General features: G+C 66.4%; 110 protein-coding genes, 3 tRNA genes and 3 rRNA genes (2 of these 116 running past the window's edge). 54 read left to right on the forward strand and 62 right to left on the reverse strand.

The genetic code is table 11. The features are described 5' to 3' along the window. A protein-coding gene (locus VH571_RS09445; protein WP_423264338.1) for an AAA family ATPase crosses the window boundary here: on the reverse strand, positions 1 to 1,056 show its start. The gene continues 2,805 nt to the left of window position 1, outside the view; only the first 1,056 of its 3,861 coding nucleotides appear in the window; its start codon is at positions 1,054 to 1,056; its stop codon lies beyond the left edge, outside the window. A gap of 261 nt (positions 1,057 to 1,317) precedes the next feature. Between VH571_RS09445 and VH571_RS09450 the strand changes: the two genes are divergently transcribed. From VH571_RS09450 to VH571_RS09465, 4 genes are all read left to right on the forward strand, one after another. Next, positions 1,318 to 1,716: a hypothetical protein gene (locus VH571_RS09450; protein WP_423264339.1), complete on the forward strand. Its 399-nt coding sequence runs from the start codon at positions 1,318 to 1,320 to the stop codon at positions 1,714 to 1,716. A 32-nt stretch (positions 1,717 to 1,748) separates the two neighbouring features. Continuing rightward, complete coding sequence (locus VH571_RS09455) at positions 1,749 to 1,946, forward strand: YegP family protein (RefSeq protein WP_423264340.1); 198 nt, start codon at positions 1,749 to 1,751, stop codon at positions 1,944 to 1,946. A 70-nt stretch (positions 1,947 to 2,016) separates the two neighbouring features. Continuing rightward, positions 2,017 to 2,649 carry a DUF4166 domain-containing protein gene (locus tag VH571_RS09460; RefSeq protein WP_423264342.1) on the forward strand — a complete coding sequence of 211 codons (633 nt, stop codon included), beginning with the start codon at positions 2,017 to 2,019 and terminating at the stop codon, positions 2,647 to 2,649. Further along, positions 2,646 to 3,614, forward strand: a complete 969-nt coding sequence (locus VH571_RS09465; RefSeq protein WP_423264343.1) for an epimerase — start codon at positions 2,646 to 2,648, stop codon at positions 3,612 to 3,614. The genes VH571_RS09460 and VH571_RS09465 overlap by 4 nt, the downstream gene beginning before the upstream one ends. 111 nt (positions 3,615 to 3,725) lie before the next feature. Here VH571_RS09465 and glpK read toward each other — a convergent pair whose 3' ends face one another. From glpK to VH571_RS09480, 3 genes are all read right to left on the reverse strand, one after another. Further along, positions 3,726 to 5,240: a glycerol kinase GlpK gene (gene glpK, locus VH571_RS09470; RefSeq protein WP_055963569.1), complete on the reverse strand. Its 1,515-nt coding sequence runs from the start codon at positions 5,238 to 5,240 to the stop codon at positions 3,726 to 3,728. 364 nt (positions 5,241 to 5,604) lie between these two features. Continuing rightward, complete coding sequence (locus VH571_RS09475) at positions 5,605 to 6,021, reverse strand: hypothetical protein (protein ID WP_423264344.1); 417 nt, start codon at positions 6,019 to 6,021, stop codon at positions 5,605 to 5,607. Between the two features lie 52 nt (positions 6,022 to 6,073). Beyond that, a complete protein-coding gene (locus VH571_RS09480; RefSeq protein ID WP_423264345.1) occupies positions 6,074 to 6,655 on the reverse strand; it encodes a polymorphic toxin type 35 domain-containing protein in 582 nt (193 codons plus the stop codon). Between the two features lie 177 nt (positions 6,656 to 6,832). On the opposite strand from VH571_RS09480, the gene VH571_RS09485 reads away from it, so the two are divergent. The 15 genes from VH571_RS09485 to VH571_RS09555 all read left to right on the forward strand — a co-directional run bounded on the left by VH571_RS09485 (position 6,833) and on the right by VH571_RS09555 (position 23,922). Further along, a complete protein-coding gene (locus VH571_RS09485; protein ID WP_423264346.1) occupies positions 6,833 to 7,915 on the forward strand; it encodes a permease in 1,083 nt (360 codons plus the stop codon). Then, complete coding sequence (locus tag VH571_RS09490; RefSeq protein ID WP_423264347.1) at positions 7,908 to 8,723, forward strand: TIGR03943 family putative permease subunit; 816 nt, start codon at positions 7,908 to 7,910, stop codon at positions 8,721 to 8,723. Before VH571_RS09485 ends, VH571_RS09490 begins: the two co-directional genes overlap by 8 nt. Beyond that, a complete protein-coding gene (locus tag VH571_RS09495) occupies positions 8,704 to 9,969 on the forward strand; it encodes a hypothetical protein (RefSeq protein ID WP_423264349.1) in 1,266 nt (421 codons plus the stop codon). Before VH571_RS09490 ends, VH571_RS09495 begins: the two co-directional genes overlap by 20 nt. A 415-nt stretch (positions 9,970 to 10,384) precedes the next feature. Next, positions 10,385 to 11,458: a LacI family DNA-binding transcriptional regulator gene (locus VH571_RS09500; RefSeq protein WP_423264350.1), complete on the forward strand. Its 1,074-nt coding sequence runs from the start codon at positions 10,385 to 10,387 to the stop codon at positions 11,456 to 11,458. Positions 11,459 to 11,507: 49 nt separating this feature from the next. Further along, positions 11,508 to 12,845, forward strand: coding sequence for an ABC transporter substrate-binding protein (locus tag VH571_RS09505; protein WP_423264351.1), 1,338 nt, complete (start codon positions 11,508 to 11,510; stop codon positions 12,843 to 12,845). An 11-nt stretch (positions 12,846 to 12,856) separates the two neighbouring features. Further along, positions 12,857 to 13,798: a carbohydrate ABC transporter permease gene (locus VH571_RS09510; protein WP_084816252.1), complete on the forward strand. Its 942-nt coding sequence runs from the start codon at positions 12,857 to 12,859 to the stop codon at positions 13,796 to 13,798. Then, positions 13,795 to 14,718 carry a carbohydrate ABC transporter permease gene (locus VH571_RS09515; protein WP_194600213.1) on the forward strand — a complete coding sequence of 308 codons (924 nt, stop codon included), beginning with the start codon at positions 13,795 to 13,797 and terminating at the stop codon, positions 14,716 to 14,718. The genes VH571_RS09510 and VH571_RS09515 overlap by 4 nt, the downstream gene beginning before the upstream one ends. Positions 14,719 to 14,781: 63 nt before the next feature. Further along, a complete protein-coding gene (locus tag VH571_RS09520; protein WP_423264352.1) occupies positions 14,782 to 16,896 on the forward strand; it encodes a beta-galactosidase in 2,115 nt (704 codons plus the stop codon). 126 nt (positions 16,897 to 17,022) lie between these two features. Further along, on the forward strand, positions 17,023 to 17,472 hold the full coding sequence (locus VH571_RS09525) for a MarR family winged helix-turn-helix transcriptional regulator (RefSeq protein WP_423264353.1): 450 nt from the start codon (positions 17,023 to 17,025) through the stop codon (positions 17,470 to 17,472). Between the two features lie 5 nt (positions 17,473 to 17,477). After that, complete coding sequence (locus tag VH571_RS09530; protein ID WP_423264354.1) at positions 17,478 to 18,770, forward strand: MFS transporter; 1,293 nt, start codon at positions 17,478 to 17,480, stop codon at positions 18,768 to 18,770. 275 nt (positions 18,771 to 19,045) lie between these two features. Next, a complete protein-coding gene (locus VH571_RS09535; RefSeq protein WP_370544314.1) occupies positions 19,046 to 19,696 on the forward strand; it encodes an ABC transporter permease in 651 nt (216 codons plus the stop codon). Next, positions 19,683 to 20,993 carry an ATP-binding cassette domain-containing protein gene (locus VH571_RS09540; RefSeq protein ID WP_370544313.1) on the forward strand — a complete coding sequence of 437 codons (1,311 nt, stop codon included), beginning with the start codon at positions 19,683 to 19,685 and terminating at the stop codon, positions 20,991 to 20,993. The genes VH571_RS09535 and VH571_RS09540 overlap by 14 nt, the downstream gene beginning before the upstream one ends. Continuing rightward, entirely contained in the window at positions 20,990 to 21,751 is a 762-nt protein-coding gene (locus VH571_RS09545) for an ABC transporter permease (RefSeq protein ID WP_423264356.1), read from the forward strand. The genes VH571_RS09540 and VH571_RS09545 overlap by 4 nt, the downstream gene beginning before the upstream one ends. Continuing rightward, positions 21,748 to 22,866, forward strand: a complete 1,119-nt coding sequence (locus tag VH571_RS09550) for a glycine betaine ABC transporter substrate-binding protein (protein ID WP_423264357.1) — start codon at positions 21,748 to 21,750, stop codon at positions 22,864 to 22,866. The genes VH571_RS09545 and VH571_RS09550 overlap by 4 nt, the downstream gene beginning before the upstream one ends. Before the next feature lie 147 nt (positions 22,867 to 23,013). Continuing rightward, entirely contained in the window at positions 23,014 to 23,922 is a 909-nt protein-coding gene (locus VH571_RS09555; protein WP_423264359.1) for a PhzF family phenazine biosynthesis protein, read from the forward strand. Positions 23,923 to 24,152: 230 nt separating this feature from the next. Here VH571_RS09555 and VH571_RS09560 read toward each other — a convergent pair whose 3' ends face one another. From VH571_RS09560 to VH571_RS09580, 5 genes are read right to left on the reverse strand one after another with little or no spacing between them, the layout of a single operon-like run. Further along, positions 24,153 to 24,695, reverse strand: a complete 543-nt coding sequence (locus VH571_RS09560; protein ID WP_423264361.1) for a T6SS immunity protein Tdi1 domain-containing protein — start codon at positions 24,693 to 24,695, stop codon at positions 24,153 to 24,155. 13 nt (positions 24,696 to 24,708) lie between these two features. After that, positions 24,709 to 25,176 carry a hypothetical protein gene (locus VH571_RS09565; protein WP_423264362.1) on the reverse strand — a complete coding sequence of 156 codons (468 nt, stop codon included), beginning with the start codon at positions 25,174 to 25,176 and terminating at the stop codon, positions 24,709 to 24,711. 1 nt (position 25,177) lies between these two features. Continuing rightward, entirely contained in the window at positions 25,178 to 26,758 is a 1,581-nt protein-coding gene (locus VH571_RS09570; RefSeq protein WP_423264363.1) for a hypothetical protein, read from the reverse strand. 2 nt (positions 26,759 to 26,760) lie between these two features. After that, the gene (locus VH571_RS09575) at positions 26,761 to 27,048 is read right to left on the reverse strand and encodes a WXG100 family type VII secretion target (RefSeq protein ID WP_423264364.1); all 288 of its coding nucleotides are present in this window, start codon (positions 27,046 to 27,048) and stop codon (positions 26,761 to 26,763) included. Further along, positions 27,045 to 27,404: a WXG100 family type VII secretion target gene (locus VH571_RS09580; protein WP_423264365.1), complete on the reverse strand. Its 360-nt coding sequence runs from the start codon at positions 27,402 to 27,404 to the stop codon at positions 27,045 to 27,047. The genes VH571_RS09575 and VH571_RS09580 overlap by 4 nt, the downstream gene beginning before the upstream one ends. A gap of 223 nt (positions 27,405 to 27,627) precedes the next feature. Between VH571_RS09580 and VH571_RS09585 the strand changes: the two genes are divergently transcribed. From VH571_RS09585 to VH571_RS09595, 3 genes are all read left to right on the forward strand, one after another. Continuing rightward, complete coding sequence (locus tag VH571_RS09585; RefSeq protein ID WP_123943196.1) at positions 27,628 to 28,215, forward strand: hypothetical protein; 588 nt, start codon at positions 27,628 to 27,630, stop codon at positions 28,213 to 28,215. Positions 28,216 to 28,571: 356 nt separating this feature from the next. Beyond that, on the forward strand, positions 28,572 to 30,821 hold the full coding sequence (locus tag VH571_RS09590; protein WP_423264366.1) for an NADP-dependent isocitrate dehydrogenase: 2,250 nt from the start codon (positions 28,572 to 28,574) through the stop codon (positions 30,819 to 30,821). A gap of 125 nt (positions 30,822 to 30,946) precedes the next feature. Continuing rightward, positions 30,947 to 32,764, forward strand: a complete 1,818-nt coding sequence (locus VH571_RS09595) for a hypothetical protein (RefSeq protein WP_423264367.1) — start codon at positions 30,947 to 30,949, stop codon at positions 32,762 to 32,764. Between the two features lie 106 nt (positions 32,765 to 32,870). Here the strand turns inward: VH571_RS09595 and VH571_RS09600 are convergent, their stop codons facing one another. The 4 genes from VH571_RS09600 to aroQ form a co-directional block, all read right to left on the reverse strand. Continuing rightward, complete coding sequence (locus tag VH571_RS09600) at positions 32,871 to 33,395, reverse strand: MarR family winged helix-turn-helix transcriptional regulator (protein WP_423264369.1); 525 nt, start codon at positions 33,393 to 33,395, stop codon at positions 32,871 to 32,873. Positions 33,396 to 33,504: 109 nt separating this feature from the next. Further along, positions 33,505 to 33,903, reverse strand: a complete 399-nt coding sequence (locus tag VH571_RS09605) for a hypothetical protein (protein WP_423264370.1) — start codon at positions 33,901 to 33,903, stop codon at positions 33,505 to 33,507. Positions 33,904 to 33,942: 39 nt separating this feature from the next. Next, complete coding sequence (locus VH571_RS09610; RefSeq protein ID WP_423264371.1) at positions 33,943 to 35,220, reverse strand: ice-binding family protein; 1,278 nt, start codon at positions 35,218 to 35,220, stop codon at positions 33,943 to 33,945. A 391-nt stretch (positions 35,221 to 35,611) separates the two neighbouring features. After that, a complete protein-coding gene (gene aroQ, locus VH571_RS09615; protein ID WP_423264372.1) occupies positions 35,612 to 36,109 on the reverse strand; it encodes a gamma subclass chorismate mutase AroQ in 498 nt (165 codons plus the stop codon). A 530-nt stretch (positions 36,110 to 36,639) separates the two neighbouring features. On the opposite strand from aroQ, the gene VH571_RS09620 reads away from it, so the two are divergent. The 3 genes from VH571_RS09620 to VH571_RS09630 all read left to right on the forward strand — a co-directional run bounded on the left by VH571_RS09620 (position 36,640) and on the right by VH571_RS09630 (position 38,427). After that, positions 36,640 to 36,978 carry a biopolymer transporter Tol gene (locus VH571_RS09620; protein WP_423264373.1) on the forward strand — a complete coding sequence of 113 codons (339 nt, stop codon included), beginning with the start codon at positions 36,640 to 36,642 and terminating at the stop codon, positions 36,976 to 36,978. A gap of 179 nt (positions 36,979 to 37,157) precedes the next feature. Further along, a complete protein-coding gene (locus VH571_RS09625; protein ID WP_423264375.1) occupies positions 37,158 to 37,865 on the forward strand; it encodes a glycosyltransferase in 708 nt (235 codons plus the stop codon). A 106-nt stretch (positions 37,866 to 37,971) separates the two neighbouring features. Next, complete coding sequence (locus VH571_RS09630) at positions 37,972 to 38,427, forward strand: SRPBCC family protein (protein WP_055964096.1); 456 nt, start codon at positions 37,972 to 37,974, stop codon at positions 38,425 to 38,427. A gap of 5 nt (positions 38,428 to 38,432) precedes the next feature. Here VH571_RS09630 and VH571_RS09635 read toward each other — a convergent pair whose 3' ends face one another. Genes VH571_RS09635 through VH571_RS09650 form a run of 4 tightly spaced genes read right to left on the reverse strand, consistent with a single transcriptional unit; the run spans position 38,433 to position 41,225 of the window. Then, positions 38,433 to 39,173 (reverse strand): PIG-L deacetylase family protein, encoded by a 741-nt coding sequence (locus VH571_RS09635; RefSeq protein WP_423264377.1) that lies wholly within the window; start codon positions 39,171 to 39,173, stop codon positions 38,433 to 38,435. Beyond that, positions 39,170 to 40,177, reverse strand: a complete 1,008-nt coding sequence (locus VH571_RS09640; RefSeq protein WP_423264378.1) for an acyl-CoA dehydrogenase — start codon at positions 40,175 to 40,177, stop codon at positions 39,170 to 39,172. Before VH571_RS09640 ends, VH571_RS09635 begins: the two co-directional genes overlap by 4 nt. Continuing rightward, positions 40,174 to 40,770, reverse strand: coding sequence for a class I SAM-dependent DNA methyltransferase (locus VH571_RS09645; protein WP_423264379.1), 597 nt, complete (start codon positions 40,768 to 40,770; stop codon positions 40,174 to 40,176). The genes VH571_RS09640 and VH571_RS09645 overlap by 4 nt, the downstream gene beginning before the upstream one ends. After that, complete coding sequence (locus VH571_RS09650) at positions 40,767 to 41,225, reverse strand: hypothetical protein (protein WP_123943222.1); 459 nt, start codon at positions 41,223 to 41,225, stop codon at positions 40,767 to 40,769. The genes VH571_RS09645 and VH571_RS09650 overlap by 4 nt, the downstream gene beginning before the upstream one ends. Positions 41,226 to 41,334: 109 nt before the next feature. Here VH571_RS09650 and VH571_RS09655 point away from each other — a divergent pair, with 109 nt between their 5' ends. Next, a complete protein-coding gene (locus VH571_RS09655; RefSeq protein ID WP_423264380.1) occupies positions 41,335 to 41,937 on the forward strand; it encodes a histidine phosphatase family protein in 603 nt (200 codons plus the stop codon). Here VH571_RS09655 and VH571_RS09660 read toward each other — a convergent pair. After that, a complete protein-coding gene (locus tag VH571_RS09660) occupies positions 41,934 to 42,428 on the reverse strand; it encodes a hypothetical protein (protein WP_423264381.1) in 495 nt (164 codons plus the stop codon). The genes VH571_RS09655 and VH571_RS09660 overlap by 4 nt on opposite strands. 212 nt (positions 42,429 to 42,640) lie before the next feature. On the opposite strand from VH571_RS09660, the gene VH571_RS09665 reads away from it, so the two are divergent. After that, complete coding sequence (locus VH571_RS09665) at positions 42,641 to 43,093, forward strand: Hsp20/alpha crystallin family protein (protein WP_055963672.1); 453 nt, start codon at positions 42,641 to 42,643, stop codon at positions 43,091 to 43,093. Between the two features lie 465 nt (positions 43,094 to 43,558). Here VH571_RS09665 and VH571_RS09670 read toward each other — a convergent pair whose 3' ends face one another. Further along, positions 43,559 to 44,551, reverse strand: coding sequence for a hypothetical protein (locus VH571_RS09670; RefSeq protein WP_423264382.1), 993 nt, complete (start codon positions 44,549 to 44,551; stop codon positions 43,559 to 43,561). Positions 44,552 to 44,916: 365 nt separating this feature from the next. Here VH571_RS09670 and VH571_RS09675 point away from each other — a divergent pair, with 365 nt between their 5' ends. After that, positions 44,917 to 46,395 carry an MFS transporter gene (locus tag VH571_RS09675; protein WP_423264383.1) on the forward strand — a complete coding sequence of 493 codons (1,479 nt, stop codon included), beginning with the start codon at positions 44,917 to 44,919 and terminating at the stop codon, positions 46,393 to 46,395. Further along, complete coding sequence (locus VH571_RS09680) at positions 46,388 to 47,407, forward strand: alpha/beta hydrolase (RefSeq protein WP_423264384.1); 1,020 nt, start codon at positions 46,388 to 46,390, stop codon at positions 47,405 to 47,407. The genes VH571_RS09675 and VH571_RS09680 overlap by 8 nt, the downstream gene beginning before the upstream one ends. 70 nt (positions 47,408 to 47,477) lie before the next feature. Here VH571_RS09680 and VH571_RS09685 read toward each other — a convergent pair whose 3' ends face one another. Both VH571_RS09685 and VH571_RS09690 read right to left on the reverse strand, forming a co-directional pair. After that, positions 47,478 to 48,206 (reverse strand): HAD family hydrolase, encoded by a 729-nt coding sequence (locus VH571_RS09685; RefSeq protein WP_423264385.1) that lies wholly within the window; start codon positions 48,204 to 48,206, stop codon positions 47,478 to 47,480. A 593-nt stretch (positions 48,207 to 48,799) separates the two neighbouring features. Continuing rightward, on the reverse strand, positions 48,800 to 49,600 hold the full coding sequence (locus tag VH571_RS09690) for a nucleotidyltransferase domain-containing protein (RefSeq protein ID WP_423264386.1): 801 nt from the start codon (positions 49,598 to 49,600) through the stop codon (positions 48,800 to 48,802). A 388-nt stretch (positions 49,601 to 49,988) separates the two neighbouring features. Here VH571_RS09690 and VH571_RS09695 point away from each other — a divergent pair, with 388 nt between their 5' ends. Further along, positions 49,989 to 50,570: a hypothetical protein gene (locus VH571_RS09695; protein WP_423264387.1), complete on the forward strand. Its 582-nt coding sequence runs from the start codon at positions 49,989 to 49,991 to the stop codon at positions 50,568 to 50,570. A gap of 191 nt (positions 50,571 to 50,761) precedes the next feature. After that, positions 50,762 to 51,181, forward strand: coding sequence for a hypothetical protein (locus VH571_RS09700; RefSeq protein ID WP_423264388.1), 420 nt, complete (start codon positions 50,762 to 50,764; stop codon positions 51,179 to 51,181). Between the two features lie 1,375 nt (positions 51,182 to 52,556). Here VH571_RS09700 and VH571_RS09705 read toward each other — a convergent pair. Continuing rightward, positions 52,557 to 53,777 (reverse strand): CynX/NimT family MFS transporter, encoded by a 1,221-nt coding sequence (locus VH571_RS09705; protein ID WP_423264389.1) that lies wholly within the window; start codon positions 53,775 to 53,777, stop codon positions 52,557 to 52,559. Positions 53,778 to 53,891: 114 nt separating this feature from the next. Here VH571_RS09705 and VH571_RS09710 point away from each other — a divergent pair, with 114 nt between their 5' ends. The 4 genes from VH571_RS09710 to VH571_RS09725 all read left to right on the forward strand — a co-directional run bounded on the left by VH571_RS09710 (position 53,892) and on the right by VH571_RS09725 (position 56,916). Then, a complete protein-coding gene (locus VH571_RS09710; RefSeq protein ID WP_423264390.1) occupies positions 53,892 to 54,221 on the forward strand; it encodes a hypothetical protein in 330 nt (109 codons plus the stop codon). 494 nt (positions 54,222 to 54,715) lie between these two features. Further along, a complete protein-coding gene (locus tag VH571_RS09715) occupies positions 54,716 to 55,348 on the forward strand; it encodes a DUF2510 domain-containing protein (protein WP_423264392.1) in 633 nt (210 codons plus the stop codon). Between the two features lie 62 nt (positions 55,349 to 55,410). Continuing rightward, a complete protein-coding gene (locus VH571_RS09720; protein WP_423264393.1) occupies positions 55,411 to 55,884 on the forward strand; it encodes a hypothetical protein in 474 nt (157 codons plus the stop codon). 48 nt (positions 55,885 to 55,932) lie between these two features. Beyond that, complete coding sequence (locus tag VH571_RS09725) at positions 55,933 to 56,916, forward strand: prohibitin family protein (RefSeq protein WP_423264394.1); 984 nt, start codon at positions 55,933 to 55,935, stop codon at positions 56,914 to 56,916. Between the two features lie 165 nt (positions 56,917 to 57,081). Here VH571_RS09725 and VH571_RS09730 read toward each other — a convergent pair whose 3' ends face one another. From VH571_RS09730 to modA, 10 genes are all read right to left on the reverse strand, one after another. Next, positions 57,082 to 57,480 carry a hypothetical protein gene (locus VH571_RS09730; RefSeq protein WP_423264395.1) on the reverse strand — a complete coding sequence of 133 codons (399 nt, stop codon included), beginning with the start codon at positions 57,478 to 57,480 and terminating at the stop codon, positions 57,082 to 57,084. Beyond that, positions 57,477 to 57,821, reverse strand: a complete 345-nt coding sequence (locus VH571_RS09735) for a PadR family transcriptional regulator (protein WP_423264396.1) — start codon at positions 57,819 to 57,821, stop codon at positions 57,477 to 57,479. The genes VH571_RS09730 and VH571_RS09735 overlap by 4 nt, the downstream gene beginning before the upstream one ends. 71 nt (positions 57,822 to 57,892) lie before the next feature. Next, complete coding sequence (locus tag VH571_RS09740) at positions 57,893 to 58,267, reverse strand: ATP-dependent DNA ligase (protein WP_423264397.1); 375 nt, start codon at positions 58,265 to 58,267, stop codon at positions 57,893 to 57,895. 317 nt (positions 58,268 to 58,584) lie between these two features. Next, on the reverse strand, positions 58,585 to 59,157 hold the full coding sequence (locus VH571_RS09745; RefSeq protein ID WP_055963729.1) for a TetR/AcrR family transcriptional regulator: 573 nt from the start codon (positions 59,155 to 59,157) through the stop codon (positions 58,585 to 58,587). Beyond that, positions 59,150 to 59,998: an alpha/beta fold hydrolase gene (locus tag VH571_RS09750; RefSeq protein WP_423264398.1), complete on the reverse strand. Its 849-nt coding sequence runs from the start codon at positions 59,996 to 59,998 to the stop codon at positions 59,150 to 59,152. The genes VH571_RS09745 and VH571_RS09750 overlap by 8 nt, the downstream gene beginning before the upstream one ends. Positions 59,999 to 60,103: 105 nt before the next feature. Continuing rightward, a complete protein-coding gene (locus VH571_RS09755; RefSeq protein WP_423264399.1) occupies positions 60,104 to 60,490 on the reverse strand; it encodes a hypothetical protein in 387 nt (128 codons plus the stop codon). A 56-nt stretch (positions 60,491 to 60,546) separates the two neighbouring features. Then, positions 60,547 to 60,744, reverse strand: a complete 198-nt coding sequence (locus VH571_RS09760; protein ID WP_423264400.1) for a type II toxin-antitoxin system HicA family toxin — start codon at positions 60,742 to 60,744, stop codon at positions 60,547 to 60,549. A gap of 246 nt (positions 60,745 to 60,990) precedes the next feature. Then, positions 60,991 to 62,040 carry a sulfate/molybdate ABC transporter ATP-binding protein gene (locus VH571_RS09765; protein WP_423264402.1) on the reverse strand — a complete coding sequence of 350 codons (1,050 nt, stop codon included), beginning with the start codon at positions 62,038 to 62,040 and terminating at the stop codon, positions 60,991 to 60,993. Next, positions 62,037 to 62,855 (reverse strand): ABC transporter permease, encoded by an 819-nt coding sequence (locus VH571_RS09770; protein ID WP_423264403.1) that lies wholly within the window; start codon positions 62,853 to 62,855, stop codon positions 62,037 to 62,039. Before VH571_RS09770 ends, VH571_RS09765 begins: the two co-directional genes overlap by 4 nt. Before the next feature lie 47 nt (positions 62,856 to 62,902). Continuing rightward, entirely contained in the window at positions 62,903 to 63,706 is an 804-nt protein-coding gene (modA, locus tag VH571_RS09775) for a molybdate ABC transporter substrate-binding protein (RefSeq protein ID WP_423264404.1), read from the reverse strand. Between the two features lie 380 nt (positions 63,707 to 64,086). On the opposite strand from modA, the gene VH571_RS09780 reads away from it, so the two are divergent. Further along, positions 64,087 to 65,067: a glycosyl hydrolase family 32 gene (locus VH571_RS09780; protein ID WP_423264405.1), complete on the forward strand. Its 981-nt coding sequence runs from the start codon at positions 64,087 to 64,089 to the stop codon at positions 65,065 to 65,067. Here the strand turns inward: VH571_RS09780 and manD are convergent. From manD to VH571_RS09795, 3 genes are all read right to left on the reverse strand, one after another. Continuing rightward, positions 65,038 to 66,276 carry a D-mannonate dehydratase ManD gene (manD, locus tag VH571_RS09785; RefSeq protein WP_423264406.1) on the reverse strand — a complete coding sequence of 413 codons (1,239 nt, stop codon included), beginning with the start codon at positions 66,274 to 66,276 and terminating at the stop codon, positions 65,038 to 65,040. The two genes, VH571_RS09780 and manD, sit on opposite strands and share 30 nt — an antisense overlap. Before the next feature lie 121 nt (positions 66,277 to 66,397). Continuing rightward, on the reverse strand, positions 66,398 to 66,868 hold the full coding sequence (locus VH571_RS09790) for a DUF4395 domain-containing protein (RefSeq protein WP_123943292.1): 471 nt from the start codon (positions 66,866 to 66,868) through the stop codon (positions 66,398 to 66,400). Beyond that, positions 66,855 to 67,319, reverse strand: coding sequence for a TlpA family protein disulfide reductase (locus VH571_RS09795; protein ID WP_423264407.1), 465 nt, complete (start codon positions 67,317 to 67,319; stop codon positions 66,855 to 66,857). The genes VH571_RS09790 and VH571_RS09795 overlap by 14 nt, the downstream gene beginning before the upstream one ends. An 83-nt stretch (positions 67,320 to 67,402) precedes the next feature. Between VH571_RS09795 and VH571_RS09800 the strand changes: the two genes are divergently transcribed. Both VH571_RS09800 and VH571_RS09805 read left to right on the forward strand, forming a co-directional pair. Further along, on the forward strand, positions 67,403 to 67,819 hold the full coding sequence (locus VH571_RS09800; RefSeq protein WP_423264408.1) for a hypothetical protein: 417 nt from the start codon (positions 67,403 to 67,405) through the stop codon (positions 67,817 to 67,819). Between the two features lie 102 nt (positions 67,820 to 67,921). Then, entirely contained in the window at positions 67,922 to 68,809 is an 888-nt protein-coding gene (locus tag VH571_RS09805; RefSeq protein WP_194600132.1) for an SDR family oxidoreductase, read from the forward strand. A gap of 108 nt (positions 68,810 to 68,917) precedes the next feature. Here VH571_RS09805 and VH571_RS09810 read toward each other — a convergent pair whose 3' ends face one another. Next, the gene (locus VH571_RS09810; RefSeq protein WP_423264409.1) at positions 68,918 to 69,544 is read right to left on the reverse strand and encodes a TetR family transcriptional regulator; all 627 of its coding nucleotides are present in this window, start codon (positions 69,542 to 69,544) and stop codon (positions 68,918 to 68,920) included. A gap of 127 nt (positions 69,545 to 69,671) precedes the next feature. Here VH571_RS09810 and VH571_RS09815 point away from each other — a divergent pair, with 127 nt between their 5' ends. After that, a complete protein-coding gene (locus VH571_RS09815; RefSeq protein ID WP_423264410.1) occupies positions 69,672 to 71,174 on the forward strand; it encodes an MFS transporter in 1,503 nt (500 codons plus the stop codon). A 43-nt stretch (positions 71,175 to 71,217) separates the two neighbouring features. Here the strand turns inward: VH571_RS09815 and VH571_RS09820 are convergent, their stop codons facing one another. After that, entirely contained in the window at positions 71,218 to 71,871 is a 654-nt protein-coding gene (locus VH571_RS09820; protein ID WP_423264411.1) for a TetR/AcrR family transcriptional regulator, read from the reverse strand. Between the two features lie 33 nt (positions 71,872 to 71,904). Between VH571_RS09820 and VH571_RS09825 the strand changes: the two genes are divergently transcribed. After that, positions 71,905 to 72,936: a DMT family transporter gene (locus tag VH571_RS09825; RefSeq protein WP_423264412.1), complete on the forward strand. Its 1,032-nt coding sequence runs from the start codon at positions 71,905 to 71,907 to the stop codon at positions 72,934 to 72,936. Here the strand turns inward: VH571_RS09825 and VH571_RS09830 are convergent. Continuing rightward, on the reverse strand, positions 72,879 to 73,820 hold the full coding sequence (locus VH571_RS09830; RefSeq protein ID WP_423264413.1) for a LysR family transcriptional regulator: 942 nt from the start codon (positions 73,818 to 73,820) through the stop codon (positions 72,879 to 72,881). The two genes, VH571_RS09825 and VH571_RS09830, sit on opposite strands and share 58 nt — an antisense overlap. Positions 73,821 to 73,944: 124 nt before the next feature. Between VH571_RS09830 and VH571_RS09835 the strand changes: the two genes are divergently transcribed. Both VH571_RS09835 and VH571_RS09840 read left to right on the forward strand, forming a co-directional pair. Continuing rightward, positions 73,945 to 74,937, forward strand: coding sequence for a DUF1852 domain-containing protein (locus VH571_RS09835; RefSeq protein ID WP_423264414.1), 993 nt, complete (start codon positions 73,945 to 73,947; stop codon positions 74,935 to 74,937). Positions 74,938 to 74,957: 20 nt separating this feature from the next. After that, positions 74,958 to 75,992, forward strand: coding sequence for a methionine synthase (locus VH571_RS09840; RefSeq protein WP_423264415.1), 1,035 nt, complete (start codon positions 74,958 to 74,960; stop codon positions 75,990 to 75,992). A gap of 65 nt (positions 75,993 to 76,057) precedes the next feature. On the opposite strand, the gene VH571_RS09845 is transcribed toward VH571_RS09840, so the two are convergent. The 6 genes from VH571_RS09845 to VH571_RS09870 all read right to left on the reverse strand — a co-directional run bounded on the left by VH571_RS09845 (position 76,058) and on the right by VH571_RS09870 (position 79,844). Continuing rightward, positions 76,058 to 76,252 (reverse strand): hypothetical protein, encoded by a 195-nt coding sequence (locus VH571_RS09845; RefSeq protein ID WP_423264416.1) that lies wholly within the window; start codon positions 76,250 to 76,252, stop codon positions 76,058 to 76,060. A gap of 39 nt (positions 76,253 to 76,291) precedes the next feature. Then, positions 76,292 to 76,594, reverse strand: coding sequence for a hypothetical protein (locus tag VH571_RS09850; protein ID WP_423264417.1), 303 nt, complete (start codon positions 76,592 to 76,594; stop codon positions 76,292 to 76,294). 67 nt (positions 76,595 to 76,661) lie between these two features. Next, positions 76,662 to 76,733 (reverse strand) — tRNA-Arg (locus tag VH571_RS09855). 169 nt (positions 76,734 to 76,902) lie between these two features. After that, entirely contained in the window at positions 76,903 to 77,400 is a 498-nt protein-coding gene (locus VH571_RS09860) for an HNH endonuclease (RefSeq protein ID WP_055963784.1), read from the reverse strand. Between the two features lie 559 nt (positions 77,401 to 77,959). After that, on the reverse strand, positions 77,960 to 78,910 hold the full coding sequence (locus VH571_RS09865; protein ID WP_423264418.1) for a C40 family peptidase: 951 nt from the start codon (positions 78,908 to 78,910) through the stop codon (positions 77,960 to 77,962). A 241-nt stretch (positions 78,911 to 79,151) separates the two neighbouring features. Then, on the reverse strand, positions 79,152 to 79,844 hold the full coding sequence (locus VH571_RS09870) for a metal-dependent transcriptional regulator (RefSeq protein ID WP_123943337.1): 693 nt from the start codon (positions 79,842 to 79,844) through the stop codon (positions 79,152 to 79,154). A 121-nt stretch (positions 79,845 to 79,965) separates the two neighbouring features. On the opposite strand from VH571_RS09870, the gene serC reads away from it, so the two are divergent. After that, complete coding sequence (gene serC / locus VH571_RS09875) at positions 79,966 to 81,102, forward strand: phosphoserine transaminase (RefSeq protein WP_423264419.1); 1,137 nt, start codon at positions 79,966 to 79,968, stop codon at positions 81,100 to 81,102. A gap of 173 nt (positions 81,103 to 81,275) precedes the next feature. Here the strand turns inward: serC and VH571_RS09880 are convergent, their stop codons facing one another. Both VH571_RS09880 and VH571_RS09885 read right to left on the reverse strand, forming a co-directional pair. Beyond that, the gene (locus tag VH571_RS09880; protein WP_423264420.1) at positions 81,276 to 81,872 is read right to left on the reverse strand and encodes a DUF3027 domain-containing protein; all 597 of its coding nucleotides are present in this window, start codon (positions 81,870 to 81,872) and stop codon (positions 81,276 to 81,278) included. Continuing rightward, entirely contained in the window at positions 81,865 to 82,242 is a 378-nt protein-coding gene (locus VH571_RS09885) for a cold-shock protein (RefSeq protein ID WP_055963793.1), read from the reverse strand. The genes VH571_RS09880 and VH571_RS09885 overlap by 8 nt, the downstream gene beginning before the upstream one ends. Positions 82,243 to 82,318: 76 nt before the next feature. Between VH571_RS09885 and VH571_RS09890 the strand changes: the two genes are divergently transcribed. The 4 genes from VH571_RS09890 to VH571_RS09905 all read left to right on the forward strand — a co-directional run bounded on the left by VH571_RS09890 (position 82,319) and on the right by VH571_RS09905 (position 87,073). Then, positions 82,319 to 82,597, forward strand: coding sequence for a multidrug ABC transporter ATPase (locus VH571_RS09890; protein ID WP_123943342.1), 279 nt, complete (start codon positions 82,319 to 82,321; stop codon positions 82,595 to 82,597). Positions 82,598 to 82,633: 36 nt separating this feature from the next. Beyond that, positions 82,634 to 84,604 (forward strand): helicase-associated domain-containing protein, encoded by a 1,971-nt coding sequence (locus VH571_RS09895; RefSeq protein ID WP_423264421.1) that lies wholly within the window; start codon positions 82,634 to 82,636, stop codon positions 84,602 to 84,604. Between the two features lie 58 nt (positions 84,605 to 84,662). Then, positions 84,663 to 86,297 carry a DNA repair helicase XPB gene (locus VH571_RS09900; RefSeq protein ID WP_055963802.1) on the forward strand — a complete coding sequence of 545 codons (1,635 nt, stop codon included), beginning with the start codon at positions 84,663 to 84,665 and terminating at the stop codon, positions 86,295 to 86,297. 83 nt (positions 86,298 to 86,380) lie between these two features. After that, complete coding sequence (locus tag VH571_RS09905; protein ID WP_055963805.1) at positions 86,381 to 87,073, forward strand: response regulator transcription factor; 693 nt, start codon at positions 86,381 to 86,383, stop codon at positions 87,071 to 87,073. A 64-nt stretch (positions 87,074 to 87,137) separates the two neighbouring features. Here VH571_RS09905 and fdhA read toward each other — a convergent pair whose 3' ends face one another. Beyond that, complete coding sequence (gene fdhA / locus VH571_RS09910; RefSeq protein ID WP_123943348.1) at positions 87,138 to 88,364, reverse strand: formaldehyde dehydrogenase, glutathione-independent; 1,227 nt, start codon at positions 88,362 to 88,364, stop codon at positions 87,138 to 87,140. A 137-nt stretch (positions 88,365 to 88,501) separates the two neighbouring features. On the opposite strand from fdhA, the gene VH571_RS09915 reads away from it, so the two are divergent. Further along, on the forward strand, positions 88,502 to 90,163 hold the full coding sequence (locus VH571_RS09915; RefSeq protein WP_423264422.1) for a sensor histidine kinase: 1,662 nt from the start codon (positions 88,502 to 88,504) through the stop codon (positions 90,161 to 90,163). Positions 90,164 to 90,499: 336 nt separating this feature from the next. On the opposite strand, the gene groL is transcribed toward VH571_RS09915, so the two are convergent. The 5 genes from groL to VH571_RS09940 form a co-directional block, all read right to left on the reverse strand. Continuing rightward, positions 90,500 to 92,119: a chaperonin GroEL gene (groL, locus tag VH571_RS09920; protein WP_055963814.1), complete on the reverse strand. Its 1,620-nt coding sequence runs from the start codon at positions 92,117 to 92,119 to the stop codon at positions 90,500 to 90,502. Between the two features lie 255 nt (positions 92,120 to 92,374). Beyond that, a complete protein-coding gene (locus tag VH571_RS09925; protein WP_055963817.1) occupies positions 92,375 to 92,578 on the reverse strand; it encodes a cold-shock protein in 204 nt (67 codons plus the stop codon). A gap of 223 nt (positions 92,579 to 92,801) precedes the next feature. Further along, positions 92,802 to 93,410 carry a LytR C-terminal domain-containing protein gene (locus VH571_RS09930; RefSeq protein WP_423264423.1) on the reverse strand — a complete coding sequence of 203 codons (609 nt, stop codon included), beginning with the start codon at positions 93,408 to 93,410 and terminating at the stop codon, positions 92,802 to 92,804. Positions 93,411 to 93,439: 29 nt separating this feature from the next. Beyond that, a complete protein-coding gene (locus tag VH571_RS09935) occupies positions 93,440 to 93,709 on the reverse strand; it encodes a DUF3263 domain-containing protein (protein ID WP_055964110.1) in 270 nt (89 codons plus the stop codon). A 61-nt stretch (positions 93,710 to 93,770) separates the two neighbouring features. Continuing rightward, positions 93,771 to 94,754 (reverse strand): DUF2332 family protein, encoded by a 984-nt coding sequence (locus tag VH571_RS09940; RefSeq protein WP_423264424.1) that lies wholly within the window; start codon positions 94,752 to 94,754, stop codon positions 93,771 to 93,773. A gap of 133 nt (positions 94,755 to 94,887) precedes the next feature. Between VH571_RS09940 and msrB the strand changes: the two genes are divergently transcribed. Both msrB and VH571_RS09950 read left to right on the forward strand, forming a co-directional pair. Beyond that, positions 94,888 to 95,295, forward strand: a complete 408-nt coding sequence (gene msrB, locus VH571_RS09945; protein WP_055963824.1) for a peptide-methionine (R)-S-oxide reductase MsrB — start codon at positions 94,888 to 94,890, stop codon at positions 95,293 to 95,295. Further along, positions 95,292 to 95,873 carry a nitroreductase family protein gene (locus tag VH571_RS09950; RefSeq protein WP_423264425.1) on the forward strand — a complete coding sequence of 194 codons (582 nt, stop codon included), beginning with the start codon at positions 95,292 to 95,294 and terminating at the stop codon, positions 95,871 to 95,873. Before msrB ends, VH571_RS09950 begins: the two co-directional genes overlap by 4 nt. A gap of 141 nt (positions 95,874 to 96,014) precedes the next feature. Here the strand turns inward: VH571_RS09950 and VH571_RS09955 are convergent, their stop codons facing one another. Continuing rightward, positions 96,015 to 96,200, reverse strand: coding sequence for a hypothetical protein (locus tag VH571_RS09955; protein ID WP_055963829.1), 186 nt, complete (start codon positions 96,198 to 96,200; stop codon positions 96,015 to 96,017). Positions 96,201 to 96,300: 100 nt separating this feature from the next. After that, positions 96,301 to 96,376, reverse strand: a tRNA-Thr gene (locus VH571_RS09960). A gap of 182 nt (positions 96,377 to 96,558) precedes the next feature. On the opposite strand from VH571_RS09960, the gene VH571_RS09965 reads away from it, so the two are divergent. The 4 genes from VH571_RS09965 to VH571_RS09980 all read left to right on the forward strand — a co-directional run bounded on the left by VH571_RS09965 (position 96,559) and on the right by VH571_RS09980 (position 101,947). Further along, positions 96,559 to 97,164, forward strand: a complete 606-nt coding sequence (locus VH571_RS09965) for a M15 family metallopeptidase (protein WP_123943356.1) — start codon at positions 96,559 to 96,561, stop codon at positions 97,162 to 97,164. Positions 97,165 to 97,287: 123 nt separating this feature from the next. After that, positions 97,288 to 98,310 carry a 3-oxoacyl-ACP synthase III gene (locus tag VH571_RS09970; protein ID WP_233573053.1) on the forward strand — a complete coding sequence of 341 codons (1,023 nt, stop codon included), beginning with the start codon at positions 97,288 to 97,290 and terminating at the stop codon, positions 98,308 to 98,310. 68 nt (positions 98,311 to 98,378) lie between these two features. After that, complete coding sequence (locus tag VH571_RS09975; protein ID WP_423264494.1) at positions 98,379 to 100,967, forward strand: alpha/beta fold hydrolase; 2,589 nt, start codon at positions 98,379 to 98,381, stop codon at positions 100,965 to 100,967. Next, entirely contained in the window at positions 100,964 to 101,947 is a 984-nt protein-coding gene (locus VH571_RS09980) for an NAD-dependent epimerase/dehydratase family protein (RefSeq protein WP_423264427.1), read from the forward strand. The genes VH571_RS09975 and VH571_RS09980 overlap by 4 nt, the downstream gene beginning before the upstream one ends. Positions 101,948 to 102,113: 166 nt before the next feature. Here the strand turns inward: VH571_RS09980 and VH571_RS09985 are convergent. The 8 genes from VH571_RS09985 to VH571_RS10020 all read right to left on the reverse strand — a co-directional run. Continuing rightward, positions 102,114 to 102,185: transfer RNA gene (locus tag VH571_RS09985), tRNA-Gln, on the reverse strand. A gap of 65 nt (positions 102,186 to 102,250) precedes the next feature. Next, positions 102,251 to 103,201, reverse strand: a complete 951-nt coding sequence (locus VH571_RS09990) for an NAD(P)/FAD-dependent oxidoreductase (RefSeq protein ID WP_423264428.1) — start codon at positions 103,199 to 103,201, stop codon at positions 102,251 to 102,253. Next, positions 103,198 to 104,688, reverse strand: a complete 1,491-nt coding sequence (gltX, locus tag VH571_RS09995; protein WP_423264429.1) for a glutamate--tRNA ligase — start codon at positions 104,686 to 104,688, stop codon at positions 103,198 to 103,200. Before gltX ends, VH571_RS09990 begins: the two co-directional genes overlap by 4 nt. Positions 104,689 to 104,788: 100 nt before the next feature. Further along, positions 104,789 to 104,905: ribosomal RNA gene (gene rrf / locus VH571_RS10000) — 5S ribosomal RNA — on the reverse strand. A 212-nt stretch (positions 104,906 to 105,117) separates the two neighbouring features. Beyond that, positions 105,118 to 108,246, reverse strand: a 23S ribosomal RNA gene (locus VH571_RS10005). 532 nt (positions 108,247 to 108,778) lie between these two features. Then, positions 108,779 to 110,304, reverse strand: a 16S ribosomal RNA gene (locus VH571_RS10010). The 16S, 23S and 5S rRNA genes sit together here, the layout of an rRNA operon. A 630-nt stretch (positions 110,305 to 110,934) precedes the next feature. Further along, positions 110,935 to 111,705: a fumarylacetoacetate hydrolase family protein gene (locus tag VH571_RS10015; RefSeq protein ID WP_055965347.1), complete on the reverse strand. Its 771-nt coding sequence runs from the start codon at positions 111,703 to 111,705 to the stop codon at positions 110,935 to 110,937. Positions 111,706 to 111,750: 45 nt separating this feature from the next. Then, on the reverse strand, positions 111,751 to 112,965 hold the final stretch of the coding sequence (locus VH571_RS10020) for a proline dehydrogenase family protein (protein WP_423264432.1). Its footprint extends 2,262 nt past the window's final position; the window shows 1,215 of its 3,477 coding nt (coding positions 2,263-3,477); its start codon lies off the right edge, out of view; it ends in the stop codon at positions 111,751 to 111,753.

The following is a 112,965-nucleotide window of genomic DNA, read 5'->3' on the forward strand; positions in this document are numbered from 1 at the left end:
TCGGCGGGCGCTGACGACGAGCACGCGCTTGTTCTGCGCCACAAGGGTGCCGATGGTGTTGACGATCGTCTGTGTGCCGCCGGTGCCGGGGAGCGTCTTGACGACGACCGAGTTGCCGGCCGTGATCTGCGCGACGACGTTCTCTTGCTCGGTGTCGGCGTCGAGGAGGAGCGTGTCGGTCTCGGGGCTGCGCTCGTCTTGTGGCGTCGGCGAGACGGGGCGGTAGGCGGAGCGGATCTGCTGCTGCGCGCTGGGGTTGCCAGCGAGGGCGTCGAGGACGAGGTGCGAGAGGTCGCCGGCGTCTTCGACCATGGCGTCGGAGACCGCGGCGAAGGTCGAGACGACGAGTCGGGGCTGCACGGTGAAGCCATCGAGGTGAGCGGTCAATCCACGCAGGCGGTCGATGACCGGGTTCGGGGTGAAGGATCCCTCGCGGTCGGCGAGCGCGACGAAGGCCGGTGCGTCGAGCGTGATGCCGAACTGGTCGTGCAGCGCATCGGCCAGCGCCGGGTTGAGGAACGGGGCACCCAGCAGTTTGACCTCGAAGTCGCGCCCGTGGCGGCGGATCGCCAGGGGGCGGAGCAGCAGGGGTGCACGGAAGGTCTCGCCGGCGTATGCCCACTGGGCGATACCGATGGCGAGGTGAACGGCATCGATGCCGCGGACGGTAGCCAGCTCGAGTCCCTTGGCGGCGATCTCGCCCGCGGCGATCCGAGCCGTGCGGAGGGCGAGGTCGTCGCGAATCAGGCTGGAGAGGAGAGTCGTCTTGCCCGTGATGAACTGCGCGAGGCCACCGGGATGGGTCGTGCTCAGCTCGATGCGTGTGCGGGGCGCGTCACGGAAATGCAGAAGGGTGGATTCCCCACCGACCGCATCGAGGCGGGCCCGCCAACCCTCCCACACCGGGTCGGCGACGTTCCCGACCGCGAGGGAGGGATCGCCGAGACTCAGGGTGTGCGGTTGAGTCTGGTTCGACCCCGGGGTCGAGTCGGAGAGGGGCGGCAGACCGGAGTCGATTCCGTCGCCGTCGCCGTCAGTACTGTCGAGACGCCACACATATCGACCTTAAGCGGTGCGACCCGGGAATGTGGGGAGGACGAGCTGTTTTTCGTCAGACGAGACTCCTTCGACGACGGCTTCTGCGAGGCGACGTAATAACTCGTCGATGCTGCGCACACAGAGTCGAGCATCTTTCGCATATTGCAAAAGCCTGTTACCGCAATGAAGATGCCGCTACATATCGATGTATGCCATGATATGCGCATATAGCCGGAGGGCCTCCGGCACATATCTGTCAGCACACGTCGAGAGTCAGTCATGCCATTCGAACAGAAGTACTCCCCCGACACGCGTGAGGCCTCGCTGGCCCGCGTGCTCGAGCGCCGCGAAGCCGAGCCGGGCAACCGCGCCATCATCCGCGAGACGGCCGACGAGTTCCAGGTCGGCGAGCAGTCGCTCCGCGGTTGGATCCGTGCACACGAGAAGGCCAACACCCCCGACGAGCCCGCCTCCGAAGCACCCGAGGTCGTCGAGACCGCCGCACCTCCCGTCGCTGCGGCTCCCGAGGCTCCGGCCGAGCCGCCGGTCCGACGAGGTCGCCCGAGTGCCGCGGCGTCGGCAGACGCGCGAGTGGCCGAGCTCGAGACCGAGGTCGCCAAACTGCGCCGTGACCGTGAAACCCTCAAGAGCGCCCTCGCCGTCCTGCTCTCCGACTAGTCTTCATCCACCGTCATCGACAAGGGGTACTCATGCCTGGCAAGTTCGTCCTCACCAAGACCGAGAGCGGTGCCTACCGCTTCAGCCTCGTCTCCACGAACGGTCAGGTGATCGCCACGAGCGAGAACTACAGCACCAAAGGCGCAGCACAGAACGGCATCGACTCCGTTCGCGATCACGCGACTGACGCGGTCGTCGACGACCAGACCGGGCGCGACCTCCTGCTCTAACCACGACGTCACTCCTCGACATCGAGGGATTCTCGAACATCGCTGCGAGGCCAACCGCTAGCGTCGAGCCATGGCCTCGCCGTACGAGCGCATCCTGGGGGACGAACTCGACAATCTGCACCCGCGTCTGCGGGCGTACTTCGGCGCGATCCCCGAGGGATCGGTCGGCCGGGGACAGGGCACGTTCGACGTGGTGGGCACCCCGCGCCGGTGGCTGTGGCCGGCGCTGCGGATCCTGAGTTTTCAGGGCATCGCCTTTCCGGTCTGGGCCGCCGACGTTCCCTTCGACGTCGAGAACCGCCCCGTGGTCGACGCGGCCGGAAACACAGCTGTCGCCGCCGTACGGACCTTCCACTTCGGCGAACGCCACGGCGGTACGCGCACCATGGTCGATGCCATCACGGCCGAACCCGCGGGCCTCGTCGATCACCTCGGCCCATCACGCCTGCTCGGCGCCGAGCTCTCGGCGACCGTGCGAGACGGGTCGTTGCGCCTGGATTCCCGTGGTCTCACCGTTCGGGTCGGACGTCGCCGAATGGCACTCCCCCGCGCTCTCGCGCCGCGCGTCGCCCTTACCGAGCGCTTCGACGACGACGTCGACCGCCAGCACGTCACGGTGATCCTCTCGCTGCCACTCGTCGGCCGGGTCTACGAATACTCCGGCCACTTCGACTACGCCATCACTCTGGAAGAGGCACCATGATCGACCGCATCGTCATCGCCGGGGCTTCGGGCTTCATCGGCGACCACCTCGCCCGCGTGTTCCGCGCCGAAGGCTCCGAAGTGAAGCTGATCGGGCGCACCGGCCCCGATGCGCGCTGGGGAGAGACGACCAGGATCCGGCAGCTCGTCGATGGAGCCGACCTCGTCATCAATATGGCCGGCAAGAGCGTCAACTGCCGCTACGGCGAGGCGAATCGGCGGGAGATCCTCCGGTCGCGCATCGAGACGACTCGCGAGCTGGGCGAGGCGATCGCCGCGAGCGACAACCCGCCGCCACTGTGGCTGAACTCATCGACGGCGACCATCTACCGCCACGCCGAAGACCACCCGCAGACCGAGTCGACCGGCGAGATCGGCCAGGGCTTCTCGGTGTCGATCGCCACAACTTGGGAGGACGAGTTCTTCGCGCGCGACCTGCCCGGCACCCGCCGTGTCGCGCTCCGCATGGCGATCGTGCTCGGCGACGGCAGTGCGCTCGTGCCCCTGATCAACCTCGCCCGCGCGGGCCTCGGCGGCCCTCAGCTCGACGGGCCGTGGCCGTCGACAGCAGCTCGACGCGAGGCCGGCACGTATCACGCGTTCGGTGCGGCGGGAGGGCGGCAGAAGTTCAGCTGGATCCACATCGACGACGTCGTCGGCAGCATCCGGTTTCTGCGCGAGCACGACGAGATCGACGGCGTCGTCAACCTCGCCTCCCCGAACCCCAGCGACAACCGCACGATGATGCGCGATCTGCGCCATGCGCTCGGCGTCCCGTTCGGCCTGCCCGCGTTCCGGTGGATGCTCGAACTCGGCACGGCGGCGATCCGCACCGAGGTCGAGCTCGTGCTGAAGAGCCGCTGGGTCGTGCCCGAACGGCTGACCGCGGCCGGCTACGAGTTCGAGCACCCGTTCCTCGACGAGACGCTCAAGTCGATCGTGGCGGAGCGGGCTGCGCGCGCCTGACGCGGTGGCTTCGCCGGCGGCGTTACTCGTGCCGTAACGCGTATCGCGGACTCGCAGACCTGCCGCGGCAGGCCTGCGAGTCCGCGATACGTGGTGCGGCGTCAGGGTTAGCTAGAGAACGTCTTCGTCGACCCAGTCGAAGGTCTTCGTAACGGCCTTCTTCCAGAGGCGCATCTGGCGCTCACGCTCGGCGACGTCCATCGACGGCTCCCAGCGCTTCGACTCCTGCCAGTTGGCGCGGAGTTCACCGAGGTTGGCCCAGAAGCCGACGGCGAGACCCGCGGCGTACGCGGCACCGAGCGCGGTGGTCTCGGCGACGACGGGACGCACGACCGGAACGTTCAGCAGGTCGGCCTGGAATTGCATGAGCGCGTCGTTGGCGGTCATGCCACCGTCGACCTTGAGCTCGGTGAGGTCGACACCGGAGTCGGCGTTGACCGCGTCGAGCACCTCGCGGGTCTGGAACGCGGTCGACTCAAGAGCGGCACGAGCGATGTGGCCCTTGTTGACGTAGCGCGTGAGCCCCACGATCGCACCGCGGGCGTCGGAGCGCCAGTACGGCGCGAAAAGACCGGAGAACGCCGGCACGATGTAGACGCCACCGTTGTCGTCGACCGTCGTCGCGAGCGTCTCGACCTCGGGCGCCGACTTGATGATGCCGAGGTTGTCTCGAAGCCACTGGATGAGCGATCCGGTGACCGCGATGGATCCTTCGAGGGCGTAGTGCGGTGCCGCATCTCCGAGCTTGTAGCCGAGCGTGGTGAGCAGGCCATTCTCGGAGTGGACGATCTCTTCGCCCGTGTTGAAGATGAGGAAGTTACCGGTGCCGTAGGTGTTCTTCGACTCGCCCTGGTCGAAGGCGGCCTGACCGAAGGTCGCCGCCTGCTGGTCGCCCAGGATGCCGGCGATCGGCACCTCGCGGAGAAGCGACGAGTCGCTCGCCATTCCGTAGACCTCGGACGACGACTTGATCTCGGGGAGCATGGAGGCCGGAACGCCGAACACGTCGAGGATGTCTTGACGCCACTGGAGCGTCTCGAGGTCCATGAAGAGGGTGCGCGAAGCGTTGGTCACGTCAGTGACGTGGACACCGCCCTTGGTGCCACCGGTGAGGTTCCACAGCACCCAGGTGTCGGTGGTGCCGAACAGCAGGTCGCCGGCCTCGGCTTTCTCGCGGGCCCCGTCGACGTTGTCGAGGATCCACACGATCTTGGTTCCGGCGAAGTAGGTCGCGAGCGGCAGACCGACGATCGGCTTGAAGCGCTCGACGCCGCCGTCCTTGGCGAGGCGGTCGACGATCGACTGGGTGCGCGTGTCTTGCCAGACGATGGCGTTGTAGACGGGCTCGCCGGTGTTCTTGTCCCATACGACAGCGGTCTCGCGCTGGTTCGTGATACCGATCGCCTTGATGTCGTGGCGCGTGATGTTCGCCTTCGACAGCGCCTGGCCGATGACCTCGCGGGTGTTGTTCCAGATCTCTTTCGGGTCGTGCTCGACCCAGCCCGCACGGGGGAAAATTTGCTCGTGCTCGAGCTGACCCGTCGAGACGATCGACCCCGAGTGGTCGAAGATGATGGCCCTCGTCGAGGTGGTGCCCTGGTCGAGTGCGATGACGTATTCGCTCACTGCTAACTCCATTGTTGTGGGTGTGAGCCGCCGACTAGGCGACTGCGCGGGTCGGCGCACCTCTATCCAAGGTGAGCCACCTTTGAAATTAGTGGAGCGTGCACGGTCGCTACCAGCATGTGCACGGATGTGCAGTGCCGAGCTGGTGGGAGCTGCTGGCGCGGAGCCGGAGCGCCGGTGACGTGAACATCCGTGCACCCGAGGCCTCTGCTCGCGCGCCCGAGTTCCGAATTCCGAGTTCCGAGTTCCGAATTCGAAGGAGATTTGTGGGGCCGACCCCGCCGGATCCTGATGTCTTCATTGGCGGGCGGCGGTTTCTCCTTCGAATTCGGAGCAGGGCCGGAGTCGGAAGCAGGGCCGGGGGCTAGTCGGTCGGGTCGCCGCGCATCAGGCGTTCGGCGTCGACCGATGCAAGGGCCGCGATCTCGCGCAGCTGCTCGGCGACGCGCTCGTACCTCTCGACAAGTGGGAGGCCGAAGCCGGCATCGGGGCTCTCCGACAGTTCGCGATAGCCGGCCTGGGTCTCGGCGACCACTCGTAGGGCATCAGCGAGAGATCGGAGCTCCACTGCCACCGCCTTGTCGTAGGCCCGGGGCAGCCAGGCCATGCCGAGGATGTAGTGATCGGCGATGTCTCGAGCCGCGCCGATACGGTCGGTGCGCGGCAGGGCGTCGAGCCACGCAAGAAAGAATCGCTCGGAGGCCTCGGCGTGAGCATCGACGAAGGCCTCGTCGAGCGCCGAGAGGACGCCCCCGATCGGCCTACGAATGGCTATGGCCACGGCTTCCGTCGGGTCCGCCAGGACGGCCTCGCGGAGGGTGTGCTCAATTTCCCTATCGGACCCAACCATTGCTGATCTGGCCTCCACTCTTCGAATAGGTGACCACCACAGTTTTGTTCTTGTAGCGCCAAACTGCTTGCATGGCTCGACCGCTGCTGCCGTACGTCGAATGTTTTCCGTTCGCCATGGCGTTGGACATGATCTCTGCGACTTGGCTCCTGGACCGACCACCGACGGACGACCATTTGTGCCTCGAAACCATAATGTGCGACCACTTACTGCCGGTCGCCTTGAGCAAGTACGACTTTGCCGCCGACTTCAGGGCGGCCTTACCGAACTGTCGAATGATCGCACCTATGCCAATACGCGCGAGTACGCCAAGGAGGACCAACGGCAGGATTCGAGCCGAGGCCTCAGGAACCTCGTCACCCGTTTCAACACGCGCTTGAACGGAGCTCGGCGCGTCCGGTACGGCCATCTTCTCAGGGGCCGCCGGGTCGACCTCAACCTGACTCACGTGAGCAGTTGTCGCCAACGCCGGTGCGGGGTTGATGCTCGAAACACCGACCGCTGCTGCCACGAGTCCGGCGAGTACGACTCGATAGATCGCACTTCTTGCTGTCCTGACGACCATCTGCTCTCCTTTTCGACACATGAAATGTCAAGTTAACATTAACAATGAAGGTAGCCGGAACGTTCTGGCCGCAAACCGAAGGAGATCTGTGGAGGTGACCCCGCCGGATCCTGATGTCTTCGTTGGCGGGCGGCGGTTTCTCCTTCCAATTCGGACAGCGACGGCTACCGTCGACGCGTGACGACCACCCTGCCCGCGGCCCACGAGCACGGCGCGCCCCGCGACCCGGGCGCACCCCGCGACCCGGGCGGACCGCACGCGCACGGGCCGCGCCGCGCATCCCGCCGCCTGCTGGTCGCCGGGCTCATCGTTGTCGCAGCTCTCGCGCTCGTCCGGATTATTACCGCGACCCTGCCGGCCGGGATCCTGCCCGACCATCTGCAAGATTTCGTCACCCTCACGCTGAGCGTCATCGTCGAGTCGATGCCGTTCGTGCTGCTCGGCATCGTGCTGTCGATCGTGGTGCAGGTGTGGCTGCCCGCCGGATTCTTCGCGGCCTGGCTGCCGCGCAACCCCACCGCGAGGCGGGCCGTCATCTCGCTGCTCGGCGTCTTCCTGCCGGTGTGCGAGTGCGGCAACGTGCCTCTCGCACGCGGACTCGTCGTAAAGGGCTTCTCGGTCTCCGACTCGATGACGTTCTTGATCGCCGCGCCCATCGTCAACCCGATCACGATCATCACGACCTATCAGGCGTTCGGGTGGAGCGATGGAATCCTCGTCTCGCGCGTTCTGGGCGGCTTCGTCGTCGCCAACCTGCTCGGCTGGCTCTACGCCAAGCAGCGCGACGAGCGGTCGCTGCTGACGAGGCAGTTCGATGCGGAGTGCAGGATCCCCGAGACCCCGCACGACCACCCGCACTCGCGACCCACGTCGTCTGCTGTGCTCTTCCGCCGCGAGATGTCGACCATGCTCCCCGCTCTCGTCGTCGGGGCCGCGATCGCCGGCGGTGTGCAGACGCTCGTGCCGAGATCGGTGCTTCTGGCTCTGGGGTCGAACCCGCTCTGGTCGATCCTCGCGATGATGGCGCTCGCCTTCGTCATCTCGATCTGCTCGAACGTGGACGCGTTCTTCGTGCTGCCGTTCGCGTCGACGTTCCTGCCCGGATCGATCGTCGCGTTCCTCGTCTTCGGGCCGATCGTCGACATCAAGATGCTGACACTGCTCCGCACCACGTATCGACCGGTCGTGCTGGTGCAGATCTCTCTCGTCGTGGCGCTGGTCGCCGCGGCGCTCGGGCTGGCGGTGAACGCCCTTGCCTAGGCTCTCGCTCGCTGCACTGAGTGCTCGGTGGCGCGGGGTCGCCCTCACGCTGATCATCGGGGTGACGACGCTGTGGCTCGCCGCGGCGGGTCAGCTCGTGCTCTACATCCACCCCAGATACGTCGTGTTCACGGTCGTGCTGACGGTGATCGGGATGGCGCTGGCGCTGCTCGCACTGGCGCTGTCACCCGACGGTGATGACGAGCCGGGCCACGGCGGAGAGGATGCCCAGGCGGCCCAGCACGATGTATCAGCAGCCGCAGCCGCAGGCGCGGAGTCACCCGCCCGCCGCAGCAGCATCCTCGGCACCGCGGGTCTCGTCGTCACGGCGACAGTCGCGGCCAGCCTCGTCGTACTGCCTCCCGCAACACTCACCAGCGCCACCGCCGGCACTCGGGGTCTCGGTTCGGCGGTCGTCACGACCTCGGGCGGCGATGGTCCCGCGACCGGCCCGACCTCGACGTACACGGTGCTCGACTGGGCGACGCGACTGCGCCAGTCGACCGACATCGGCACCTACGAGAACCAGTCGGTGGATGTGACCGGCTTCGTCAGCCCCTCCCCCGACGACCCCGACAACTCGTTCTTCGTCACGCGCTTCGTCGTCACCTGCTGCGCCGTCGATGCCCAGCCGGTCGGCGTGCCCGTCTACGACCCGGGGTGGAGCAAAGACCTGAAGAAGAACCAGTGGGTCAGGATCCGCGGATCGTTTGCCACCAACCCCAGCACCGCGTCGTCGGCCCCGATCACCCTGGCGCCCCGGACCCTCACGAAGATCGCCCAGCCCCGTGACCCGTACCTCTACTGACTTCGGAGCGGCCGGCCCGGATGCCGACGACACCCCCCGCCAGCCGTCGTTCGCCCGGGCGTTCACCGTCGTCGTGATTGTGCTGGCGCTCATCTGCACCGCCCTGGTCGTCGTGACCCAGAGCCGCGGACCCCGCCTCGACGAGACGCGCGTCGACGCCTCCGCGGTCACCCAGCGGACCGACCAGCAGGCCCGGCTGTTTCTCAACGAGTCGGTGTCGACGGTGCGCTCGAGCCAGGTGCGCGTCACGCCGACGACGCCGTTCACCGTCTCGACGGCCGGCACGGTGGTGACCGTCCAGTTCTCCCGGCGACTGCACTCGGCGACGAGGTACTCCGTGGCCGTCGACGGGGTGACGAGCATCTTCGGGTCGCGCGACGCCGACGTCGAGACATCGTTCACGACAGCGAACGCCGAGGTGCTGACCCTCGACCGGTCGGCCACCGCCGGTGGCGTCGATCGGATCGTCGAAGCCTCGGTGAACACGGTCGGGCGCGACGTCGTCTACGAGGCCCGGGGTATTCAGGCCTTCGCCTCGATCGGTACCGACCTCGTCGTCGCAGCCAATGACGGGGGCGCGTCGACCCTGTCGATCGTCGCCCGTGACGGGACCCGCGAAAACCTGCTCCTGCCCGGCCCCGGGCTCGTGCGGAGCCTGTCTCTGGACGCGCCCACCGGGATCCTCGTCTTCGGGTTCACGGCCACGGGAGCCGCGCCCGACCCCGACGAGCGTCTCTACACGATCGACCTCGCCGGCGTGCACCGAGCCGAGCCGCTCAAGGGCGCGGACCGACGGGCTCTCGTGGCTACCGCCTGGGGCATGACACCCGGGGCACCGGTCGTCGTGACGCGCGCCCCCGGCGGCACCATCACGCGCGCCGATCTCGGACTCGAGGGCACGACGACGACTGTCTCGGCTGACTCTCTGACGGTCGGCGAACGATCGCTGATCGAGTCGGCGGGCACGGTTCGCGCAGGATCCGACACGGCTCGCCTCGCGACCTCGGCCCGGTCGATCATCGTCGGTTCGCGCGCGCTTTACACGGCGCCCTCCAGCTCGCGGCTGTCGTCGCTGGGCGTCTCGCCGAATGGCCAGTATCTGACGGTCGTGTCCGCTCCTGTCGGCGCTCGGTCGGATGGCGCGACGATCGCGCCGGCTCCCGTGGGGGCGACGACGCTCGTGCTCGACGCGGAGTCGGGCGCGCTCGTCGCGAGCTTCGCGGGGGCGTCGCTGCACTGGAACTAGCGGGCAAGGAGACGCCTTGCGGAGTGGCGGACGCGCCGCGGCACGTCGGGTGGTCCGCACGGTGTTTGCCGACGGGGGCGGTGGCGGGCCTTAGGTCCTGAATCCAGGTGCACTCGGCGTCGCTCCGTGCCGCGGTCCCGAACTCAGGACCAGCTGACGTGAACTCAGGTGCATCCTCTCGCTCGCGTGGCCGACTCAGGACAGCACGCCACGATTGGCCCCGAATTCAGGATTCGGGGCACCGAGCACCTGAACTCAGGAGCCCCTGGCCAAGGCGGCGTCGCACGAGTCACCGAATTCAGGAGCGCGAGGCGGCCGCCCTTGACTACGTAGACAAATACGTGTTCACTAGCCGCAGTCCCCCAATTGACTACGCAGTCAGCCCATCAGACACACCCACGGCAAAGGAGCCGAGATGCCATCGACGCCCGCCGACGACAGCGCGAATCGCACCGCCCGCCCCGTGTCGATGATGGACGTCGCAGCAGCAGCCGGCGTCTCGCAGAAGACGGTCTCGCGGGTCGTCAACGATGAGCCGCACGTCTCCCCCGTCATCCGCGAGCGCGTCCTCGGCACGATCGCCGAGCTCGGTTTCCGCCCCAACTCCGCCGCCCGCGTGCTCAAGGGTCAGCGGTCTCGGCGCATCGGCGTCATCACGATCGCCACGACCCTGCACGGCCCGGCCTCCACCCTCGCCGCGATCGAGCGCGAGACCCGCACCCGCGGCTTCTCTCTCACCGTGGTCCGCACCGACGAGACCGCGCCCGAAGACCTCCAGCCCGCCGTCGACTCCCTCCTCGACCAGAACGTCGAGGCGATCGTGATCTCGGAGCCGGTCGACCACCACCTGTCGACCCTCAGGATCCCTGCCGACGTCACCGTGCTCACGTTCGGGCAGGGGCCCGACGAGATCCGCCCGGGCTCCCTCGCCATCGCCATGGACGAGTCGGGCGGCGCTCGCGCGGCAACCGACCACCTGCTCGCTCTCGGCCACGAGACGGTCTGGCACATCTCCGGCCCGACCGACTGGATCCCGGCCAACCGCCGGGTCGCCGGCTGGGCCGCCTCGCTCGAAGACGCCGGAGCCGCCCGCCACGAACCGCTCGTCGGCGACTGGAGTCCGCGCAGCGGTTTCGAGGCGATGAGCAAGCTGCTGCAGCGCCCCGACGTCACGGCCGTGTTCGTCGCCAACGACCAGATGGCGATCGGCGCCATGTCGGCCATCCAGGCCAAGGGCCTCCGCGTGCCCGACGACATCAGCATCGTCGGCTTCGACGACAACCCGGTCGCCGAGTTTCTGGCCGTGCCCCTCACGACGATCCATCAGGACTTCGCCGAAGCGGCGCGCCAGGCGATGCACCGTCTCTTCCGCACCCTCGACGGCCACCCGCCGATCGAGAGCGCCCGGCTCTTCGCTCCGCAGCTGGTCACCCGCAGCAGCACGGCGAAGCCGTCCCCCGACCGCCGCCGGGTGCGCCCGGTCGACTGACACACGCGATCTTCCCCCCTTCCCTCGACGACGACGTCAGGAGTCACCGATGACCCCCTCTCCCCCCACCCGCAGAGACCTGTTCCGCTGGGGCGCGGTAGCCGGAGGCACAGTCGCGCTCGGCGCGCTCCTGTCGGCCTGCTCGACCGGACCAGGATCCAGAGCGGTCACCTCGGGCGCCGCCGACCTGTCGTTCTGGACTCACGACGACGGCTACGTGAAGTTCTTCACGGAGGCTCTTCCCACCGCGGACGCCGCCACGAAGTACCGCTACGCACTCGACATCACGAAGATCGCCGCCGCCGACATCCCGACGAAGCTGATCGCGCAGGCGGTCGCGAACACGGGGACCCCCGACGTGGTCGGCCTCGAGATCGGCGCGTTCGCCCGCACCCTCCGCGGCGATATCGCGAAGGAGCTGCTGGTCGACCTCTCCCCCTCGATCGCCGACTACAGAGACGACCTCATCAGCGCACGGCTGACCCCGTTCTCCAAAGACGGCAAGCTGTACGCCCTCGACTCCGACACCCCGCTCTGCGTCTACTACTACCGCCCGGAGCAGTTCGACAAGCTCGGCATCCCCGACGACCTCGCCACCTGGGAGGAGTACGAGGCGGCCTTCGCGAAGCTGAACCCGTCGAAGAACGTGTCGATGCATGCGGTCGCGACGAACGACCCGGGCGGGGCCGTCCAGAGCTACCAGATCATGCTGCTGCAGCGCGGCGGCGATCTCTGGGACGTCGACGGCAACCTGACGATCGAGACGCCCGAGGCCGAAGAGACACTCGCGTTCATCGCGAAGGGCGTCCAGTCCGGAGCCATCGCGACCGTCGCCGACATGTACGGGCCCAGCCTGCAGTCCGGCCTCAAGAGCTCGTCCATCGTGGGCGTGGATATGCCGTCCTGGTACGCCAGCTACGGCATCAAGCCGAACGTGCCCGAGCAGAAGGGCACCTGGAAGGTGCGGAAGCTGCCCGTTTTCGCCGGAGGCGGCCGGACGACCAGCGTCGGAGGCGGAACCGGGTTCGCCGCTATTCGCAACAAGCCTCTCTCTCAGGCGGGTGTCGACCTCGTTCTCTCGACCTACCTGAATGCCGACCAGCAGGTGAAGCGCTACCGCGACCTCGGGTACCTGCCGACGTTGCGGTCCGTCTTCGACGACCCACGCCTGTCGGCTATCAGCGATCCGTACTTCGACGGCCAGCGGCTCTTCGGCGTCTACAAAGACGTGATCGATGACGTCCCGTCGCAGCACCAGAGCGCCGACACGGCGATCCTCCAGACCGTGCTCAGCGGCTACCTCCTGCAGGCCTACAAGGGTCAGCTCACCGCCAAGCAGGCACTCAGCGCTGCGGCCGACGATTTCCGCGGCCAGGCCCGCGCCTAGAAGGGACGACCATGTCGACATCCACTGCGACCGGAGTTCCGGTCGCCGCGAGCCCCGAGTCGAAGACCCGCCGCCGCAAGCTCAACACCAGCGGCGGTCGTGCGCCGTACCTCTTCATCGCGCCGTTCTACGTGCTCTACGGCCTGTTCATGATCGTGCCGGTACTGGCAGCGGTCTACCTCAGCCTCACCGAGTGGGTCGGTCTCGGCTCGCCGAGGTTCATCGGGGTGACGAACTACGTCAACCTCGTGCAGGACACCAGCTTCGGCACCGCGCTCGTCAACTCGCTGATCTACACGCTCATCGCCGTCTTCATCGTGGTGCCGTGCTCGCTCCTCGTCGCCCAGGCTCTCAACGCCAAGGGGCTCAAGGCCCGCGACCTGTTCCGCGTGGCGTTCTTCATTCCGATGGTGCTGTCGCCGATCGTCATCGCGCTCATCTACAGCCTCATCTTCGACACCGACTACGGTCTGCTGAACTCGGCGCTGAAAGCGCTCTTCGGCCTACCGAACACCGACTGGCTCGGCGACCCGACCCTCGCCAAGCTGGCCATCGGCTTCGTGCTCCTCTGGCGCACGGTCGGCTACCTGACGATCTTCTTCCTCGCCGCCCTCCAGGCGGTCTCGCCCGAGCAGTACGAGGCGGCCTCGCTCGACGGTGCCGGGCCGATCCGCAAGTTCTTCTCGGTCACGCTGCCCGAGATCCGCCCGGTGACGAGCTTCGTCGTCGTCACGAGCTTCATCAGCGCGGCGCAGCTGTTCGATGAGCCCTACCTGCTCACCAAGGGCGGGCCCGGCGAGGCGACGCTGTCGGTCGCCATGTTCATCTACCGAGCGGCCTTCGAGAGGCAGCAGTTCGGGTACGCGGCCGCCGCCGGCGTCGTGCTCTTCGTCATCGTGTTCGGGGTCAGTCAGATCCTCAACCGCGCACTCGCCATCGGGAGGACCTCATGAGCGCCAGCAGCACCACCACGAGAGCCGACGCGCGCCGCGTCCGTGCCGAGAACGGCACCGGTTCGCCGCAGCAGCGACCGAAGAAACGCGCCAACGGCGGCTGGCTCGCCCGGCGAGGGCTGCTCTACGTCACCCTCAGCGTGCTTCTGCTCGTCTTCATCTTCCCGCTCGTCTGGGCACTGTCGGGCTCCTTCAAGAACCGCGGCGACATCTTCGCCACCCCGCCGAGCCTGATCCCCGACCCGGCCACGATCGCCAACTACGTGAACCTGCTCACGACGCAGCCGTTCTGGAAGTGGTTCGGCATGAGCGTCGGCACCGCGGCCATCGCCACCGTCATCTCGGTCTTCGTCTGCGCCCTCGCCGGCTACGGCTTCGCGAAGTTCCAGTTCCGAGGCAAGAAGGCCCTCTTCACCATCATGTTCTCGTCACTGTCGGTGCCGTTCGCGGTGATCCTGGTGCCGCTGTTCATCCTGGTGGTGAAGTCAGGGCTCTCAACGCCGTGGTTTGCACTGGTCGTGCCTTGGGTCGCCCCGGCGTTCGGCATCTTCATGATGCAGCAGTTCATCGTCCAGTCGATCCCCGACGAGATCATCGAGGCCGCCCGGATCGACGGCAACTCCGAGTTCGGCACCTTCTGGCGCGTCGTGCTGCCCCTGCTCCGCCCGTCGCTCGGCGCCCTGGCCGTCTGGGGCTTTCTGCAGAGCTACAACTCGTTCCTGTGGCCGCTCGTGCTGCTCTCCGACTCGAACCAGTACACGCTGCCGCTCGGCCTGAACGTGCTGTTCGCCGCCGAGAACCGCTCGTACGACCTCGTTCTGGCCGGCTCCGTGCTGGCCTCGGTGCCCACGATCCTCGTCTTCTTCCTGCTGCGGAAGCAGCTGCTCGACGGGCTCACGGCAGGCGCCGTGAAGGGCTAGAAAACCGGCGACAAGGATCCTGAACCACCGCATCTCGCATCACCGTCACTGAAAGGCACACCCATGCAGCACCTGACCGACCGCGTCCTCTTCGGCGCCGCGTACTACCACGAGTACCACGCCACCCCCCGGCTCGACGACGACATGCGCCTCATGAAGGAGGCCGGGTTCAGCGTGATCCGGGTGGGCGAATCGGTGTGGTCGACCTGGGAGCCGGAGAACGGCGTGTTCGAGCTGGAGTGGCTCGCGCCGATCCTCAACGCCGCGGAGGCGAACGGCATCAAGGTGATCCTCGGCACGCCGACCTATGCGATTCCGATGTGGCTGGCTCGCCAGTTCCCCGAGATCAACGTCGAGCGGAAGGCCGGCCACGCGATGGGCTGGGGCGCCCGGCAAGAGATCGACTACGCGCACCCGGCGTTCCTCTTCCATGCCGAGCGCGTCATCCGCAAGATCGTCGCCCGCTACGCCGAGCACCCCGCGGTGATCGGCTACCAGGTCGACAACGAGCCCGGCAACGAGATCATCGCCAACCGCGAGGTGTTCCAGAAGTTCGCCGACCACCTGCGGCACACCTACGGCACCGTCGAGAAGCTCAACGAGGAGTGGGGCCTCACCTACTGGTCGCACCGACTGTCGACCTGGGCCGACCTCTGGACCCCCGACGGAAACGTGCAGCCGCAGTACGACCTCGCCTGGCGCAAGTTCCAGGCGTCGATCACCACCGACTTCATCGCCTGGCAGTCGGGCATCGTTCGCGACTACTCGCGGGCCGACCAGTTCGTCACCACCTGCAACTCGTACGAGCGCCCCACCCTCGAAGACGACGCCGAGACCGTCGCCCTCGACATCACGGCCGGCAACCCGTACTACGGCATGCAAGACTCCCTCGCCCTCCCGTCTACCGAGAAGACGAGCCAGTACTGGACCTCGTCGGGCACCTGGTCGCTCTTCTCGAGCGGCGACCGCATGTACGGCTCGAAGCAGGCGCCGTTCCTCGTGACCGAGACGAACGCCCAGGCGATCGGCTTCTCCTGGTCGAACAAGCCGGCGTGGGACGGCCAGTGGCGACAGGCCGCGTGGGCACTGGTGTCGCGCGGGGCGACGATGATCGAGTACTGGCACTGGCACACCACGCAGGCCGGGGTCGAGACGTACTGGGGCGGGATCCTGCCGCACTCGCTCCAGCCGGGCCGGGTGTACCGCGAGATCGCCACAATCGGGGCCGACTTCGCTGCCGCCGGAGACCGCGTGACCGAGCTGACGCCGCACGCCGATGTGACGCTGCTGTTCTCGAACGCGTCGAAGTGGGCGCTCAACGAGCACCCGGCGCTCAGCCTGGAGGGCACTGGTCACGGGCCGGAGGCCGACCGCCGCTCGTTCCAGACGGTGTTCGACTCGTTCGCCCGCGGCGTCTTCGAGGCCGGACTGCAGGCGAACACGGTGCACCCGTCGCAGATCTTCTCGCTCGACCCGGCCGCGTTCGCCGCCGACCACCCCGTGCTCGTCGCCGCCGCGTTCACCATCGCCTCCGACGCCGAGCTGCAGTGGCTCGCGTCGTACGCCGAAGCCGGAGGGCACCTCGTCGTCGGTATCCGCACCGGCTACGAAGACCAGGAGCAGCGCGCCCGCCTCGAGCGGAAGCCGGCGTTCCTCGATGAGGCCGCGGGGGTCTGGTACGACGAATTCTCGAACCTCGCCGACCCGGTGGCTCTCACGTCGTCGCGATCCGACGCGCTCGGCTTCGTCCTCCCCGCCGGCGCAACGGGAACACTCTGGGCCGACGGCCTCCACAGCGAAGGATCCGAGGTGCTCGCCTCCTACGACCACCCCCACTTCTCGAAGTTCGCGGCCGTCACGACCAAGGCACACGGCGCCGGACGCGTCACGTACGTCGGCACCGTCCCCGACCTCGCGCTGGCGCGCGCGGTCGTCGACTGGGCGGTCGCGGTCGGCGCCGGAACGCCGACCTGGCGCCCGCAGACCGATTCGCAGACCGTGTCGTCGTCGGTGAACCGCCACGGCGAGACGATCCACGTCGTGCACAACTGGTCGTGGGAGCCCTCGACGTTCGAGCTGCCCGGTGCGGCGGCGGACGTGCTCGCGGGCACGGCGTTCGAGGCGGGTGCCACGATCGAGCTCGGCGCCTGGGATGTGCGGGTGTTCGCGGCCCGGTAGACCTCCCGCCCGTCGCCGAGTGGCGGSAAATGCCTCCCAGCCCCTGGCTGGCGCGGCATTTGCCGCCACTTGGCGGTTGGGGCAGCGCGGGTGGCCATATGCATAAGCCAGTTATATAGTTGAGCTATGTCACCCGCCGAGAACGCGCCGTCCACCACCGACGTGGCGCACGCGCTCGAGGCCGTCGTCACCTGGCTGCGCGATTCGCGCGAGCCCGTCGGAATCTCGAAGAGCTCGCTCAGCACGCTGGCGCGCCTCGACGTCGTCGGCCCGCTGCGCATCACCGACCTCGCCGAGCGCGAGGGCCTGACGCAACCCGGTATGACCACGCTCGTCAACCGACTCGTGCAGACCGGCCTCGCTGAGCGCCGCGCCGATCCGGGCGACGGGCGAGCCGTGCTCGTCGCACTCACGAGCGACGGCCTGGCCCGGTTGACCGAGTACCGCGTCTCGAGAACCGAGCTGATCTCCGCTCGGCTCGAGCAGCTGGGTCCTGAGTCGCGAAGCGCCCTGGCCAAAGCCGTGCCTGCGCTCCATCGGTTCGTCGACGACTCCCACGTCACCGAGGAGAAATAGCAGCTATGTCGCACCACACCAGCACCGGCGCCACCCCTGGCGAGAAGCCACCGAGCCCGTTCACGCAGCCACGCGCCGTCTGGGCCGTCGCCTTCGCCTGCGTCGTCTCGTTCATGGGCATCGGGTTGGTCGACCCGATCCTCAAGTCGCTCGCGGGTCAGCTGAGCGCGACGCCGTCGCAGGTCGAGCTGCTCTTCACGAGCTACCTCGTCGTCACGGCGGTCTGCATGCTCGGCACCGGCTGGATCTCGAGCCGCATCGGCCCGAAGCGCACGCTGATCGCCGGGCTCACCATCATCGTCGTCTTCGCGGCCCTCGCCGGATCGAGCGGATCGATCGGCGAGATCGTGGAGTTCCGCGCCGGCTGGGGTCTCGGCAATGCGCTCTTCATCGCGACCTCGCTCTCGGTGATCGTCGGCTCGGCCTCGGGTGGATTCGCCGGGGCCATCGTGCTCTACGAGAGCGCCCTCGGGGTCGGAATCGCGCTCGGGCCGCTGATCGGCGGACTGCTCGGCAACATCTCGTGGCGTGGCCCGTTCTTCGGCGTCTCGGGCCTCATGTTCATCGCTCTGCTGGCGACCATCTTCCTGCTGCCGAAGCTGCCCACCCCGGCCCGCAAACAGAAGCTGTCCGAGCCGCTGACCGCTCTGAAGCACAAGTCGCTCCGCACGACCAGCATCGTGGGTTTCCTCTACAACTGGGGTTTCTTCACCGTGCTCGGCTACTCGCCTTTCTTGATGGGCATCGACAGCCCCATTCAGCTCGGCCTCGTCTTCTGCGGTTGGGGCGTGCTCGTCGCCCTCTTCGCCGTCTGGGGCGCTCCGTGGCTGCAGCGCCGCTTCGGCACCCCGCGCACCCTCTACGTGAACTTTGTGCTGATGGCGATCGACCTCGCCGTGATCGGCATCTTCCCCTACAGCCACGTCACCGTGATCGTCTGCGTGATCGTCGCCGGCGCCTTCATCGGCATCAACAACACGCTGGTCACGACGGCCGTGATGAGCATCGCTCCCGTCGAGCGGCCTGTCGCGAGCGCCACCTACGGATTCGTGCGGTTCATCGGTGGGGGCATGGCGCCGTTCGTCGCTGGCCTGCTGGTGACGGCGTTCAACGAGCACGTGCCGTTCCTGCTCGGAGCCGCGACACTCGTCGCCGCAGCGATCGTGCTCAGCACGGCCCACAAAGCGCTCACCGCGGCCGACCGAGGCGAGGTGGCGCAGCCCGAGATCGACGAGCTCGATCGGGTCGAGAATCGTGACGTGTTCCCGGCGGCCGAGGCGATGGGTAACGCCGACTAGGCCCGTCACCCCCTCGCTGGCACCCCCTCACCTCCCTCCTTCCGAATTCGAAGGAGAAACGTCGATCCGGTAACGAAAACATCAGGATCCGGCCCCGCCGTTGCACGCTTTTCCTTCGAATTCGGAAGCGCTCCCCTGCCATAACGCTCTGCGGCAATTCGATCCGAACTCATATATTCGCTAGGCTGACCAGCATTTGCTTGCGACCGATCTATTCGGAACAGGCGAAAAGCGTGACGAATGTGCTGATGACGATGTGAATGGGTAGACGACAGATGTTGTGGAATTTCGTAGTGGAGCGGTGGGACCAAATCTGGTTCGCCTCCTGGCAGCATCTGTCACTGGTGATCCAGTGCCTGGTGCTCGCCGTCATCCTGGCTCTGGTGATCGCGGCGCTCGTCTACCGCAGCCGCACCTGGAGCGCTGTCGCCAACGGCGTCTCGGCGGTGGGTCTGACCATTCCGTCGTTCGCGCTGATCGGCCTCCTGATCGCGCCGCTCGGCTTCGGCGTCGTGCCCTCGGTCGTCGTCGTGACCTTCTTCGCCGCGCTCCCGGTGCTCCGCAACGCGGTGGTCGGCCTGAACGAGGTCGACCCCAGCATCGTCGAGTCGGCGCGCGGCATCGGCATGAGCAAGTTCCGCACCTTCCTCACCGTCGAGCTGCCGCTCGCCTGGCCGATCATTCTCACCGGGGTGCGCATCTCGGCGCAGATGGTGATGGGCGTCGCCGCCGTCACCGCCTACGCGCTCGGCCCGGGTCTCGGCGGCTTCGTCTTCTCGGGGCTCTCCCGGCTCGGTGGCGCCAACTCCCTGCAATCAGTCGTCGTCGGGGTGGTGGGCGTCGTCGTCCTCGCCCTCGTCCTCGACCTCCTTCTCCTCGGCCTCGGCCGCCTGACCATCTCGCGAGGTATCCGTGTCGCACGCTGACTCCAAGAACGCTGACCCCACCACCACCATCGACAAGACCGCCGACTCCGGCCGCAGCATCCTGCTCGACCAGGTCACCAAGCGCTACCCGGGCCAGTCGAAGCCCGCCGTCGACGGCATCACGCTCGAGATACCGGCCGGCCAGATCGTCATGCTCGTCGGCCCCTCGGGCTGCGGCAAGACGACGACGCTCAAGATGATCAACCGCCTGATCGAGCCGACCGAGGGCCGCATCGTCCTCGGCGACGACGACGTGACCGGCATCGACGGCGACGAACTCCGCCGCCAGATCGGTTACGTGATCCAGGCCGGCGGCCTGTTCCCGCACATGACCGTGAGCCAGAACATCGCGGTCGTGCCGAAGATGCTGGGGTGGTCGAAGGAGCGCATCAGCGCCCGCGTCGACGAGCTGCTCGAATTGGTGTCGCTGGATCCTGCGGTCTACCGCGATCGGTTCCCGAAAGAGCTGTCGGGCGGACAGCAGCAGCGCATCGGCGTCGCCCGCGCGCTCGCCGCCGACCCGCCGGTGCTGTTGATGGACGAGCCGTTCGGCGCCGTCGACCCGATCACGCGTCAGCGCCTGCAAGACGAGCTGATCAACATCCAGCACGAGCTCAAGAAGACCATCGTGATCGTCACGCACGACTTCGACGAGGCCGTGAAGCTCGGCGACTGGATCGTCGTCTTCTCGGAGGGCGCGCACATCGTGCAGTACGACACTCCGGAGCGCATTCTGGCCGAGCCCGCCAACGAGTTCGTCGAGAACTTCATCGGCGCCGGTGCCGGCCTCAAGCAGCTCACGCTGAACCGCGTGCGCGACGTCGAACTGGCCGAGGCGATCGTCGCCCACCCGGGCGACACCGCGTCGTCGGTGCTGGGCCGCGTGGAAGAGGCGGGCCACGGCCACGCCGTCATCGTCGACTCGCGCGAACGTCCGATCCGGTGGCCGTCGCGCCGTCAGCTCGGCCGCCTCGACACGATCCCCGCCGACGTCGACCCAGCGCTCCCCGTCGTCAGCCAGGGGTCGACCCTGAACGACGCGCTCGACACCATGCTCGTCTCGAGCGCCGGTGCCGCCCTCGTCACCGGTCAGCGCGACCGCTTCATCGGGGTCATTACGGTCGAGGTCGTCATGGAGGCGATCACGCGCTCGCGCCGTCTCGCCGCCGACGAAGCCTACAAGCCGGTCGGCACGAACACCGGAACGCTCGACGCGATTCCCGCAGTGACGCAGGCCGACGACTCCGAGCCGACCGAGGCTTCAGGATCCGCGTCCACCGTCGAGGCACCCCAGTGACCGACGTCGTAGCGGTCGAGAGGGCCAGCGGTACGACGAGCTGGCGCGGACTGCTGATTCAGCCCGCTGCCATCGCCCTCGTCTTCGTCGGCTTCGTCGTCTGGCTGATGACCGCTGACCTCACGCCGAGCGAGCGCTCGACGCTCAACCCGTCCGACCTCGTCGACTACGCCGGTCAGCACCTCGCGTTGACCTTCGTGTCGGCGCTGATCGTGCTCGTGATCGCGATCCCGCTCGGGATTCTGCTCACCCGTCGCCCGTTCAACCGGGCCAGCGGCATCATCCTCGCCATCAGCAACTTCGGGCAGGCTGCACCGGCCATCGGGCTCGTCGTGCTCCTCGCGTTCTGGCTCGGCTTCAACTTCCGCTCGGCCGTCGTCGCGCTGGTGCTGTACGCGATCCTGCCGGTGCTGCGCAACACCATGATCGGCGTGCAGAGTGTCGATGCCCGCACGGTCGAGGCCGGGCGCGGCATGGGAATGTCGTCGTTCGCCGTCCTGATGAAGGTGGAGCTGCCGCTCGCCGTGCCAGTGATGCTCTCGGGCATCCGCACCGCGCTCGTGCTGCTGGTCGGCTCCGCCGCCCTCGCGACGTTCATCGGCGCGGGTGGGCTCGGCCTGCTGATCACGACCGGCGTCACGCTCTACCTGCCCCGCGTGCTCATCTCGGGCGCCCTGCTCATCGCGCTCCTCGCGCTGCTCATCGACTGGCTCGGCCGTCTCGTCGAGCATTTCGCCACCCCGAAGGGACTCCGATGACCCGCACTCCTTCTGCCTTCGCTCCTGCCCGAATTCGAAGGAAAAACCGCGTCGGCGCAACGGAAACATCGCGATCGCAGGCCATCCAGCCGAGTTCTTCCTTCAAATTCGGACGCAAGCGACGCCGCGCCCTGCGCGCCTCGCTCGTCGGCGGCCTCACCGTCGCCGCGCTCGCCCTCACCGGCTGCGGCCTCCAGCCCGCTACCGCGTTCGTTCCCGCCGTCGCGCCGGGCTCGATCAAGCACATCGACGGCCTGCCCGCCGACGCGAAGCTGACCGTCACCAGCAAGAACTTCACCGAGCAGCTGATCCTCGGCAAGATCGCCGTGCTCGCCGCGAGCGCCGCCGGCTTCGATGTCACCGATATGACCAACGTGCCCGGTTCCGTCGCGGTCCGGCAGCTCATGCTGACCGGCGGCGCCGACGTGACGTACGAGTACACCGGTACGGCCTGGCTGACGTTCCTCGGCAACGCCAAGGGCATCCCCGATAAGGCCAAGCAGTATGCGGCGGTGCGCGACGCCGACGCGAAGAACGGCCTCGACTGGCTTCAGCCGGCCCCGCTGAACAACACCTACGCCATGGCCATCCGCTCGGAGGCCGCGAAGAAGCTCGGCGTCACCAAGGTGTCGGATATCGCAAAGCTCCCTGTCTCCGATCGCACCTTCTGCGTCGAGTCGGAGTTCAACTCGCGGGCCGACGGCTTCAAGCCGATGCTGAAGCACTACGGCCTCGAGCTCGGCGGGTCGGGTAAGAACGGCGTGCCGTCCGGCAACGTCAGCATCCTCGACACGGGCGCGGTCTACACGGCCACCGACCAGGGCAAGTGCAACTTCGGCGAGGTGTACACGACCGACGGCCGCATCAACTCGCTCGGCCTGACTGTGCTCGATGACGACGAGAAGTTCTTCCCCGCCTACAACGTCGCGCCGGTGTTCCGCTCCGCGACGCTCGACGAGTACCCCCAGCTGAAAGAGGTCTTCGACCAGATCTCGCCCAAGATCACCGACGAGCAGCTGCGCAAGCTGAACCTGCGCGTCGATGTCGGCGGCGAAGAGCCGGCCGACGTCGCTTTCGACTGGCTGAAGAGCGAAGGGTTCGTCACCGCCGGCTGATCTGCCGGCATCTACGCCCAGCGTGCACATATGGGGCTCCGACTCGTCGTCGGGGCCCCATTTGCGTCCTCTCGGGAACGAGACGGGAGTCCAGGATCCGGGGATTGGCCCTTTCGACCGAGCCGCGGGGCCCTCTACCGTGACCCTGTGCCTACCCCCGCTGCCTCCCCCACCTCTGCCCGCGATCGGGCGTTCGCTCAGGTCGACGTCTTCGCGTCGGATCCTTATCTCGGTAACCCGGTCGCCGTCGTGCTCGACGCCGACGGAATGACCGACGAGGCCATGGCGTCGTTCGCCCGCTGGACGAACCTCTCCGAGACCACGTTCGTGCTGCCGCCCACCTCGCCCGACGCCGACTACCGCCTGCGGATCTTCACGCCGAGCGAAGAGCTGCCGTTCGCGGGGCACCCGACGCTCGGATCGGCGCACGCGTGGCTGGAGGCGGGCGGGGTGCCTCGGTCCGGTCGTGCTGACGGCTCCGGCTCCGGCTCCGGCTCCGGCCTTGGCGTCGTCGTGCAGGAGTGCGCGGCCGGTCTCGTTACTCTTCGTCGCACCGACGGTCGTCTCGCCTTCGGCGCTCCCCCGACCATCCGCTCGGGCGCGGTCGACGAGGCCGACCTCGCTCGTGTGGCCGCTGCCCTCGGTGTCTCGCGCGCCGACATCGTCAGCCACCAGTGGATCGTCAACGGGCCGGAGTGGATGGGCATCGAGCTCGCCTCCGCCGACGCCGTGCTCGCCGTCGAGCCCGATTTCAGCGGCGTCCTCGATCTCGCGATCGGCGTCTTCGGCGCCTACCCCGAGGGCTCCCGTCACGCCTTCGAGGTGCGCGGCTTCGTGCCGAACGTCGGAGTGGGCGAAGACCCCGTCACGGGCAGCCTCAACGCCGCGCTCGCGCAGTGGCTTCAGCGCGAGGGCCGGGCGCCGTTGTCGTACACGAACGGCCAGGGCACCCGGCTGCAGCGCGACGGCGTCGTGTCGATCGACGTCGATGCGGCGGGAGACGTGTGGGTCGGCGGGGCGACCACGACGATGATCCGCGGGAGCGTTCTGCTGTAGATGCGGTGGGCGCGGATCCTGCGCTCTGTGTCTGTGCTTCTCTGTGTCTGCCTGTGCGCCGCTCTTGATGGCGCCGAGACTCCACAAATGGCCCATCCTGCCGCTGACTATGGGCCATTTGTGGAGTCTCGCCGCAGGAGCGCCACTCGCCCTGGAGGCGAGACTCCACTCGTTGCGGGTGACTGGGCGGCAGACCCGCAACTAGTGGAGTCTCGCCGTAGGAGCGGCGCTCAGCCGGCGTCGAAGGCGAGAGGTCCGGCGAGCTGCGAGATCAGGAGGACGTGCTCGCGCATCTTCAGGCGCTGGAGGTTTTCGACTCGCTCCGGGCCACCGAGCGCAAGCAGCGGCACGTAGCCGAAGCACTCGTCGAATTCCGGCATACCCAACCGCTCGACGGCCGCCGCATACGAGCGCGCATCCAACTCGGTGTCGAGGAACTCCTGGTCGTCGATCACCAGCAACAACATCTCTAGATCGGCCACGAGCACAGTAACCACGCCGCCGCGGAATCGGAGGATGTTCAGGTAGCCGCGCTCCCACACGACCACGTCGGCGAAGGCGGTTGCGAAGACAGCCACCGCGTCGTCGTGACCGGGGTAGGTCTCGGCCAGAATCGGTGCCCACTCGGCCGGGTCGATTACTCGGAGGCATCCGCCCGCACCGGTAGCGAGGCCGACCTCCCTCCACAGGGCCGAGATCTCGTGAGGAACACGAGCCGAGTGCTCCCGGATCGACGTCTCAGGCATCGCGGCGACAGAAGCAAACGGAGGCATTGAGTTCAGCTTTCTAGAGACCGAGGTCAAGCTCGCGCAGCGCGAGCCCCTCGGGAATCTCACCCGTCTCGTAGTAGGCGAGGTAGATGGCGGCGGCCTCCTCGGCGGAGAAGACCTCGTTCGGCTGCACCTCGAGAGTGTGCTGCCCGAAGGGAATGCTGACCCACGGGGCGTTTGTCGCGCTCGACGACGAGGATCCGACGGCGAACTGGCTGGCGACTCCATCAACCGTGCGCCGCAACTCGATAGACATCGCGGTGGCTGATCCCGCCGACTGCAGGTAGTTCTCATCGGCTGCTCGAGTGGCTGATGCGTCACCGAGAGCGGCCCCGGCCGGAAGCTTCCACAGCGCAAGAGAGAACAGGCTCGTCCCGTTCAATCGGCCGAGCATCCCCGCGAGGGTGTTTGAGACGGGGCCTTCCGAGTCGTCGAGGGGGATCTTGGTAAATCCGTTGACGGTCGTGACATGCGTTGCGATCAATTTATGGAACCTCAATTACTTTGACGGACGTTATCGTTATCCGTTTACCGTGCAGGATCGCAGTTGCGGGGTGATCCAGACTCACCGATTCATCAAAAAGTCGTTGGGGATTTGTCGCTGACCTGTACTTCGACATGGCGTTGCCGCTCTTCACTTCAACTCCCGTGTAGCTGAGGTCTGCGTTTTGGACTAGCCCGTCATATCGACGGCCCTGAACGAAGTTCTCACTCTTTGCCAGAACCTGGTCGGAGATCGGCGTCTTTCCATAGATCTCCGCGTACTGCTGCAATCCAAGCGCTTCTTTGTTCTTGCTGAGCGTGTCGGCTCCCGTGTAATGCCCAAAAACGTCTCGGCCATCCCCGCGGTCGATACCACGAAGGGCTTCTTTCTCCTCTGCGGTCAACGTCCTCGAGGCCGCGGCAGAACCTCGACTCGAATCGACCGCGCTCTCCACCACCACCTTCTCGCCGACACGACGCGTGCCGGCGGCGACCGCACCGCCGCCCGGCAGGAGCATGCCCCACAGCAGGTCTTCGCCGATGTTGGCCTCGGAGCCGTAGACGGCACCGTCGACGACGGCTCCCGAAGTGCTGGCGACGACTCCCTGCAGCACGTAGCCGGCGGCCATCGGCGCGATGCGCACGGCGAGCGCCTCGATGGCCACGCTGAGACCGCCGACGCCGGTGACGGTCTCGGCGACGACGCCCGCGGCGGTGATGGTCGACTCGACGGCCTCGGTCAGCCAGACGACGATGCGTCCCACGCTCGTGGCGGTCTCGGCGGTCACCGCGCCGGCGCCGACGGCGTCCGAGATGCCGAGGGTGAGCGGGGTCAGCAATGCGCTGGCCGCGACGGTCCCGGCGATCATGGCGGCGAGCTTGACCAGTTCCGCAGTGGTGTCGTTGCGCGCCTTCTCGATGGCGTCAGCGCGCGCCCGGCAGCCCGTGGCGATAGCCCGGGCCTGGTTGGCGAGGCCGTCGACGACGGTTCGCACCGACTGCATCTTCTGCTCGATCGACGGGATCTCGGGCGAGCTGAAGCCCGACACGTGCGACAGCGGCCCGGTGGTGTCGATGCCGTCGAGCGCACCGGCGTAGGACTCCCAGGCGCTCCCCGCAGACCGGAGCTTGCCGGTGTCGCCGTCGGGCCATGCCATGCCGATGAGGTCGGCGACGTAGTCGAAACCCCAGGGAAAGTCGCGGTTGCCACCGTGGGACGACGGCGGAGAACCGATGCTGATGGTCGAGGGAGTGGCGGGAGCGGCCACGTCGGATCCTGCTCTCCCGTTCGAGGCGTGAGCCTCGGCGAGCGCGTGGTTGTACCCGGTGACGTGCAGCCCGACGGCGAGGGAGTCGATCGCGGTGAGGAGGGATCCGGTGTCGGTCGTCACGCTCCTGGCGGCCTCGTCGTAGCTGGTGGCCCAGGTCTGACCGGCGTCGTCCGATCCGGCCATGCCTCCGCTCCCGGCGAGCGACGAGAGCAGTGCAGAAGACGACGAGCTCAGGATCCGAATGAGGTCACGGGTCGCGACCCCCGCATCCACGTATCCGGTCGGGTCGACGTCGATCAGGTAATCGCCCATGCTCACGACCACCCCGCCCGGTTGTGCGCAGCGACGGCGTCGTAGGCCGTTCCCGCGGCGGCGGCGATCTTCGCGATGTCGGCCATGGCCTCGGCCATGGTCGCGGCTCCGGCAGACCACTCCCGGTGGAGAGCAGCGAACTGCGCTTGCGCGTCTCCTGACCAGTCGCCCGAGACGCGCCCCGCGGTCCCCTCGACGTGATCGCGGAGGGCGTGGCAGTACTCGGTCATGCGGCCGAGTTCGACGACGAGCTCGTTCAGCGAAGCGCCGACGGCTTTGTGGCGGGTCATCGGGCCTGCCCCGGGGCGCCGATGCGACCGCTGGGTGCTGCAGCCGGGGTCGTTGTTACCTCAGCGCTCGCTGAGGCGGAGGCGACGTGGGTCTCAGTGTCGGCGTAGGTCGACGCGGATTCGGCGAGGAGCCGGGAGATACCGGCGAGGGCGTCTTGCACCGTCGCCGCCCCCTGCAGCCACTCCGTCCAGTCGCCCGCGAAGGCGTCCGCCGCACCGCCCGCCCAGTCGGCTCCGATCAGCCCCGAGACAAGTGACTGGCAGGCGGCGACCCGCCCCTCGAACTCGACGAGGTGCTCGGCGACGTCGGCACTCGCAGCCTCGACCGCCTCCGATGACACGCGGAATTCCGCCATGCTCTCCCCCTTCACCCACTTTCGACGCTAAACGAGGTGATGCGCAGGCCGCAAGCCTGCAGGGGGTGCACTTATGCCCCCGAAATCCTCATGCCCCCGAAATCGAGACTCCAGTAGATGCGGGTGCCGAGGGCGCCTACCCACACCTACTGGAGTCTCGCGACATCGCCGCGCTACAGCGGGCGGGCGAAGCGGGGCAGCGCGCGAACGGTAGCGTGGAACCATGACCGAACTCGACGAGGCCATCGAACGATTCGTCCGGCCCCGGCGCGGAATCGAGGCGCTCCCCGTCGAATCGGAGGAGGTCGCCGGGTCGTGGGCCCTCCAGTCTCTGCTGGCCGAGACCGCGATCGCACTCCGCCGACGCGGGATCGAGCCCGTCACGACCGTCATGCTCGGTCGGGCCGCGAACGGTGCGCCGATCTACAAGAGCGTTGCGCCGTGCTGGCCGCTCGAGATCTTTGCACTCACGGCCCGAGGGGTCGCGTTGCCGTATTCGATGCTGACGCAGGATGTTCCGGGGATGGATCCGCCACCGCGCATCGACGCTCCCGTCGTCTGCGTGCGCCCCACTCCGATCGCGGTCGGCCCCGGGCCGGGCGACGTCGAGGTGAATCGGCGCGGGCAGCTGCTGTGGCGGTGGGCCGCGACGGGGTCAGCGGATCCTTCGGCTCTGCCGTGGACGACCGGGTTCCGCGAGCGCTTCGACGCCAACTGGTCGGAGCACCGCTCGGGCCCGCTCGTCGAGCCGGTCGCGTTCGCCGTGGTGGATCACCTGGCGGGCCGGATCGAGCGCGGCGTCATCCACTGAGCCCCGCGCGGGCGGCGCACGCTGTCGACGCACCCCCTGATGGCCAGGTGACCCCCGATTGCCAGGCCGATTGTGGCCAACCGGGGATGCGCCGCGGGATGGACAGTGGCTGAGTGACGGGCCGCCGGATCCTTGGGTTGCCGAATCGGGAGGACGACGACGCTGCCTGCGACGGACGAGGCGAGGGGCCCATCACGTTCGTGAGCGGCAATCGGCCGTAGGCTTCTCTTCTGTGTTCACCGACGAACAGCCCCGGCTCCTCGGCAATCGACGATCAGTCAGTCACGACCCTCCCGCCTTCGCGCGGTCGGCATGCGATGGGGTCCACGTCTCCAGACTGAAAGATCCGCCTCCGCATGCACGAAATCATCTACACGCTGACCGACGAAGCACCCCGCCTCGCCACTGCCGCTCTTCTTCCCATCGTGCAGGCGTACGCGGAGAAGGCCGGCGTGCACGTCGAGACGTGTGACATCTCATTGGCGGCGAGGATCCTGGCGAACTTCCCGGAATACCTTCGCCCGGAGCAGCGTCAGCCCGACGCCCTTGAGGAGCTCCGGGCCCTGATCTCGGACCCGACGACGAACATCATCAAGCTCCCCAACGTGTCTGCGTCACTGCCGCAGCTGCAGGCTGCGATCGCGGAGCTGCAGCAGGCCGGTTACGCCGTGCCCGACTATCCGGCCGCTTCCTCCGACCCGGCGAGCGAGACCATTCGGTCTCGGTACAACGCCCTCAAGGGGTCGGCCGTGAATCCGGTCCTCCGGCAGGGCAACTCCGACCGGCGCGCACCGGCCTCCGTGAAGGCCTACGCCCACAAGCACCCTCACCCGATGGGCCCCTGGAGCCCGGAGTCGAAGACGCACGTCGCCACCATGACGGCCAACGATTTCCGCGACACCGAGAGATCCACCGTCATCTCGGCCGACGGCCCGGTCACGATCGAGTTGGTCGGCGACGACGGCACCCACGCACCACTGCGAGAGCCCCTGATGGTTGGAGCTCAGGACGTCCTCGACGCGGCGGTCCTTCGAGTGGGGCCCCTTCGCGAGTTCCTCGCCGAGCAGCTCGACCGCGCGCGAGAGGACGACCTCCTCTTCTCGGTGCACCTCAAAGCCACGATGATGAAGATCTCGGATCCGATCCTCTTCGGTCACGCCGTCCGCGCGTACTTCCACACCGTTTTCGACGCGCACGGCGATGCACTAGCAGCCGCCGGTATCAACCCCGATGACGGCCTCGCCGCACTGTTCGCCCGGCTGGAAAACCTTCCCGACGGTGCCACCATCCGCGCGGCATTCGACGACGCTCTGGCCGCCGAGCCGAAGCTGGCCATGGTCGACGTGGCCCGCGGCATCACGAACCTGCATGTGCCGAGCGACGTCATCGTCGACGCCTCCATGCCCGCCATGATCCGCTGGTCGGGTCAGATGACAGGGCCGGACGGGTCCAGCCACGACACCCTCGCCGTCATCCCCGACTCCAGTTACGCCGGTTTCTACCAGACCGTCATCGACGACTGCCGCATCAACGGCGCCTTCGACCCGGCGACTCTCGGCACCGTGCCGAACGTGGGCCTCATGGCCGGCGCCGCCGAAGAATACGGCTCGCAAGACACCACCTTCGAAATCCCCGGCGCCGGGAGGGTGCTCGTCAGAGACGCTGCCGGAACGGTCCTCCTCGAACATGTCGTGGCCCAAGGTGACATCTGGCGGATGTGCCGCACCCGCGACGACGCCATCAAAGACTGGGTCGCACTCGCCGTCAAGCGCGCCACAGCAACCCACGCCCCCGCCGTCTTCTGGCTGGACTCGTCGCGCGCCCACGACACCGTCATCGCGCAGCTCGTCGCGAGCTACCTGGCCCTGCACGACACCACTGGCCTCGACATCTCGATCATGGCACCCGTCGACGCGATGACCTTCACCCTGGAACGATTCCGCCGGGGGGAAGAGACGATCTCGGTCACCGGGAACGTGCTCCGCGACTATCTCACCGACCTCTTCCCCATCATGGAGCTCGGTACCAGCGCCAAAATGCTGTCGGTCGTTCCCCTCCTCGCCGGCGGCGGACTCTTCGAAACCGGCGCCGGCGGAACCGCCCCGCGGCTCCTCGACCAGCTCCGCGACGAAAACCACTTCCGGTGGGACAGCCTCGGCGAATATCTCGCTCTTGCGGCCAGCTTCGACCACCTCGCCACCGCGACCGGCGACGCCGGAATCCGGGCCCTCGCCGACACCCTCGACCGCGCCACCGCGACACTGCTCGACGAGAACAAGAGCCCTGCCGACGACGTCGGCACCATCGACAACCGTGGCAGCCACTTCTCCCTCGCCCTCTACTGGGCCCAAGAACTGAGCCGCCAAACGACCAGCCCCGACCTCAAGGCCGTGTTTACCCCGCTCGCAGAGCAGCTCTCCTCCCACGAGGCCGCTATCGAGGGGGACCTCACCGGGGCGCAAGGCCACGAGCAGGATCTCGCCGGCCACTACCTGCTCTCCGACGCGGTTCTCGCCGACGTGATGCGGCCGTCATCCCTCTTGAACGAGATCGTCGACAGCTTCGGCACTCACCAGCTCGGGGCATGGGTCAGCACGCGAGCCTGAACGCCGAGAGGCCGTTCGCCCGGACTGGGGGTTAAACCACCCCTTTCCCGTTCGCCGTCTCCCCTAGGATTCAGAAAAAGCGGCCGAGATCACATCGGCCGCGCCTGACAACACGGGGGAACACCATGTCCGCACCACGTCTGCGCCGCCGCGCGCTCACGATCACCGCCGCTCTCGCCGGCACCGTCGGGCTCGCGCTCGGCGGCATCGCACCCGCGAACGCCGCGGCGCCGGTTGCAGCAGCTCCGGCAGCAGCTCCGGCCCAGAGCGCGACCGCGTCGAGCCGCGCCCTCGACGCGCTGCACAACACCGACTTCGGAACGCCCGCCAGCCGAGCGGCCGTCGCCCAGGCGTTGAACGGGACCGCTGCCGGATCCTCGACGCTTCCGTCGTCGACGCTTCAGCGCAGCGCGACCACCGACGCGGTACGCCCGGCACCCGTCGGCGCGATCCCGGCCGCGAAGGTAGACCCGAACGCGAACGCCGGTGGTGCGTACGCGCAGGCCGTTCTCGGCGACGAGCTCTATGGCGTCAGCTATGACTGGGAATCCGACGAGACGCGCCTTCAGCACTGGACATCGTTCGGCTGGAAGACGGTCGCCGGCGCTCCCACCGACATCGACGAGCAGGTCGTCGTCGTCGGAAACCTGCTCTACTTCACGGTCAGCACGTACTCCCGCAGCGGCAAGGCCACTGTCACGCTCACCAGCTTCGACGGCACGAACTACGCCGCGGTGAAGACGTTCTCCCACGACGTCACGCTGGCCTCGGCCGGGTCGACGCTGACCATCGTCGAAGACACCACCGACTACGACAATTACGATGACGACTATTTCACCCAGACTTCGGCCATCACCCGCTACGACGGAACGACCTTCTCCACCCCGATCACGACAACGAAATCGCTGGCCAGCCCCGTCTCCATTGGCGACACTCAGTACTTCTGGGTCCAGAGCCTGACGTCGAACGCGATGGCTCTTTACCGCGTCGACCCGAGCGCTCTCACGCGGATTAGTGCATCGCCCGAGGCCATCACTGGCGTCGAATGGAAGGGTGCCTTCTACTTCGGTGGAGTCTCGCCGAAGACCGAGACCGTAGCCGTCTACCGCTTCGACGGCACCGGCGAACCGACCCCGGTCACCACCGGTGTGTCGTTCAAGACGGCCACGGCCCTGCCTGCCGTGGGTGTCTACGACGGCGACCTCGAGTTCACCAACCAGACGAAGGGCCAGCGCCCCACGCTGTACAGCTTCGACGGCACCACGACGACCAACGAGGGCCCGATCGGCGGGACCGTCGCACCGTTCGGCATGTTCAAGGAGTTCGGCTCGAAGCTGTTCTACACGTCGTACGACTTCGACGGATTCAGCACCTACATCTACGACAAGAACGCCAAGGCCGGCACCCCGATCGAGTCGACCGTCCCCACCGTCGCCGGAACCCCGAAGGTCGGCAAGAAGCTGACCGCCGTCCCCGGCGACTGGACCGCCACCGCCAAGCTCTCGTACCAGTGGTCGGTCGACGGCAAGGCCATCGCCGGGGCGACCAAGCAGTACCACACGGTCGCGCCCGCCGAGCTCCGTCGCACCCTGACCGTCAAGGTCTCAGGATCCGGCCCGGCCTTCGTCACAGCCACCCAGACCAGCGCCTCGACCGCTGCCGCCCTCCCCGGCACCTTCGCGCTGAAGCCGGTCATCTCGGGCAAGACCGTCGTCGGCTCGAAGCTGACCGCCGTCACATCAGGCCTCAAGCCGAAGTCAGCCACGCTCACCTACCGCTGGTTGCGCGATGGCAAGCCGATTTCCGGCGCCACCAAGAAGACGCACACCGCGTCGAAGGGTGACGTCGGCACGAGCCTGACCGTCAGTGTCAAGGCGTCGAGCCCCGGCTACAGCACCGCCTCGGTGACAAGCGCGGCCAAGAAGGTCACGACGAAGAAGTAGTCGCTTTACGCCAAAGGGCGAGTGTTCGGTGGCCTGGTGAGGTCGGATCCTAGGATCCGATTCTCTCACCACCGCCGATCACTCGCCTTTGTGCTGTCGTGCCCGACTATGCAGCGGGCTGCAACCCGCCAAGGTCGAGGGAGGCCGTCAACTCCCCCAGAATCATGATGATGCGCTTGGACTCGCGCGGAGAGAGCCCCTCGAGCAACGCACGGATGCCGTGGCGAGAGTCGCCGAGCGCATCGTCGAGCGCAGTGGTCGCGGCGACGGTCAGGTGCAGCAGATGGCCCCGCCCGTCTCGGGGGTTCTCGGTCCGGGTCACGAGGCCGCGCTCCATCAGACGCGCCACGATGAGCGTGCTGGCTCCATTCGTCACTCCAAGGGCCCGCGCGATATCGAGGGCCCTGACGGGCTGGTCGAGATTGTTCAGGCGGGACAGGAACTCGAGGGCCATGATCTCGTTGGCCCGGAGGTGCAACAGATCTCGGAGCCGCCAGCGCAGCAGAGCGTCGGCGGTCTGAAGGGCAGACACGGCCTCGAGAAGCGCCACAGGCGTGGCAGGGGCGACTGGCGTCACTTGCAGTTCGTTGTCATCGTGCTCGTCAACGAGCGAGGCGGAGCATGAGCTCATGGAGGACCTTCCGTAGTGGGGTCCGCGAGCATCCGTCATCAGTCGGTGAACATCCGCAGGAAGCAATCGAAGCACACTTCCCTCACCGCGCTCTCATCTGCCCCGTCTCTCAGGCCCTCCGCACCACCCCCGAGGGAGCAGGAATGACGAAGCGCCGAGGGAGTGGCGGTATGCGCATCCAGACGGAACGCTCCTCCCCCGTGTGATCGACCCAGCGAACCAGAAGCTCTTTGCCGGCGATGAACTCAACGACATCGACTCCGGAGCAGACCCCGAGCGCGCCCTGCTTTCGCAGGCGCCCCGCCGTTGCCACGGCTGCGGTGTGGAGGAGCGGTCGCACGTGGACGTCTCTCACGGTGTGGCGCCCCGTGTTGCGGAGCACCAGAGTCGTGCCGGCAGCCGAAGTGCGCGTACGCCTCTTCGTCGGTTCGTCAAGGTAGGTCAGGGTGAAGGGCCCGGCCCGCTGCCCGGTGATGGCCTGCACGATCGGGATGACCGGGTGGTGCACGTCAGACCTGTGGCCTGAAACCGGCAGGACCGTCACGGTCTAGGCGCGGTGAGTGGTCGCGACGCGACGGCGGCGGATGCTCGTCACCAGCAGCGCGATGCCGCCGATGAGGAGGAGCCCTGCTGCCGCGAAGGCGCCGACCGAGTTGCTGCCGGTGTAGGCGAGTTCGGTGCCGGTGCCTGTGCCCGTGCCGGTCCCTGTTCCAGTGCCCGTTCCGGTGCCTGTCCCTGTTCCAGTGCCCGTTCCGGTGCCTGTCCCTGTTCCAGTACCCGTGCCTGTCCCGGTTCCACTTCCACCCGTGGGCGTACGGACGGTGACGACGTAGGTCTCGGAGTCAGACGGCGTGGTGCCGTTGCTGGCCGTGACCGTGACCGTGGTCTTGCCGGGGGTGGTCGGGGTACCGGAGATGACGCCGGTGGTGCCGTTCAGTGTCAGACCTGCGGGGAGGGGTGTCGACGTGTAGGTGGGCGTCGGAGTTCCAGTGGCCGTGACGGGGAACGAGTACGGCGTGCCCGCGGTCGCGGTCGTCGGAGCACCCGAGGTGATCGTGGGCGCAACCGTCTCGGATGGGGTTCCCGGAGTGGGGCAGCCGGTGGGTGCGGTGATCGTGTTCGTGTCGAGCGTCACGGCCCCGGTGCGAGCGAGAAGACGACCCACGATGGTGGCGCTCGTGGTCGCCGTCACCGACTGCTGGGCGAGGACCGTGCCACGGAACTGCGCGGCGGTGCCGATCGTCGCCGAGCTGCCGACCTGCCAGAAGACGTTGCACGCCGATGCGCCGCCCGTGAAGGTGATGCGCGTCGCGGAGCCGATGGTCAGCGTCGAGGCGGCCTGGAATACCCAGACCGAGTTCGCACTGCCGGCGAGCGTGAGGGCGCCGTTGTTCGAGAGCGCGAGAGCGCCACCGGTGTAGACGCCAGGGCTCAAGCTGAGCCCGTTGAGCTCGCTGATGCCCGTGCGGGTCGGTGTGAGAGAGGCGGCGACGTTGTACGCCGTCGTCGTATCGGCCTGCGCCTGGGTCGCCGCGGCGTCGGTCTGATGGACCGTACCGTTGACGACGCCGTTCGGAGCTCCGCCGAAGCCGGTGATCGAGGTGCCGGGTGAGACGCCGAGGTCTCCGGTCACGACGGTGGGGCCGGTGTTGGTCACGGCGCTGGCGCCGAGGACTCCGTAGGTGGCAGCGGTACCGAGGTTGACCGGCCCATCGATGACGGTCGCCGCCGACGCGGTCGATGCGGCGCCGAGAGCGAGAGCAGAAGCGAGTCCGATGCCGGTCGCAACCACGAACAGCGGGCGGAAGATGGGCGTTCTGGCCATGGTGGCCCCTGCCTCAGTGGGAGAGGCACGTGTGCAGGCGTCGACGACGCCCGCGTGATCCCCGGTACTTGAGGTATACCCCACGAGTGGCCGTACGGGAAGACTGGTTCACAGATTCACCTAAGTCGTCGCAATTCGGCTGTCGTTTGGTTCACGAAATCAATCAACCTGGCAAACTGCCTGGCTTTTCGGAGAATGGTGGAAAAAGGCGCTTACTTGACACATGTCGGCCGGCATCCCCAGGGGTGGGGCTGTTTAGCTGGGCTCGGTCAGAGCCCCACGGCATAGGTGCAGGTCACGCGATTTCGGGTCGCACAACCGCATCTTGATGGGGGTGACACGCTTCGGGTCGTGGCACCCCATCAACCCCTTTCTTCGATGGAATGCGGCGTCACCCCGCTGGGGTCACACAGAAGGTATTCCAGGCCGCGTGGACCGCCTTGCGGTGCAGCGCGTCGATTCCGGGATACGACTGCGACCTCGCTGCGTCGACCGCGTGCGAGCAGCGCGGGCTTTCGGCCACGTCTTCGGCGTCGCCGAGGGAGTCGACGAGAGCGTCGTCGATCGCGTTAAGCTGCTGACGGATCGTGGCCAGGTCGGGAGCGGTGCTCGGTGCAGTCGCGGGATCGTGGGTCCACCGAACGAAGAGGCCGCGCTGGACGACCTTGCTGGCATCGATCTGCGCTCGTACGACGCGGGTGACGAAGGCGGGGTCGATGCCTCGCTGAGTTGCCCGGGCGACAGCCGCGTCGACGACGGCCTGCTCGCGGGCGGGGTCGCTGATCGGCCGCCCACTCACCCATTTCGACTCGGCTACGGGGTCGGCGAGAAGAAGGCGACGAAGGACGAGCGCGGAGATCGCCGAGAGGCGGTCGTGCTGTGACACCACCGTCGATGAGTCCGACGCGGAAGCCGCCGGCGCCTGGCCTACCTGCCCTGCCGATGCCCTGCTCGGCCCTGCCGCCACCAACACGCTGGCGGCGACCAGACCGATTGTCGCTACGACGGCACTTCTCCGGAGGCGACGCGCTGAACCCTGTGCGGGCCGCGCGCCCGAGGAGCGAAGGGTAAAGGTGGTCATTGGCGGGGTTCCTTTCTGAACCAGGCACGAACGCTCCGCCAGAAACCAGCTGCGGTGTCAGCGCCGAGGAGGGGAATGCTTTCGAAATGGTCGTGCGACAGGCCACAGGTGCATTCAGCGATGACCGGCTCATCCCAGAAGGGAACCCAGTAGGTCACGGAGTGCGGGATGCCACACGGGTCGTCCAAGCTGTACATGCGAACAGCTCCTCTTCCGTCAGACGATCGTCTGTCGGAAAGACCGTATGGCTTGAGAAGACTCGTTGTCAACGACTTTCCCCACCGTCGCGACCCCACCGTCGCGACCCCACCGGGGCTGGCCCGTGTACCGTGCCCGCCATGACCGAGTCCAAACCGGGCGAGCAGGCCGCGGCTCACTCCGACGCCGACGACGAGCGCTGGTTCGTCATCAACGGCCGACGGTGGCGGCGAACCGACCCGAGCCTGCCCGACGACGTCGCGTCCGCCTTGAGGTCGCACCTCGGCCGCGGTCGCTCTGGAGTGGGTTCGGCGAAGCGCGCTGGCGACGAGTCGGCGGTGACGGCCGCACGGAAGCGGGTGGGTCTCGCCAAGCACGGTCTCGGCGAGCGGGGCGACTACTGGTGGGAGCGGCCAGTGGCCGACCGTCTGGTCCAGGCCGAGCAGGCCCTCCACGACCTGGATGCACTCGACGGCTGAGCCTCATGCTCGGCCACGGGCCCGCCACGCGCGGGCGACCGTGGCAGAGGAGGCCCGCGCGAAGCGCCGCGAGCGCCTACAGTTCCAAGTTCGTGCACGTCCGGTGCAGCAGGGATTGACCGCGTCGCAAGACGGGTGGGGAGTGACGAGTGTCGTCGATAACGGCTATGTGTGCTGTGGTGCCGGCTCACAATGAGGAGGGCCTCATCGGCGCCTGCCTCGAGGGTCTCAACGCGGCTGCGAGAGCTCTGCACGCCGCCCGCCCCGACATCGCTCTGCGAATCGTCGTGGTGGCCGACAGCTGCAGCGACGATACAGTGGCGATCGCTACGTCGTTCTCCGGCATCGAAGTCCTTTCGAGCACGGGCGGCACGGTGGGTGCGGCCCGGGCGGAGGGCATCGACCACTGTCTGGCTGCCCTCCGTGGCCATGCTGATGTCGGCCCTCTCGGGCTCGGTGTCTGGATCGGCAATACCGACGCCGACTCGGTCGTTCCGCGGAACTGGTTTGTCGAGCAACTCCGGCTCGCCGACGCCGGAGTCGACGTGATGCTCGGCACGGTCACGCCCGACTTCGCCGATCTCACCGAGGCCCAGATCGCCGCGTGGAAAGCGAAGCGCGTTCCCGGGAAGCCCAACGGGCACGTTCACGGGGCCAACCTCGGGGTTCGTGCATCGGCGTATCTCGAGGCCGGTGGCTTTCTCCACCACGACGAGCACGAAGACAACGACCTGGTCACGAGGCTGCGAGCGCAGGGCGTCACGCTCGCCGCATCGGATGATTGCGACGTGATGACCTCCGGCCGACAGGTGGGTCGCACCCCGGGTGGCTACGCCCGATACCTTGCCGAGAGCCTCGTGCCGGCTTGCGTGGCTCCGTCGTTCTGACCAGGTCCCGACCTGTCAAGTGGCCTCGAATAGCCGCGTGACCGAGCCTCGGTTCCGCCATCGAGCTACCGTCCACGTCACACCGATCACAAACCAGGAGATCTCCATGGCACAAGCAATCGAAACCATCGACGTCAACGTTCCCGTGTCCGTCGCCTACAACCAGTGGACCCAGTTCGAAGAATTTCCGAAGTTCCTCGACGAGGTCGAGTCGATCGACCAGGTCACCGAGACCCTGACCGTCTGGAACGTCAAGGTCGGTCCCGTCGAGAAGCAGTTCGAGGCCGAGATCACCGAGCAGCACCCCGACGAGCGCGTCGCCTGGAACTCCACCGGCGGCGAGGTCGACCACGCCGGCGTCATCACGTTCCACAAGCTCAGCGACTCCGAGACCCGCCTGACCGTGCAGATCGACTGGGAGCCCACCGGCTTCCTCGAGAAGGTCGGCTCGACGCTCGGCGCCGACAACCACGCGATCAAGAAAGACCTGAAGAACTTCAAGGAGTACATCGAGTCGCAGGGCAAGCCGGACGGCGCCTGGCGAGGCGACGTCAAGGCCTGAACGGTCTAGCCGACCGCTACTCTGCCCTCGTTCTCCACGACGAAGACCTCCTCCGGGCGCTGAAAGTGCCCGAGGAACCTCTCGTGAAGAACGGGGGCAGAGCCGTGTACCTGCGAGCGATATTCGCCTAGGGCACGAGCTTTGGCGGCTACGTCGTCGCCGGTCAGCGGCAGCGTGGCCATCGTCGACCACGGGGTATTCGCGTGTTCGGGATTGCCCCAGTGCCACAGCCAGATCGGGTACGCCCACAGCTGCCGTTGCTCGCGCCGACACACCTCGAGGGTGATCTCGCCCAGAACACGGTGGTCGCGGTGCCCGTCGCCCTGCCAGGGTGCGACCACGAGGGCGCCCGGAAATTCGCGCAGGATCCCACCGGTCGCCAGGGCGACAAGGTCACGGTTCTCGCGAATGGCACCGTCGGTCACTCCGAGAAACCGGACGTCGTCGATGCCGAGGTCACGGGCTGCCGCCTCCGCTTCCGCGGTGCGAACCGCGGCGAGCGTCTCGCCCGGAGCGACGACACCGGCGCCGGAGCCGTCGGTGACGACGACGAAGGTCACCGGGATTCCGTACGATCGGGCGAAGGCCAGGAGCCCACCGGCACCGAGGGTCTCGTCATCCGGGTGGGCGGCGAAGACGATCACGTGATCGATTCCGTCGAGGCGGAGTCGGGGCAGGCGCTGCCACCTCGGATCCTCGTCCCATTCCCGTGCCGCCGTGCCGGGGTCGGCGGAGTCGAAGATCACCACTCGATGTCAGAGTCGCGCACGCTTCGACCGAGGGAGGCGTCGTCGCGCTCTCCGTGGTGCTGGCGAATGTAGACGGTGAGGTCAGCGACCCGCTTCGCGTGCGATGCGTCACGCACGAGAGGCTCCGGCCCGAGGGCGTGCCCGACGTGGAACATCGCGCCCTCCGCGGCTCGGGCGACAGTGGAGCGGAGGCGCTTGCCGAGCACGACCGCCTCGTCGCCGGAATCGAGCACGGCGGCCGCTGCCGCGAAGGCCCGACGGGATTCGGCCAGGCGGGCGTCGACCACGCCGAGATGCATGAGCGTGATGTCGTCGCCTCGACCACCCGGTCGCCGAGTCGCCTCGAGCAGAGAGCGACCGAGTCCGGTCGCGCCGCCCAGCCAGCACGCGGCGACGCTGATGCCGCCCCAGGCGAACCCGGGGCGATCGAGGTACCAGCCGGTCGCGCCCACGGGTGTTGCCGGGCTCTCGTCGAATTCGACAGCGTTGCTCGGAATCTCTTCGAGCCCCCGAGAGTGCCATTCGGCCGACGACACCCGCACACCGTGCTCCGACAGCTTGACGCGGAACAGTCGCCGCTCGCTCTCGCTCACCCAGGCCGTCACGAGGGCGTCCGAGAGCGATCCCCCGAGCGAACACCACTGCTTCACGCCGGTGAGACGCCAGCCGGTGTCGCTTTCGCGAGCTTCGACGCGATGACCGGAACCCTCCGACGCGAACACTCCCCAGGTGCCGCCGCGCACATGGCTCGACGCCTCCTGATCGAGGATGGTTTGAGCGTCGATGTGCGGCTCGATCGCGCGCGCGAGAGCGAGATCATGCGAGGCGAGAGTCGCCAGCGCCTCCCACACATCGAGTGTCGCGCCCTGACCGACGAAGGGGCGGAGCGGATTCAGGGCGACGCCGAGGTCGAGCGCGTCGTGCACGGTCTTGGGGTTCGCATCCAGGACCGCCTGGGTGATGCGACCCACGGGTGCTTCGGAGAGAGCAACTCGTTTCATGTCGTCGCCTTTCTGGTGAGAGTCACGACGTCGAGGACGAAATCGGGCTCCTCGTGGTGCACGACCGTCGTGAACTCGGGGTGCTGCGTGAGCGCCTGATGGACGGCGTCACCGGATTGCCGAAAATCGGACGCCGGGTGCCGCCAATGGCACGCCACCACCGTGCCGCCCTCGGTGAGCTGCGACGCGATCGTGCCAACAAGGTGACGCCAGACGTCGCCGTCGAGGTAGTAGGCGACCTCCGACACCACGACGAGATCCCACTGACCGGCCGGCAGCCCGTCCGACACATCGCCCTGCGCGACCCGCACGTGAGCCAGACCGGCGAGTCGCTCGCGAGCCGTCTGCACGGCACTCTCGGCCAGGTCGACGGCGAGGATCCGATCGCTCCGGCCCGCGAGCTCCTCGGTCAGCACCCCGGTGGAGCAGCCGATCTCGAGCACCGCGCCGTATCGCTCCCGGGGCAGGGCGGCGAGCAGCACGGCACGCTTGCGAATCTCGTACCAGCTCGTCTCGACCGACCACGGGTCGGTTGCGTGCAGGTGCGTCGCCTCGAAGTGCGATCGCAGGGCGCCGTGTGACTCGCCGCTCACGGCTTCGCTTCGTGGTGCGCTCGGCCGTGGCTGCGGCGATCCTCTTTCATCTCCGCTTCGAAGAGGTGGCGCTTGCCGCCGGCCAATTCGTCACGGGCCTTCGACTCGGCGGCCTTGAACGCGGCGTAGTAGTTGTCGTCGTAATCCTCGACGACCTGGAACGTCCATCGGCCGTGGATCACGTTGCGCCCGACGAGCTCGTTCTCGATCTCGTCGGCAATCGACTCCTGGCCGGCCTGGCGGAGCATCTCCACGGCCTCCCCCAGCGCGAGGTCGGCCTTGCCGGTGAGTCGATGGAATCCGTAGAGGTAGCCGCGGGCGTGCTCCACGACCTCGAGGGCCTCAGACATCTTGCCGAGGGCCGCCACCGTCGCGTCGTCGAGACCGGCCGGTCGGCGGTGTGCTGCGTCGGGTCCGTCGGATCCTTGTCGTGGGCTGTCTTCGCTGGCGCTCATATCTCGAAGTATGGCCCTCCCTCCCGGGGTGTCGCCCACCGTGGACGGGCACAGACCGGCCCCAGCCACCGCATGCCACGATGAAAGCCACCCCGACCCGAAGGATCCGATGCGACTCCTCCTCATCCGCCACGGCGAGACCGCTGACAACGTCGCTCGCACCATCGGCTCGCACCTGCCCGGGCCGGCCCTCTCGCCGACCGGCCTCGAGCAGGCTCGCGCCCTCGCCGATCGTCTCGCCGCCGACGAGGTCGCGGTCGTGCATTCGTCGCGGGCGCTGCGGGCGTCGCAGACAGCCGCAGCGGTGGCCGCCGCCCGGGGTCTGGCACACCACGAGATCGACGGATTCCACGAGATCGATGCTGGCGACCTCGAGGGGCTCCCCTACGCCGAGGCCCTCTCCGGCTACGCGGGCACGATGCAGCGCTGGTGGCACGACCCCGACGCCCGCATTCCCGGGGGCGAGAGCGGCACCGAGTTCATGGCCCGCTTCAGTGCTGCCATCGACGCGGTTGCGAACGCATCGAAAGAGGTCGCCGTCGTGGTCTCGCACGAGGCCGCGATCTGCGTCTGGGCCTCCTCGACGGCCACGAACCTCGATGCCGAGTTCAGTCGCACCCACGGCGTGCAGAACACCGGCATCGTCGAGCTGCACGGCTCCCCCGCCGAGGGCTGGCGAGCCGTGTCGTGGGATGGCGCGCCCGTCGACTAGTCGCTTCCGGTAGTGCGGTCGGCACGCTCCCTGAGGGCGTCGAACACCGGTGCGCAGGCTGCCCGGAGCTCCTCCCACGACGCATCCATCAGCTCGGCCGGCGGGGTGTCTACCACCGCTGCATAACCGTGCTGCGCCCTGGGCACTGGGTCGCCCGGCAAGACCAGCGACTGCACGAAGGCTCCCGTGTCTTTCTCGAAGGTGAGGGTGTGCGACGCGACGTTCCGGCCCCAGTCGGCGGATGGCCACGACAGGAAGGCGACGTGCCGCGGTTCGGTCGACAGGTCGGTCGCCGAGACGTAGCTGCCGAAGTGCTCTTCGCCGAGCGAGAGGATCTTGTAGGCGCCGTTGTCGAGGTACACCAGGAGCGCCTCCGGGAACGGCTTCGGCCCGTACATCGCCGTGTACCGCAGCGCTTGTGCGAGCACGGGCGTGCCCAACGGCACCTCGATCTGGTGCTGCGCGGGTGAGTTGACCTGGTCGACCATCATGTCTCCGATCGGAGTAGCTGGGGTTGCAAACGACGCCCACAATAGCGGCACCACCTGTCGCGAAAACGACTCCGTTTGCGGCGAGCGCGAAGGCACTTTTGAGCCTTTTTTGAGCTACGACCCCGGCCACGGTTTTATATTTTTGGTGTCTGAATCCGGGAGGGTTCGGCACCACCAACTCCACACGCAGCACCCAAGAAAGGGGACTCTTCATGGCTATGTCTTTTGATCCTTTCACCGAGATCGACCGTCTCACCGCCGGTCTTCTCGGAACCCGGCAGGGGCCCAAGTTCATGCCCGTCGACCTGTATCGCGATGGCGATCGGTACGTCTTGAACGCAGACATGCCCGGTATCGACCCCGGGTCGGTCGATATCGACGTCGATGGTCAGCTGCTGACCATCCGCGCCAACCGGACGGCCGACACCCGCGACGGCGTGAAGTGGCTCAGCCAGGAACGTCCGCATGGCTCGTACCTACGCCAGTTCTCGGTCGGCGAGGGCATCGACTCGACCAAGATCACGGCGCACTACGACAACGGCGTTCTGTCGCTGGTGATCCCGGTCAGCGAGAAGGCCAAGCCTCGCAAGATCGAGGTCACCACCGGCCAGGCTTCCGAGCTCAGCTCTGGTCAGGGTTCGGAACAGCACTCCCTGAACAGCTGACGGCGTGGGTGGGGGCCCCTCCAGGAGGGCCCCCACCCCACCCTCTCACTACGCACCAGCGAGGAGGCCACCATGCTTCTGGTCGCAGCTCTCGACACTCCCACCCGGGATGACATCGACGACGTCATCCGCCAGGCGGAACAGATACTCGTCGACGCCGTCCTCGACGACGCAACCGGCGTGACCGTCACTCGGGCAGCTCCGCCCCTGACACCATCTCGTGCAAAACCTGCGGGCGTCCCCGGCTGCTCGACGACGCCATGCCGTCGCATCTCACGTCCGACAACCTCGACGCCTTGGGCCCGCTCACCTCCGAGGCGGCCGACACACGACTAGCTCCTCCCGGGGCGGGAACCGGCCTTTGCCAGTTCCCGCCTCGGCCTTTGCGACTGAGGAGGAGACAGCTGACGCACAACGACGCCGTCGCGCGCATCCCTGTCTGGCGAAGCTGGAGAGGTCGCCCGGTTAGACGACCGCAGACTCGTTCAGGTCTGCTGCGTGCTCTGTGACGTATCGACGGGCTCGCCGAATGCGGACCACCTGCAGCGGAAGGATGACGACCAGCACCGCCACGAGAATCACGATGAGGATGATCGAGAAGCTGTCGCCTATACCTTCTTGCAACGTATTGACCTGCTGCAACACGATTCCTGCGTAGAGCAGGACGAGGTAGGCCAGCTGGAACGACATCGTGATCGAGATCACGGCTGCGTATCGGGCCGCAGCGGTCATGTCCTGAGGATCCAACTCCCCCGGCTTCTTACGGACGACGACTTTCGCGATGCGTCGGAGTCGAGCGGGATCCCGATCAGTGACATCGCGCAACCGTCGGTTCCACGGGAGGGTGGAGAAGAGCGCGACACCGCCGCCGGCGATGCAGGCAAAAGACAGCGCGAAGATCAGAACCTGCAGCAGGCTCAAGCTGCGCGGGACCTCCGCGCTCAGCACGCCAAGGCCGACGAGGCCAAGAGCAAGCACTCCGACGAACGTGACCGCCATGGTCACGATCTTCCGCCGAATCTCGGTCGGCTCAATCGCCACCCATTCCTGCCGCGGCCTCGGGTGAGCCCGGTCGTAGCGGTAGGCGACCGGCCCGACCAGCAGTGCCACCGCCGTCAAAATGGCACCGGTGCCGATGAAAACGATCGGGATGAGCGGACCGCTCGAGGTCGCCACAGCACACACGACAGTGATCACAGCGGCGACGCCCTCGAGGCCGATGACAATCGACACAACGCGGCGGAAATACCGTCGAGATTCCTCCGACCCGGCGACGTTCCAGTAGGCGCGAAACGAGCCGATGGTGAGAGGTCCATAGACGAACGGGATCATGGCTAGCGACCCCGCGAAGATCCATGCTGGATTCTCGAAGTTGCCGTGAAGTACGAGAAGCACCACTCCCCCCATCAGGATCCCAGTGGCCAACACGATGGTGAGAATGAACGCGGCGATGCGCATGAGCCGACTTTCGGGGTAGGCGGTGACTTTCGCTCAGCTTGGCAGAGTGGCCATCGCCGTGCCAAGGGCCGGTCGAGTCGCTCGCGCTTTCGGACCGCGGCGCTGCCTGGTCACATCACATAAGGATCCGAGTCGCCGACTCCCGAAGCACGGCGCCTCCCTTCAGCCCTAACGCCCGCCGGGTGACGACCACTACCGGCCGTTCCCTGCCTTGCTCACTTTTGGCCCCGGACCAGCGGAGCTGGCGGTGACGCCGCCCATGCGCTACATTCCGAGCAGAGGGAAAAATCCCGTTCGGCTTCGGTCGGCGGAAATGCGCACGCGTCTCATGGGAGTCGCCACTTCTTCCTCGAAGGAGTGCGCCTATGTCCGTGCAAACAAGTTCCTCTCCCCGTGTTACCGCCCCACCGGAGCGGCTCCGCGACGCGTGGATCGCCCTCGCCGGGCTGTCGGCCGTTTTCCTGTTCGAGATGCTCGACAACTCGATCCTGAACGTCGCCCTGCCCACAATCGGCCGCGACCTCGGCGCGGCAACCGCAGCACTCCAGTGGGTATCGGGGGCGTACTCGGTTGCATTCGGTGGCCTCATGCTCCTGTTCGGGGCCGTGGCCGATCGCTTCGGCAGGCGCCGAGTCATGCTCACCGGTCTCGCCCTCCTTGCCATCGCAAGCGTCCTGACCGTGTTCGTCACGTCGATGGAACAGCTCATCGTCGTCCGAGCCCTCATGGGAGTCGCCGCGGCGATGACGACCCCCGGAACGATGGCCCTGGCTTTCCGCCTCTTCACAAGGGAGGATCTCCGGATCCGGGCATTGACCGTGATCTCCACTGCCGGGCTCGTCGGTCTGGCCATCGCACCGACTGTCGGCGGGTTCGTGCTCGCGGTCGCCCCCTGGCAGGTGCTCCTGCTGGCCACCGCTCCCATCGCCGCCCTCGCGTTCGTCGGAATCCGTGTCGGTGTCAGCACCGATCAGAAAGCCGACCTGCACCGTGATCCGATCGACGTCCTCGGCGCCGTCCTCGGCAGCGTGACCGTCCTCGGGATCCTCGTCACACCCACGCTCTTCGTCACCCACGCTGGTACGGGTTTGTCGTGGGGGTCAGTTGCCGTCACTGCCCTCTCGATCGCCGCTTTCGTGATCCGGGAGCGGTCGGCCCGCTTTCCGCTCCTCGACCTGCACCTCATCGCCACGCCCTTGGTCTCCAGCGGTCTGGCCTACAAGGCCGCGGCGGGTCTTGCCATGGCGGGCCTGTCGTATCTGGTCACTCTGCAGCTGCAGCTCGCGTGGGGGTGGTCGCCGGCTCTCGCCGCCGTCGGCACCCTGCCCCAGGTCGTCGTCCTCCTCGCAAGCGGACGGTTCGTGGGCCCCTTCGTCACCCGGGCAGGTCTTGGCCGTGCCGCGTGGATGAGCGCCGCCTCAGTGGTCGCCGGCCTTGCCGTGTTCGCGACCCTCGCCCGATTCGGCTACGTCTGGGTCGCCCTCGCGCTAGTCCTCGTCGCAGCCGGCATGCGAGTCGTCGGTGTCGTCGCCGGCAACAACGTCCTTCGGGGCCTGCCAGAGAACCGCACCTCGATCGGCGCCGCCCTCGTCGACACCGCCAGCGAGATCGCGACCGCCGTCGGGATCACCGCCACCGGCACCATCCTCGTCGCCCTCGTGGCAGGCAGCATCACCAGCGGGTCCTGGACGCCGACGCGAGTCGACTCGTTCGAGACCGCCCTCACCATCGCCGGCCTGACGATCACCGCCATCGCCGTAGCCCTCGTCGCGCTCGGCATCGTTCGTGCCCGCCACGCCACCAGCCCGTCCACCACCACCACCACGGAGCCCACTCATGTCTGACCCCACCATTCGCCCCACGTTCGACCTCGAGCTCCAGACGTTCCTCACCGCTCTCGAAGCTCGAGGACCCTTCACCCTGTCGACCGAGATGTTGCCCCGCATGCGCCAGCTCGACACGACCGAAGAAGAGCTCGACGAGAAGCTCCGCGACCGTGGTTACGAACGCCGAAGCGTCACCGTCCCCGGGCATTTGGGCGACCCCATCGAGCTGGCCGTCATCCAGCGAATCGGCCGCACCGGCGCCACGGCCGCCGTCTACTCGATCCATGGCGGCGGGATGATGTTCGGTCACTACCTCGGCAACCTCGACTCCTATGACGACTGGCTCCTCGACCACGACGTCGTCCTTCTGAGTATCGACTACCGCCTCGCCCCCGAATACCCCGACCCCTACCCCGTCGAGGACTGCTACGCCGGTCTCGTCTGGGTCGCAGCCCACGCCGACGAGCTCGGCATCGACCCCGATCGGATTGTCATCGCCGGCCAAAGCGCGGGCGGCGGGCTCGCCACCGGCACAGCACTCCTCGCACGTGACCGGAAAGGTCCGGACTTGTTGGCGCAGATCCTCGTCTCACCGATGCTCGACGACCGCGACAACACGGTGTCCACGATCCAGATCGACGGGGTCGGAGTTGCTGACCGGCAGATGACTCGCTTCGGCTGGGACGCCTACCTCGGCGCCCGCCGCACCACCGACGACGTCTCCATCTACGCCGCACCCGCCCGCGCCGAAAACCTCTCTGGTCTGCCAAGGACCTACATCGACTGCGGCAGCACCGAGGTGTTCCGCGACGAAACCGTCGCCTACGCCAGTGCCCTCTGGGCCGCAGGAGTCGACGCCGAACTGCACGTCTGGCCGGGCGCCTTCCACGGATTCACCAGCATGATGCCCCAGGCCGTTATCTCGAAAACCGCGACCGCCGCCCTGCGCGACTGGACACGACGAACCCTCGGACCACCCGCGCCGGTCTCAGATGTTTCAAGTCGGGCGCTCCAGGTGTCTCCTAGCTGAAGTGTGCCGGGCGTCCGGCCTACGGACGCCTGCCTACTTTGTTCGCGCCGCTAGTACGAAGCGGGGCCGCTCACCGTGGACTAGCGAGCTCGAACGCCCGCCACATCTGCTCCGGCCGAGTGACGATGCACTGCATTCCCAAGACTGCACCGCCCACGTCGTCGTACGCTGAGTCGCCGATCATCAAACAATCGGTCGGGTCCGTGTCGAGCAAATCCGCCGCGAGTTGAAAAATACGTGGATCCGGTTTTACGTATCCGACTTCGTAGGACAGGACCACTACATCGAGGGCCGAGGCGATGCCCCAACCCTCCAGAGCGGGGCGGATGTCCAGGGCAATGTTTGAGACGATCGCCAAACGCACCCCCGCGGCCGACGCGCGAACGATGAAATCCGACACTCCTCGGTTCAACTTCCACTGGTTCGGCATGGTCTCGTACAGCGCTCCGGCGAAATCGAGGGCGATTGCGCCGTCCTGGCTCAGGGCTGAAACAAAAGCGTGCCTGTGAGCCGCGGGATCGAGGTCCCAATCCAGAGCCGGGAAGAGCTTTCTCGCGTCACCCCACACGTTCCCGAGCCGCTCAGCTGCCGTCGACCTCGACGCAGGACGTCTCGCCAGCAGGGATCCTGCCTCATCGACCCACGTCTCCATGGAACGAACAACTGCCATCGTGTTATGAAAATCCAGGAGCACAGCCCGAGGATGAGCACTCGATCCCCTAGACCTCGGCGTCGCGCCTACCGAACGTCCGACCCCGGGCTGATCGAGAGGCGCTTGGTTGCCGCCGTGTCCACTCATAGACCCAACCTAGGCCGCGCAGATCGCATCGAAGGATTGCGCCTGCCCGACGAAGAACTGAACCGGGAGCGGGTGGCGTGGGCCACCGCGCATGGTTAGGTCCAGTCTGGCTCCGGTGCATCGCGTTCGTCGAGAACGACAGCGTCGGGGTCGGTGTGGCCATACGTGGCGATTGAATCCACGTTTCGCGTCGTGGAAGAAAACGTGCCAGCTCGTCGGCCAAAGACTGCTTTCCGGAGTCGGCTCATAAGCGGGCGAGGTTGCTCCGGTGCGGTCATGCAACGAACCTAATCATTCACACCAGCATTAGCCGGGCAACGATTTGAAAGGGTCCGACTCGGCGGCGAAAGAACAAGGCCGCCTCGTTGAGCTCCCCGGCCAACGCAACGTCTTCCTGCGAAGCACGCCAGGGGTTCAGGGAGCGGGCCCTGGTGCAGCGTTTTTAGCTCCGGCAGGCTTGAACGATGAACCCACTGCTCGCGCTTGTCGTGAACACTGGACCCTTGGAGCGGCGACGACGGGCATAGCCGTTGGGCACTAGCGCGCGAGTATGCCACCCATTACGTAAGCCGGGCCGACCGCAAGAGGTTCAGCTAGCGAACGCCAGACTTGGCGATCGCTACTCGGAAGTAAGTGTCGGCCAGGGCCTGAACTTCAGCGGCTGGCCTCATCAAGGTGTCCGAGTCGAAGTGCTCAGCCCGCTTCAACTCGGTATCGACGAAAGCTTGCAGCACCGGCGGGGCTGACCCCGACCCCATCTCCCGAGTCACAGCCTTCACCGCGATCAACGCGGCCGCCGCGGCACGGACGTCGACACTCGCTTCGCTCTCGGCGAGAAGCGTAGGCAGGTCCATTGGGGGGAGGACTGCGCCCGGGTGGTCGAACAGCCACCGCAATGCTGCCGTCGTTCGCAGAACATAGAAAAATCGCTTCAGCGTGGGTGAGCCCATCTGCTGCTGACGAGCGACGTGGAGGTAATGGCGGCCAATGTGGGCCCGATCGACCACGGCCGACGCGAATGCGAGCAGATCGTCTCGGAAGGTGATGTCGCCGGAGTACACGATCGGAGACCGCAACCACTCGATGGCCACCGCGTTGCCCTTCACGATCAGCCGAACGGTTTTGGCAAGATCCCAACCGTTGACATCGAGCACGCTGTCTAAGGGTGTCTCAATGACATCTCGCTGCGGCCACAGCGACAGATACTGCTCCGCCGGTCGGATGTAAATGAAACGGCAGTCGTAGTCGCTGTCGGGCGAAGGGAACCCCCACGCTCGGCTACCGCTTTCGATCGCCCAGCCGATACGAACCCCAGCCTCTTCCTCAACTGCCGCAAGGCGCTCGTCGATTCGAGCTACGACAGATGAATCCAGATCCCCAGGCACGGCACGCATGGCAGGACCCTACCGCTATGCAGGATTGCCACCATCCGTGGCCGTCGGAATGGCGTGATCACTCCATCCCCGCCGGAAGAACCCTGGGCAAAGCCGACGTACTCACCGCGCGATCGATGAGGGTTGCCGAGCCCGAAGGGCTGACGGGAGCCGATCTGCAAAACCAGAATGGTCGCGGTTAAGCCCACTCTTGGCCCGGCTCGAACGGGCTGCCTCCCTCTCCACAACTCGGCCGGGCCCTGTGGGCGGGTTGCCGGCTAGGGCAAGTCGAAAGCACCTTGGTCCAGTCACGAATGACGTTCCCTCTCGCGCACCCGAATCGTCTCGTGGCTGGAGGGTGCCGAAGGAATCCAGTACCGTCATCTCACCCACCCGAGGAGCTGAGACCATGTCGAATCTGCAGCGCCCTTCCGCTATTCAGGACGGGGACACGGGTGTTGGGAAGACGCCCCCGAAGCGCGAGAGATGGCCGTCGTGGGCGCGGATCCTGGTCGTATTGGTGGCGGTGGTCGGCATCTTCTTCGGATTCGCGCAGTGCACCGAGTACCAGGCGCGGCTCGTGCCGCACCTGCCCTCCGGGGCGAAGCAGGTGCTCGCCCGCCCCGCCACCGACGCGGGGGTGATCGGGACCTCTCGCACCAACAGGGATATCACTGTCGTGCACAAGAAGGGCAGGATCCCAGCCGACCTCATTCCCGTGCGCTGGAGCACCGGCACGCTCCGCCCGGCCTCCCGCGACCTCCTCATCACGTGGGGGTACGGCAACTGCGGTGCGCCCGACCGCGAGACCGACGTGTTCCTCCTCGAGACGCCCGACTCGGTGCTCATCGACGTGTGGGACGACACCCGCAAGGACCTTCCACTCGGAACGGCGTGCTCTGGCGTCGGCCTCACCGGCACAGCGACCGTGCACCTCGCGGAGCCACTTGGCTCGCGGACGCTCGAGCTGCACGAGACCGCTTCACGCTGACGCACGCTGGTAATAGTCAGTGCTTGGCTTCGCGGCATGACCAGCTTAAGTTTCGGGAGGGTTCCGTTCTGCGCACGTCAAGGAGACGTCTAAATCGACAGCAGCCCCCTTCGCCAGATCCACCCTCCGGCCGATCCATTGACCTCTTTGGGCCGATGCGACACCGTCCAACCTCCCCGTAGCGTCGAATTGTGACAACGGGATGGGACGACACCGGCGAGCTCTACAGAGAGCGGACGACGCAGCGCACCGCCGCCCAGTCCTGGATCCTCGCACTCATCGCCATCGGACTACCTGCCGCATGGTTAGCCGGCATAGTCTTCGCACGCTGGTTCGAAGGGCATGTCGGCTACCAGGAGGCACCGTTCGGCCCCTACCCCGGTTACGTGCACCCAACCAACGCGCAAACGAGGGTGCATCTCACCGCTGCTGCCGTCGAAACGTTGACGCTGCCAGCGATGGTCGCCGGGATGGTGTGCGGCTTCCTGTCGCTACGGCGGCCGCGACCCGACGTGCTGCCGGTCGCCGCGACCGTCATTAGCTGCGTCGTAGTGCTACCCGGCGTCTACGTGACGGTGCTCGGGTTGATCGGGTTCGTTTTCCCGTCGTAGCCACCGCCTGGTTGGGCCGAGACACACCCACTCGAATCGGTTTCTCTTTTTCCGCCGATGGAGGGCTCGTGCAGCCAGGAACCAGAGATAGGTAGCTCCCGTTAGGACCACAAAGCTCAAGGGACTATCAGCAACTCCACCGGTGGTCGACTAACTACCAAAGGGCAAAAGGATGCCGAGCAAACACAGGGAGAAGAGGCGACAACCTGGCGTGTGGGGCCTGGCTATAGTCCGACCTGGACCGGGGGGCCATTCTGTTAGGCGTCCAGCCGATAAAAGGAGCAGCGAGGCAATGAGCCGTCTCCAACGACCAATGTTTCGTCGTACTTTTCAGCAAATCAGCAGTGGCATCACCTTTCTCGCTGGCTGAAGTCGACACCCTGCTGTCCCGAGGGCCAGACCGGTGTCACCCGCTGACCGTCAGTCAGCGGAGTCGTGGAACACGGCTCGGAGCTTAGGTCGTCCAAGGCGAGCCTCGGCGATAGGGTGTCGAAATCAGTTGCGGAGCGCGTGGGGGCACAGTGCAGTCATCAGACAGCGAGTCAGCATCAGGATCGTTAACCCGGTTCGCAGGCGTGGCTGTCATGAGGGGGCGCCGGGCCTCGACGATCACGGAAGCCGCAAGGGCATCCTCCGATGCCTTTGTATCGCTCATCGACAGGGTCATCCGATGAGACACGACACGACTATTCCTAGGCGTGGTTTCTTGGTCGCTGCAGCAGCCGTGGCGCTTCTGGTCGCGAGCGGATGCACGATGTCCACACCCTCGGTGATTGCGACCTCACACCGCGCAACCGCGGTAAGCCCCTCCCCGAGCCAGATGTCCGCGCCTCTCCTGCCGGCCAAGGATCTGGGTCCCCGAGAAGGGGCGGACGGAGAAGCGACACCTGGGAAAGACGGTGTCTTTGAATACGTGGTGGCGTCGGGCGACACCGAGACAGGCATCGCTTCGCGGTTCCGAATTTGCGTCGGTGACGTTCAAAGCTCCACCGGTGATTTGTCTATCTTTGCCGGTGATCGGATCAGTCTCGAAAAGACGACAGGTGTGCCTCTGGGCTCATCGAAATGTGTCCAGCCTGACGGATGAAAAAACCGTCGCTCCGACGCCTGCGATACCGACAGCAGACCAGCGACTCAATTGGTCGGCCGACCTCACAAGCTGGTCCTGCGAACCTCCATGACCGTCTCGGAAGACAAGAGGTCGAGTAGAGAGCCGTCTCGATAAATCGATGGACGAGACCTACACGGACCGGATACCGAGTACCCGTAGTTCGGTGATCAGTCCGTTCGCGCGGCGCTTCGTCGAGTGAGACCAGTCCACTGATGCGGCACGCGGGCGTCCCGCAATTGAGAAGGGGGTCTGGGCTCGGGAGCCCTATCGAGCGAGCTCGTCCTCGACGAAGGCCGGCCGCGCCAATGTCACGGCCGGAATAATCGCCACGAGTGCGACGACAAGTAGGAAGAGCAGCGGCAAGGTCCAGCCGTGGCTGACGTCATGTAGGAGCCCGACGAGCAGTGGGCCGAGCGCGCCGAGCGCGTACGCAACCCCCTGTGCGAAACCACTGAGTGCGACGGTGCCTGCGGGAGTCCGCGTGCGTCCGTTGATGAGCACCAGGCAGACCGGGAACAGGATCGATCCCAAGCCGATGAGCAGGACCCACAGCAGCGTCAGCGGCGCGGGCGCGAAGAGGAGGCCGAGGTAGCCAAGCACAAAGCTCACGATGCCTGCGCCGATCAACCAGCCGACGTTCCGCAGCCGGGCGACGAGGAGGGGCGCAAGGAGAGCGCCGGGCACACTGACCAGCCCGGTTACGGCGAGTAGCACGCCTCCCTCGGCCGGGGTCGTCCCTGCGACATCTCCGAGGATCTCAGGGAGCCAGGCGAAACTCGCGTACGTGAGAATCGTGCTGGTCGAGAACGCGAGGGCGATCGACAGCGCTACGCGTGAGCGCCACAGGCCCGTGACGACGGTCGCGGTCGACGGCGGGGCGGTGCCGGCATGTGACGCTCGTCGATGGCGCTCCCGCAGGATGACGGCGAGCCATGGAACGAGCGCGGCGATCGAGGTGACCGACCAGATTCCGAGGGAGAACCGCCAACCGGCGAACTGGGCGACGGGCGCCGCGAGGGCAGCGGGCACGGCGGTACTCACACCGACGATGCAGACGTAGACCGCGGTCAGCAGGGCGACGCGATCGGGAAAGTACCGGCGGACGATTGACGGCAGCAACACATTGCCAATACCCGTGCCGGCGAATGCAACGATGCTCCCGACGAGTAACACCCCTACGCCCGGTGCCGCCGCGCGGATGAGGTGCCCCGCGGTGATGAGAACCAGCGCGATGACGATGCCGCCATCAAGACCGAACCTGCGGGCGACCCGGGGTGCAATGAACCCCGAGCCGGCAAACAGAAGTGGCGGGAGGGTTCCGAGCCAACCAATGTCGAGGGTCGAAAGAGGGACGTCCACGAGGACGTCGCCCAAAATCGGCGAAATCGCGGCGACAGCCTGGCGCAGCGAGAACGCAACGAGCACGATGCCCACGAGAGCGGCTGAGCGTCCCGCCCACAGCGGCAGGCGACGATCATCAGGCACCCCGCGATTCTAGGGTCATGCTGGCGAGCGACTCGATCGATGGCTGGCCACCGGGTCGGTCGACATGGATACTTAGGCATCGGCCCTATAGCCGCGCGTGAAGGGGGATTCACCATGTCACATGACCAACAGCCCTATGCGGGCCGCCCCAATGCCAGCGAGATGTCGCACTACGGAGGCGTCGCCTACACGCCGCCCGAGCGAGTCGAGTCACGGCTCAGCGACCAGATCGCGCCTCTGTCGCGCTGGTCTCTCGTCTGGCGCCTCGCCGTCGCTGGAGTCCTGGCGCTCCTCGGGGTCGTCGATCTCATCCGGTTCTTCGTGCTGCTGTCGTCGGGTTCGAGCGCGAACCCGGCCCTCATCGTCGGATCCTTGGCTCTCGCCGTCGTCTTCTTCCTCTACCCGGTGTCTGTCGCGGTGAAGCTCCGAAGGGGCACGCTTTAGAGCGATTAAAGCGACATAAAGCCGGCGCAGTGCGGGGAGGCTTCCGGCTGACCGACTAGGTGCGCTGTTGCTCGCTCTTCGCCCCCTCCACAATCCACGCGTTCTGAAAGGCGCACACCTTAGGATCCGATTCGCTCCATTTGACCATCGGGCGCCAGTTCGGTTCTCCGACCGGCGCGACTCCTAGTCCTTCCGCGATGCGTGCGAGTAGTTGCTCGCTCGTCTTACCCGTTGCTCATCCGCCAGGACAAGGCAGAGCCCCACGAACGCTCCGGATACGGCGACGCTACATACGATGAGCAGGACCATGCCTCAAGTCTCCGTCGCGCACCATATGACCGCAAGAACGGCGTGAACTTGATCCGCCCCGAGGCCACACGGGTGACCTCGGCAAAAACAGTCCACATTGGTGGTCGCAGATCGCCCATCTGCCCTAGGTTGAGCAGTGGTGAGGAAGCCCGAATCTTTCTCAACTGTCTTTGAGGGGGATCTGTATGTCTGGTGAGTCGCGCCCGGGTGCCGGTCCTGGTGCCGGGTGGTACCCGGATCCTTCTGGGGGTGCGGGAACTCGCTGGTGGGACGGCGTGAGGTGGACGGATCTCGTGGCTCCTCCCGGTGGCTCCCATGCTGTGGAAACCGTTGCGCCCGACAGGCCAAGGCTCGATCCGAAGACCCCGATCTACGGCCCGCTGATCTGGCTGATCGTGCTGCTGCCCGTGGTGGTTTGGCCGCTCAGCCTGTCGTACCGGCCGACGATCCGCGTGATCGAGGTGGGCCCCTCTGGCGTGCCCTCCATCGACCCGGCATCGATTTACACACCGCAGTACATTGCTGTGCTGGCAGCGGGTTTCATTCTGTACGGAATCAGCGTGGTTCTGGCGTGGGGAGACTACCGACGCCTCACCCGGGTCGGCGTCGTGCGCCCCTTTCACTGGGCCTGGAGCTTTCTCTCGTCGCCGGTGTACGTGATCGGCCGATCGGTGATCGTGCACCGCGTCGCTCCGGGGCGGGGCCTGTGGCCGGTGTGGGTGTTCATCATCGTCGAGGCCGGTGGGCTGGTGCTAGGGGCAATCAACGCGGCCAGTTACGCCCAGCAGCTCTCTGACGTCTTCCGGCCCGGATCGTGAGACGGCCTTTTCGAGATCTGCGGGTGCGGCTTGCACGTGGAGCGCTTGGCGGCGGTGTGCTCATGGGTGCATTCGTCCTGGAGTTCGGCGAGAAGCACTCCTGGGATCACCGTGGGTGGATAGCTGTCGTGGCGGGCGTCGTCTTCGCCGGAGTCGCCGCGGCCCTGATCCGCTTCGATTCGAACCGCGACAGCACTATCGGTGCCCAAGAAGTCGACGACTGGGTGGAAAGAAACCAACTCCCCTCCGACGTCCCGCTCGGTGAAGCCTTGTCTCGTCTGGCGACGCGCGTCGACCAGGTGCACACGGCAGTGTGGGTCAACGGTGTCCTCTTTCCCCTGTGGCTCTTCCAACTCGGACTCATGCCCGACCAACCGACGCTGATCAGCATCGGGATCCGGGTAGCGATCAGTGCCTTCTACGCCGTAGCCCTGGGATGGGCCATCCAAGCCCGAGTCCGGCAGGTTCCTGTCATGCAGGACCTCATCCTTGAAGGGCAAAGACGCTTCGCCGGTATCCCCTCCCCCACCGATTAGCAGTCTCCCCGGCCCTACCCGACATTCCCTCCCGAAGAAAGCACTCTCATGTTCGTCTTTGCTCTGATCTGCCTCGTCGCAGGCGTCATCACCCTCGTTCTCGCACGGCGCCACCGAGCGAACAAGCTCGCCCTTCCCGGGGGCAGCGAGTCACCGGCCCCAGACAAGACGGGAAACCGCATCGCTCTCGGCGCCGGTGCACTCCTCGTAGTCCTCGGCTTGGTACTGGGGGTCACGTCGTCCGTGTACGCCCAGGATGCCGGCGAGGCGAGGGTGATCCGCTCGTTCACTGGTCAGATCGTCGGGCAGACGACGTCGACCGGCCTCCACGTCAAGGCGCCGTGGGATTCGACGGTGAACTTCAATATCCGCAACCAGACGGTCACCTACATCAACGGGACCGGGGGCAGCGATAGCGACAACAACGGTGGCATCCGCACCGGCCCGTACATCACCGTCCAAGACAAAGACGGGGTCTCGGAGAACGTGTCGCTCACCGTCCGCTACTCGATTCGGCCGGCGTCTGTCACGACGATCTACACGTCGTTCCGCGACGAGGAGAACTTTAAAGCATCGTTCATCACTCAAGACGTCCGGGCCGTCGTGCGCGAAGTGCCGAACAACTACTCCACTCTCGAGGTGCTGACCAAGCGCGCCGAGATCGAGACAAGTATCGAGCAGGCGCTGACCAAGCGGTGGGCGGATACCGGTGTCGAGGTCAACTCGATCAGCCTGCAAGAGATCCAGGCTCCGAAGGCCGTCACGGAGAGCTATGCCGAGGCCCAGCAGGCGCAGATCGACGTCACCAAGCAGCAGGCCAAACTCGATGCGACGAAGGTCAGCGCTCAGCAGGCAGTCGTCACCGCCCAGGCCAACGCAAAGGCGAACGATCTGCTGACGAAGTCGCTGTCGAGCCAGGTTCTCACCCAGCACTACATTGATGCCCTAGAAGCGTCCGCCGACAAGGGTGGCCTGGTCGTCGTGCCGAACGGATCGTCTCCCCTGATCAACATTCCCAAGGCGACCAAGTAGTCGTTCGCGATACGTCGCTCGGAGCACGCCAGCCGCATACCGCATGCCGCGACCCGGCGAATACCGCTGGCGGTCGTCTCGTCGAGATCGACGGACGTAAGCGGTATGTGTGGGGCTTGGCCGAGCGCTTCCGGGGCACCCCGTTTCTCCCGCCGACGCCCTAGGTCACGCGGCTTTTTTCTCTACCGCAAACCCCGCTGGCAGCCGGCGGTCAAGCAGAAAACCGCCCACGAAACCGGCAACTGCGACGACGACACCAGCAAAGAGCGGAATTGAGAAGACCCCCACGCGCAGCTCCGTGTCCATCGCCTTCGACAAGACGAACAGGCCGATCACCACAGCGAGCGCCACCACTGTCATCACAACAACAAAGCGACGGCCAGCTGCCTGAGCCCCGCCCTTTTCGAAGTTCTCTGCGAATCGGTCTGGCGGCCCGAACTCATGAGACGGATTCTGCCCCGCCTCTGCCGAATGCATTCGAACGTCGTCCAACGTCGATCGAATCGTGTCTTCCGACAGGCCTCGAACCCTCAGTGCAAAAGCCAACTCCCGGTAATAGTTCACGAATTACCCCTCCTTCGTCGAGACGCCACGGCGTCAAGTGTTTTTTTGACTAACTGCCATTCGTGGAGGAGCGCATCAGCGTGTTCCCGACCGGCCCCCGTCACCCGGAACACCTTTCGCCCGGGCCCCGTCACCTCGTGCTCCCACTCGAACTCAACCCATCCTCGGTCGCCGAACCGGGCCAACAGCGGGTAGAGCGTTCCACCCGTCACCGGAACGCCGGTAGCCTCCGTCAACCGCTCGAGAAGCAGATAGCCATGAGCCGGCTTCTCCTCGAGAAGAACGAGAACCGTCAGCGGAAGGACGACTCGAGTCCAATCCGACGACCACGGGTTGTGCATACTTAGATGGTGTCACAACCTATCTAGGCATGCAACATGCTTCTCATCATCGCCGGCCGCCGCGACCCGTTCTACGTGACGTCGGGACTGAGGGCGGGCGCCACGACTGTCACCCTCGGGGCCCGCACTTGGGCGGGCCCGAGCAGAGGGACCCCTCCGTGCTCCGCGGTGACGATCAGTCCGCGGGAACTGTCCGCAGAGGCCGCCAGCTCGCTCAGCCACTGGTCGTTGATGGCGGGAGTGCGACTGCCCTCGAATTTGAACAGGATGAGGACGTTCGGATGCAGCCAGATCGAGCTGCGCCCGGAACCGACGTCGGCACTGTCTCGCCACGACATGAGAAACGCGTCGCCTCGCCGCAGCTTGTTCACGATCACTATTTGCAGGTGCGTCAGGGTGCGGTCATCGACGACAACGACGTGGCCGTCATAGCTGATAGATCCCATCGGGGACGTCCGTTCAGACCACCAGGGCAGGTGAGGAAAGCGCCGTTTCCCGAAGCGCCCGGGGGTCTGGGGGCACATCATCAGCAGTCGAACAATGCTCGGTAAGCCTGACTCTAGCCAGAACCAGGCCGGGCACAAGACCGAGGAGCAAATCGCCAGCAGCTCCCGTTCGGTGAACTGCCCCACGTGGTCTTGCGGCAGGGCCCGTCATTCCAGGCGCACGGGCAGAATTGCGGCGTCGGTGCCCACACGACAGGCGACGATCCGGACGGATTCACCAAACCGTTTCAGGTCGAGACCGGCGCCCCACCCGCCCCCTACTCGTCCGACAACCCGCGCAACCCACGATCGACGAACGCAACCGTCCAGGCGAAGCTCTCGTCGACGTCGGTGTCCATCTGGAATCCGTTCGACGCCTCGAGGGTCGCGAAGCCGTGCACGACACTGCGCAGCAGCCGGATCGCGTGAATCTCGTGTTCCGGGGCGAGGTGGTAGCCGCGCAGCACAGCCGCGAACGAGCCGAGCGTGCGTTCGAGAGCGATGGCGAGGGGATCCTCGGGCCCTGTCGGGGTGATTCCGACGGTGGCGGCGTACCGGCCGGGGTGCTCTTTGACGAAGGTGCGCACCACCTGAGCGGCTGCGGCGAGCGCATCGCCGCCGGCCAACCCCTGCATGGCCTCGCGCAGTGCGTCCCCCAGCTCGGTGGCGCCGAGAAGGGCGATCCGGCGGGTGAGGTCGGCGAGGCTGTCGACGTGCTTGTAGAGCGACGGCCCCTTCACCCCGAGGCGCTCGGCGAGCAGACTCATGCTAAGCGGGGCCGGGCTGATCTCGTCGGCGAGGTCGGCCGCCGCGAGGGTGACGGCCGCGGGAGCGAGCCCCGCCCTAGGCATTGGTCGGTGCCGCGGCGTGCGTCCGGCGCAGGAACGGGACGACGAGCTCGAGCACTGCCCCGGGAGTCTCGGCGTGCGGGTAGTGCCCGGCACCGTCGATGACGGCCAGTTCGCCGAGTCCGGCAGGGAGGTCTCCGAGGATCCTGGTGCCCTCTTCGCGAGGATCGGTCCAGTCCGGGTCGGCACTCCCCTCGATGACGAGCACCGGGCACTGCACATTGGCAAGTTGCGCACCCGCGTCGACCGGCGCTGACTTCGTCATGCCTCGCAGGGCCTTCATGCGCTCGGGCTTGGACAGCTCCGTCTCGATGCGCGCTCGCTCGGCGATCCAGTCGGCGGGCTTCGCGGGGATGGCGATGTCGAGGTAGGCCAGCCAGCCCTTCACGCTGCCGCTCACCATCACCCTCATGAGCTGGGTCGTTCCCGTGCGAACGCGCTTCGTGCGGAGGATGCCGATCAGGTCGAACGACTGCTTGCGGGTGAACGGAGCGAGCTCGACGATGCCGACGATCACGTCGGGTGCGGTGGCGGCGGCGATCGTGGCAGCCCCACCGCTGATCGACTGCCCGACGATTACGGCCGGGCCACCGAGGTGACGCACGACGGCGACGAGGTCGCCGGCGATGTCGGTGCGCGAGTAGCTCGGCCATTCGGCGCTGGAGTCTCCGCAGCCGCGGATGTCGACGTTCGCCACCCGGTATCCGGCCGCGACGAGCTCGGGCACCAAGAAGCGGTACGAGTGCCGACTGTCGCCCATGCCGTGGGCGAGGACGACGAGGGGGCCTTCGCCGGTGAGGTCGTAGGCGATTGTTCCTTCGCCGATCGTGAGGTGCTCGAGCATGATGTTCTCCATTGGTTGCGCGTTTGGCTACTGTGTGTAGCTAAAAGCTATTGGTCGTAGCTAACGATGTCAACCCCAGATTCAGAACAGTCTCCGCCTCGGGTATTAGCCCGCCCGACGAGGCGCGCTCGCTGCCGAGCCGGAGGCGCCGACCGCCCTCTTCGCGCCGGGGGCAAGAATCTGCGAGACCCGACCGGGCGACATTTCGAGCGCACCGCTGATGTCTCTCACCGAATACCCCTTCGACTGCAGCAACTCGGCCACTCGCGCAGTGCTCCGCACGAGCTCAGCCGCCCGATCTTCGAGAGAACGCCTTTGACGCCCGAGCTCGATCGCCGACACGAACTCGTCTTCGACGTTATCGAACGTCCACTTCATATCGACGACGGCCGCGTCGTCGAGGTCGTCCATCACGTGAATGGCCTCCGATAGCGCAGCCCTGAGCCCGGAATAGGTGCGCGAAAACGTCTGAATACCCTCTCGGTTCGTCACCTCACCGAGCCAAGCGCCATTCTCACGCGTAACGAGGACCTCGTAGGTCGATCCACTCACTTCAGCCACCCCTTTCCAAATGCGGGTTCGAGCGATCTTTGAATGCTTGCCAACGTGCCGGCGGGGATGTCGTGCGGGCCATGCTGAGCGACGATCGTGCGGTACGAGCGGCCATTAGCCCACACCTCGTATTTTCGATGCGAGCCCCGTTGACTCACCTGAACGCCTCCGAGCTTTTCAATTCGCTTGTTCACTTCACCCGCCTTCATAAGAATAAGTTTAGGGGCTAAACACCGCAAGTGTATAGCGTCTAAACACTTGCATGAACTCGTGCTCGCGCGAGAGGGGTGCGAGCCGGTCAGCCCCGTGCGAGACCCTAAGATCGGGCTCACACCCTCGAGATTGGCGGGGACACCGGCCCTAGGCAGCGGGTTTACGCCGATCGAGCGCGTCCACGCCGAGCCAGCGGGTCTAGGCCGAACGCGCGGGCCCCCGCGTCCTCAGAGTGCATACCCGACGCCCGCATCCGCCGAGAACGCAAACCACGCCGTGTCGCCGGGGGCGAGGTCGAGGTCGGCAGCCGCAGCGGGAGTCACGTCGGCTGCGAGCACGTCTCCGCGGATCCTGATGCTGTCTCCGCGCGGTTCGACATCGAGAATCGTCTGCCGCACAGCGTTCCCCTCCGCACGCCCCGGCTCGAGATGCGAGACCCGCACCCACGACGGCTTCACTACGACCGCCGACGACGCACCCCTCGCCACCTCGGCCTCGAACGGCGCGACGACCTCCCACCCGGCTGCCGCCTCGATGCCATTGGAACTCCGCACCCCGGTCACGAGGTTCAGCCCGGCGAGACCCGCCACGAAGGCCGTCCGGGGGTGCGCGAACACCTCGCGGGTCGGTCCGTCGCCGACGAGTCGGCCACCTTCGATCACCAGCACGCGGTCGGCGAGCACCAGCGCATCGAGCGGGTCGTGCGTCACGAGCAGCGCGGTCCGGTCGGCCAGCACCCTCGTGAGCAGCCGACGGAGCGCGGGCGCCGCGCCGATGTCGAGGGCCGACAACGGTTCGTCGAGAAGAAGAAGCGAAGGATCCGCGGCCAACGCCCGCGCAACACCCACCCGCTGGGCCTGGCCGCCCGACAGCGCTGCCGGGCGCCGCCCTCCCAGCTCGGCCGCATCCACTTCGGTGAGCCACTGCCGCGCCACCGCCCGGGCCTCCTGCCGCGATGCGCCCGTGCTCCGCGGCCCGAATGCCACGTTGTCGAGCACGCTCAGGTGCGGAAAGAGGAGTGCCTCCTGCGCGAGCAGCGCGACACCTCGGCGGTGGGGCTGAGTCCAGGCCCGCGAGCCGGCCGTTTCGTCGAAGAGTGTGCGGTCGTCGAGTCGGGCGTGACCCTGGTCGGCATGGACGAGCCCGGCCAGCAGACCGAGCAGGGTCGACTTGCCGGCGCCGTTCGGGCCAAGGACGGCGATCGTTTCGCCGGTTTTCACGCCGAAAGCGAGGTCGAAGCCTCGGGCGCTCACCCGGGCGTCGAAGTCGAGCGTCATCGGTCGGCTCCCGAGGGGCCGGCGGGCACGGAGCCGTTGCGGTAGGCGAGCCCTACCACGAAGACGGCGACGGCGACAAGCACGAGCGACAGCGCGACTGCCGTGTCGGGGTCGGTCTCGAGCTGCAGGTAGATCTCGAGAGGAAGGGTGCGCGTCGTTCCCTGCAGACTGCCGGCGAACGTCAGCGTGGCGCCGAATTCGCCGAGAGCGCGGGCGAACGACAGGATCGCCCCCGACACGAGCGCCGGAAGCAGCAACGGCAGCGTCACCCGCCGGAGCACGGTGGTCGGGGCTGCGCCGAGGGTGGCGGCGACCGCCTCGTAGCGCGCGCCCGCCGTGCGGATCGCCCCCTCCAGGCTGAGGATCAGGAAGGGGATGGCGACGAACGTCTGAGCCAGGATCACGGCCGTCGTCGAGAAGGCGATGTCGATGCCGAGAAACTGGAAGGTGCTGCCGAGGAGGCCGCGCCGCCCGAACGTGTAGAGCAGAGCGATGCCGCCGACCACGGGCGGAAGCACGAGCGGCAGCAGCACGAGCGACCGAGCAATGCGCTGCCCGGGGAAGGTCGCGCGGGCGAGCACGATCGCGATCGGCACACCGAACACGACGCAGAGCGCGGTGGCGGCAAGCGACGTTCGCAGGCTGAGCAGCAGTGCCGCGATCGACGAGTCGGACGTGATCAACGGAACGAAGTCGACCCAGTTCACTCGGCTGACGATGGCGACGAGCGGGAGCAGAACGAACGCCGCTCCTACCCCTGCGAGAACAGCGACCCATCGGGGAACGCCGGCCAGGTGCGCCCGGGTTCGCGTCATCCTCCGATTCTGGCCCATCCGCGCCCGCGGTATCGGGGCTGACCCGGTCAGGGCTGGCCGAAACCGGCCGCCGCGAGCACCTTCTGGCCCTCGGCCCCGGCGACGTACTTCACGAACGCGTCTGCCGCCGCTTTGTTGCTGGAGTCTTTGAGGGTGGCGATCGGGTAGGTGTTGACGGCCTCCTTCGAGTCGTCGAAGGTCACTCCGTCGACTTTGCCGTCAGCCCCCTTCACGTCGGTCACGTAGACGAGGCCCGCGTCGGCCTCGCCGGTCTCAACCTTGCTCAGCACCCCCGTCACCGCGGTCTCCTCGCTGACCGGCTTGAGAGTGACGCCGGTGGCAGCCTCGATCTTCTCGGTGGCCGCGCCGCACGGAACCGCCGACGCGCAGACGACGGTCTTCACACCCGACTTCGCCAGGTCTGTGAAGGTCGAGATGTTCTTCGGGTTGCCCGTCGGCACCGCGATTTCGAGGGTGTTCGTCGCGAAGTCCGTCGGGGTGCCCATAACGAGGTCGGCATCGGTGAGCTTCGTCATGTTGGCGGTGTCGGCCGAGGCGAACACGTCGGCCGGAGCACCCGACTGGATCTGCGTCACGAGCACCGAGGATCCGTTGAACGTCGTCTTCACGCTGACGCCCGGGTTGGCCTTCTCGAAGTCGCTCGCGAGCTGCGTGAAGGTCGCCGTGAGCGACGCCGCCCCGTAGACGGTGATGGAGCCCGAGAGAGCGCCCGACCCGGCGCTCGTCGAGGTCGTCGCGGCGGGGGTGTCGCTGGAGGAGCAGGCGGCGAGGCCGAGAGCGAGGGCGGCGGTCACGGACAGGAGGCCGGACGTACGGGCGAGGGGGCGCATGGGATGGCCTTTCGGATCCTTTAGTGTCGCGTTTGCGGCGCTAAACCCACTCTAGATGCGCTTTTGCGGTTTCTTTGCGACCGGGCCCGCGCTCATTCGGGGTGAGGTCGCGTGAATCGGCCAAGGTCGCACCGCCGCGGCGCGCGAGGTCGGCCGATTCGCAGGAGGTCGCTGCACCCCCACGCCGCCGTCGGCACGCTAGCGGGAGCGGCAACTGAGTCACTTTGGCCCTGGCAGCTACGTTAATCGCAGCGAAAGCATCAGGCTCTAGCCCCTCGAAGGAGAACCTCCATGAATTCGACTCCATCTGCTCCCACATCGGGCCCCTCTGAGTGGTCATTCCTGCTGCCGGGTGCGAGCACGGCCTGGCTGCAAGCCTGATGACGCTCCATCTCGCCGACTCGTGGGTGTGGGATTTCTGGCTCGTCGACGACGGCGCGGAGTACCACGCGTTCTTCCTCTACGCGTCAAGAGCGCTTCAGGATCCAGACGCCCGCCACCTGAGAGCGTCGGTCGGGCACGCGGTCTCGACCGACCTCCGCTCGTGGACCCGGGTCGCTGACGCTCTCGTGCACTCGGACGCCCCCGCGTTCGACGACGTGGCGACCTGGACGGGCTCGATCGTCAGGCACCCCGACGGCCGCTGGTTCCAGTTCTATACGGGCACCTCGATGCCGGGCGGCCGGAACGTGCAGACAGTCGGCTACGCCACCTCCGACGACCTGCTGACCTGGACGAAGAACCCGGCAAACCCCGTGCTGCGGGCCGACGAGCGCTGGCATCACCGGCTCGTCGACGGCGGCTGGGATCACGAGGCGTTCCGCGACCCGTGGGTCTTCGCCGACGGCGACGGCTGGACGATGTTCGTCACCGCACGAGCGGTCGGCGCCCGCGCGGGTGAGGGGGGCGGCGGAATCGTGGCTCGGGCGCACTCCACCGACCTCGAGCACTGGGAGGCGCTGCCGCCGCTGACGACGCCCGGGCACGGCTTCGAGCAGCTGGAGGTCGTGCAGACCTTCGCCCTCGACGGCCAAGCCTTCATCACGTTCTCCTGCCTCGCGCCCGAGCTGGCGGGACCGAGGCGCGAGACGACGGCGACCGGCGGCATCTGGGTGGCGCCCGGCGAGAGCCTCAGCGGGCCATTCGACCTCGGGGCCGCGCAGCTGCTCACCGACGACTCGCTCTACGTCGGTCGCGTCGTCGCCGAGCGCGAAACGGGCCGGCCGCTCTTCCTGGCGTTCCGACACAACGCGCCCGACGGCTCGTTCGTCGGCGACATCAGCGACCCGTTCGAGATCGGCGTGGTCGGCGGCGTCGTGCGCATCGAACCGTCACCAGTCGTGAACGGTGCCGTCGGCTAGGCGGTTGTAGGGCAGGTACGCCTTCTCGTAGGGGTACTTGCCCGCCGCGTCGACGTCGAGCGACACTCCGAGGCCCGGCTCGTCGCCGGGGTGCAGCATGCCGTCCGTCCAGGTGAAGGTCTGCTGGAACACCTCGTTCGTGGCGTCGCCGTGCTTCATGTACTCCTGGATGCCGAAGTTGTGGATCGCGAGCCCGAGGTGCATCGCCGCCGCCATGCCGACCGGCGAGATGTCGGTGGGCCCGTGCATGCCCGACTTGATCTGGTACTGCGAGGCGTAGTCGAGCACCTTCCGCAGGTGCGTGATGCCGCCGGTGTGCGTCACGGCGCTGCGGACGTAGTCGATCAGCTGCTCGCGGATGATCTGCTGGTAATCCCAGACCGTGTTGAAGATCTCGCCGATGGCCAATGGCGTCGTCGTGTGCTGGCGCACCAGGCGGAGCGCCTCAGGATTCTCGGCCGGGGTCACGTCTTCGAGCCAGAAGAGGTCGTAGGGCTCGAGCGACTTGCCGAGGCTCGCGGCCTGGATCGGCGTCATCCGGTGATGGCCGTCGTGCAGCAGCGGCAGCTCCGGGCCGAACTCGTTGCGGACGACCTCGAACACGGTCGGCACGTGGCGGAGGTACGACCGGGTGTCCCAGTCCTCCTCGTTCGGCAGAGCGCCGCGCTGGGCGGGCTCATGGTCGTAGCGCACGCCCTTATTGGCCTCGAAGGTGGCGTTCGAGGCGATGCCGTAGATCGACTTGAGCCCCGGCACGCCGGTCTGCACCCGAATGGCCTTGTAGCCCTGCTCCTGGTGCGAGCGGATCGAGTCGAACAGCTCGTCGGTCGTCTTGCCCGAGGCGTGACCGTAGGCGAGCAGACCGGTCCGCGACGCCCCGCCGAGCAGCTGGTAGAGCGGCATGCCGGCGGCCTTCGCCTTGATGTCCCACAGGGCGACGTCGACCGCGGCGATCGCGGCCATCGTCACCGGGCCCCGCCGCCAGTAGGCGCTTCGGTAGAGAAACTGCCAGGTGTCTTCGATGCGGCCGGCATCGCGGCCGATCAGAAGAGGCACGACATGTTCCGAGAGATAGGCCACGACGGCGAGCTCCCGGCCGTTCAAGGTCGCATCCCCGAGACCCGTGAGGCCGTCGTCGGTCGTCAGCTTGAGAGTGACGAAGTTGCGGTCGGGGCTGGTGACGATCACTTCGGCTTTGTCGATGATCACGGGAGAACTCCTTCGTTCTGGGTGGCGCGGGCGCACCATCGAGCCTAGGGGCGCCGGTCGCGCCTCGAGGGGCTGGTCAGAGCGAAGGATCCGCGGATCCTCGTGTGTGACCCGGCCGGCCCTACGCGCGCTGCGGCCGCCCGAGCACCCCTGCGCGCACCCCGAGCAGATACATCTGGCATCCCAGGCAGTAGCCGAAGACCGAGTTGAGGAACGCCGCGACGAACGCCAGAGCGGCGAAGAGCGGCACGGCCCAGGCGAGCCCGACGAGGCCGAGCACGACGCCGATGCCGGTGATGACGAGGCCGACCCCCTGGGCGAACGTCGGCGGCGTGGGCTCTTCGAGCTCGGTCGGTGCTGGTAGTCGGGGCCGAATGACGCGTCGGAAGAGGGCGCCGTAGGGATGTCGGCGGATGCCCGCGAAGGCCCCCCAGGCGAAGAGGAGGGCGATCGCCGTCAGCACGATCACGGCCGCCACGGACGCGCCGACGAGCGACAGGAAGATCGTCGCGAGGAGGAGGATCGCGGTGATCCCGGCCCCGAAGCGGGGTGAGCGCGGGTCGATGCCGGATCCTCGGTCAGTTGGCGTCATGGTCGTCTCCCAGTAGTCGAGCGAGTTCGGATTCGAGTTCGCGAGGTTTCGGCGGCCCGCCGATTCGTGCGCGAATGGCCCCGCGACGGTCGAGGATCAGCGTCGTCGGCGTCTGCAGAACGTTGTAGCGCGTCGCCACGTCGGGGGCCCGGGTGAGGTCGACGTCGATGTGCTCGACGCCCTCGTGCCGCGCGGCCTCGGCCGACAGCAGCCGCCTCGTCGCCGGGCAGTAGGTGCAGAACTCGGTCGAGAACTGCAGCAACGTGACGCGGTCGCCGAATGTCTCGGTCGTGCCGACGTCGGCGGGCCTGACGAGATCGCTCTCTCGGGTGTCGTCGTCACTCTCGGGTCGGCGACGCACCCGGCCGGTCGACCGCCGCCACGCCAGCCCGACGAGGGTCGCCAACGCGACCAGCGCGAGGAGCGCGACGAGAGCGAGGCCGGGAGTCATCGCCCGACGATAGGTCGTTTTTCTGGTGCTTGGCCCACATGACCGCGTGTGACGAAGGATCCAGCACTGGTTACGCTTGCGATATGAGCCGCTCCCCGATCGTTCTCTCGCCGGGTGCGTCCATGCCGGGCACCACGGTGCCGGCCACGTCGGGCCCGCGCACTCTGAGTTGCGCGTTCGGCGCGAACTGCGCCTGTGTCTTCGCGCCCAAGCCGGTCGCGGCGGATCCTGCGCTGGCGTCCACCGACGTCATCGACGTGGAGGTCGCGAAGCTGACCGACCTCGGCTACACCGTCGTCGAGGCGGGCCCCGACGAGGTACTGATGGAGCGCCGCATGGGCATCCCCTTCTGCTACAACCTCGGCCTGGTGGTCGTGACCGGGTTGCTCTGGCTCGCCTACTGGATTCCGCGCATCCGCCACCCGCGGTTCGACACCCGGCGCCTGACGCGCGCCGCCGACGGGTCGGTCGCCGTCGAGCGGGTAGTCGTCCGTCGCTAGCGCACCGCCACGCTGCGGTGCGGTGCTCAATGCCGCATCGCGCGTTGTCAACCCGTTCGGCCGCGAAGAGCCGATCGACCGTGACCGGGCCAGTGTCGAGGGATGAGCCAATACGACAAGAAGAATCCGATCACCCTCTACCCGGCCCCGCCGTTCCCGAAGCAGGAGCAGTCGTTGCCGGGCGCGGCCTGGAAGATGGATCCGAAGCCCGACCACGGTGAGGAGAGCTACGTCGGTCTCGGCCGCCTCAAAGGCTTCCGCGGTGTCGTCACCGGAGCCGATTCCGGCATCGGGCGGGCCGCCGCCATCGCCCTCTCTCGCGAGGGCGCCGACCTCGTTCTCTCGTACCTGCCCGACGAGCAGACCGACGCCGAGGAGGTCCGCGATCTCCTCGTCAGCGAGGGTCGCAAGGCGATCCTGGTGCCCGGCGACATCTCCGACGAGCAGTACTGCGCGGATCTCATCGAGACGGCCGTCCGCGAACTCGGCGGACTCGACACCCTCGTGATGGTCGCCGGCCGCATGGAGAGCAACGACGACATCCTGACCCTCACGACCGAGGCGATCGACTCGACCATCAAGACGAACGTGTACTCGCTCTTCTGGCTCTGCCAGGCGGCGATTCCGCACCTCGAACCAGGATCCAGCATTGTCACCACGGGCTCCATCCAGGGCGCCCAGCCCTCCCCCGACAAGATCGACTACGCCCTGACCAAGGGTGCGATCGGTGTCTTCACCGCGGCGCTAGCCCAGCAGCTCGCCCCTAAGGGCATTCGCGTGAACTCTGTGTCGCCCGGCCCCGTCTGGACTCCCCTGCAGCCAGGATCCGACGACGCCGAGACGGTGTCGACGTTCGGCGAGCAGGCCCCGTTCAAGCGTCCGGGTCAGCCGGCCGAGCTCGCTGCGGCGTATGTGCACCTCGTCAGCCCGGAGTCCAGCTACACCTCCGGTGCCACGATCACGATCGCGGGCGGCACTCCCGCGTTCTGAGTCATAGTGGCCGGGTCGGCCCCGGTCGAGATGTTCTGCGCCGCGTCGAGGTCGATGCCGCGCAGAACGTCTCCACCGGGGTCCGCTCCCCCCGCCCGGACACCCCGCCTAGAGGCGCGGCGCGAGAAGCGCGGTGATGACGTCGCGAAGCGGCCCCTCGAGGCCGTCAACCCCGGTGGAGGCCAAGGGCTCGAGACCCGTCGACGAGGCGCGGAGCAGGGCGATGCCGAGCATGGTCGACAGTGCGATCTGCGCTCGGAGCCGGAGGTCGTCACTCGAGACGTCTTCCTCGCTGCGCCCGGCCGCGACCGCCATCTGATCGGCGAAGTAGCGGAGCGTATTGAGGCGGATCGCGTCCGCCGTCTCGTCTCCGGACGACCGCAGGAGGAGCAGGAGCTGAAGCGAGCGGTCGCCGTTCGCTGGCCCCGCCACCTGCCGAGTGAGGGCCTCCACGAGATCGTCGAGCGTCGCCGTCGAGCCGTCGGACCGCCCCAGCTCTTCTCGGGCGTGGGCGAGGCAGGCTTCGAAGAGGCCCTCTTTCGACGAGAAGTAGCGGTTGATAAGCGCGACGTTGACCCCGGCGTCGGCGGCGATGTCGCGCACCCGGGTCGCCGAGTAGCCGTCCTGCGCGAATCGCCGACGAGCAGAGGAGAGAAGGAGTCGTCGGGTGTTGGCGGCGTCCCGCGACTTCCCTGTCGTGGCGTCTGCGTCGACGGCGTGCGGCGGTGCGTGCATCCTGGCTCCCTTGCGATTCTCCCCCACCGTACAGGTCGAGCCCAGAGCCTGTAAACAGCTGTTGACTTTAATCCGATTCTGGATAGAGTCGCTAAGTCATCACTTGTTTACATCGACTCGGAGCCTCATGTCGCACACCCTTCAGGAACCCGCCACCGGTTCCGTTCCCGTCACCCGCGGGCACAATCCGAACACGACTCTCCTGGTCGTCTACCTCGCACTCGGCGGCCTCGCGTACGCCGTCCTGCAGTCGCTCGTCGCACCGGCCCTCTCCACGATCGGCCGTGACCTCAACGCGTCGACGGCGAGCGTCAGTTGGATCATCACCGCGTACCTCTTGTCCGCCTCCGTGCTCACACCGATCTTCGCGAAGCTCGGCGACATGATGGGCAAGCGCAAGATCCTCATCGTCGTGATGAGCCTCCTGCTGATCGGAACGGTCGTCGCAGCCCTCGCCCCCAACCTCGGTGTTCTCATCGTGGCGCGCATCCTGCAGGGCGCTGCCGGCGCAGTACTGCCCCTCTCGATCGGTATCGTCCGCGACGAGCTCCCGAAAGAGCGGGTCAGCGTCACGATCGGCATCCTGTCGGGCATCTTCGGCATCGGAGCGGGCGTCGGCATCGTCGCGGCCGGCCCGATCGTGCAGAACCTCGACTATCACTGGCTGTTCTGGTTCCCTCTCGTGCTCATCGTCGTGGCCCTCGCGGGCATCATCTTCGGCATGAAGGAGTCGCCGATTCGCACACCCGGGCGACTCGACCTGGCGGGCACCGGGATCCTGACGGTCTCGCTGGTCTCGCTCCTCCTCGCCATCAGCGAGGGAGAGAGCTGGGGCTGGGGCGACGTCAAGACGATCGGCCTCCTCGCCCTCGGCGCCGTTGCACTCGTCGCCTTCGTGCTGGTCGAACTGCGCGTCACCAGCCCCCTGATCGACGTGCGGCTCTTCACGATCCGCGGCGTCTGGACGGCCCACGTCGTCGCGCTCGTCTTCGGCTTCGCGATGTACGGCACCTTCGTGCTCGTGCCGACCCTGCTGCAGCTGCCCACGTTCACCGGTTACGGCTTCGGCAAGACCGCCTCGGTCGCCGGCCTGTTCCTCCTGCCGACGGTCCTGATGCTCGTCGTTGTCTCGCCCCTCTCGGGCAGCATCGTCCGCAAGTACGGGCCGAAGCCCGCGCTGGTCATCGGCGCCGCCTTCTTGACCGCCGCGTTCGTCTTGCCGGCCATCTCGCACGCATACCTCTGGCAGATCCTGGCCTCGGGAATCATGACGGGTGCCGGCATCGGGTTCGGGCTCGCAGCCGCCTCGAACGCCGTCATCGAGAGCGTCCCCCTAGCTCAGACCGGCGAGGCGATCAGCGCCAACACGATCGCCCGCACCATCGGCTCGAGCGTCGGAACCGCCGTGATCGCGGCCCTGATCTCGTCACACACCCAGGTCTTCCCGCTTCCGACCGGCTCCATCGCTCTGCCCTCCGACGACACCTTCACGATCGGCTTCTGGACGTCTGCCGGCGTTGCCGTCCTGGCAATCATCATCGCGCTGATCGCTCCGTCGATGAAGAAGCGTGCTCACGACGCCCGCGCCCTCGGCGTCGAAGACACCGATGCGATCGTCACCGTGAAGTAGGTCGCGAACGGGCATCCTGGCGGGTCGCCAGAGACCGACTACCTCAGGATCCGGCGGTCCGCCCCCGCAGGATGCCCTCCGCCGCGGCCCGTGCGACGGCGAACGGCTCGGCGAAGGTCTCCATGCCGACCGTGACGAGGGCCCCCTCGTACAGCAGCATGAACAGCCGCGCCGTGTCGTCCGGGTCGGCGACCCGGGCGGCGCGGCAGAGCTCGGCGAAGACGTCGAGCATCCAGACCTTCTGGCCGGAGACCTCGGGGAACACCGGGTGGCCGTCGTGGCCGTCGCCGATCTCGGCGCGGGCATTGATGGCGCTGCACCCCTTCGGGCTGTTGTCGCTCATCCACGAGTTCGACGCGTCGAAGACCGCGAGCACCTGGTCGACACCGGGCTCGGGCACCCGAGCGAGGTTCGCGGCCACATGGTCGCGCCACCTCGCGTCGCGGTGCTGGAGATACGAGACGACCAGCGCCTCCTTCGAGCCGAAGCGGTCGTAGAGGGTCTTCTTCGTCACCCCCGCCTCGCTCGCGATCGTGTCGACGCCGATGGCGTGGATGCCGTGGTCGTAGAACAGGCGCGACGCCGCCTCGAGCACGCGGCGAGCGCCGGGGGTCAGCGCCGGGAGGTCGCGGACGGCGAGGAGCCTGTCGAGAGAACTGCGAGGGCCCTCGTCGACGGCGGTGGCGGATGATGGCATGCCCAAAGTCTACCGACCTGTATAGTCGGCGGCATGAGTAAACAGATCGGTGTACTTCGCGTCGGTGCCCTTCGTGTCGGAGTCACCGCACTGGCCTCGGCGGCGTTCGTCGCCTCGTGGAGCTCGGGCTTCATCATCGCCAAGGTGGCCACCGTCGACGTCGGCCTGACGACCCTGCTCGTCTGGCGATTCGCGCCACTGGCCATCGTCCTACTCGTCTTGACGGTCGCAACGGGGGGCTTTCGAGGTGTCACCCGCTCCGATCTGCGACACCAGGCCACGATCGGTCTGTTCGCCCAGTTCGGCTATTGCGTGTTCGTGTACGCCTCGGTCGGCACCGGGATCGCGACGGGCACGACCGCGCTGATCGACGCGATTCAGCCCCTGGTGGTCGCCACGCTGGTCGGCCCGCTGCTCGGGCTGCGAGTGCGCGGTGCGCAGTGGCTCGGTCTCGCGGTCGGCGCCATCGGCGTGGCCACGGTCGTCGGCTCGCAGCTCGGTGGGTCTTCTGCGCCGCCCATCGCGTACGGGCTCCCCGCCCTCGCCATGCTCTGCCTGATCGCCGGCACGTTCGTCGAGCGCCGGTCAGAATCCCGCCTCCCCGTCGTCACCACCCTGACGATTCACGTCGCGGTGACAGCCGCAGCCCTGATGGTCTTGGCGGCAGTGACCGGCACGTTGACTCCGCCGGCGAGCTCGACGTTCTGGCTCGCCGTGGCGCTCTCGGCGATCGTGCCGACCCTGATCGCGTACGGCCTCTACTGGTGGCTGCTTCGCCGAGTGGGCATCACGGCTCTGAACGCCCTGCTGTTCCTCGTGGCGCCGACCACCGCCCTCGCCGGCAACCTGCTGCTAGCCGAGCCGCTGACCGGCCTGACGCTGGTCGGGTTCGTGCCGTGCGCCGCGGGCGTGGCGCTCGTGCTGGCCAGCGAGGCCCGGGCAGCCCGTGCGGCTCGGGCAATGCAGGCGGCGCGGCCGGATCCTCGGCCCCTGTCGCACTGCGCTGATCAGCCGAGCAGCTCCACGCCGAAGCCCGCGACGACCGCCCTCACTTCGGCGAGGTAGCGCTGCGCCTGCTCGGTGAGGGGTATCGCCGAGTGGCCGATCCAGCCGATCTCGATTCGTTCGTCGACGTCGAGCGGCACGGCCACGATCTCGGGGTCGAGGTCGTCGCTGACGATGCCCGTCGAGATCGTGTAGCCGTTCAGGCCGATCATGAGGTTGAAGATCGTCGCGCGGTCAGAGACCCGGATCTCGCGCTTGCTCGACAGGGTGGAGAGGATCTCCTCGGCGAAATAGAAGGAGTTATTTGCGCCCTGATCGAAGGTGAGCCGCGGCAGGTCGGCGAGGTCGTCGAGGGTGGCACGCTCTCGGGAGGCCAGAGGGTTCTTGCGCGAGATGAAGATGTGCGGCTCGGCGACGAAGAGGGGGTGGAAGAGGAGCCCGGAGTCGCGGAGCAGCTTGTCGATGACGTTCCGGTTGAAGTCGTTTCGGTAGAGGATGCCCAACTCGCTGCGGAGCGTGCGGACGTCTTCGATGATGTCCCAGGTGCGGGTCTCTCGAAGCGAGAATTCGTACTCCGCCGCCTCGGTCTCTTTGACCATCCGCACGAACGCGTCGACCGCGAACGAGTAGTGCTGCGTCGACACCCCGAGCAGGCGTCGCGACGGCGGCCGTCCGAGGTAGCGCTGCTCGAGCAGCGCCACCTGCTCGACGACCTGCCGGGCGTACCCGAGAAACTCGGCACCGTCTGTGGTCAGCGTGACTCCGCGAGCCGAGCGGAGGAGCAGCGAGCGGCCCACCCGGGTCTCGAGGTCTTTCATCGCCGCCGACATCGTTGGCTGTGCGACGTAGAGCACATCGGCGGCCGCCGTGATCGACTCTTCCGCGGCGACCTCGATGAAGTACAGGAGCTGTTGCAGCGTGATTCCGCTCGTCCGTCGGGCCATAGCAAGAGCCTATAGGTAGGCATAGCAGCGCCGAATTACCTGATACCCGCGCCGAAGCACCACGATGGCTGTACCGACATTCACCAGGCCATCCCCGGCCGATCAGCTACCGGATTGGCCGCTCATGGCGAACGACTTTACGTTCAACATCACCACCACCCGTTTTGACGAGAACTACGCGCCGTCCGAGACCTCGCGGGCCACCACGAACTTCGCGAACCTGGCTCGGGGTGAGTACCGTCAACAGAACCTCCGCAACGCCCTGACGATGATCGACCGGCGGTTCAACAATCTCGCGCACTGGGACAACCCCGGCGGCGACCGGTACACCGTCGAGCTCGATATCGTCACCGCCGAGCTGCAGTTCAGCGCGGGCGGCGAAGACCGGGTGTTCCCGCTTCTCGAGGTGCTCGACATCCACATCGTCGACACGCAGACCGGCGTGCGCCATCAGGGCATCGTGGGCAACAACTTCTCGTCGTACGTGCGCGACTTCGACTTCAGCGTGCTTCTACCCGAAGTCAACCGCGACGCGACCGAGTTCATTGTGCCCGACGACTTCGGCGCCCTCCACGGCAAGCTCTTCCAGCACTTTCTCGACTCCGCCGTCTACAAGGAGCGCTTCCCGATGACGCCGGTGATCTGCATCAGCGTCTCGACCAGCAAGACGTACAGCCGCACCTCGAACTCGCACCCGATCCTCGGCGTCGAATACCGCCAAGACGACTACTCGATGACCGACACGTACTTCGGGCGGATGGGCTTGCAGGTGCGGTACTTCATGCCGCCGGGAGCCGTGGCGCCGCTCGCGTTCTATCACCGCGGCGACCTGCTGAACGACTACACGACCCTGCAGCTCATCGGCACGATCAGCACGATGGAGACGTTCCAGAAGATCTATCGGCCCGAGATCTACAACGCGAACTCCGCCGCCGCCGGCGTCTACCGACCGACCCTCGAGCAGCACGACTTCTCGCGCACCGAGATCTCGTACGACCGCGCGGAGCGCAACCAGCTCGCGATCACCCAGGGCAAGTTCACGGAGGAGCACTTCGTGAAGCCGCACCGAGAGGTGCTCGAGCACTGGGCCGCCAACTACCCCGTTCCTACTCGATGACCGCCGGAGGATCCTCGTCCATGAACACTCTTCTGCCCACCTCCCCGGTCGGCAGCCTGCCGAAGCCGTCCTGGCTCGCCGAGCCGGGCTCTCTCTGGTCGCCCTGGAAGCTCGAGGGTGAGGCGCTGGTCGAGGGCAAGAGAGATGCCCTCCGCATCTCCGTCCAGGAGCAGAGCCGTCTCGGCATCGACATCATCAGCGATGGGGAGCAGACCCGTGAGCACTTCGTCACCACGTTCATCGAGCACCTCACCGGCGTCGACTTCGAGAACCGCGAAACCGTGAGGATCCGAGACCGGTACGACGCGAGCGTGCCCACCGTCGTGGGTGCTGTGAGTCGCGAAAGGCCCGTGTTCGTCGACGATGCGAAGTTCCTCCGCCAGCAGACCGATCAGCCGATCAAGTGGGCTCTGCCCGGCCCGATGACCATGATCGACACCCTCTCCGACCGCCACTACAAGAGTCGCGAGAAGCTGGCGTGGGAGTTCGCCACAATCCTCAACCAGGAGGCTCGCGAGCTCGAGGCCGCCGGCGTCGACATCATCCAGTTCGACGAGCCCGCCTTCAACGTCTTCCACGACGAGGTGCAGGACTGGGGCGTGGCCACGCTCGAGCGGGCGACCGAGGGCCTCCGTGCCGAGACTGTCGTGCACATTTGCTACGGCTACGGCATTAAAGCGAACAACGACTGGAAGGCGACCCTCGGCGAGGAGTGGCGGCAGTACGAGAAGTCGTTCCCCCTGCTGCAGCAGTCCAGCATCGACACGATCTCGCTCGAATCGCACCACTCGCACGTTCCGGTCGACCTCGTCGAGCTCCTGCGCGGCAAGAAGGTCATGCTCGGGGCCATCGACGTGGCGAGCGACACCGTCGAGACCCCGGAGGAGGTCGCCGACACCCTGCGCACAGCGCTCCAGTATGTCGATGCCGACAAGCTCATCCCCAGCACCAACTGCGGCATGGCGCCGATGACTCGGGGCGTCGCGCTCGGCAAGCTGGCTGCGCTCAAGGCGGGTGCTGACGTCGTTCGTGGGGAGCTGGTGGCTGCGCCGTAGCGGCACAGCCACCGAATGAGTTCTTGTCCCGTCGGGCGCCGTCCGTTTCTCTGCTGGAAGGCTGCCTATTCGTCGCGCGCTTGATGCAAGTCGACCAAGCCCGAGAGCGTCCTGAACAGGGCATGGACTGTTGCGCGGTCAACTCCTACACGAGTGGCGAACTCCCAATCGTCGAGAGCCTCCATGGTCTCGTTCAAACAGCTCATGATCGTGTAGACGTCGTCTTCGTCTAACTCGAGATGCATCTTGTCAGAGGCCATCTGGTGCCTTCTTACCGTCCGAACATTGCTTTGACGTCGTCATATCTCCGAAGGCGTCCCTTCTGTGACCTCTCCGAGCACTTCCCGCAGCTCGCGGCAAAGCCGGTGAAGGTGACCGAGGGCGGTCGTTCTTTGCGAGTCGTCGGGCGTCGCGTAGATGACAGATTCGAGATCTTCGACGGCGGTCTCTAGCGAATGAGCGAGAGCGCGCTGCTCGAAAGTGAGCTGGTCTGATGCCTGGGAGAACCGGGATTGGGTATCTTCCAGCGGCCCTCCTGAGCGCTCGAAGCGCTCGATCTCCCGCAAGACCGTCAGCAGGGTCTGCCTGTCCGACTCGATCACTTCGTTCTCACCCTCACCCCTAAAAATCCCGGCAGGAGATTGACGGTTACGTGTCGAATCTGCGAAGTGCCCCTGGAGGGACTCGAACCCCCAACCCTTTCCTTAGGACGGAACTGCTCTTCCATTGAGCTACAGAGGCTGACGACACCAGCCTAACCGACCTCGGATCCTGAGTTCCTGCCCGCCCGCACCCCCGCGCGGCCGAATCATCCGGCCGCACGGTGGTTCGGGAGACCCCTAGGGGGTGCGAGTCACGCTCAGCGCCGTCGCACCCCCGCGAGCAAGCCGCGACCCCGCGAACCCGCAACCTAAGCAGCAACCGCCAGATACTCGTCCCACACCGCTTGCGGCTGCTCGACCCCGCGCACGACCCATCCGACCCCGTGCGGCGCCTTCGGCTGCCAGCGCAGCGACCAGCCCATCTCGAGCGGCGTGCGGTTGCTCTTGAGGTTGTTGCAGCGGAGGCAGCAGGCGACGAGGTTCTCCCACGAGTCTTGCCCGCCGCGCGACCGGGGCTGCACGTGGTCGATCGTGGTCGCGGTCTTGCCGCAGTACGCGCAGTGGTGCGAATCTCGCCGCAACACTCCGCGGCGCGACACGGGGATCTGCCGGGTGTGCGGCAACCGCACGTACCGGGTCAACACGATCACCGACGGGCGATCGAAGGTGAATGTCGCTCCGAGCACCGGGTGTTCCGCGTCGGCCGCCAGCACGGTGGCTTTCTGGCTCATGACGAGCACGAGTGCTCTGCGGAACGACACGACGGCGAGGGGCTCGTAGCCGGCATTGAGGACGAGAGTGCGCATTGCTTCCCTTTCGAAACGGCCTGGACGGCTTCCAGGCATTCGATGCAGACAGCTCGGGGCTTACCGGTCGGGAGACGAAAAAAGCACCGTCGAAAGACGATGCTTCACACGCGGGCGCCGGGGCGCACACCGAAATGGTGCACGTTCCGGCGGGTGGTCCGTATGGCACGGGTCAGCAACGCACCCATGGTGCGGGAGGCTGCTGGTCGTGACACGGGGATCTCCGTAACGGCTCGTCGAACTGCGTGCGCTCAGATTACGTCACGACGCCCGCGAGACCTAGACCCTCCAGCAATGCTTAACACGGAGTTCACGACCCCAAAACCCAAGGATCCGCTCCGCCGCCTCACCCCCACCCCGCTCGTCGCCCCCGCGTCGCTCCCCCACCCGGCAACCTCGCCCCGCCGCACTTGACTCCAGAGTCAATTACGCGTTTCAACTGTCCCCTCCCCTACGCCCGACCGCAGACGCATCAGAACCCACAAACCAGCAGCACCCCACAAACAGCAAGCCCCGCTCCACACGGGAGCGGGGCCAGCAGTAGCAGCAGAAGTGCGGCCTACTTGATGCCGAGGCGCACGAAGTGCACGTCGCTCGTCCAGAGCGGGCGGACGCTGACTGCGCCGCCGGGCTTCGGAGCGTCGAGGATCATGCCGTTGCCGGCGTAGAACCCGTCGTGAGAGCCGTCGTTGAGCACGACGATGTCGCCGGGCTCGGCGTCGGCCTGCGAGATGATCGTGCCGGCAGCGGACTGCGCGGGCACCGAGTGGGCCAGCGAGATGCCGTACTGCGCGTACACGTACATGACGAAGCCGGAGCAGTCGAAGCCGGACGGGGTCGCCCCGCCGAAAACGTAGGGCGTGCCGACGTACTGCAGGGCCGTCTGGTAGACCGCTGCCAGGCTGAAGGCGGGGTGGGCGGGCGACGCGAGGTAGTCGGCGGCCGTCTTTCCCGTGTACGCGGTGCTGGCGGCGAAGGAGGCGCGCTCGGCGGTCGCAGCGGTGGCCTGCGTGTCGGTCAGGGTCGACGCGGTCGACGTGGTCGCGGTCTGAACGACCGGTGCGGCGACGACGGGCGCGGTGGCCGTGTAGCTATCGCGGCTGGTGCTGGCGGCGGTCACGCCGGAGGCGACCGTGGCTGACTGCGATCCGGTGGAGAGCTCGGAGCTCAAAGCCGAGGTCGAAGCGTCGACAGACGAACCGGCGACCGGGCTCGCGGTCTGGGCGAAGGCCGGAATGGCCATGGTGCCCATGAGTCCGGCAACGAGGGTCAGGGCCCCGACCGAGACGATTCCGCGCTTGACCGATCCGGCCTTGAAGGAGCGACCGCTGGCACAATTCCGTGCGGCTGCCTCATCGGCGGCGCGAGCGGCGCGACGTGTCGTGGGTGCGACGGCGGCGGTGCTCGTGACGGTGTCGATGGGACCGGTGCGGATCGGGTCGGTGCGGGGGGTCGACCGACGTGTGGCTACCGAGGTCGATTGGGTGGTCGTAGTGATGCCAGTGCTCAAGAGGGGGGCTCTCCTGCGTCTCGACGCTGTTCCGGGCAAAGCGGTGGCTACCCGGGTCAGACGACCCATCCGTTCGTTGGATCAACGACTAGCGGCAAGAGATGGGGATCGAGACGTCTTGCCACGGGTCCGGCAACCGGCTTCCTGGTTGTTTGGACTTGGCGAGCGTACCCGAGTACGACCCCGGTGTCATCCTGGAGGAGGACTTTTGTAACGAAAGGGTAAACGAACGGGGCGAAAGTCAGACGCTGAGGTAGATGTGCGCCGCGACGTCGTTGGCCAGCTCGAGCGCCTCGTCGTACCCCTCCACGTGCACGCGAACGTACGATCCCGCCTGTGAGATGGTCGCCGTCTTGCCTGGCTGTACCCCACTGTCGTGCAGCTGCTGCAAGAACTCCGGCTCGAACTGGACCGGCTCGGCGAGGCGCCGGATCGTTCCTGACTTTCCGCTGGGATTCTGCGCCGCCACGTCGACGATCGAGATCACGCCGTCCATGAACCGGCCCGCGGGCGAGTCGCCGAGCTCGTCGAGCCCCGGGATCGGGTTGCCGTACGGCGACTCCGTCGGGTGGTCGAGCATCTCAAGCAGTCGGCGCTCGACCTGCTCGCTCATCACGTGCTCCCAGCGGCAGGCCTCGTCGTGAACGAACGCCCAGTCGAGACCGATGACGTCGGCGAGGAGGCGCTCGGCGAGACGGTGCTTGCGGATCACGTGGGTGGCCTTGGTGCGCCCCTGCGTGGTCAGTTCGAGGTGGCGGTCGCCGGTTACGACGACCAGGCCGTCGCGCTCCATGCGGGCGACGGTCTGCGAAACCGTCGGGCCGGAGTGGCCGAGTCGCTCCGAGATCCGCGCGCGAAGAGGAACGATGTTCTCCTCTTCGAGATCGAGGATCGTCCGAAGGTACATCTCTGTGGTGTCGACAAGATCAGTCAACGGTGCCTCCCCGATAACGCAATTTTCACCAAGACTACTGCTCGCACCTTATGGGCCGGATCACCTGGGCGTCCTCTGATGGTGAACTTCCCGTGTAGCGGCCCTGGATACGATCGACCGCATGGCCGACACCCACACCCCCTCCGACATCACGATCCCCCGCGACCTCCTCCCGACCGACGGTCGCTTCGGTTGCGGCCCCTCGAAGATCCGCGGCGCTCAGCTCGAGCACCTCGTGACGGCGGGCTCCACCATCCTCGGCACGTCGCACCGGCAGGCGCCGGTCAAAGACCTGGTGGGCAGGATCCGGGCCGACCTCTCTACGCTCTTCGCCCTCCCCGACGGCTACGAGGTGGTCCTCGGCGACGGTGGCTCGACCGCGTTCTGGGATGCCGCGTCGTTCGGCCTCATCGAGAAGCGTGCCGAGAATCTCTCCTTCGGCGAGTTCGGCTCGAAGTTCGCCAAGGCCGCCGGCGCCCCCTGGCTCGACGCGCCCCGGGTCATCACCGCGCCGGGCGGCTCGCGCGCCGAGGTCGAGGTCGAGGCGGGCATCGATGTCTATGCCTGGCCGCACAACGAGACCTCGACCGGCGTCATGGCCCCCGTGAAGCGTGTGCACGGCGACCCGGGCGCCCTCACCGTGATCGACGCAACCAGCGCGGCCGGTGGAGCGGCCTTCGACGCCGCCGAGGCCGACGTCTACTACTTCGCCCCCCAGAAGAACTTTGCGTCCGACGGCGGCCTCTGGTTCGCGCTCATGTCACCCGCCGCCATCGAGCGCGTCGAGCGCATCGCCGCGTCCGACCGCTACATCCCCGAGTTCCTCAGCCTGAAGAACGCGGTCGACAACTCACGGCTGAACCAGACGCTCAACACGCCCGCCCTGACGACGCTCCTTCTTCTCGAAGACCAGACCCGGTGGATCCTCGACAATGGCGGCCTCTCGTGGGCCGACGCCCGCACGAAAGAGTCGTCGGGAGCCCTCTACGACTGGGCCACCACCTCCGACTACGCGACGCCGTTCGTCGTCGACCCCGAGCACCGCTCACAGGTCGTCGCGACGATCGACTTCGACGACTCGATCGACGCGGCCCTCGTCGCGAAGGTGCTCCGCGCCAACGGCATCATCGACACCGAGCCGTATCGCAAGCTCGGCCGCAACCAGCTCCGCGTCGCGACGTTCACGGCGATCGAGCCCGACGACGTCCGCCAGCTCATCCGGTCCATCGAGTTCGTGGTCGCCGCCCTCGCTGCCTGACGCCGCCCCCCTCCGAATTTGAAGGAGAAACTCGCACCTCGGGCCCAGAATTCAAGGATCCGACGGCTCAGTCCCACAAATCTCCTTCGAATTCGGTAGCGCTCCACCTCGAGTGCACGAAAACAGCCCCTCGGCCGAAGCCGGGGGGCGGTTTTCGTGCACTCGGTCAGCGTCTAGGAGCGCGCGACGTCGTCATCCTCGTCGTCGCCGTCCGACCCGTCGAGGCCAGCGGCTTCGGCCGCCTCCTCGACGTCGACGCCGTCGAACTCGCGGCGGAGGCCGTCGCGGGCCTTGCGGGGCGAGTTCTCGTCGTAGTCGTCGTCATCATCGTCAGAGTCGTCATCGTCCGACTCATCGTCATCGTCGTCGTCCGAGTCGTCTTCGTCCGACTCATCGTCGTCGTCGTCGTCCGACTCATCGTCGTCATCCGACTCGTCGTCGTCCGACTCGTCGTCGTCTTCCGACAACGCACCCTGCGCGGCCTCGTACTCCGCGAGGCGCTCGACCCACGGCACCCAGTCGGGTGCGAGCAGGGAGGTGTCGCCCGGCAGCAGTTCGGTCTCGAGCACCGAGGGCTCCTCGTCGCCGACGACAGCGATGCTGACCGTCCACAACCAGCCCGGGTAGCCCGGAAGCGTGTTCGCGAAGCGGACCGTCGAGACGCCTTCGCCCTCGTCGACCACTTCGAGCGGTTCGCCGATCGTGTCGTCGCGGGTGATCTCGAGGAGCGCCTCCCGAGCCAGCGAGTAGAGGTCTGCCGCGTCAGCCATCGAGTTGGTCCGCGATCTTCCGCAGCACGGCGGCGACCTGCGCGCCATTTTCGGGGTAGCGGCCGCGGCGGAGGCGGTTGCCGACTCCATCGAGCATTTTGACGACGTCTTCGACGATCACGGCCATGTCTTCGGCCGAGCGACGGTTGCGCTCGACGAGGCTCGGCGCCTTCTCGAGCACACGCACCGAGAGCGCCTGGGCGCCCTTCTTGCCGTCGGCGATGCCGAACTCGAGCCGGGAGCCGGCCTTGATCCCGGTCGTGCCGGCGGGCAGAGACGACGCATGGAGGAAGACTTCTTGGCCGTCATCGCTCGCGATGAAGCCGAAGCCCTTCTCTTCGTCGTAGAACTTGACCTTGCCGGTGGGCATGACTGAACTCCTAGGTAGTGGGGCCCGACAAGCATACGGGCCCACGGCCAGCCGCGCCCCGACTACGCTGAGCACCGTGGCACAGAAGAAGCAGGTCGTGAACGCTCCCGACGGAATCCGTCGAGCCGAGCGTGTCCTCGTGTACGCCGCGATCACCGTCGCGGTCTTCTCCGCAGTCTGCATCGCCATCTACCTCATCGGTGGCGCAGCTCACGTGACAAGCGCGAGTGGCATTTGGCCGGCGATCGCCGTGCTGCCCGTTCTCGGATTCCCGATCGCGATCCTGCTCATCATCGCGTTCGTCATCGTCAGCGCGATTCGCCGTCAACGCGAGACCCGGGGCGACACACGCTGACCGGCGGCCGCCAGAGCACCGGGGCAGAGGCGCCCCGTGGCTAGCGCCCTCGACCTCGCCGGCGTGCTCCGCGCCCTCGACGCCGAAACCCTCCGGGCTCGACTCCTTGGCCGCGCCGTGCCGCGACCGAACACGGTCAAAGACGCCTTCGACCTCGCCGAGACCCTGCTCGACAGGGCATCACTGCGCGACGTGCTGAGTCGCCTCGACCGTGTGTCGCTGATCGCTTTGCGCACAACGGCGACCGCTGCCGACGCCGCGCTGGTCATCGAGCGAGCCGAAGCCGCCTTCGATCTGTCGACGGACGAGGTCGAAGCGGCCCTCGCCCGACTCTCCGAGCGCCTGCTCGTCCTCCTGTCGACCGACGGCGCCGACAGCTCCGACAGCACCGACGGCACAGACGCCACCACCGGCACAGACGGCACCGGCTCAGCAGCCACCGCACGCACGACCGCAGCACCCACCGCCACCGCCTTCGACACCGTCACCGAGGCCCTCGACGACGACCCACTGCTCACGCTCGCCCGCCTCGCCGGCATCCGTCCGCCTGTCGTGCTCGAGGCTGTCGAGCAGCTCGACGACGAGGCGAAGGCTGCACACGATACGGCGAGCGCCGAGCGTCTCTACGCGATCGTCGTGGAGGTCGCCGAGATCGTCCGCGCCGTGACCGACGCTCCGGCGCGCGAGCTCGCTCGGGGCGGCCTGGCCCTTCCCGAGAGCCGGCGCCTCGCCGAGGCTGCTCGGATCGATGTCGACGACGTGGCACCGATCCTCGTGGCGGCCCGGGCCGCGTCCCTGGTCGAGCTCGGCCCCGAGGGCTGGATTCCCGGCCCGAACGCCGAGGCGTGGCTCCTCTCGACCTGGGCCGACCGCTGGGCCTCGCTCGTGTCGGCCTGGCTCGACGCGCTGCCCGCCGAGGTGCGCACCGTCCTGGCGCAGCGCAGCTCGACGTCGTGGGGCGAACCGCTCCGCACGTTCAGCGAGTGGCTGTTCCCCGCCGGCGGCTCGTGGGTCGCCGAGCGCCTTGATGCCTTCGCTCGGGCGGCCGAGCTCTTCGGCCTGACCTCGGGGTCGCGCCCGACCTCCGCCGCCGTCGCGCTGCTCGGCGATGGGGTCGAGGCCGCCACGGAGATCGTCCGGGCCCTCCTCCCCCAGCCCATCGACCAGGTGTATCTGCAGCACGATCTGACCGTCGTCGCTCCCGGCCCTCTCGCGCCCGACCTCGACGCTCGTCTGCGCCTGATCGCCGATGTCGAGAGCGCGGGCCTCGCGGCGACGTATCGAGTCACCGAGACCAGGATCCAGGCCGCCCTCAGCTCGGGCGAGACCGCCGACAGCCTCCGCGAGTTCCTCACCTCCCTGTCCTCTACCGGCGTCCCCCAGCCGGTCGACTACCTGCTCACCGAGACGGCAGACCGCCACGGACGCTATCGGGTGGCTGATCTCGGGGCCGCCGACCTGGATCCTCAGGCGACATCGTTCGGTGCTGTCAGCCAGCTTCGCGCCGACGATCCGGCCCTTCTCGACACCGCCCAGGTCGATCAGGCGCTCCGGCCGATCGGCCTGTTCCGGGCGGGCCCTCTCGTGATGCTGAGCCGGTTCGACGCGGAGACGGTCTACTGGGCTCTGCTCGACGAGCGCTATCCCGTTCTGCTCGAAGACGCCGATCGTCGACCGACCAGGCCGCCGCTCCGCCGCCGCCCGCGGCGGTCCGCCCCGCCGGTTGGCGTCGATCCGCTCGTCGCTCTCGTAGAGCGCGTGCAGGCATCCTCCGGCACCGATGACGACACCGAGCGGGCGTGGATCTCCCGCCAGCTCGACTCAGCCGCCCACGCTCGGTTGACGGTCTTGATCACCCTCGCGCATGCCGACGGCACGACGAGCCAGCTGACGATGGAGCCGACCGGCGTCGGTGGAGGCCGGGTGCGCGGGCGCGACCGCAAGTCCGACATCGAGCGCACGCTGCCCCTGTCGAGCATCGTCGCCGTCGCTACTCCGCCCGCCTGATCGAGGCTCCGGCGCAACCCGGAACCGCTCACAGCCCCCGCGCATAGACTGACCGGTTATGCCAGGCCCGTTGATCGTCCAGAGCGACCGCACCGTCCTCCTCGAGGTCGCCCACCCCGATGCGGAGGACGCCCGACACGACCTTTCGGTGTTCGCCGAGCTCGAGCGCGCACCCGAGCACGTGCACACCTACCGCATCACGCGCCTCGGTTTGTGGAACGCCCGCGCCGCCGGCCACTCCGCCGACGACATGCTCGCGACCCTCGACAAATACTCGAAGTTTCCGGTGCCGCAGAGCGTCTCGGTCGACATCGCCGAGACCGTCGCCCGGTACGGCCGCATCGTCATCGAGCGCGACGGCGATCAACTTCTGCTTCGCGGCACCGACAAGGCCGTCTTGAGCGAGGTCACCCGCGCGAAGAAGATCGGCGAACTGCTCGGCGTCAAGCGGGCCGACGATCTGTGGGAGCTCCTGCCATGGGCTCGCGGCGAGGTGAAGCAGCAGCTCATCAAGCTCGGCTGGCCCGCCGAAGACCACGCCGGCTACACCCCGGGCACCCCGCACGCCATCGATCTCGACACTTCCGAGTGGAACCTCCGCGACTACCAGCAAAAGGCGGTCGACAACTTCTTCGAAGGAGGCTCGGGCGTCGTCGTGCTCCCCTGTGGTGCCGGCAAGACTCTGGTCGGCGCCGGTGCCATGGCGCAGGCGAAGACCAACACGCTGATCCTCGTGACCAACACGGTCTCGGCTCGCCAGTGGCGCGACGAGCTCCTCAAGCGCACGTCACTCACCGAAGACGAGATCGGCGAGTACTCGGGCGCGGTCAAAGAGATCAAGCCCGTGACCATCGCGACGTACCAGATCCTCACCGCGCGCCGGGCGGGCAAGTACACCCACCTGTCGCTGCTCGACGCTCTCGACTGGGGCCTCGTGGTCTACGACGAGGTGCACCTCCTTCCGGCGCCCGTCTTCAAGCTGACGGCCGAGCTGCAGGCACGGCGGCGCCTCGGCCTCACCGCGACGCTCGTCCGTGAAGACGGCCGCGAGGGCGACGTCTTCAGCCTCATCGGCCCGAAGCGCTTCGACGCCCCCTGGAAAGAGATCGAGGCCCAGGGCTTCATCTCGCCGGCCAACTGCTACGAGGTGCGCGTCGACCTCCCCCAAGAGGAGCGCCTCCAGTACGCCGCCTCCCCCGACGAAGAGCGCTACCGGCTCGCCGCGACGGCGCCCGTCAAGATGAACGTCGTCCGCCAGCTCGTCGACAAGCACGAGGGCGAGCAGATCCTCGTCATCGGGCAGTATCTCGACCAGATCGACGAGCTCGCCGAAGCCCTGAACGCTCCCAAGCTGACGGGGTCGACACCCGTCGACGAGCGCCAGCGTCTCTTCCAGGCCTTCCGCGATGGCGAGGTCAAGGTGCTGGTGGTGTCGAAGGTGGCCAACTTCTCCGTCGATCTGCCGGAGGCGACGGTCGCAATTCAGGTCTCAGGATCCTACGGCTCGCGTCAAGAAGAAGCGCAGCGGTTGGGCAGGCTTTTGCGCCCCAAGAAGTCCGGCATCCCCGCGTCGTTCTACACGCTGGTCAGCCGCGACACGGTCGATCAGGATTTCGCTCAGAACCGCCAGCGGTTCCTCGCCGAGCAGGGCTACAGCTACACGATCCTCGATTCGCCGGCCCTGGCCGCCTGAGCCGGGCTGAGCACCAGCGCGCAGACATAGCGCGCACGCCCAGCTCTCAGCAAACGCTTAGACGGCGCGCAGATACTTGACCCATGAGCGATGGCCCCAAGATCCTGATCGTCGACGACGAGCCCAACATCCGCGACCTCCTGACCACGAGCCTCCGGTTCGCCGGCTTCGCCGTGCGTGCCGTCGGCAACGGCGCTCAGGCGATCTCCGCGGTCCTCGAAGAGGAGCCCGACCTCATCATCCTCGACGTGATGCTGCCCGACATGAACGGGTTCGGCGTCACCAAGCGACTCCGCTCCTCCGGCTACACGTCGCCGATCCTCTTCCTCACCGCCAAAGACGACACCGAAGACAAGATCACGGGTCTCACGGTCGGTGGCGACGACTACGTCACGAAGCCGTTTAGCCTCGACGAGATCGTCGCGCGCATCAAGGCCATCCTGCGTCGCACCATGAACGAAGACGAAGACGCGATCATCCGCGCCGGCGAGTTGACCATGGATCAAGACACGCACGAGGTCACCATCGGCGAGACGGCCATCGAGCTCAGCCCGACCGAGTTCAAGCTGCTCCGCTACCTCATGCTCAACCCCAACCGGGTGCTGTCGAAGGCGCAGATCCTCGACCACGTGTGGGAGTACGACTTCAACGGCGACGCGGGCATCGTCGAGAGCTACATCTCGTACCTCCGCCGCAAGCTCGACCAGTTCTCGGCCGAGCCGATCATCCAGACCAAGCGTGGCTTCGGCTACATGCTGAAGGCCGCCAAGGTCTAAACCGCCTCACACAAGAACGCCGTGACCCTTTCCGGGTCACGGCGTTCGTGCATTCCGGTCGTGCTTAGGCTGCCTTCGCGCCGTCCAGGTAACCGTTCGGGTTCAAGACGTACTTGGTCGCCGAGCCGGCGTCGAACTCCTTGTAGCCGCGCGGGGCGTCCTCGAGGCTGATCGCCTTGGCGTTTACGTTGTCGGCGATGTGCACCCGGTCGTGCAGGATCGCCTGCATCAGCCCGTGGTTGTACTTCATCACCGGGCACTGGCCCGTGGTGAACGACAGCGACTTGGCCCATCCGGTTCCGAGCGACAGCGACAAGGATCCCTTCTGGGCCGCTTCGTCAGCGGCGCCCGGGTCGCCGGTGACGTACAGCCCCGGGATTCCCATCGCCCCACCGGCCGCGGTGATGTCCATGAGCGAGTTGAGCACGGTGGCCGGCGCTTCCTTAGCGTCGTGGCCGTGCCCCTTCGCCTCGAACCCGACGGCGTCGACTGCACAGTCGACCTCGGGAATGCCGAGGATCTGCTCGATCTGCTCGGCCGGCCCACCCTTCGAAAGGTCGACCGTCTCGCAGCCGAAGCTCCGCGCCTGCGCCAGACGGCCCTCGTTCATGTCGCCGACGATCACGGCCGCCGCGCCGAGAAGGAGCGCGCTGGTCGCGGCAGCAAGGCCCACCGGGCCTGCACCGGCCACGTACACCGTCGAGCCGACGCCCACGCCTGCGGTCACGGCCCCGTGGAATCCAGTCGGGAAGATGTCCGACAGCATCGTCAGATCCATGATCTTCTCAAGCGCCTGGTCTTTGTCGGGGAAGCGCAGGAGGTTCCAGTCGGCGTACGGCACCAGCACGAACTCGGCCTGGCCACCGACCCATCCGCCCATGTCGACGTAGCCGTAGGCACTTCCGGGGCGATCCGGGTTGACGTTCAGGCAGATCCCGGTCTTGCGCTCCTTGCAGTTCTTACAGCGACCGCACGAGATGTTGAACGGCACCGACACGAGGTCGCCGACCTTGATGAACTCGACGTCGGGCCCGACCTCGACCACTTCGCCGGTGATCTCGTGACCCAGCACCAGATTGGTGGGAGCGGTTGTCCGACCGCGGACCATGTGCTGATCGGAACCGCAGATGTTGGTGGCGACCGTCTTGAGGATCGCCCCGTGCTTGACCTGCCTGCCGACGTTGGCGGGATTGACCCCCGGGCCGTCTTTCAGCTCGAATGTCGGGTAGTCGGTGTCGATGACCTCGACCTCGCCCGGCCCCTTGTAGGCGACGGCTCTGTTTCCTGCCATTGCGATCCTCCTTGATCACGCGGTCGCGGTGTGCTCCCGCTACACCCGACGCTAGAGGTCGAAACCGGTGCGTGCGCCGTGAATCCAACTTCTCGCCCCGAGGCTTCTCCAGGCCCCTCCGCTAATCTGGCGCAGTCATGCACTCACGCCTCTCGCAGTGGTGGAACGAGATCTCCATCCGAACCAAGATCACCGGCATCACCGTCTGCCTGGTGACGCTCGGGCTGCTCGTCGCCGGCCTCGGCACGATGACGGTGCTCAGCACGTATCTCTATGGCCAGGTCGACCGCGACCTGAAAACGGGGGCGGCAAGCATCCAGTGGGATGGCGCCGACTCCTGCACCTCGAACTTCGGCAATTACAAGACCAGCTACGTCGCGATCTTCTCCAACGACGGAGAACTTCTCTGCGACAACGGTGCGTCTCTGCCCGCGTCGTCCACGCCGTATCTCCCCGACTTCACTGAGCAGTCGGCCGCCACACACCCCTCAGCCTTCAGCACCTACAACGCCCTGGGCACAGAGGAGTGGCGCCTCTACGCGGATCACACGACCCTCACCAACAAATCGACAGGCCAGTCGGTCGAGGCGACCGTGGTGGCCGGCACGAACCTCGCGACCACCAACGCGACGATCACCCGGTTCTCGTACATCTTCCTGGGCTTCGGCCTCTCCGTGGTCGTCCTCGGCGCAGCCATCACGCGGCTCCTGGTGACCTCGACCTTCGCCCCCTTGCGCGACGTCGAAGACACCGCCGCCCGGTTCGCCGACGGCGACTTCAGTCAGCGGCTCGACACCACGACGCCGAACACCGAAGTGGGCAGGCTCAACCGCTCCCTCAACACGATGCTCTCTCGCATCGACTACGCCTTCGACGACCGCGCGAAGACCATCGACCAGATGCGCCGCTTCGTCGGCGACGCCAGTCATGAGCTCCGCACGCCCCTGGTCTCGCTCCGCGGATACGCCGAGCTTTACCGCATGGGCGCCCTCACCAAGCCCGAAGACGTCGCCCAGGCCATGGACCGCATCGAAAAAGAGGCGATCCGCATGGGAGTCCTCGTCCAAGACCTCCTCCAGCTCGCGCGTCTCGACGAGTCCAAGCCCCTCGAGCTCGGCCCGGTCGACCTGGTGACTATCGCCCGCGATTCCGCACTCGACACGATGGCGTCCAACACCGACCGCGAGATCCGAGTCTTCGTGCGCGAGCCGGTCGATCCGGGCCACGAGTCGAGCGACGAGTACGTCGTCGCCCCGGGCCCTGTCGCACCGCTCGCCCCCGGCACGACCGGTCCGATCGCGTTCGCCGGTGCGACCCTGGCCCGGCTCAGGATCCGACGCGCCCGCGCAGCAGAAGCAGGCACCGACGCGCTGGATGCTCCGAGTGCCGACGGCTCAGGCGACGGCGTCGTCAGCCCGGTGATCCTCGGCGAAGAGAACAAGATCCGTCAGGTGGTCACAAACCTCATGGGCAACGCCATGCGATTCACCGACCACGACGCTCCGATCGAGCTCGCCGTCCAGGCCGACCCCGGCCGAGGCATGGCGACCATCGACATCATCGACCACGGTGAGGGCATCCCGCCGCAGATCCGCGAGAAGATTTTCCAGCGCTTCTGGCGGGCTGACACCTCTCGCACCCGCGACACCGGCGGCTCGGGTCTCGGCCTCGCGATCGTCTCCGGTATCGTCGCCGCCCACCATGGCGACGTCGACGTCTTCGACACCCCCGGCGGTGGCGCCACCTTCCGCGTCTCTCTGCCCCTGATGCCTGCAGGCCCGGTTCCCACGCTCTCCTGACGCTGCGCGCGCCGCTGACGCCCGGCGGCACCCTGCAACCCGACGCGCTTCGGCCAAACCGACCCGGCGCGCCACGTCGCAATGGCCGATCCGCGTCACCTTACGGTGCGCCAGCTCGTCACCGCCTGCAGAGCGCCCCGCGGATCCTGCGAGCTCCCTCGGCCGGCGGCACCCTGCAACCCGACGCGCTTCGGCCAAACCGACCCGGCGCGCCACGTCGCAATGGCCGATCCGCGTCGCCTAGCCGCGGGGCGCCCCCGGCAGCACGCCCACCGGCAACGGCAAAGGCCGGCTCCCCCGAGGGGGAACCGGCCTGAGTCGTGAAGCGAATCGGACTTAGAAGTCCATGCCACCCGTGGGGTCGCCGGCCGGGGCCGGGTTCTTCTCGGGCTTGTCGGCGACGACGACCTCGGTGGTGAGGAAGAGGCCGGCGATCGAGGCAGCGTTCTGCAGAGCGGAGCGCGTCACCTTGGCGGGGTCGATGATGCCGGCGGCCAGCATGTCGACGTACTCGCCGGTCGCAGCGTTGAGGCCCCATCCGACGTCGAGGTTGCGCACGCGGTCGACGACGACGCCGGGCTCCATGCCCGCGTTGAAGGCGATCTGCTTGAGCGGAGCGTCGATGGCGACACGCACGATGTTCGCACCGGTCGCCTCGTCGCCCTCGAGCTCGAGGGTTGCGAGAGCGGTCTTGCCGGCCTGGATCAGCGCGACTCCACCACCGGCGACGATGCCCTCTTCGACGGCGGCCTTCGCGTTGCGAACGGCGTCTTCGATGCGGTGCTTGCGCTCTTTGAGCTCGACCTCGGTTGCAGCGCCGGCCTTGATGACGGCGACGCCACCGGCCAGCTTCGCGAGGCGCTCCTGGAGCTTCTCGCGGTCGTAGTCGCTGTCGGTGTTCTCAATCTCGGCACGGATCTGCTTGACGCGACCGGCGATCATCTCTTCGTCGCCAGCACCCTCGACGATGGTGGTCTCGTCTTTGGTGATGATGACCTTGCGGGCACGGCCGAGCAGGTCGAGGGTGGCGTTCTCGAGCTTGAGTCCGACTTCCTCGGCGATGACCTGACCACCGGTGAGGATGGCGATGTCCTGCAGCTGCGCCTTGCGACGGTCCCCGAAGCCGGGAGCCTTGACGGCGACCGACTTGAAGATGCCACGGATCTTGTTGACGACGAGGGTCGCGAGAGCCTCTCCGTCGACGTCTTCCGCGATGATGAGGAGCTGCTTGCCCGACTGGATGACCTTGTCGACGATGGGCAGCAGGTCTTTGATGTTCGAGATCTTCGAGTTGACGATCAGAACGTAGGCGTCTTCGAAGACGGCTTCCTGGCGCTCGGGGTCGGTGACGAAGTACTGCGACAGGTAACCCTTGTCGAAGCGCATGCCCTCGGTGAGCTCGAGCTCGGTGCCGAACGTGTTCGACTCCTCGACGGTGACGACGCCCTCTTTGCCGACCTTGTCGATCGCTTCGGCGATAAGTGCGCCGATGGTGGGGTCAGCAGCCGAGATGGACGCGGTAGCGGCGATCTCGTCCTTGGTCTCGATCTCTTTAGCGTTCTCGAGCAGCTGGGCGGAGACGGCCGCGACGGCCTTCTCGATGCCGCGTTTGAGGCTGATCGGGTCGGCGCCGGCGGCGACGTTGCGGAGGCCCTCGCGCACGAGTGCCTGGGCGAGGACGGTAGCCGTCGTCGTGCCGTCTCCGGCGACGTCGTCGGTCTTCTTCGCGACCTCTTTGACCAGCTCGGCGCCGATCTTCTCGTAGGGGTCGTCGAGCTCGATCTCTTTCGCGATGGAGACACCGTCGTTGGTGATCGTGGGGGCGCCCCACTTCTTCTCCAGAACGACGTTGCGACCGCGCGGGCCGAGGGTGACCTTTACAGCGTCGGCAAGAATGTTCAGGCCGCGCTCGAGGCCGCGTCGGGCCTCTTCGTCAAAAGCAATGATCTTAGCCATGTGGTTTTTCGTCCCTCCCGGACGTCGTGGGGCACGCTGCCCCGGCTGGTGCCGTATATCAGGTGAGTCTTTTGGCACTCCCTCATCGAGAGTGCCAATTGATTCTGGCACTCTGCCGTATCGAGTGCAAGTGCTCTCAGGAGCCCCTTGGGCAAGGATCCGAAACCCCCGAGACCGCCCGCCCGTCGCCTCCCGAAACGGTCGCCCACACGAAAAACGCCGCCCTCGCGGACGGCGCTTCTCTGCTCTGACGACTCAGGCGAGGCGTACGGCTTCGGCCTGGGGGCCCTTGTTGCCCGTCCCGACCTCGAACACGACGGCCTGGCCCTCTTCGAGCACCTTGTATCCGCTCATGTCGATGGCTGAATAGTGGACGAAGACGTCCTGCCCGTCCCCCTCGACGGTGATGAACCCGTAACCCTTTTCCGCGTTGAACCACTTCACGGTTCCGTTGGCCATTTCGTACTCCCTAGCTGTGTCTGTCGGTGGCGCTGCCCAGCCGGCACGGACCGGTGCGGAGGGGCCGACTGATCCCAGATAGTAATAAAGAGCCGGGCCGAAAAGGGGGGTGCCGCCCGAAAAATCGGACCGGGAGGCGCCAAACGGCCTGTTGTTTACACGGCCGTAACCGAAGGCGTCATTTCCCGTCACGCAGAGCTTCGAGACGCTGCTTACCGACGGCTCACGACTGGGCGTTGAAGTCGGCTCCGAGGATCACCGTGATCGTCGCGCCGGGGAACGCCGTGCTCTGCTCGACCGTGTTGATCCCGAGCGACTTCGCGATGCCGAGGGCGATCGATTCGTTGTCGGCCGCCGAGTCGTCGTAGTAGACCACGGAGGTCGAGACCTGCGACGACGCGTTGCCCATGTTGCCGACGACCCAGCCGGCGTTCGTCAGGGTGGTTCCGGCGGTCGAGGCGAGGCCCGTGGTGGTGGTCGCGTTGAGAACGGTGATGGTCGTCTTCGTGGAGTCGACCTTCGACGGGTCGGCGAGGGGCGTGGCTGTCGGAGTCGCCGCGGGTGTCTTCGTCGCCCCACTGGTGGCGGTGCCCGTCGCCGTGGATTTCGGCGTCGCCGTGCTCGAACTCGTCGACGCCGAGCTACGGAACTGGAAGCTGTCGTTGGTCACGGTGAGCCAGGCGATGCCGCCCGCCGTCAAGACGCCCACGGCGAGGAACGCCCACGCGAAGACGATCAGGCCGCCGTGCCGCCGAACGCCGGAGCGGTGGGCGCCGACGCGCAGCAGCGAGTCGGGGACGCCATCGAAACGGTCCTGAGGGAACTTGGCCATGCGGTGTCTGGTCTTCCGTGATCGGGCGGTCAGCGGCCGAAGGTCCGGGCGCTGCGCGATGCGGCGCGGGAGTCGCGCAGGCGCAGCAGCCTCCCGACCAGCATCGGCGCGTAGGCAAGTGCATCGGGTCTTTCTATGAGCGAACCGAGCAACTGCTGGTATCGCGGGGCAGAAAGGCCCAGTTCCGACCGGATCGCCGCCGCTTTTCGCGGAGGTGAGGCGGGGGCATTCTGCTCGAAGTCGAGAAGGCGCCGATCGCGGTCACTGAGACCGCGCACGTACTCCTCGTCGCTCTGCATCTGCACCCTCCGGTTGCCGTCATCCTAGATCGCACGGGTAGCGAGCCCGGGCCGACACGCGTCAGACCGGCTGCACTCGCGTCCCGTGCGCATCTCCCACGGCGAGCGCGACGCCGTCGAGCGAAAGAGTCGCGAAGGCCTCCGGTCGCCCTATGAAACGACCAGGATCCGACACGGTCGCCTGCACTCCCGACAGCAGCCCGGTGCGCTCGTAGGTGATCCACCGCACGCCGAGCCGGGTCACCAGGTCGACGAACGCCTGGCGCCTGGCTCCCGGCAGGTAGACGAGGGTGCCGGTCGAGACCACCACGGGCGTGAGCCCCCGCGGCGTGCGGGCGACCAGCTCTTCGAGCCCGTCGACGGCGTCTCCTGTCACCAACGCCGGCGGATCCTGCACTGCCACCCGCAGGGCCGCACGCAGCAGATCCACGCGGTCCTCTTGACCCGGCCACAGCAGCGTCTCGAGCCAGCGGCGGGCGTCGTCGTGTGTCACGGCAAGGGGCTGCAGGTCGAGGCCGAGCCGTGCCTCGATGCGCGGCAGCGTGGGATCCTCGTCGCCCCACCACGGCCCGGCGACCTCCGTGGCCAGGCGGACGTCGCTCGTGATGTCTCCCAGCGTGAACGCGGACCCCTCGGCAGTCACCGCGAGCGCGAACCGGTCGGGGTAGAGGCCGAGTCCTGCCGACGCTCCCACCTCGAGCAACGCGATCGGTCCGGCGATTCCAGCGGAGGCCAGCGCGAGAGCGACCGGCCCCGACCTCCGCACATCGTTCGTCTGCGTGAGCCGTCGCCCCAGTTCGAGCACGAGGGCGTCGGCATGGTCGAGCATCCAGGCCCGTAGCGAGCCGAACGGAGAGAGCTGCGCCCCCAGGATCCGACACACGGCCAGCACGAGCACCGGCTGCCTCGACCCTGTGGGCGCCGCGTCGACGATCTCGACGAGCCTCGGGTCACCGGCGATCCCGCCTGCCCAGTCGGCGTAGATCGGCGAGCCGCCGGCAGCCGCCACCACCGCGAATTCCTGGAAGCGGTCCGCCGTGCTCATGCCGCCGAGCCTACGGCCCGCTGTGCGGGCGGCGTTCCGGGTGCATACACGGAATCATCACCGGGCGTGCAGTGTTGAATGGAATGGCCGGATCCTGCACCCAGCGGTCCCGGCCCCGAACGAAGGAGCACCCATGGAGTACAAGGTCGAGAAGAGCGACGCCGAGTGGCGCGAAGAGCTCAGCCCGGAAGAGTTCGCCGTGCTGCGCGAAGCCGCAACCGAGCGCCCCTGGACGGGCGAGCTGCTCGATGAGAGCCGGGCCGGTTTCTACACCTGTGCCGCCTGCGGCAACGAGCTGTTCAAGAGCGGCACGAAGTTCGATTCGAACTGCGGCTGGCCGTCGTTCTACGAGTCGGTCAACCCCGACGCCGTCCAGCTGATCGAAGACAAGTCGCTCGGCATGGTCCGCACCGAGGTCCGCTGCGCGAACTGCGGTTCGCACCTCGGCCACGTCTTCGACGATGGCTTCGGCACGCCCACCGGCGATCGCTACTGCATGAACAGCATCTCGCTGAACTTCAAGGCCGACGAGCAGGCGTGAACCTCTCCGACACCGGCGGAGCGTCGTTGACGGCCTCACCCGTCCGCGAAGCCGTTCTGCGTCGCCGTTCCCGCTCCACCGTCACCGAGGAGGCCCCGTCACACGACGAGCTTCTCGAACTCGTGGCGGCCGCAGCGACGGTCGCCGACCACTCGCACCTCGCGCCGTGGCGGCTCATCGCGCTCCGCGGTGACGCGCGGCTCAAGGTCGGGCGCGCTCTCGCGAAGGCGGGCGGCGCGAACGGCGACTCGGTCGAGAAGGGTGCCCGCAAGCTGCTTCGTGCGCCGCTGGTCATCGCGATCGTGTCGTCGCCGCGAGAGAGCCGCAAGGTTCCGGAGTGGGAGCAGGAGGCAGTCGCCTCGGGCGTCGCGCACCTGCTCAGCCTTCTGCTCGACGAGGCCGGCTGGGGCGTCTTCTGGCGCACCGGCACCGACACGCGTGCCAAGAAAGTCCGAAAGGCTCACAAGCTGTCGAAGGGCGAGAACCTTCTGGGCTGGCTTTACGTCGGCGGAGTGGATCACCGCGAACGCAAGCCGCGCAAGCCGGTCGATGCCTCGAGCTTCGTCACCGAACTCTAGAAGCACTCACAACGAAGACCGGCTCTCCGCTCGCGGCGGGCCGGTCTTGTCGTTGAGGCGAGCGACTGCGTCGGTGCGAGCCGGTGCTCATGTGAGCCACTGTGCTCGTGAAAGCGACTGCGCCTCCAGGAAGAGGCTGGGCTACCAGGAGCGGTTGCTGCGGCCGATGAAGTTCATCGGGATGAACAGCGCCACGGTGCAGGCCACGATTCCGCCGAAGAAGGTCAGGAAGCGCCAGGCCTCGGGCACCTGGAAAGCCAGGCCGAAGCAGAAGATACCGAAAACGAAAAGCGCGATGGCGACAACGGCGATGACGATGTTAGACAAGCGGGGCTCCTCAAAGGCTTCGAACTCCCCCTAGCGTAAGCCCTCGAGAGACTCACCGCCTCGCGAGGCGGCACCGGGGTCGACCAGGGTCGAAAACGAGTGGGGCCGACTGCGGGACTTGAACCCGCAACCTGCTGTTTACAAGACAGCTGCGCTACCAATTGCGCCAAGTCGGCAAGTGCGACCAGTGTAACCGCCCCGAGCGGACCGGACGACGACGACCCCCGCTGAGAGTCGGTTCGGCCCGGAATCGTCTCCACTTCGGTGCCGAGCAAGGCGACACGCCGACGGGCCCCCCGAAGTGGGGCGACCCGCACTGGGGGAAGATCATCCTGCAGGATGATGCGAGGGTCGTTCCATGATCACGGGAACCCTCGAGCCGACGATGACCTCGGCCTCACGACTGCGGGCATTCACCACGCCTCGCCGCGTGGCACTTCTTGCACTCGCTCTCCTGCTCGCCTTCGGCCTCGTCGTCGGCACGTCCGCCACCCCCGCCCAGGCCTGGGGCGGCTACACCAATGGCAAGATCCCTCTCTCCAAGCTCATCGCCATCCCGAACGGCTATCTCCGCATCGACGCGGCGGCCGGCTACGGGTCGATGAACAAGGCCTTCAAGAAAAAGTTCGGCAAAGAGCTGGGTGTCACCGAGGGCTACCGCAGCTACGACAAACAGGTCTCGATCTGGAACTCGCGCTACGTCAAGCACTCGAAGAAGGTGGCGAACAGCGTCGCGTACGCCGGCAAGTACTGGACGAAGAAGAAGAACGTGTCGGTGGCCGCCGTTCCCGGCACCAGCGTCCACGGATGGGCGCTGGCCATGGATCTCAATTCGGGTGTGCAGACCGCCGGAAGCGCTCAGAAGCGCTGGGCCGACAAGTACGGCCCGAAGTACGGCTGGAAGCCCATCGGCAACAACTTCGGCGAGCCCTGGCACTTCGAGTTCACTCCCGTCAAAAAGTAAGGCAGTTCTATATGCCAGCCACGGCATATGCGGGTACAGGGCATCCGGCAACCATCCAGTCACTGCGGTCGTAAACTCCAGGGGGTACAAAATCGACCCGCGACAACTGGACAGGGAGCTCCGTTGGACGGAAATGCAACGACGAGGCACAAAAACGTCGCCCTCCTCTCGGTAACGAGCGAGCTAGCGCAGCGTGTAACGACCTCCGACGAGCTCGATCGACGACTACAACCCGTCTTGAAACGACTGAAGCTTCCTAAGGGGCTGCTGCAGCGCGTCGCCGGCGTTATGGAGCGGCGCAACTGGAGCGACGGTCAGACGTTCGAGAAGGCGGCCATCGCCGCTGGCAAGCGCGCGCTCGACGAGGCCGGCATCCGGCCTGATCAGATCGGGCTGCTCATCAACACCTCGATCACGCGCCGCAACCTTGAGCCGTCCGTTGCCGTGCACCTCCATGACGGGCTCGGGCTCGGCTCGGCCGCCCTGAACTTCGACATCGCCAACGCCTGTCTCGGTTTCGTCAACGGGATGAACCTCGCGGCTTCGCTCATCGACGCCGGTCAGGTCGACTACGCCCTCGTCGTCGACGGCGAAGATTTCGACGACGTGCAGACCAACACGGTCGACCGTCTCCTCAACGGCGACATCGCCCGCCGCGACTTCATGAGCGAGTTCGCGAGCCTCACCCTCGGTTCCGGTGCCGCCGCTGCCGTCCTCGGTCGCGCTGACCGCCATCCCGAGGGGCACCGCATCATCGGTGGCATCACACGCTCGGCGAGCCAGTACAACGACCTCTGCGTCGGCACGGTGAACGGCATGTTCACCGACGCGGCCGGGCTCCTCAAGCACGGCATGGAACTGGTCGTCCACGCCTGGCGCGATGCTGCGAAAGACTGGAACTGGTCGCACATGGATCGCTATGTGATGCACCAGGTCTCCGACATCCACACAGCCGACTTCGTCAAGTCGGCCGGTATCGATCGCGATCTCGTCCCCCTCACCTACCCGACGCTCGGCAATGTCGGGTCGGCCTCGATCCCCATCACACTCGCCCAGGAGGCCAAGACGCTCTCCAAGGGGGATCGTGTGCTCCTCATGGGGGTCGGCTCCGGCATCAACACGGCCATGACCGAACTCGCCTGGTGATTTCCCGCCTCCCCCGGGCGGCTCGGCAGGTCGCCCCCGCTTCGCTCCCCCCTCGGGGCCTGCCCGGCATGGACGACTCGTTCTCTCGGCTGGTGCCGGCCGCCGGTCGCACCTGGCACGTGCTCGACTCCGGCCCCGTCCTCACCGACGAGGGTCTGGAGCCGGTGGGCACGATCCTCTGCGTGCACGGCAATCCCACGTGGTCGTACCTCTGGCGGTCTCTGGTCTCGGCGGCCACCGACCAGGCCCGAGCCGGCGGCCCCGTCTGGCGCGTCATCGCCGTCGACCAGCTCGACATGGGCTTCTCCGAGCGCACCGGCGTAGAGCGCGACCTCACCCTCCGAGTCGGCGATCTCTCCGACCTCACCGACGCACTCGAGCTCTCCGGCCCCGTCGTCACCTTCGGCCACGACTGGGGCGGCGTCATCTCGCTCGGCTGGGCCGTCGACCACCCCGACCTCCTCGCCGGCGTTCTGCTGCTCAACACCGCCGTGCATCAGCCGGAGTCGTCGAAGATCCCGGCCCCGCTCCGCCTCACACTCGGCAAAGGTGTTCTCGGAACCGCCACCGTCTCGACCCCCGCCTTCATCGAAACCACGCTCGCGCTCGCGCACCCGCCGCTCGCCCTCGACGTCAAAGAGGCGTACCGCGCCCCCTATCGCTCGGCCGATCGCCGCGGCGGAGTCGGCGGATTCGTCGCCGACATCCCCGTCGACGCCTCCCATGTCAGCGATGCCGAGAGACGACGTGTCGCCGAGGGCCTCCGCGCCCTGACCGTTCCCGCCCTCTTCCTCTGGGGCCCCCGCGACCCGATCTTCAGCGATCGCTATCTCGACGATCTCGTCGACCGTCTCCCGCACGCCGACGTGCACCGTTTCGAGGGTGCGGGGCACCTCGTCGCCGAAGACGTCGACTTCGCGAGCGCGACGCTCTCCTGGCTCGGGGATCGATTCGGTGGTTCCGAACCCCAGGATCCCCCGGTGCCGGCGACCGCACAGCCCGCGTTCCGTTCTCTCCTCAGCGCCCTCGACGAGAGGCGCGAGTCCGACGGGGTCGCCCTGGTCGAGATGCCGACCACGCCCGGCGGCACCCGTACCTCCGTGACCTGGCGCGGCCTCGCTCGTCGCGTCGACCGGCTCGCCAAGGGCCTCGCCCTGGCCGGGGTCGAACGTGGCGACCGCGTTTCGCTGCTCGTGCCTCCGGGGGCCGATCTGACGGCCGTCCTCTACGCCTGCCTTCGACTGGGGGCCGTGGTCGTCGTCGCCGACGCGGGTCTCGGCGTCAAGGGGCTCACCCGCGCCGTGCGTGGCGCGTGGCCGGCCCATCTCATCGGCGCCCTCCCTGGGCTGAGCGCCGCTCGTGCCCTCGGCTGGCCGGGCCAGAAGATCTCGACGACCGCGCTCCCCGCCGCAGCCCAGAAGGCCCTCGGAGTAGCGCACTCCGTCCCCGAGCTGGTGTCGCTGGGTGCCGCTTCAGCGATCGGCCTGCCCGAGGCGCCCGGCGCCGACGATCTCGCGGCCATCCTGTTCACCTCCGGGTCCACCGGCCCGGCGAAGGGCGTCGCGTACACCCACCGTCGGCTCGCGGCTCTCTGCTCGACCCTGGGGGCGACCTACGGCGTCGGACCCTCGACGGGCATCGTCGCCGGCTTCGCGCCCTTTGCCCTGCTCGGCCCCGCCCTCGGCGCCCGCTCCGTGACACCGGCGATGGACGTCACCTCTCCCGCCACTTTGACCGCGACGGCGGTGGCTGCAGCGGCCGCCGAGATCGACGCCACGGTGCTGTTCCTCTCGCCCGCCGCCCTGACGAACGTCGTCGCCACCGCGGGCGACCTCTCGGAGGGGCACCAGCAGGCGCTGAACCAGGTCGGCACCTTCCTCTCGGCGGGCGCTCCCGTCTCCGCCGCCCTCCTCGAATCAGCGGCGACGCTCATGCCCAATGCCGTGCCTCACACGCCCTACGGCATGACCGAGGGCCTCCTGATGACCGACGTGACTCTCGACGAGGTGCGGGCCGCCCGCGAGCAGACCGAGGCTCCGCAAGGCGTCTGCGTCGGTCGACCGATCGCGGGCGTCGAGATCCGCATCAGCGCTCTCGACCGCGACGGCGTCGCCAGAGGCAAACCCTCCGAAGTCGTCGACACCACCGGCGAGATCGTCGTCTCCGCGCCGCACCTCTTCGACCACTACGACAGGCTCTGGCTGACCGACCGCGCCTCCCGTCGAGATGTCCCCGCCGGACGATGGCACCGCACGGGCGACGTCGGCCACATCGACCGCGACGGTCGGCTCTGGATCGAAGGCCGCCTGCCCCACGTGCTCTCTACACCTGACGGGGCGGTGACCCCGGTCGGGCCCGAGCAGCGGATCGAGTCGGTGCCCGGCGTTCGGCGTGCCGCGCTCGTCGGGGTCGGACCACGCGGAACGCAGGTCGCGGTGGCCGTGGTCGAAACTGAGCCCGGTGCTCGGAAGGTGGCCCTGTCGGATCCTGAGCTCGCCTCCGCCGTTCGCGACGTCGCGGGCCTCGAGGTCGCAGCCGTTCTGGTCGTGCCGCTTCTACCCACCGATGTGCGCCACAACTCCAAGATCGACCGCACTGCTCTCGCCACCTGGGCCGCGTCGATTCTTGAGGGCGGCCCGCTGGTCGCTCCGAGATGACCACGCTCGTCACCGGCGCCTCGGGTCTGCTCGGTCGAGCGGTCGCCGTCGAGCTGCTCCGCCGGGGCCTGTCGGTCCGCACGTTCCAACGGCGTCCGTCGGGTGTCGACGGCGCTGAGGGGCACACCGGGTCGATCACCGACCCCGCAGCGGTCGAACGTGCCCTCGTCGGGGTCGATTCGGTCGTGCACCTGGCGGCCAAGGTGTCGCTGGCGGGCGATCCCTCCGAGTTCGAGGCGGTCAATGTGGGTGGCACGAAGCTGCTTCTCGCCGCCGCGGCGCGCGCTGGAGTGAGCCGCTTTGTCTTCGTCTCGTCGCCCTCGGTGGCCCACTCGGGCACATCGCTGTCGGGAGAGGGCGCCGGCCCCGCCGATCCGCTTCGCGCGCGCGGTGATTACGCGCGCACCAAGGCCGAGGCCGAACTCCTGGCGCTGGCCGCCGATGCCGCAGGCTTCTCGGTCGTCGTGGTGCGTCCGCATCTCGTCTGGGGCCCGGGAGACACCCAGCTCGTGGCTCGCATCGTCGATCGCTCCCGCTCGGGGCGCCTGCCCCTTCTCGCGCACGGCACCGCCCTGATCGACACGCTCTACATCGACAATGCGGCGACCGGTATCGCTCAGGCACTCGCACGCGCGGTGGATGTCCATGGCCGCGCGTACGTTCTCACGAACGGGGAGCCGCGGCCCGTTGCCGAGCTCCTCGGGGGTATCTGTCGCGCCGCGGGTGTGCCCGCGCCCGAGCGCAGCATTCCGGCTCGCCTGGCGACCACGGCGGGTTCGCTCATCGAGACTGTCTGGCGCCTTCGCCCCGGCCTCGACGAGCCCCCGATGACCCGCTTCCTCGCCGAACAGCTGTCAACCGCGCACTGGTTCGATCAGCGTCGCACTCGCCACGATCTCGACTGGCACCCGTCGGTCTCACTCGACGCGGGTTTCGCTAGCCTCGCTGCCTGGTACGCCTCCGGCGCCCCTGCCCTCTGACTCCCTCGGGCTGCCCCACGAACCCTGACCCGCCCCGCTCCGGTGACCGGTCCGAGCGAAGCGAGGACTCGGTCCGGACGCGCCAGCGTCCCTCTTTAGCGTCGTTTAAAAGAACAAACAGCAATCCCCCGGGCTCTCGCTTGCGAGTGCACAGGGGATTCGATTGCTGGGGTACCTGGACTCGAACCAAGAACAACTGAACCAGAATCAGTCGTGTTGCCAATTACACCATACCCCAATGACTGTTATGCATTGCTTGCAAGCAACGCGTTTCAGCCGTTGTAGCTCGTTGCCGAACCGGATCTACTGTACAGCATCGGCGAGCTCGTGTAGGCCACCGACGAGATCGCGGTTGATGGTGGCCGCTGTGCGCGCACCGGCACCCGCGGCCACGATGAGCTGCTGTGGGCCGGGGGCGGTCGACTCGCCGGCGACGTAGAGCATGTCGACGGACGTTCGACCGTGTCCGTCAGCGACCAGTAGACCGTCGGTGTCGAACGCAGGATCCAACGGGGCCAGGTAGCCGAGTTCGCTCGCCCACGCGGGTCGCACGAAGCCTCCCTCGATGGCTACGACGTCGCCGTCTTCGAACCGGATGCCGGTCACGCCTTCCCGTCCGCCTTGGATCTCGGCGATGACACGTCGATCTACCGTGAACCCTCGGGCGTCGAGAGCCTGCTCGTCGAGGAGGGTGAGACTGTCGGCGCCGTTCGTGCACACGCGCAGGTCGGCGCTCCACTGACTGAGGAGCAGAGCGCGCTCCGCCAGGTCGGGCTCCTCCCCGATGACCGCCAGCGCCTGATCGCGCTTGTCGTATCCGTCGCATTCGATGCAGCTGTGGAACGCCGTGCCGTAAAACGCGCGGAGGCCTTCGATGTCGGGGAGTGTCTCCTGCAGGCCCGTCGCGACGAGAACGACCTTTGCCACGGCTCGACTCGTCTTGCGACGGAGCTCGCACTCGAGCACGAAGCCGTCGTCGCCGCGGGTGATCGACTGGACCATGGTCATCCGGTGCTCGGCGCCCTCGTATGCGAGGAACTCGTCGCGTCCGAGCTTGCGGAGCTCCAGCGGAGAGATGCCGTCTCGCGTCAGGAATCCGTGCGACATCAACGTGGCGGAGTTACGCGGGCGGTTGCTGTCGATGAGCAACACGCTGCGTCGCGCACGGATCAGGTTCAGCGCGGCACTAAGCCCGGCCGGCCCGCCACCGACGATGGCGATGTCGTAGACGGTCTCTGTCTCAGCCTCGGTCACAGTTGCCCCGCCAGCTTCTCGAGCCGCGCCACCGTCGACTCACGCCCGAGGATCTCCATCGACTCGAACAGCGGAGGGCTGATACGGCGACCCGAGATGGCCACGCGGAGCGGGCCGAACGCGTTCCGCGGCTTGAGGCCCAGCTCGTCGACGAGGGCGCTGCGGAGCGACTCCTCGAGGGCCGCGTGCGTCCACTCGTCGACGCCTGAGACAGCAGTGATCGAGGCGCGCAACACATCCGGGGCACCGTCGCCCAGCGTCTTGAGCGCATCCGCCGCGTAGTCGAGGTCGGTATCGGCCGTGAACAGGAAGCCGAGCAGACCGGGAGTCTCGCCGAGGAGCTGCATGCGCTCCTGCACCAGCGGTGCCGCAGCGTCGAGGATGGCCCGCTCCGCCTCGGTGGGCGGTGTCGAGATGTACTCGCCGAGATAGGGCACCAGCCGCGACGCGAAGTCGGCCGGCTCGAGAAGACGGATGTGATCACCGTTGATCGACTCGGCCTTCTTGTGGTCGAAACGAGCGGGGTTGGGGTTGACGTCTTCGACGTCGAACGCCGCGACCATCTCGTCGAGCGAGAAGACGTCGCGATCGTGAGTCAACGACCACCCCAGGAGGGCGAGGTAGTTGACGAGCCCCTCCGGGATAAACCCATTGCTTCGGTGATGGAACAGATTCGATTCGGGGTCGCGCTTGGAGAGCTTCTTGTTGCCCTCCCCCATGACATAAGGAAGGTGGCCGAATCGCGGAATGAACTTCGCGATACCGATCTCGTACAGCGCCTCGTAAAGGGCGATCTGCCGCGGCGTCGACGAGAGGATGTCTTCTCCGCGCAGCACATGAGTAATGCCCATGAGAGCGTCATCCAGCGGGTTCACGAAGGTATAAAGAGGAATCCCGTTGGGGCGCACGACGACGAAGTCGGTGAAGGATCCGGCGGGGAACGTGATCTCGCCCCGCACCAGGTCATCGAAGCTGAGGTCGCGGTCAGGCACGCGCAACCGGAGGGCCGGCGCCCTCCCTTCGGCTCGGTACGCCGACCGCTGCTCGTCGGTGAGCTCGCGCTCGAAGTTGTCGTACCCCTGCTTAGGATCCCGCCCGTTTGCGATGTTCCGAGCCTCGATCTCTTCACCGGTCGCGAAGCTCTCGTAGAGCAGCCCTCGCTCTTTCAGTTGCTCGATGACGCTCTGATAGATGTCATGGCGCTCCGACTGGCGGTATGGGGCATGCGGACCGCCGATCTCGACCCCCTCGTCCCAGTCGAGCTTCAACCAGCGGAGGGCCTCGATGATCTGCCCGTAGCTCTCCTCGCTGTCACGAGCGGCATCGGTGTCTTCAATTCGGAACACGAGCTTGCCGCCCGTATGGCGGGCGTAGGCCCAGTTGAAGAGCGCCGTGCGGATCAAACCCACATGCGGGGTTCCGGTGGGCGAGGGGCAGAACCGGACACGCACATCAGCGCCGGTTGCGGTCGTAAAGGAGGCAGACATCGACAGCAATCTTACCTTCGACGGCGGCTACCGATTGGTGGGTTAAACGCAAGAAAGCCACCCCGTGGTGGGGTGGCTTTCAAGGTGTTGCTGAAGTTGAGTCCGGCGGTGTCCTACTCTCCCACAAGGTCCCCCTTGCAGTACCATCGGCGCTGAGAGTCTTAGCTTCCGGGTTCGGAATGTGACCGGGCGTTTCCCTCTCGCTATGGCCGCCGAAACAATCGGTCACAACGNWSCCCTTACGAGCCGTCATGAAGTCTGTTTCAGAGCTTTCGCTGCTGTTKAKTTATCACCCGCRCACCCAYCGAANGGGGGTGTGGTGGGGTGTGTTCGCAGAACTGCCGTTGCCGACCGTGTTCTGGGAACCACATAGTGGACGCGAGCATCACCGCCCCTGCCCCACACGGTTACCCGTGTGAAGTGGTGGGTGTTGTCAAATTATCGGCTTATTAGTACCGGTCAGCTCCATGGGTCTTTAGTCCCCACTTCCACATCCGGCCTATCAACCCAGTAGTCTAGCTGGGAGCCTCTCCCCCCGAAGGGGTTGGAAATCTCATCTCGAAGCCGGCTTCCCGCTTAGATGCTTTCAGCGGTTATCCGTTCCGAACGTAGCTAATCAGCGGTGCTCTTGGCAGAACAACTGACACACCAGAGGTTCGTCCATCCCGGTCCTCTCGTACTAGGGATAGATCTTCTCAAATTTCCTACGCGCGCAGCGGATAGGGACCGAACTGTCTCACGACGTTCTAAACCCAGCTCGCGTACCGCTTTAATGGGCGAACAGCCCAACCCTTGGGACCTACTCCAGCCCCAGGATGCGACGAGCCGACATCGAGGTGCCAAACCATGCCGTCGATATGGACTCTTGGGCAAGATCAGCCTGTTATCCCCGAGGTACCTTTTATCCGTTGAGCGACAGCGCTTCCACAAGCCACTGCCGGATCACTAGTCCCGACTTTCGTCCCTGCTCGACTTGTCAGTCTCACAGTCAAGCTCCCTTGTGCACTTACACTCGACACCTGATTGCCAACCAGGTTGAGGGAACCTTTGGGCGCCTCCGTTACTTTTTGGGAGGCAACCGCCCCAGTTAAACTACCCACCAGGCACTGTCCCAGAACCGGATCACGGTTCGTAGTTAGATATCCAAAGTGACCAGAGTGGTATTTCAACGATGACTCCACCTGAACTAGCGTCCAAGCTTCACAGTCTCCCACCTATCCTACACAAGCCACTCCGAACACCAATACCAAGCTGTAGTAAAGGTCACGGGGTCTTTCCGTCCTGCTGCGCGTAACGAGCATCTTTACTCGTAGTGCAATTTCGCCGAGTTCGCGGTTGAGACAGCTGGGAAGTCGTTACGCCATTCGTGCAGGTCGGAACTTACCCGACAAGGAATTTCGCTACCTTAGGATGGTTATAGTTACCACCGCCGTTTACTGGGGCTTAAATTCTGAGCTTCGCTTGCGCTAACCCTTCCTCTTAACCTTCCAGCACCGGGCAGGCGTCAGTCCGTATACATCGTCTTGCGACTTGGCACGGACCTGTGTTTTTAGTAAACAGTCGCTTCCCACTGGTCTCTGCGGCCTTCCCCGCTCCCGGAGTAAATCCGTTCACGGTTCCGGCCCCCCTTCTCCCGAAGTTACGGGGGCATTTTGCCGAGTTCCTTAACCACGATTCTCTCGATCTCCTTGGTATTCTCTACCTGACCACCTGAGTCGGTTTGGGGTACGGGCGGCTTGAACCTCGCGTCGATGCTTTTCTCGGCAGCATAGGATCACTGAATTCCCCCAATCGGGGTATGCATCGGGTCTCAGGCATCATTGACGACGGATTTGCCTATCGTCAGCCCTACATCCTTACACCAGGATCACCTTACGGATACCATCGCCTGGCTCAGCTACCTTCCTGCGTCACACCTGTTAATACGCTAAACGCACCAGCATGGGGTCGAGCGTTAGACCGGCCGGCATCACCCCGAAGGGATCCACTCAGCCGGGTTAGGACTCTTAGCACCACTGGATTATCTTGGGCGGTTCTTCGCCGGTACGGGAATATCAACCCGTTGTCCATCGACTACGCCTGTCGGCCTCGCCTTAGGTCCCGACTTACCCAGGGCGGATTAACCTGGCCCTGGAACCCTTGGTCTTTCGGAGGACGGGTTTCTCACCCGTCTTTCGCTACTCATGCCTGCATTCTCACTCGTGTGGCGTCCACGGCTGGTTTCCACCGCCGCTTCACTCGCCACACGACGCTCTCCTACCAATCCGTACGACTGAACCACGAAGGCTTATCGAAAGTACGAATTCTACAACTTCGGTGGTGTGCTTGAGCCCCGTTACATTGTCGGCGCGGAATCACTTGACCAGTGAGCTATTACGCACTCTTTCAAGGGTGGCTGCTTCTAAGCCAACCTCCTGGTTGTCTCTGCAACTCCACATCCTTTCCCACTTAGCACACGCTTAGGGACCTTAGWTGGTAGTCTGGGTTGTTTCCCTCTCGACGATGAAGCTTATCCCCCACCGTCTCACTGCTGCGCTCTCACTTACCGGCATTCGGAGTTTGGCTGACGTCAGTAAGCTTTTAGGCCCCATCGGCCATCCAGTAGCTCTACCTCCGGCAAGAAACACGCAACGCTGCACCTAAATGCATTTCGGAGAGAACCAGCTATCACGAAGTTTGATTGGCCTTTCACCCCTATCCACAGCTCATCCCCTCCATTTTCAACTGAAGTGGGTTCGGTCCTCCACGACGTCTTACCGTCGCTTCAACCTGGCCATGGATAGATCACYTCGCTTCGGGTCTAGGACATGCGACTGAATCGCCCTATTCAGACTCGCTTTCGCTACGGCTACCCCTCACGGGTTAACCTCGCCACATATCGCTAACTCGCAGGCTCATTCTTCAAAAGGCACGCTGTCACCCCTACTAAGGAGGCTCCAACGGTTTGTAAGCAAACGGTTTCAGGTACTATTTCACTCCCCTCCCGGGGTACTTTTCACCTTTCCCTCACGGTACTTGTCCGCTATCGGTCATCTGGGAGTATTTAGGCTTATCAGGTGGTCCTGACAGATTCACACGGGATTTCTCGGGCCCCGTGCTACTTGGGATACGCATTCAGCCAGCAACACCATTTCGGCTACGGGGTTGGCACCCTCTATGACCCGGCTTTCAATCCGGTTCGCCTATAATGCGCTGTAACTGTTCCAGTCCGGCAGAACTGAACAACACGTCCCACAACCCCGACCATGCAACGACCGCCGTCTATCACACATGACCGGTTTAGCCTCTTCCGATTTCGCTCGCCACTACTCACGGAATCACTGTTGTTTTCTCTTCCTGAGGGTACTGAGATGTTTCACTTCCCCCCGTTCCCTCTACCCGCCCTATATATTCAGGCGGGAGTCACCAGGTCAGCACGCCGCCTGGCGGGGTTTCCCCATTCGGACACCCTCGGATCACAGCTCGATTATCAGCTCCCCGAGGCTTATCGCAGATTTCTACGTCCTTCTTCGGCTCCAGATGCCAAGGCATCCACCGTTTGCTCTTAAAAACTTGACCACAAAGAACCACGACAACAAGGCCACCCGAAGGCAACCCGATTGACGCGGTCTATCAGTGTTATCTCGTTACCCCACCAACCGGTCGAAACCAGCTGCTGGGGAAGAAATTGCACTCGAACATCACCCCACAACACCACCCCGAAAGGCAATGAAAGAAATGACGCTCAAGATGCTCGCGTCCACTGTGTAGTTCTCAAAAAACGGGCGACCCCAAGAATCCCCGGCAAGTGATGCCAGATCATCAAGGTCCGCATGAGGAGTTCACCCCCCCAACACCACAAAGGCGCCAGGAAAGGCTTGGTCCCTCAGGACCCAACAACGTGCACGCCCCCAGAATCCCGATCCCGCACCGTTCCAATCCCCCCAAAAGAGGAGATGTACTGAGCACGAAACCTTCATCCGAAGGCCACTGTCAAAGTTCCACCCATGAGCGCCACCCACAACATTCGCTGTGGCGTGACTTGACCCGTTGATCCCCGTGGCGAGTGTGTACAAAGACACAGCCCGTGGGGCGAGTACATGCTCCTTAGAAAGGAGGTGATCCAGCCGCACCTTCCGGTACGGCTACCTTGTTACGACTTAGTCCTAATCACCGATCCCACCTTCGACAGCTCCCTCCACAAGGGTTGGGCCACCGGCTTCGGGTGTTACCGACTTTCATGACTTGACGGGCGGTGTGTACAAGGCCCGGGAACGTATTCACCGCAGCGTTGCTGATCTGCGATTACTAGCGACTCCGACTTCATGAGGTCGAGTTGCAGACCTCAATCCGAACTGAGACCGACTTTTTGGGATTCGCTCCACCTCGCGGTATTGCAGCCCTTTGTATCGGCCATTGTAGCATGCGTGAAGCCCAAGACATAAGGGGCATGATGATTTGACGTCATCCCCACCTTCCTCCGAGTTGACCCCGGCAGTCTCCTATGAGTTCCCACCATAACGTGCTGGCAACATAGAACGAGGGTTGCGCTCGTTGCGGGACTTAACCCAACATCTCACGACACGAGCTGACGACAACCATGCACCACCTGTATACCGACCTTGCGGGGCGACCATCTCTGGACGTTTCCGGTATATGTCAAGCCTTGGTAAGGTTCTTCGCGTTGCATCGAATTAATCCGCATGCTCCGCCGCTTGTGCGGGCCCCCGTCAATTCCTTTGAGTTTTAGCCTTGCGGCCGTACTCCCCAGGCGGGGAACTTAATGCGTTAGCTGCGACACAGAAACCGTGGAATGGCCCCTACATCTAGTTCCCAACGTTTACGGCATGGACTACCAGGGTATCTAATCCTGTTCGCTCCCCATGCTTTCGCTCCTCAGCGTCAGTAACGGCCCAGAGATCTGCCTTCGCCATCGGTGTTCCTCCTGATATCTGCGCATTCCACCGCTACACCAGGAATTCCAATCTCCCCTACCGCACTCTAGTCTGCCCGTACCCACTGCAGGCTGGGGGTTGAGCCCCCAGATTTCACAGCAGACGCGACAAACCGCCTACGAGCTCTTTACGCCCAATAATTCCGGACAACGCTTGCACCCTACGTATTACCGCGGCTGCTGGCACGTAGTTAGCCGGTGCTTTTTCTGCTGGTACCGTCAAGAGCAAGCTCCCTTCTTCCCAACTAAAAGAGGTTTACAACCCGAAGGCCGTCGTCCCTCACGCGGCGTTGCTGCATCAGGCTTTCGCCCATTGTGCAATATTCCCCACTGCTGCCTCCCGTAGGAGTCTGGGCCGTGTCTCAGTCCCAGTGTGGCCGGTCACCCTCTCAGGCCGGCTACCCGTCGTCGGCTTGGTGAGCCGTTACCTCACCAACTACCTGATAGGCCGCGAGTCCATCCTTGACCAAAATTCTTTCCACCTGCAGACGATGCCGTCACAGGTCATATCCGGTATTAGACGTCGTTTCCAACGCTTATCCCAGAGTCAAGGGCAGGTTACTCACGTGTTACTCACCCGTTCGCCACTAATCCAGGAAGCAAGCTCCCCTTCATCGTTCGACTTGCATGTGTTAAGCACGCCGCCAGCGTTCGTCCTGAGCCAGGATCAAACTCTCCGTAAAAGAAAAACACCATCACCAACCGAAGCCAGTGACAGCAAGTTTGATGCTGACCAAAAGAACAAAACAATCTGACGATTGTTGTCCATTTCAATCTCAAAGAAACCCAACACCCAGAACCACTACACCGAAGGCATAGATCCACTGAATGCCGAGGTATAATTTGGCATTTGACAATGTGCACGCTGTTGAGTTCTCAAGGACCAAACGCACCCCAAACCCGCCCGAACCTGACCTAAATCAGTACTGTTCGAACCTCGTCGGAGGCAACTTTGAAACCTTATCCGTCCGTTCGGGCCCTGTCAAACCGTGTTTGTAACCCGGTTGACTAGACTTCGCTTCGTTAGGAAGCGCTTGCAAGCGATGCTTGCCGGATGGAGCTTTGCAATCCTAACCACATCCCTGCGGACTCGCAAGCGAGCCAGATTCTGAACGAATCAATTTGGGGGGAGGATGTCAGCACTTGAGGAAGTCCGTACCGGGGCTTTCGCTCCCGGCCCGTTTCGTTCCTTTGGCCTGACAAGAGAAAACAATACGTGTGGATGGCCGAGGGGCCAAATCTCACGCGCATCCCGGGCGTGTCGCGAATGACGCACCCCGTCGGATCCTTGGTTTCTCGGGCCCCAGAGGTGGTTAGGCGCGAGCCTTGGCCGGGTTGATCAGCGAGCCAAGGCCTTCGATGCTGATTTCGACGGTCTGCCCCTCGGTGAACGGGCCCACTCCGGCCGGGGTTCCGGTGAGGATGATGTCGCCCGGAAGCAGTGTGAAGATGTCGCTGACGTAGGCGATGAGCTCGGGGATCTTGTGAATCATCTGCTGCGTCGTCTCGCGCTGCAGAACTTCGCCGTCGACTCGCGACTGGATCTTGAGGTCGGTCCAGTCGAGCTCCGTCTCGATGTACGGGCCGATCGGGCAGAACGTGTCGTAGCTCTTGGCGCGAGTCCACTGGCCGTCGGTCTCTTGCACACCACGGGCGGTGACGTCGTTGGCGATCGTGTAGCCGAAGACGACGTCGGCATAGTCTTCGGCCTTCACGCGCTTGGCGATGGCACCGATGACGATGGCGAGTTCGCCCTCGAGGTGGATCTCCCCCTCGACGGGCGGGATCTGAATGGGATCGCCTGGGCCGACCACCGTCGTGTTTGGCTTGAGGAAGACGATCGGGAACTCCGGCGCCTCTTGACCCATCTCGTCGGCGTGGTCGTAGTAGTTCAGGCCGATGCCCACCACCTTGGAGCGCGGGATCACCGGCGCGAGGATCTTGGTCGTGCGGAGCGGAACGCGCTCCCCCGTGGTCTCGTACCCCGCGTACATCGGGTCTCCGGCGAGGACGACGAGGTCTTCACCGTCGACGACGCCGAATCGAGGGTCTTCTCCTGGGCTGGCAAAACGCGCGATCTTCACGGGGCGAGCTTACTTGCTCACCCCGCTCCGGGCCTGGGCCCTCGATCAGATGACGCCGTCGCTCCAGGCGTCGGGGTTGCCGAAGCGGTGGGCCGTGACCGTCACAGCCTGCTCGCGGAGGAACGGCAGCAGCTCGAGACGAGCGGAAGGAGTGACGGGCTGGGCGAAGACCGCGACTGCCGGGTCGCCGTGCAGAGCTACTGCGAGACGCCCCGATGCGTCGGCCGGGCCGATGAGGCGGACACGGGCGGCGCCGAGCTCGCCCCGTGCGGCTGTGTCGTGGAACGCCGCGTCGGTGGCACGGACGAACGAGACCGTGCCGAGCGCGGTGACCGCGGCGGGCGGAAGCGGGAGCGCCGAGCTGATGGTCATTGCCGAGCCCGCGCGGAGCCCCGCAGCGACGACCCTCGCCAGATCGCGCACCGAGCCGCCCTCGGCGAGGCGCACCACGACCGGCAGCGGGCGATAGCGGAAGACGTTGCGCTCGAGGCCCACCTGCGAGACGTCGACGGCCGCGCCGAAGGTGGCCGACCAGGCGCGCTCATCGGCGGAAGCGGCGGCCCGAAGTGACCCGTGGGATCCTTCGGCCTTCTCGACCGCGGCCACGAATCGCTCGACCGGGGCCGAGAGGGGCGTCGCCGGCTGCTCGGCAAGCGGGGCCGGAGTCCAGGATCCGAGGTGCACGAGATAGTTCGGGCCCCCGGCTTTGCCACCGGCTCCGACAGCAGAGCGCTTCCAGCCGCCGAACGGCTGACGGCGGACGATCGCCCCGGTGATCCCCCGGTTGACGTAGAGGTTGCCCGCCTCGACCCGGTCGAGCCAGGTGCCCAGCTCGGTGCGGTCAAGGGTGTGCAGACCCGCGGTGAGCCCGAAGTCGGTCGCGTTCTGCAGCTCGATCGCCTCGTCGAGGGTGCGGGCCGTCATGATGCCGAGGACCGGGCCGAAGAACTCCGTGCGGTGGAAGTGGCTGCCGGGCGCGACTCCGGCGCGGATACCCGGCGACCAGAGACGACCCGTGTCGTCGAGGCGTTTCGGCTCGACGAGCCAGGACTCCCCCGGCGCGAGCGTCGTGAGCGCACCGAGGAGCTTGTCGGCGGCGGGCTCGATGATCGGGCCCATCTGCGTGGTGGGGTCGGAGGGCAGTCCGACGCGCATGCTGGACGCGGCGTCGACGAGCTGGCGGCGGAAGCGCTCTGAGGTGCCGACCGAGCCCACGAGGATGACGAGGCTAGCGGCCGAGCACTTCTGCCCGGCGTGACC

Source organism: Frondihabitans sp. 4ASC-45, from assembly GCF_049472575.1.
Classification (GTDB): Bacteria; Actinomycetota; Actinomycetes; order Actinomycetales; family Microbacteriaceae; genus Frondihabitans.

Excerpts from the sequence above, each read along its gene's own strand:
- VH571_RS09450 (WP_423264339.1), top strand. The coding sequence starts at position 1,318 with ATGCCATTCGAACAGAAGTACTCCCCCGACACGCGTGAGGCCTCGCTG.
- VH571_RS09455 (WP_423264340.1), top strand. The coding sequence starts at position 1,749 with ATGCCTGGCAAGTTCGTCCTCACCAAGACCGAGAGCGGTGCCTACCGC.
- VH571_RS09460 (WP_423264342.1), top strand. The coding sequence starts at position 2,017 with ATGGCCTCGCCGTACGAGCGCATCCTGGGGGACGAACTCGACAATCTG.
- VH571_RS09465 (WP_423264343.1), top strand. The coding sequence starts at position 2,646 with ATGATCGACCGCATCGTCATCGCCGGGGCTTCGGGCTTCATCGGCGAC.
- VH571_RS09480 (WP_423264345.1), bottom strand. The coding sequence starts at position 6,655 with ATGGTCGTCAGGACAGCAAGAAGTGCGATCTATCGAGTCGTACTCGCC.
- VH571_RS09500 (WP_423264350.1), top strand. The coding sequence starts at position 10,385 with ATGCCATCGACGCCCGCCGACGACAGCGCGAATCGCACCGCCCGCCCC.
- VH571_RS09505 (WP_423264351.1), top strand. The coding sequence starts at position 11,508 with ATGACCCCCTCTCCCCCCACCCGCAGAGACCTGTTCCGCTGGGGCGCG.
- VH571_RS09510 (WP_084816252.1), top strand. The coding sequence starts at position 12,857 with ATGTCGACATCCACTGCGACCGGAGTTCCGGTCGCCGCGAGCCCCGAG.
- VH571_RS09515 (WP_194600213.1), top strand. The coding sequence starts at position 13,795 with ATGAGCGCCAGCAGCACCACCACGAGAGCCGACGCGCGCCGCGTCCGT.
- VH571_RS09520 (WP_423264352.1), top strand. The coding sequence starts at position 14,782 with ATGCAGCACCTGACCGACCGCGTCCTCTTCGGCGCCGCGTACTACCAC.
- VH571_RS09525 (WP_423264353.1), top strand. The coding sequence starts at position 17,023 with ATGTCACCCGCCGAGAACGCGCCGTCCACCACCGACGTGGCGCACGCG.
- VH571_RS09530 (WP_423264354.1), top strand. The coding sequence starts at position 17,478 with ATGTCGCACCACACCAGCACCGGCGCCACCCCTGGCGAGAAGCCACCG.
- VH571_RS09535 (WP_370544314.1), top strand. The coding sequence starts at position 19,046 with ATGTTGTGGAATTTCGTAGTGGAGCGGTGGGACCAAATCTGGTTCGCC.
- VH571_RS09550 (WP_423264357.1), top strand. The coding sequence starts at position 21,748 with ATGACCCGCACTCCTTCTGCCTTCGCTCCTGCCCGAATTCGAAGGAAA.
- VH571_RS09560 (WP_423264361.1), bottom strand. The coding sequence starts at position 24,695 with ATGCCTCCGTTTGCTTCTGTCGCCGCGATGCCTGAGACGTCGATCCGG.
- VH571_RS09570 (WP_423264363.1), bottom strand. The coding sequence starts at position 26,758 with ATGGGCGATTACCTGATCGACGTCGACCCGACCGGATACGTGGATGCG.
- VH571_RS09575 (WP_423264364.1), bottom strand. The coding sequence starts at position 27,048 with ATGACCCGCCACAAAGCCGTCGGCGCTTCGCTGAACGAGCTCGTCGTC.
- VH571_RS09580 (WP_423264365.1), bottom strand. The coding sequence starts at position 27,404 with ATGGCGGAATTCCGCGTGTCATCGGAGGCGGTCGAGGCTGCGAGTGCC.
- VH571_RS09585 (WP_123943196.1), top strand. The coding sequence starts at position 27,628 with ATGACCGAACTCGACGAGGCCATCGAACGATTCGTCCGGCCCCGGCGC.
- VH571_RS09590 (WP_423264366.1), top strand. The coding sequence starts at position 28,572 with ATGCACGAAATCATCTACACGCTGACCGACGAAGCACCCCGCCTCGCC.
- VH571_RS09595 (WP_423264367.1), top strand. The coding sequence starts at position 30,947 with ATGTCCGCACCACGTCTGCGCCGCCGCGCGCTCACGATCACCGCCGCT.
- VH571_RS09600 (WP_423264369.1), bottom strand. The coding sequence starts at position 33,395 with ATGAGCTCATGCTCCGCCTCGCTCGTTGACGAGCACGATGACAACGAA.
- VH571_RS09610 (WP_423264371.1), bottom strand. The coding sequence starts at position 35,220 with ATGGCCAGAACGCCCATCTTCCGCCCGCTGTTCGTGGTTGCGACCGGC.
- VH571_RS09620 (WP_423264373.1), top strand. The coding sequence starts at position 36,640 with ATGACCGAGTCCAAACCGGGCGAGCAGGCCGCGGCTCACTCCGACGCC.
- VH571_RS09630 (WP_055964096.1), top strand. The coding sequence starts at position 37,972 with ATGGCACAAGCAATCGAAACCATCGACGTCAACGTTCCCGTGTCCGTC.
- VH571_RS09640 (WP_423264378.1), bottom strand. The coding sequence starts at position 40,177 with ATGAAACGAGTTGCTCTCTCCGAAGCACCCGTGGGTCGCATCACCCAG.
- VH571_RS09650 (WP_123943222.1), bottom strand. The coding sequence starts at position 41,225 with ATGAGCGCCAGCGAAGACAGCCCACGACAAGGATCCGACGGACCCGAC.
- VH571_RS09655 (WP_423264380.1), top strand. The coding sequence starts at position 41,335 with ATGCGACTCCTCCTCATCCGCCACGGCGAGACCGCTGACAACGTCGCT.
- VH571_RS09660 (WP_423264381.1), bottom strand. The coding sequence starts at position 42,428 with ATGATGGTCGACCAGGTCAACTCACCCGCGCAGCACCAGATCGAGGTG.
- VH571_RS09665 (WP_055963672.1), top strand. The coding sequence starts at position 42,641 with ATGGCTATGTCTTTTGATCCTTTCACCGAGATCGACCGTCTCACCGCC.
- VH571_RS09670 (WP_423264382.1), bottom strand. The coding sequence starts at position 44,551 with ATGCGCATCGCCGCGTTCATTCTCACCATCGTGTTGGCCACTGGGATC.
- VH571_RS09675 (WP_423264383.1), top strand. The coding sequence starts at position 44,917 with ATGTCCGTGCAAACAAGTTCCTCTCCCCGTGTTACCGCCCCACCGGAG.
- VH571_RS09680 (WP_423264384.1), top strand. The coding sequence starts at position 46,388 with ATGTCTGACCCCACCATTCGCCCCACGTTCGACCTCGAGCTCCAGACG.
- VH571_RS09685 (WP_423264385.1), bottom strand. The coding sequence starts at position 48,206 with ATGAGTGGACACGGCGGCAACCAAGCGCCTCTCGATCAGCCCGGGGTC.
- VH571_RS09690 (WP_423264386.1), bottom strand. The coding sequence starts at position 49,600 with ATGCGTGCCGTGCCTGGGGATCTGGATTCATCTGTCGTAGCTCGAATC.
- VH571_RS09695 (WP_423264387.1), top strand. The coding sequence starts at position 49,989 with ATGTCGAATCTGCAGCGCCCTTCCGCTATTCAGGACGGGGACACGGGT.
- VH571_RS09710 (WP_423264390.1), top strand. The coding sequence starts at position 53,892 with ATGTCACATGACCAACAGCCCTATGCGGGCCGCCCCAATGCCAGCGAG.
- VH571_RS09715 (WP_423264392.1), top strand. The coding sequence starts at position 54,716 with ATGTCTGGTGAGTCGCGCCCGGGTGCCGGTCCTGGTGCCGGGTGGTAC.
- VH571_RS09720 (WP_423264393.1), top strand. The coding sequence starts at position 55,411 with ATGGGTGCATTCGTCCTGGAGTTCGGCGAGAAGCACTCCTGGGATCAC.
- VH571_RS09725 (WP_423264394.1), top strand. The coding sequence starts at position 55,933 with ATGTTCGTCTTTGCTCTGATCTGCCTCGTCGCAGGCGTCATCACCCTC.
- VH571_RS09735 (WP_423264396.1), bottom strand. The coding sequence starts at position 57,821 with ATGCACAACCCGTGGTCGTCGGATTGGACTCGAGTCGTCCTTCCGCTG.
- VH571_RS09740 (WP_423264397.1), bottom strand. The coding sequence starts at position 58,267 with ATGGGATCTATCAGCTATGACGGCCACGTCGTTGTCGTCGATGACCGC.
- VH571_RS09745 (WP_055963729.1), bottom strand. The coding sequence starts at position 59,157 with ATGCCTAGGGCGGGGCTCGCTCCCGCGGCCGTCACCCTCGCGGCGGCC.
- VH571_RS09750 (WP_423264398.1), bottom strand. The coding sequence starts at position 59,998 with ATGCTCGAGCACCTCACGATCGGCGAAGGAACAATCGCCTACGACCTC.
- VH571_RS09765 (WP_423264402.1), bottom strand. The coding sequence starts at position 62,040 with ATGACGCTCGACTTCGACGCCCGGGTGAGCGCCCGAGGCTTCGACCTC.
- VH571_RS09770 (WP_423264403.1), bottom strand. The coding sequence starts at position 62,855 with ATGACGCGAACCCGGGCGCACCTGGCCGGCGTTCCCCGATGGGTCGCT.
- modA (WP_423264404.1), bottom strand. The coding sequence starts at position 63,706 with ATGCGCCCCCTCGCCCGTACGTCCGGCCTCCTGTCCGTGACCGCCGCC.
- VH571_RS09780 (WP_423264405.1), top strand. The coding sequence starts at position 64,087 with ATGACGCTCCATCTCGCCGACTCGTGGGTGTGGGATTTCTGGCTCGTC.
- VH571_RS09790 (WP_123943292.1), bottom strand. The coding sequence starts at position 66,868 with ATGACGCCAACTGACCGAGGATCCGGCATCGACCCGCGCTCACCCCGC.
- VH571_RS09795 (WP_423264407.1), bottom strand. The coding sequence starts at position 67,319 with ATGACTCCCGGCCTCGCTCTCGTCGCGCTCCTCGCGCTGGTCGCGTTG.
- VH571_RS09800 (WP_423264408.1), top strand. The coding sequence starts at position 67,403 with ATGAGCCGCTCCCCGATCGTTCTCTCGCCGGGTGCGTCCATGCCGGGC.
- VH571_RS09805 (WP_194600132.1), top strand. The coding sequence starts at position 67,922 with ATGAGCCAATACGACAAGAAGAATCCGATCACCCTCTACCCGGCCCCG.
- VH571_RS09810 (WP_423264409.1), bottom strand. The coding sequence starts at position 69,544 with ATGCACGCACCGCCGCACGCCGTCGACGCAGACGCCACGACAGGGAAG.
- VH571_RS09815 (WP_423264410.1), top strand. The coding sequence starts at position 69,672 with ATGTCGCACACCCTTCAGGAACCCGCCACCGGTTCCGTTCCCGTCACC.
- VH571_RS09820 (WP_423264411.1), bottom strand. The coding sequence starts at position 71,871 with ATGCCATCATCCGCCACCGCCGTCGACGAGGGCCCTCGCAGTTCTCTC.
- VH571_RS09825 (WP_423264412.1), top strand. The coding sequence starts at position 71,905 with ATGAGTAAACAGATCGGTGTACTTCGCGTCGGTGCCCTTCGTGTCGGA.
- VH571_RS09830 (WP_423264413.1), bottom strand. The coding sequence starts at position 73,820 with ATGGCCCGACGGACGAGCGGAATCACGCTGCAACAGCTCCTGTACTTC.
- VH571_RS09835 (WP_423264414.1), top strand. The coding sequence starts at position 73,945 with ATGGCGAACGACTTTACGTTCAACATCACCACCACCCGTTTTGACGAG.
- VH571_RS09840 (WP_423264415.1), top strand. The coding sequence starts at position 74,958 with ATGAACACTCTTCTGCCCACCTCCCCGGTCGGCAGCCTGCCGAAGCCG.
- VH571_RS09845 (WP_423264416.1), bottom strand. The coding sequence starts at position 76,252 with ATGGCCTCTGACAAGATGCATCTCGAGTTAGACGAAGACGACGTCTAC.
- VH571_RS09860 (WP_055963784.1), bottom strand. The coding sequence starts at position 77,400 with ATGCGCACTCTCGTCCTCAATGCCGGCTACGAGCCCCTCGCCGTCGTG.
- serC (WP_423264419.1), top strand. The coding sequence starts at position 79,966 with ATGGCCGACACCCACACCCCCTCCGACATCACGATCCCCCGCGACCTC.
- VH571_RS09880 (WP_423264420.1), bottom strand. The coding sequence starts at position 81,872 with ATGGCTGACGCGGCAGACCTCTACTCGCTGGCTCGGGAGGCGCTCCTC.
- VH571_RS09885 (WP_055963793.1), bottom strand. The coding sequence starts at position 82,242 with ATGCCCACCGGCAAGGTCAAGTTCTACGACGAAGAGAAGGGCTTCGGC.
- VH571_RS09900 (WP_055963802.1), top strand. The coding sequence starts at position 84,663 with ATGCCAGGCCCGTTGATCGTCCAGAGCGACCGCACCGTCCTCCTCGAG.
- VH571_RS09905 (WP_055963805.1), top strand. The coding sequence starts at position 86,381 with ATGAGCGATGGCCCCAAGATCCTGATCGTCGACGACGAGCCCAACATC.
- fdhA (WP_123943348.1), bottom strand. The coding sequence starts at position 88,364 with ATGGCAGGAAACAGAGCCGTCGCCTACAAGGGGCCGGGCGAGGTCGAG.
- VH571_RS09915 (WP_423264422.1), top strand. The coding sequence starts at position 88,502 with ATGCACTCACGCCTCTCGCAGTGGTGGAACGAGATCTCCATCCGAACC.
- groL (WP_055963814.1), bottom strand. The coding sequence starts at position 92,119 with ATGGCTAAGATCATTGCTTTTGACGAAGAGGCCCGACGCGGCCTCGAG.
- VH571_RS09925 (WP_055963817.1), bottom strand. The coding sequence starts at position 92,578 with ATGGCCAACGGAACCGTGAAGTGGTTCAACGCGGAAAAGGGTTACGGG.
- VH571_RS09930 (WP_423264423.1), bottom strand. The coding sequence starts at position 93,410 with ATGGCCAAGTTCCCTCAGGACCGTTTCGATGGCGTCCCCGACTCGCTG.
- VH571_RS09935 (WP_055964110.1), bottom strand. The coding sequence starts at position 93,709 with ATGCAGAGCGACGAGGAGTACGTGCGCGGTCTCAGTGACCGCGATCGG.
- VH571_RS09940 (WP_423264424.1), bottom strand. The coding sequence starts at position 94,754 with ATGAGCACGGCGGACCGCTTCCAGGAATTCGCGGTGGTGGCGGCTGCC.
- msrB (WP_055963824.1), top strand. The coding sequence starts at position 94,888 with ATGGAGTACAAGGTCGAGAAGAGCGACGCCGAGTGGCGCGAAGAGCTC.
- VH571_RS09965 (WP_123943356.1), top strand. The coding sequence starts at position 96,559 with ATGATCACGGGAACCCTCGAGCCGACGATGACCTCGGCCTCACGACTG.
- VH571_RS09975 (WP_423264494.1), top strand. The coding sequence starts at position 98,379 with ATGGACGACTCGTTCTCTCGGCTGGTGCCGGCCGCCGGTCGCACCTGG.
- VH571_RS09980 (WP_423264427.1), top strand. The coding sequence starts at position 100,964 with ATGACCACGCTCGTCACCGGCGCCTCGGGTCTGCTCGGTCGAGCGGTC.
- gltX (WP_423264429.1), bottom strand. The coding sequence starts at position 104,688 with ATGTCTGCCTCCTTTACGACCGCAACCGGCGCTGATGTGCGTGTCCGG.